Below are 115,343 nucleotides of genomic sequence, written 5' to 3'. Positions count from 1 at the left end.
GATTGTTGCCCCCATACATCCACTGCCCCAAAAAGGCGTGTCAGATTTGGGTTTTTCTTTACTTTCTCAGAGAAAGGGACAATCAAGCCGCGCTTTTGCGCATAAGTTCGATAGTATTTAGCCAACGCTACATAACCGCCATCAGAAACAAAATGACAGAGAAGACGGCGTGCATATCCAAAACGCTTTTTGCTGGATATCCAACCCGCTTTGGGCAGAACAATCTCACGCTTTCCAACCTTTACGGGAATCATGTCAAAGAATGCATCATCCGATGTATCCAATATAATCTCATATCCATGTCCTTCTTTTGCATCACATACACCTATCCAAGGCATGTCCAATAAAGCGGTAGTATAACGCTTATACGGAAACGGGTGAAGATCGGCTGGATAAAGATGCCCGTTACAGAAATCAGCTACAGCTATGGAGCAATGTTCCGAGTCCAACAAAAACGGATCAAAAAAAGGAATATCCTCTATCGGAGTATCACGATTTTCCATATCAGCTTCTATCTCCAAGTCCGCAGAGGCTTTTGGAAGACTCAGTTTTATTAAGAACGGATAATTATTAACTTCCGTTTCGAATGCTATCGCCCATTTATCAGCAGTACTTACTTCACTAACATTCTCTATTTTTTTTTCTTTTGAAGCTACTTGTTGCCACTCTCGATTTCCTTTTTTATCATACACGTTCAATACCCCGGTAGGTTGAATGGTTACTTTCAAATGACTATTTTCAATAAACCAAACATCTCCTTCCTGTGAAACTCCATCGCTTGAACTACAAGCACACAATCCCAACAAGACAAAAATTGTCAGGAAAACACTTATTCGTTTAAAAATTATCATAATAGTTTGTTTTTTACTTCCAAAATTATGTTGTTAGAATATTCAAATAATTATTGAAAGTTCTGATTAAAATAGAAGTCCCTGTATTTAGGGAAATACCACGAAATATAGGGACTACCTGATTAATATATAATACTAATACCCTTCGTTTTGCTTAATTTTACCTTTTGACTCATCTATTACCTCTTGCGGAATAGGAAAAAGTACCATATGCTTATAATCAGCCTCTCTTCCTTCTGGAATATATCCTTGGTCTACTGCTGATTGTATCCATTTTCCATGTCTAATTAAGTCACGTCGACGATGTCCTTCACAATATAATTCACGGCCGCGTTCATCCAATATAAAGTCACGGAAATTCTCTTTACTAGCTGTAGCTGTAGTTGGAATAGTATTGGGTATACCAGCACGGGCACGAATCTGCTCTACCAATCCAATAGCTTCCTGTGTAGGACCCTTCTGTTCGTTTATAGCTTCGGCTAACTCCAACAAGACATCAGCGTAACGATATACCACTACATCATTACCTGCTTTTTCTGAAATCTGTGTCGGGTCTTCAGGATACTTGACAGGCAAAGCTCCCTTTACTAAATTGGGATAACCATTGTTACGGCTTGCTAATTTCGTTTCACCATTGCTTATATATTCAAATTCTGTAATAAGTGAAGGTGCCATTGCACGTTCATCTCCTGGTTGTTGAAAATGGTGATCGTAATATTTCCATGGCATATTATATACATTCCATCTTTGCACTTTGCTATTCGTCCAGAAAGAAGGAAGTTCAGGAGGAAGCACATGAGTAGTCCAGGTATTCCCATTACCATTTGTCTCAGATTGACAAGGTAATGCCCAGATAATTTCATTATTGCGTTCATTCTCTATGCTAAATACAGATGAATAAGTAGGCTGTAACTTGTATCCTAACCCTTGAATTTTTCGGCAATAGGTTTCAGCATCTGCCCAACGCTTTTCCTGCATATAAAGTTTTTCCAAAATGGTATAGGCAGCGCCTTTAGTGAGCCGTCCGTATTCAGAATCATCATAAGATACCGGCAAAATCTCTGCAGCAGCTTTCAAATCAGTTTCAATCAATTTAATAAACTCATCTTTCGGTAAGCGCTCCAAAATTATCTCATTTTCTGGATGGCGCAGAATTTCAACATCAGTAGTCACATTAGCAGTTCCGTAAAAATCATATAAGAAGAAGAGATATTGACCACGAATACACTGCAGTTCTGCTATATATTGTTTCTTAACATCATCATCTATAGGAGATTTTTGCAAATCGTCTATGACCAAAGTGGCCCGATTAGCCTCTTTTACAAACATATTATAGAATTTATACGCTGCATATGTTGTAGAATTCCATTGAAACTTCTCCATAAATTCATAATCATCACGTTGTGTACCCGTGTCATCTGCACACAAGTTATTTATCATCCAAAATGTTTCCGTCCAACCACCATAAATATCACCAGGTGAGCCTAATGGACTATAAATTCCTGTTACTGCTGCTTTGGCATCAGACTCTGTTTTGTAAAAATTTTCAGGAATAATCTTATCATATATTACAGGATCTAAATCTAAACAAGATTCCATGCCTATTCCTAACAAGGCTACCAATGTAATCTGTTTTATATTATTCAAAAGTCTCATATTAAAATCTAATTAAAAAGTTATATCTACCCCAAAAGACATTGTTGTTTGAGTCGGATATGCTGCAAGACCGTTCATCTCCGGATCGATGCCGCTATACTTAGTGATAACAAACGGATTTTGAACATCAGCATATAAACGCAAATTTTTCACTAACTTACTGAAGTTACCTAACTTAGGAAGAGTATATCCTAGTGTTATGTTCTTACAACGCAAGAAGTTTGCGTTCTCCAGCCAAAAGTCCGTGCTGAAGTTATCATATGGGCTGTTCAGACATGTAGGAAATTTCCCGTTAGGATTGTCATGCGCCCAACGATTTGTTACTTCCGCTAACATGTTAGAACCATTTAAAATAGCATTCGACCCCTTCAAATAGGAAAGATATGCTGGATTTTCTAACTTTCTACCTAAGTAGCCATAAAAGAAAATATTTAAATCAAAACCTTTATAAGTAAAAGTATTACCAAATCCTACATAAAATTTGGAAGTAGCTGTGCCCATATATACAATATCAGCCTCGTCCAACTTACCATCCGGACCATCAGTCAGGTTACCGTTTTCATCACGTCCATGCAAATCTTTATACTTAATCATACCAGGCTTTGCATTTGGCATATGAGGTATTTTACAAGTTCCGTCAGGATTCATATCCTCAGGTTGTACAAGTCCGTCAGAGAGCATTAGGTAACGTGCATTCAGCATATCATGTTCATTCTCATAAATAGCCTTCTTCCATTGTGGACTTCTTTCTACCCAACGATCACGATAGAAGGAGAAAACATAGTCTGTAGTCCACTGAAACTCTCCAATCAGATTACGGGTAGTCAAACCCAATTCGAAACCTTTACTTCCTTTCACACCAATATTAGCAACAATGGTATTGATCGGGTTATAAGACATTAGCTTCTTGGTATCCAATAAATCAGACACCCTACGGGTAAAATATTCCATGGAGCCCACAATGCGATTATTGAAGAAACCAAAATCAACACCAAAGTTAAATTCGGTGGTAGTTTCCCACTTCAAGTTAGGATTAGCCAATTGAGTCTGTGTTACACCAGTAGCAACCTGATCTCCAAACGTATAGTTACGCCCTGTATCATATAAAGCCAAGGCATTACTACCAATATTCGCATTACCTGTCTGACCGAAGCTGACACGCAGTTTAAGATCAGATACTATATTTTGGCCTTGCATAAAAGCTTCGTTGTTGACACGCCATGCTAAAGCTACTGATGGAAAAAATCCCCATTTATTGTTTTCTGCAAATTTGGAAGAAGCATCACCACGAAATGTAGCTGCAATCAGATAGCGATTATCATAGTTGTAGTTCAAACGTGCAAACACAGAACCCAGAACCTCCTCATTGCCATAAGATCCGACTGTAGGTTTGGCTGATTCGCCAGCCCCCAGATTATACCACTTGAAGATATCAGTCAAGAATTTACTATTAGAAGCATCTAGTCCATCTGTGAAAAACTTTTGATAAGAATAACCTCCCATCACTCTAAATGAATGTTTCTCCGCAAATGTTTTGTCATAAGTCGCAGTAATATCGAATACATTGTTGTTTCGGTTGATAAAGGAACGAGTAGCTCTACCATCTTCCTTAAAACCATAAAGTGTAGTTTTAGGCATATAGGTATTACGCTCTCCTTTATCTTTTTGAAAACCAGCATTCATACGGATATTCAGCCCCTCTATCGGAGTAACCTGCAGGTAAAAATTACCAAGCAACTCTAAATTATGACTTTCATCATCCACTTCCAGTAAAGATACTGGATTAGGCAGAAATGGTTGCTGAGGGTCTATCATATAATCACCGTTTTCATCATAAATTGGTAAAGTAGGATTTGCAGTCATTGCCGCACGAATAATACCAGCATTTTCATTTTGACTTGTTGTTAATGGGGCATTATCATTAGTAGTTTGACTAATACTGAAATTAACTCCAGCCTTAATATATTTATTAAATGTTTGATCGAAATTGAAACGTCCAGAATAACGCTCTATACCCGTACTTTTGATAACCCCTTCCTGATTTAAATAACTACCTGATACATAGTAAGATGTCTTATTGGTACCACCTGTTAATGAAATGTTATGTTGAGTCATAATGGCATCTCTCTCTACGGCTCCAAGCCAGTCTGTAGTCTGTGCATTAGCTATATCATCACTAGAATATTTATTCTCATAAGGAGCTACACTATTGGGGTCTGTAGAACCATATGGGTAAATTTTATTATCAGCTAACCAGTTTTCATAGCCAATTCGATTGTGTTCCGTCATAAAACCAGCTGCATCCAGCATTTTTTCATGCTTGGCTCTTTTGGATAAAGAAACAGAACCTGAGTATTTCACCATAGGCGCAGCACCTTCTTTTCCTCGTTTAGTAGTAATCAAGACGACACCGTTAGCAGCACGTGCACCATAAATAGAAGTAGCTGCAGCATCTTTTAACACCTCAATTGACTCAATATCGGCAGGGTTTAAATTATTCAATGGAGATTTACTACCGCCATCGTACTTACCGCCTCCTGGTTCCATATTATCCACATTCATCGGATAGCCATCGATAACATACAAAGGTCCAGGATTTCCTGCACCTCCAGCTGCATTACCACGGATTTGTACAGTAACAGCTCCACCCGGCTGGGCATTATTAAGTGTAATTTGCATACCAGGAGCCTTACCTGAAAGCATTTGTCCCAAAGAAACATTACCAGTCAAGGGTAAATCATCCGCTTTCACCTGAGTAATAGCACCTGTAATATCACTTTTCTTCTGTGTACCGTAACCGATTACGACTACCTCATCCAAACTTTTAGAGTCTTCACGTAATACAACTTGTAGGTTGGAAATTTTATCAACCTTTACCTCATATGGTATATAACCGATATAAGTAATAGTAAGCACAGATTTTTCAGGGACATCAAGTTGAAAATTACCATTCATATCCGTAATTGTTCCAATACCCCCATTACCTTTTACTACTACATTAGCTCCAATGATTGCCTCTCCTTTACGATCTACTACGGTACCGCTTATCTTTTTATTACCGGTAGAGTTCGTTTGTTTATTCTGAATCAGGATAATATTTACTCCTTCTATACGATATGATAAACCTAATTCCTCCAAAGCATCATTCAGTATCTCCTTCACGGATCCTTTACCATTTTGCAAACTTACAGTCATATTCAAATCAATAGATTTATTTGATACAAACAAATAATCTGTTTGATTCTCTACTGTTTTGATCAACTGAGATAATTTTAAATTTTTCTTATTAATTTCAATTTTGAGATCTTGTAAATTCTCTGCATACACCATGGATGAAGGTAATAATAAACACATGGCGATTGATAAAGAATGTCTAAATTTATTAAAAATACATTCTTTATTCCAAAAGTATTCACTTAAATGCATGTTTTTCATATATTTGCTATTATTATTAATTTTAATGCTAGGACTAGCATTATCTAATGTTTTTTTGAGTCGGTAAATGTTGCAGCATCTACCGACTTTTTCTTTCATTTAAATTCTCTTTTTATTATTTCATAGGCAATTATATTATGGGTTTAACAATCATAAGAAAAGATATCATTTCTTGGTTTCAATATAAATCACATTATCATCTATATTTCTTCGGTAAACAAATGGATAATCATTTTGCAACACCTTCAAAGCATGTTCTACTCCATCTAATATACGGAATTTACCATTATATCTTAGTTTACTAAGTGATGAATCGTTCATTACAATCTGTATATCAAAAGTCCGTTCGAATATCTTAATTATTTCAGAGAATTGCTTATCTGTTACACATATCAATCCATCTGTCCAACGATATTCATCCGAATCTGTCATATTAGTAACATGCAATGAACCATCTTGGGAATATGCAGTCTCACCAGGAGACAAATATACTGATGCCATATTATTATCAAAAACTTTAATTCGTCCCTCGTAGAGACTTGTTTGAAAAACTGAATCTGCAGCATAAGCTGTAACACTAAACGTAGTTCCTAATACCTGAACATTATATTTATTGGTCTTGACAATAAAAGGCTCCTTACTTTTTGCAACTTTTAAATAGGCTTCTCCATCCAGCATTATTTCTCTCTTGCCATTTGCAAAAAGCAAAGGATACTGAAGGCGAGTATTAGAATTCAACCATATAATAGTTCCATCTGGCAACAACAATTTGCTTCGATTGCCAGCCGGTACATAAACCATTTGTGTTTTTTTATATTGTTTATCCTGTTGATACAGTTCAAAGAAATGCAAACAGCCAATTAAAACAAGTACAGAAGCAGCTATCTTAATTGTATTAATCATCCATCGAGAGAGGTGAATACGCTTCGATGAAATCGCTATGGCTTTCTCATCCATTAGCAACGTGGCATCAAAACGAATTCGCTCTCGTATAAATAGCTTTCGGTTATCTGAGCTTTCCTCAATCCACTGATGAATGAAATTCTTTTCCTCTTCAGTGGCTATCCCTTCAAAATAGCGGTATAATATTTTTTTTTCCATCGTCATCTTTTTTGTGGTCTTCATAATTAGAGCAACTCAACTTTGCAAAATCCCAAACAGGTGCCCTATTTTTTTATTTTTTGTTTGTTTTTTATTTGCAAAAGGTATTATAAGGGGAAGTTTCACCATCGACTGATAGCTTTTGTAAGGGAAAGAGAATAGGATATATATAGTGTTGTAACTCATTCATCAACAATCATATAGTAAGAATATCATCAATGGTAAATAATCTTTCAATTCATAAGATAGTAAATTGATAGCTTTATTGATATGATAGTCAACTTTTTGTAGAGATACGCCTAAAATGCTTGCAATTTCTTTTCGTGACTTATTCTTCAAACGGTTTAGCACGAAGATTTCCCGAGTTTTATCCGGCAACTTGACCAATGCTTGCTTCAAAATCTTCTGAACATCTTCCAAAAAGATAGCATCATAGCTATCGTCTTCTAACGTCTGAATACGCGTAGCAATTTCCCAGTCCTGCAAGTTAGTGCAGAGCTTACTATATTCTTGCTCGATCGACAAATGTTTTAAGTAGTTTAAACACTTATTTTTAACAGTTAATAAGATATAACCTATTACATCCGTTTCTTTGGGTATATTGTGTTTGTTTTCCCAAAAGTAGAGCAAAGCGTCGTGAACAATATCTTCAGATGTAAAAGAATCATTCACATAATAATAGGCATAACGTATAAAACGCGCATAATAAGTTGCATAGAAAGTTCCAAAATTCATTTCTGAACAAACATCAGATAGCGTTATCTTATTCATTCTCTCTATACTATAGAATTAAAGTTAGACAAATCAAGTAAAAAACAATCTACAACACCAATATACATTTTGCTCAACAAAATCTTTGTGCTATATTATAAACTTTAAATTGCAAAAGCATATATATAACCCGTTGGCGGAATTAATTTGGTTTGAGAATTATGTTTAAAAAGTTGCGCATATCGCTGATTTTTATTAACTTAGTGTTGTCCAAATCATTAAGTTTATATCATCGTATGCACAACTTATATACAAAAGTTGTCAAAATACTTGAGATATGCAAGCAATTTTCCCATAATCTTGTTAATGAGCATGGGAATATTGTCCGCCGTGGTCCTGTTCCTAAATTCTCAGACTTAGAGGTCGTGGCTTTGTCGTTGGCTGCCGAATCGGAAAGCATCGACAGTGAGAAGTGGCTTTTTGATTACAAGCTGCAAGAGTACAAGGAGAAAATCCCCAATCTTATATCGCGCAGACAATTCAATGACCGCAGAAAGAAAACCACAGGCCTATGTGAAGCCATCCGCAAGCGGATTGCCTTGAAAATAGATGGTGATGAGGATTTCTTCCTTGTGGACTCCAAACCGATAGAAGTCTGTCGTCCCGCAAGGGGAAAACGCTGCAAGATGGGACAGTCGGGAGATTTCTCCAAAGCACCCGACTTTGGCTATTGCGCTTCGCAAAACACATACTACTTTGGTTATAAGCTTCATGCCATCTGTGGGTTAAGTGGAGTAGTGCATTCCTATGACTTGTCAAAGGCGAGCGTGCATGATCTCAATTACATGAAGGATGTGAAGCTGGAATATCACGATTGCAGCATCTATGGGGACAAGGGATATATCGGGGCTGATGTACAACTCGACCTCTTTGAGACTGCGCATATCAGGCTTGAATGTCCCTACCGGCTGAATCAAAAGGATTGGAAACCGACTTTCACCCCTTTTGCAAAAGCCCGCAAGAGGATTGAAACAATATTTTCTCAATTGTCAGGCCAATTCCTCCTCATTAGAAATTATGCAAAGATAACAAACGGTTTGTTTGCCAGAATCATAGGCAAGATTAGTGCGCTGACCGTATCGCAATATGTCAACTATATCAATAACAAGCCCATTGGTAGAATTAAGTACGCACTAAATTAATTCCGCCAACGGGTCTGCAAATCTTTCTGCACAAGGACGAGGGACATTGGTTAAGCGGACTGCCCGAAGTGGATGACAAGGAGAGTTTCCAAGTAGGCGAAAGATGGTTCAAGCCCAATTACCATGCCCACATCGTATTCGATTGGATGAATCACGATACAGGCAAGAGCCGCAAGCTCAATGACGAGGATATGACCGAAATGCAGAGCCTGGCATCCGACATCCTTCTGATGGAGCGTGGTAAGTCAAAAGCCGTAACAGGCAAAGAACATCTGGAACGGAACGATTTCATCATTGAGAAGCAGAAAGCCGAACTGCAACGCATAGAAGCCGTAAAGCGGCATAAGGAACAGCAGGTAAACCTTGCCGAGCGGGAACTCCGTCAGGTGAAATCGGAGATACGCACGGACAAGCTCAAAGGCGCAGCCACCGATGCCGCTACGGTCATAGCAAGCGGAGTGGGTTCTCTCTTCGGCAGCGGGAAAATGAAGAAACTGGAGCAGTCCAATGAAGTATTGCGTCAGGAAATTGCCAAACGGGACAAGGGAATTGATGACTTGAAAGCCCAAATGCAGCGTATGCAGGAACAGCACGGCAAGCAGATACGCAACCTACAAGGAATACACAATCAGGAACTTGAAGCCAAAGACAAGGAAATATCACGGTTGAATGCTATTATTGAAAAAGCGTTCAAATGGTTCCCGATGCTCAAAGAGATGCTGAGAATGGAAAAGCTGTGCGCTGCCATCGGCTTCACCAAAGAAATGATAGAGAGCCTCCTGACCAAGAAAGAGGCTATTAGGTGCAATGGCAGGATTTATTCAGAAGAACACAGGCGGAAGTTTGACATCAGGAATGATGTTTTCAAGGTAGAAAGGAATCCGACCGATGACGGCAAACTGGTTCTGACCATAAACAAACAGCCGATTGGTGAATGGTTCAAAGAACAGTTTGGCAAGTTAGGGCATAGCTTCCGGAAAGCACCTAATGAACCGAGAAAAGGAGGTGGATTTAGATTATAAACATTAATTCACTCGTATCGAACAGAAGGAGTAATCAAAAAATGTTGGTTGCTCCTTTTTTATTTCTATTTTTGTGCCGCCTAAGTAAATAAAGAATCACAGACAGGCATTTCCCAAATGAATAAAATCTACGATTTGTATGTCAAAAGAAGAAAAACTGAATATTAAAGAACAAAATGACACAGCGATGGGCATTAAAAAAGTAAAAGTAAGAATCATGTGCAATGATTTCTTACGGACAATTATTAAGTATGAATGTCGAGGCTTTGCAATTTTACTCTTATTACTATTTGTGAGTCTTAACGTTTCGGGGCAAGCTGTCTTGCTTGACAAAACGACCGGTCAACGTATATCATACGCACAGATTCTAAATAGCAAAGGGGCAGTCATAGGTACGACGGATATAGATGGTACATTACCTCAAGACTTGAACGATGAAGTTGTTACTATTCAGCATATTGCCTATAAGCCTAAAAGTGTTAAATCATCTCTATTTAAGGAGGATATCCCTATTTATCTAAACCCCATTGAGTATCAGTTGAACGCAGTAACAGTTACGGCGAAGAATAGAGAATATATTCATCTCAAGACTTACTTCAGAAGTTATCAATTGAATGATTCCTGTATGAAATATTTCAGGGATGGATATTTGGATTTCTTTATTGACACAAAACATAAAGATGCGGAAAGATTTGCAATCAAGATTCGTAACTTCCAAAACGATTCATTGATAGATATGGACAAGGAAAGAGCAAATACTCTTGTAGATAAATACATTTACACACCCAGTTTGGATGGTCTCACTCTAATGGAAAGGTTGAAAAAAGAAGGTTGGAAATTTACTACTGATAGCATAGATAGCCGACTTCGATTAAATGAAGTGGTTGGAGGCGCAATAAGGATAGATACAATACAAAGAGTTTTACGAGTGGAATACGATGTACTTGCAACTAAAAAAAAGACTCCCAAAACACTTTTCGGTTACACTACTCGTCTCGAAAACTATTACCAGACAGAGAATTATATCTATAACCCGGAATATCAGTCTTATATGGATTTGATAAACAGAAAGAACTATAGAAAGTTGTTCTTTAGTCACAAAAAAGACATTAAAGAACAGATGATTGAAATCATTGATGAACTGTATGTTTTGGAACATGAGTATATTACAAAAGACGAAATGAAACTGTACAAAAAAACTTTGAAGTCAAAATTAGCCTCCCAAGTTAAGTGGAATATAGATAGCACAATAGTAACCCCATTAGCACCACAATTAGAGCAAGTATTAATAAATGACCTGTCGCAAGTTGAATAAAGATAGGGTTAGACAAATCATCAATACCGAGCGGAACTGTTAATGCCAAAATCAAGATAAGGGGCAAACTCAAGTAAGTTAAGCCCCTTTCTTTTTGCTTCTTAATGAAAAACACCCGACTTTACATTCTTGGGTGTAAAACCGAGTGTTTATTTTGTAAAACATTGATATCCAATGTTTATTGCGGTGCGTACGGGACTCGAACCCGTGACCCCATGCGTGACAGGCATGTATTCTAACCAACTGAACTAACGCACCATTTTGTTTTTCTTTCGTTGCTATCTCTCTCGATTGCGGTTGCAAAGGTACAACTATTTTTTAAACCTGCAATACATTTCCCTGTTTTTTTTCATTTTTTCTTCATTTTAGGGGGAAAAGGGGAGAATTTCAGCTGAAATCTCCCCTTTATAACAAGCTTCAAGTGATCTTTTTCATTTAATACGCTTATATCCGTATATTGCCAAGTCGCCCAATTCTTCTTCGATACGGAGCAACTGGTTGTATTTCGCCATACGGTCCGAACGGCTCAGCGAACCGGTCTTGATTTGTCCGCTATTCGTTGCTACAGCTATATCGGCTATGGTGGCATCTTCGGTTTCACCCGAACGATGGGATGTAACCGTAGTATAACCATGGCGGTGTGCCATCTCGATAGCATCCAGCGTTTCGCTAAGTGAGCCTATCTGGTTTACCTTTATCAATATGGAATTAGCACATCCCATGGCAATTCCTTTCGAAAGGAATTCTACATTGGTTACGAACAGGTCATCGCCTACCAGCTGGCAACGTCCGCCGATACGTGCCGTCAGTTTCTGCCAGCCTTCCCAGTCGTTTTCACTCATACCGTCTTCGATAGAATCAATCGGATACTTGTCAATCAGTTCTTCCAGATAAGCGATTTGTTCATCCGATGTACGTTTCTTTCCTTTTTCCCCTTCGAAAATGGTGTAATCGTATACTCCATCCTTATAAAACTCAGATGACGCACAGTCCATACCGATTTTCACGTCCTTGCCTGGTTCGTAGCCTGCTGCCCGGATAGCGGCAAGGATGGAGTCAAGTGCGTCTTCCGTGCCATTCAATGTCGGAGCAAAACCTCCTTCATCACCTACCGCCGTACTCAGTCCACGGTCGTGCAAAACCTTCTTTAAGGCGTGGAATACTTCTGCACCCATACGCAAGCCTTCACGGAACGAAGAAGCACCTACCGGACGAATCATAAACTCTTGGAATGCAATCGGGGCATCGCTATGCGAACCGCCATTGATGATGTTCATCATCGGAACCGGCATTACATACGTATTTACCCCTCCGATATAGCGATAGAGAGGAATGTGCAGGTAATTTGCAGCAGCTTTTGCCACGGCAAGCGAAACGCCCAAAATGGCATTGGCACCCAAATTCGATTTTGTCTTGGTGCCGTCCAATTCCAACATTTTCCGGTCGATGGCACGCTGTTCCAGTACAGACCAGCCCGTCAAAGCCGGAGCTATGACCGTATTGATATTCTCTACAGCCTTCAATACACCCTTACCGCCATAGCGTTTCGGATCTTTATCGCGAAGTTCCAACGCTTCGTGCTCGCCTGTAGAAGCCCCAGACGGAACCGAAGCACGTCCCATTATACCAGATTCCAGCATTACATCCACTTCTACGGTAGGATTGCCACGCGAGTCGAGCACTTCACGACCTATGATTGATTTGATTTTCATACATTTATTGATTTTAAAAGTTATTTTCTATGTCCGCAAAATTGCAAACTTTCATCTGTTTTGTCAATACCTGAAAGTAGGTATTTTAAACCGCAAGGGACACAGAAATACCCCTGTATCCCTGTGTCCCCTGTGATAAATTACCGAACTGTCAAGCAAGGCTTAATAGTTCGTTTTCTGCACTTCAAAGTAAGCTTGTGGATGCAAGCAAGCCGGACAAGTTTCGGGAGCTTCCGTACCTACATACAGGTATCCGCAATTACGGCATTGCCATACCACTTCGGTATCTTTCTTGAACACCTTACCTTCTTCTACATTCTTTGCCAGTGCAAGATATCTTTCTTCGTGCCCCTTTTCGGCAACAGCTATTTCACGGTACATCTTGGCGATAGCAGGAAATCCTTCTTCATCGGCAATATCAGCAAACTTCGGATAGTCCAGCGACCATTCCTCGTTCTCGCCTGCTGCAGCAGCCTTCAGGTTTTCCAGCGTAGTTCCGATGACACCCGAAGGATAGCTGGCTGTGATTTCCACCATTCCGCCTTCCAGCCATTTAAACATCCGCTTGGCATGTTCTTTCTCCTGGTCTGCAGTTTCGGTAAAGATAGCGGCAATTTGTTCATATCCTTCTTTCTTTGCCGCACTTGCAAAATAAGTGTAACGCATTCTTGCCTGTGATTCGCCAGCAAATGAAATACCCAGATTCTTCTCTGTTCTTGTTCCTTTAATACTTTTTCCCATAATCGTTAGTTATTTAGTGGTTAGACATTGTTTTCTTTTCAACATTACAAAGATAGCATTATTATTCAAATTTGTAATCGTTACAATTCATCTTTTATGTTCTATTAAGACTTTCTTGCCTTTTCTTGAAAGATTAACGGGAATGTAGTCGTTTATGTTCGGATAAATATATACTTTTGCACTTCTTTTTTATTATTTTAATTATTTCAATAGGTATATGAAGACATTTCAGTTTAAGCCGAAGCTGGTAGATACGCTTCGGAACTACACCCGGTCGGACTTCTCTACCGACCTGATGGCAGGCATCATCGTAGGCATCGTAGCCCTTCCGCTTGCCATTGCTTTTGGCATCGCTTCGGGAGTAAGTCCCGAAAAAGGCATCATCACCGCTATCGTAGCGGGATTCATCATCTCGCTTTTGGGCGGGAGCAAAGTACAGATAGGCGGACCTACGGGAGCCTTTATCGTTATCATCTACGGCATTATCCAGCAATACGGACTGGAAGGCCTGATGATAGCGACCTTAATGGCGGGCATACTCCTTATTATATTAGGAGTGTTCCGGCTTGGCACCATCATCAAGTTCATTCCCTACCCCATCATCATCGGTTTCACAAGCGGTATCGCCCTGACCATCTTCACCACACAGATAGCTGATGTATTCGGCCTGCAATTCGGAGGTGAGAAGGTGCCGGGCGACTTTATCGGCAAATGGATACTCTATGCACGCCATTTCGATACCGTCAACTGGTGGAACGTAGCGGTCAGCATAGCCAGCATCCTGATTATCGCGCTCACGCCCAAGTTCTCGAAAAAGATTCCCGGCTCGCTGGTAGCGATTATCCTTGTGACCGTAGCGGTATACCTGATGAAGATGTACGGAGGTGTAACCAGCATCGACACCATCGGCGACCGCTTCAGCATCCAGTCACAATTACCCGAAGCTACCGTACCTTCGCTCGACTGGGAAGCGGTGAAGAACCTTTTCCCCGTAGCGATAACCATCGCCGTGCTGGGGGCAATAGAGTCTTTACTCTCCGCCACCGTAGCCGACGGAGTCATCGGAGACCATCATGACTCAAACACCGAACTGGTGGCACAGGGCATTGCCAACATTATCTCACCCATCTTCGGCGGCATTCCTGCCACGGGAGCCATTGCCCGCACCATGACCAATATCAACAACGGAGGCCGCTCGCCGATAGCCGGTATCGTTCATGCCATCGTGCTTCTGCTCATCCTGATATTCCTGATGCCGCTCGCCAAGTTCATCCCGATGGCTTGCCTTGCCGGCGTATTGGTAGTAGTATCCTATAACATGAGTGGCTGGAGAGTATTCAAAGGGCTGTTGAAAAACCCGAAATCCGATGTAACGGTACTGCTCATCACTTTCTTCCTTACCGTGATATTCGACCTGACCGTTGCCATCGAAGTGGGGCTGGTCATCGCCTGTGTATCGTTTATGAAACGAGTGATGGAGACCACGCAGATATCGGTCATCACCGATGAAATCGACCCCAACAAGGAATCGGACGTGGAAACGCACGAAGAACACTTGGTTATCCCCAAAGGCGTGGAAGTGTACGAAATAAACGGACCTTACTTCTTCGGCATCGCCACCAAATTTGAAGAAATCATGGCACGGCTGGGCGACCGCCCGCAGATACGCATCATCCGCATGCGCAAAGTGCCTTTCATCGACTCTACGGGCATACACAACCTGACTACCCTGTGCGAGATGTCACAAAAGGAAAACATCCACATCATCCTTTCGGGTGTCAATCCGCAGGTGCACGCCGTATTGGAACGGTCGGGCTTCTATACTTTACTGGGCAAGGAAAACATCTGCAGCAACATCAACGAAGCACTCGATGTGGCACGGAAAGAGCTTGGCGTAAGCTGATGCCTTAATCTGTTAAAGACTTTTGAATAAGAAGGTACGTTTCTTAAAGCATGTTATAAAACACGTTTTTATAACCCTAATGCTTGCATATTTCCCAGAAGTCCGTACATTTGCAATGTGTTTTTCATAGTATTAGATTTAAGGTTAACAAAGGTTGGAGTACAGCGGTACTCCTTTTTTTATGCCCGTACATTTCGCGTGCCCCGATTCTCCAGACTATAAAATAAACTTCGTCGACCTTCGGTTCCTCATACTCAATACTTGCGAATTGCACGAGTTGTTGAGCGAAGCGAAAAAATCCGCAAAAACAGATATGGGATGATTCATCAAAGTGTTGCCTTGATGTTCTTTCAAGAACTTGTCACGAATCAGCAAACTGATTATGTGGAGGTAAATCTGTACTGACTTCCCGTGCTGATAAGCAAAATCTTTTATCCGGATGATACTATCCGCATCGAAAAACTTTTCGGGTTCTACAGATGCTGTCATAAACAATATTCTTGTACATCGTATGCCGTATTTACCCCCGGCAGCTCGATATTCTTCCGAATCTTTTCCCAGTTTTTGCTAATAATGCCATCTGCATCTATCTGCGTGGCAATTTCTTTACCCTCATTTGTCAACGATATGGGGCTGTGGCTTTGTATCAGGTTTGCGCCACCGTTGCACAGGAAATCTATGTTCTCTTTGATATATGACATATCTCTTCTTATCTCATCGATTTTGTTTTCTACGCTCTCAAACCGTCTTCGCGTATTATCCTCATTACGGTCAAGCGTGTTCAAGACGCGTTGTTCCATTTCCTGTTCGTCTTTCTCCAGCTCGGCATGTCTGGCATGTATCATCGTCACTTTCTTTGTAATGAAATACACTAACCAAAATGCGAGCATGATAACGGCAAAGGTGATTGCTGCCGATATTCCGAATGTGGCTGAAATGAATTTAAAAACCTCTTCTTGCATACTACAGACTATTTGATTAATGGTATTGCAAATATAGATATAATCTGCGAGATTCTACACCGACAGAATAAAGAAAACGTTTTTCTTTAGAGGAAAGATATAAAATTTCTGCCGGAAAGAAAAACGATGGTGTTGTTTTATTTGTTATAGTAGAACCAAATCGGTTTGTGGGAAATGGAACGCAGAGACACAGAGGTGCAAAGTTCTTTTCAATTGACAATTGATAATTGACAATTGCGATGTCGCACGGTTCATTGTCCATTGTCAATTGTTCATTGTCCATTGTCTTTGTGTTCAAAACCTAAATGCGTTATTCTGTAGTTGTTGGAGTGACTGCATAACAATAAACCATATTAGCCGAGGCATCTCCTCCGCCAGTGTTTCCCCGCATTCCCAGTTTTAAATAATATTGTTCCACTTCGCGGGCTACGCCCGAAGAGCCAGCAACACGATAAATCCACCAGAAATTTTCTTTCACATGATGTTCCTTAAACAATCTGTTCCGGGCATCGCTTGATATGCCGATATAGAAATCGGAATAATAACTTCGTCCGCTTTTCTGCAGATGCTCATTTATGTCTTTGATGATTTGTTCGTAACTATTTGCCACATCCTCAATGCTTTTATAACTTTGTCATTACTATTAAAAATCATGCTTTTGCAAACTTACGAATAAAACAAGAAAATATCAATAAATCAATAGCCGATTTTGTAATGGTCAAGCCAATACCAAAGCAATACAAGTACTCGACAAAATCCCACCACATAAACCTTGGTATTGTTTAATGTAGAGGGATATTCGTTTACTCAGTAACATCACGGACACAGCGGACAAAACCATCATTGTGGTTAGCAGATGTTCCTGTATCATTTTGACGTCTATCTGTTTCCAGATACAACAACCCTGACCATACGGAATACATAAAGCCAGGCCGATGGCCTCCATATTGACTGTCATATTCAAAACTAGTACTACAAACATAGTGCCGGTTTGTAAAATCTACAAAATTATTATCCATTTCATATTGATTATTATCCTTATATTGAGAGTTTGGATCGAACCAAATCATGCCAGTTTGCTGATCGTTTGGTATATTAATATACATTAGCATTAACTCTCGTTGATTTGGCATACGATACCCTTCAGGACAAACATTTTCGTTTTCATAATCAGCCCAAGAACCTAGTTCCCAACTATTACTATTTTCTTTCCAATTTAGCCAAAAATCTCGATTCTTAATCACTGCAAACTTCCGATAAGGACGATTGGTATAGTCACGTTCTGTATGACTGGGCAATTCTGCATCTTGCACAATAGCAGTGCGAATGGAATTGCTTTCCATTCCTTCCATACTAAGGATAATTTCTTGATAGGTTTCTCCATTATCGTTTGTATATGAATGGTTATCCGTAGATACGCTTACATAAGGATCAACTTCCGGAGATTTTTCCTCCAGACTGATACCTAAATTGCGAACACAACGATAGTGGTATCTACTGCTATTTCCAAACTTGTCTGCATCTACAATAGTTGTGTTATTCGTCCCTTCGCCATTATATCCAGTACTGCCAGACAATGCACCACGTGAAGCTCCCTCTTCAGCCCATATCACAAATGGGTCGTTAGGCGATCCGGTTTCTGTATTTCCACCAACATAATAAGTGCTGCTGGCCACATGTGACCGCACATTGCCTGTCCCATGATAGAGCCATGCCGATTCATTCAATGACCATTGACCTATCCAAATGTCTGTCAACTGGTCTATGGAAGCCAAATACCAACGTATTTCATCTTCGTCGACAATATTATTGCCATTTAAATCACGGTTACGGGCAATGCAAGCATACCAAATATTATTACGGTTTCCTTTCAGTTGCAATGTTCCATCATTATTAGGTTCACGACTATTGTCTAAATACATCAAATCGTCCCAATTCAAATTACGAGCTCCATTACTGCTATTATACAACACATTACGCGTATTAGGCAATCCATTGGCATTTTCATTTATATAAAGATTACCGTAAGATTCACCGGCAGGTGGATATGGACTTATAGGCCCGGTTTCGTTAATAGATTCAGTCCCCCAAGCTTCGGTAATTGCATCATCGTTCTCATTAAAGAATGTATAAATAGGTTTTTGCGTAATGGTAAATACGTTATCAGAAACAGATGTTTCGCCGTCTGGACTATAAATAGCTCCCGTAGTGCATAAATAGAGCATACGATTATCACGGTTTACTACATCTTTCCATAATTGTAAATTTACATCTTTATCATCTGTTTTGACTGTGAGAGGAGAACGATAATATACTTCGCGTGGATCATATACATAAACATATTCGTCTACAAAAGCTGTAATGATTACATCACCATTCCTATCAAAAATGGATGAAGCAGGATTTGTTCTTTTAGCTTCGGCATATAGATGGTTGACCAATTGATTGGCATCATACATAACCACTTTACCATTTGCAGGATATCCATCCCATTCAGGACGTGCTCCTTCTCCGCCAAACGGTGGTGCTGGTTGATAAGGGTCATTGGGATCACTTCCTGTGTAAGATTGATAACCTGGATATTTGGCAAAATCATCATTTTCTATATAACCAGCTTCTCGGTTAATCACAAATTGCACCCATTTGTAATCGTTAAGATTCAAGTCTGTTTGGAGGGATTCCCATTGTTCAAGTGTATAGTTATTTCTGTCAGTACTGATATTATTATTATTCTCTACAAATTGTTTTGTGTTAAAAGCCTTCATGCCACTTTGTAATGGAGTGCGTACAGCCCACGACAATCCCCTTAATATATCTTGTTTATTCAATACAAAGCGTGTGCGCCCATAGTGCGCATCCATTTCTGCCACTGCTTCACCTGAGAAAATCACATCACCTTCTACACCAGGACGTTGTTCTTCTCTATCGTCTTGCACTTCCACTCGCATTTTCTCCACACCGGCAATTTCTACTGTATAAGTATAATGAGTGTTTCGTTCCGTACGATAATTGTTTACATATTCAGGGTCATTCCAATTTGAACTTCCTCCCGTGCTGCCTAAATGAACTGTATATTCAGCATCAGCATACACATACCTTTGCTTTTCATTATCAAAATAAGATAATGTTCCATGAAATACTACGTAAGTAGAATTGGTGTTTGCGTATTCAAATTCTCCATTTTCCTCTTCTTTCCCTGGTTTATTGGGGTCGATAATGCCTGTTTCTTTTTCTCTTTTTTCACGCAACGCATATAAGTTCTCTACTTCTTTATTTGCATCTGTGTCCGTTATATTTTTCTTGGGACTTAGCCTATTTTCAGCCAAATAGAACTCAAATATATAATTGCCGCTTTCGTCCTGTCCTTCTACATTACGCTGAACATCATATTCCTCATCAGACATGGAAACATAGTTCAATCCGTTTTCTTCTGTATAATCTTCATCATGAGGAAATACGTATGTATGCTGAGGTATATTTTCAACCCAATAGCGATCTGGTATAAAATTAAGTCCTTCCGCGCCTTTTATCTTAAATGTAATTCGCGCATCCACTCTTTCCAATTCTATTACCGGCTGATTATGTATACAGGTTTCAGCTCCTCGTATATTGCCGCGTTCATCTACATCTATTTGTGTACTTCCAGAAGACAATCCCATCTTTCCAGACATCAGAAAATAGGAACGCTCGATATTGGTAGGAATCAATAAACTTGAAGTTTGTTCCAATAATTCATCTTCACTTTCTATCCTTGCAAGCTCGTTTGCTCCCAATGTACCTGAACCACTGGTAGGATTGGCAATAGCATAAAAACGCTTGTCGTAACCGGAATGCATCGAAAAACTTGTGACAGAGGTTATACAACTTTCTGTAGATGAATTTATCGTAAACAATTGCTTGTTGTCCAGCGAACCGTCAGAGTTAAATACAAAAAGATATACACGGTTCACCGTACGTTCCGTTGTTTCGCTTTCGGCTGCACGACTTGCTATCTTCGAAGCAGAAACCCCAAAATCCAACGAAACTGTTACAGGCACTCCCTCACGAATAAAATTATTTTTCTGCAAATCCCATTCATCTGTACAAGCAACAATCATTGCCATTGTAACCAAACTGATAATGTATATCTTGAATAACTTCATATTCATTCCCCCATATTAATCAAAAACAGGAACTTCTATATCCTTTATGTTCCAAGGTTTAACTTGAAAATGCACCTCAGTATTTATTTCTTCCACATTGCTATCCGGTTCGGGTGTACCTAACTGACTGATACTATTTACATACAACTGATATATATTGTTACGCACAATCGCATATTCCATTGGACTAATGACATTGGTATTTTCACCATCTGCATGACGTATCCAATAAACATAATAACAACACCCGTTAAGAAAAACATCACAACCGTCAATATCGCCCCATGCACTTTGGTTTTCTTCTGTAAAGGTTTCGGGGAAAGCATCCATTAAAGCATCCGCCGTATAAAGGGTCGAACCGTTTCCATTGCGAGAGGTATAACGATAGAATGTCTCTCCTTCAGAAAATCCGGCAGGCGTATATTGTGCCTTAAACATAATGCCCGTAGCATATCGTTGGATTCCATCTGTTTCTGACAATTGCGCTGTTGTATTTATGTTTTCACGGGCATAGCTGAGGCGATAATAGGTTCTCCCTCCCTGCTCGGAAGTAACATTGTTCCCTATAGGATTGGCAAAATCATTCTCTATATCCCAATTCACATACTCCATATAATAATAGGTATAATGCGAATTATGTTTCCCTGGAACTGTCAGTGGGTCTAATACATAATTACTGGCATCTGCTGCCTCATCGCCCAAATAGGTCACATCACTTAATGTAATAACATTGTTCGTTACCCGTTTAAAAGCATACGTATCGCCTGCATAACGGTTTACCAAAGCAGCACCAAGTATCTTTACTTTATCTTTCTCATTTTGACTGGGATTTCCTCCTTCGCTCGGCATATTGTTTCCACTTATTTCATATTCATTTCCCCACGCACAATCCACCCGTGCCGTCATCCGTTCTACATCAACCGATACCCATGTCTGATTGTATTCGGAATTGTTGGCACGTATTTCTATTTCTCCGCTGTCTTTTTCCGAAGCCATCAGAAACCATTGTTCCGTATCGTGTGTAACGATGACTTCATTAAAAGTCTTATTTTTTAATCCTTCTATATCAGTAATCTCATTTGTTAAGTCTCCAGCATTCGCTATCACCAGCACGTGATACGTATTGCCTACATACAGTCCTTCGATTTCCTTTTGCACGGTGTAACGCGTGATGTTTCCCGATGCTTCCGGAGTAATCTCTTTTTCACTGAAATAGGCAGAAGCATTGATTGTTGTCGCATTGTTCAAGTCATCATCCAAAAAGAATACCGTCAAGTCATGCACCATGTTCTCATCGCCTGTTCCCGATTGTTTAGACAAATCATCGTCTTCTCCCGGTGTAGGCACTCTTGAAGCATTGCTGCCGCCCGTATTCACTACCACACTTACATACACGCCGCTGCCTGCTTCCTCTTCTTCTGCGGGAGAAGCGGGAAGCGTGTCGTCCTTGCAGGCAGTGACGAGCAGTGCCAGCAGGAAGGGGAGGAGGAGGTATGTCAGAGCGTTTCGTTTCATGGTTTTGCTTAGTCTAATGATACATTCTGGATGCGCTTGCTCCAGCCGAGGATGCCGATGGATACTTCGGCGTATTGCCACTCGCCACCTTGCAGGAAGAAGGTGAGGCGGAAGTCGTAGCCGCGGTCGAGGAACTCTTGGAGGGAATAACGCTGCGTTTCATCGTAGTTGCGAAGCTGACCCAAGAGGTTGCACAGGTCGGCTTCTATCACTGTATGGTCTGTGTCGCGGTGGCGGATGACGAGGCGTGCACGGTCTTCTTCGGCGCCATCGGCATAGAGACGTGAGGTCATGAAGTCGGCATGTGCCGTGCGTCCGGCGTCCGACCTTGCTGCCGAAGCATCGGTGTCCGAGGTGTTCCAAGTGGCGTAGGGCGTATAGATAGCCGTGCGTGCTTGGGCAGATGCTTCCAGGTCGTGCGTTGCCGGGCTGTATGCCATGGTCAGGTCGCGGTGGTAAATGAAGAAATCATAGTCGGCAACGTCCATGGTTTCGGGACGGTCTATCTCACGCAAGGATACGGATATCGACTTGGTGTCGCGCACCAGCGAAAGTGTATCGTAAGCATAGCCTTCGGCAGAGACGTAAAGAGGCGTTGCGCTGACGGCGTGCCAAAGCGTGTCCAGCGGCAAGTTGCCATGGGGCACCGTGGCGAAGCCGTTGCCCAAGTCTTGATGTGCCAGCGATACACTGAAGTCGTCTATCCCGTCTCCGGCATCGGGTGCCGACCAGGTGAAGTTTGCTCCGGGTCCGGCTTGCAGCTCGTCGAAAGAACGCTGCTGGGCTACGGCTAGGAACTGATAGTTTCCTTGGGGCAAATCGAGGTACAGGCAGGGCTGCGTGCGGCGGAGATTTGGCTCGATATAGGAAGTGACAAAGCGTCCTTCTTCATCGTAAACAAATACGCCTACGCTACCCACGTGGCCGATCATGTCGGCACGCTGCAGGTTATAGTCGTACTTGAAGCTAAGGCATACGCCGTGTTCGCATCCGCTGCGGTCGTCGTACATCCAGTCGGTGCAGGCGGAAAGGGTGATTCCAGCCCACAGGATAGCCAGCATTCGTAGGGTATATATCGCTTTCATTTAATAATTAACAATTAATAATTAATAGTTAATAATGAACACTATGGCACAGAGGGTAATTAATAATTAATAATGAACACTATGGCACAGAGGTTTTCTTTTCTAATTTAATGAAAATCAATTGTCACGCTGAACGCAGTGAAGCATCTCGGATGCGCCCACGTGGATGTTCACGAGATCCTTCGCTCCGCTCAGGATGACATTGCTTATATTTTCTTTTATAAAATTAGAGTTCTACGTTTTGAGAACGTTTTGCCCACGAGAGGACGTTGATTTCGGCACGGATGTAACCTTCTTCACCATCATTAGGATTGTTTACATCTGGCTTGTCAATGCCGGGTTCACCTGGACCGCTGATTCTCGTGATATTGATTTCATACCAGTTATTGCGAACCACTCCATAGCGTCCCAAATGTTGTATACCTTTTGTTTCTCCGGCTACCCATGGTGTTTCCGTATCGCTGAAGTGACGGATATAAAGGTCATCATAGTAATAAGCAACTCCACCTTTATAGAACTTGATTGGACCAACAGCATTCCAAATGGCTTGCTTTTGGACTTCTTTATTTGTATTATCTGTAAAATTAAATAAACTTTCAAGATCTATCAGGTTGTTATCGTCTTCATGCAAACCATACGTTCCACCGTTTACTGATTTGAGATCTCGTAAACTAATATCAGAATCGTCTATTTTGGCAGCATTTTCTTCCCCTAATAAGTCATTAGCTGCATCTTTAACATAGTCAAGTATGCTTTCTACTGTTGTGCCTGTTTCACCATTTACTGTTCCTATATTTTCATCAGCAGGATATTTGGTTTCATTAGTTCCGCAGATAAAAAAGTGTTGTGCAGAAGGGTTTGCTTGATTCCCAAATTTTGTCAGATACTGTGTTTTCAGCACTACCGTTGTGCTATAACCATTGTTTTGAATATCATAATTCATGGTATTTTCTAAACAGTATAATGCATGGTCATCCGTTTCAGTAGCATCATTGTATGTGTTTGGTTCCCATTCTATAGACTCTGTAATGTTTGTACCATCCCCGTCTACAATATTACCTTCTGAATTGGTATAAAATATATTAAAATCACCAGCTGTATTATCACCAGAAGCATAGTTTCCATCTTTAGCCCAATATATACGAAATTTGTTGTTTTGGGATGTATAATCCATTGGAATTACTTCTGTTCCTACGAAACGGGTAATATTATTTGTAATACTACCAGTAGGAATCTCCATCCAATTACCTGAAGCCGTTCCGAATCCCTCTACATTACGTACAAGTGAGGTTAATTTATTCGTTACATTTAGTGCCCAACCTTCAAGTACTACTATATCGCCACTATAAACACTACCTTCTTGGGCTGTTACGTTAATTCTTTTGCCTACTGGGTCATTTTCTTGCCCTCCGTTAGTATCTAATATGCTAGAGGCTATGTTTAATGTTACTTTGGCCGCTACACGTTCTACATAAATGCGATTAGGAGTTGCTGCACTAGCAACACTTTCTAACGGATAAACATTAACTTCTACTAATGTTGAGGCTGCTAAAGCAGGGGCGTTAGAAGTATTATCAGTAAGGGTGTTATCGTCTGTACCGGCTCTATTAGATAACGGTGAGTTCGTCATCGTAAATTTGTTATAGTTATTGCCTGTATAAGTTTCTAAGAGCTGATCCTCCAAGGCTTTTGTAAAGTCTGCCAATGTGCTTGAAGTACTAATTTGTGGAGCTAACTTTTGAATTGTTAAGTTATGATTTGCATCAACAGTAACATTTGATGGTTTGTTGAGAATGACCAATGCATATAGTTTTTCACCATCATCTGTATTTACCATCGGTGCTTCTGTTACAATTGTATAATGTTCTGTAACTTGTGGTCTTTCACCGTCTTGAGGTGTGAGAGCACCTAAATTGTAAGCACCTGCAAAAGTAGCCTCTGTATCTGGATTTGTTTTATCTTTTGCTAATTTAAAGAAAACAATAATACCATCTTCTACAGCATATTCATCAGCCACTCCATCGTCAAGAATTACATCGTTGTCGTCTGTGTTCGTTCCATCATCGTTAGCTCTTGATATTCCACCGCTCGTAGTAGGCATATTAACCGCCACTTTCACATAGCCTTCTCCTGTAGCAGGAGTAGTCCCACCCGCATTTCCTGCGCCTGTGTCTTCCAAATTGTCGCTACATGCGGCGAACATGCCAGCCGCGAGCAACATTGCTAAATACTTCACTTTTTTCATAATCGTAGTATAATTAAATTAGTAATCTCTTTTTTAGTTGGCTAAGTTTTTAATACACTTGTTACCTTTTGCCTTCGAACTCATGGGAAATACGGGAAAAAGGGAACTGGTCTTATGAAAAAAGACTATGATATATGACTTTGGCAAGAAAGCAGCTTTCGCAGTACCGGGAGGTTCAGTCCTCGCAAAATCCTAAGGGCTCAGGACTGCAGTCCTTATAGTACTAGGACTGGAGTACCGGTGCAATGAAACAGCAGTCCTACTGCATTGGGACTGGCGGATTGATTGTATTATTCGAAAAAGTCAGTAGTATGACTAGGAAACTGTTTTGAAATTCTACAAAAAATCTAATGGATTCCGCAATTAGCCAACGTAGGGGCGCATTGGGCAAAATGCGAATATTCATTTAAACTTATCACTGCAAAGTTAATTGTTTTTCCCGTATTTCCCAATAAGTCAAAGAACGAAAGTTATCTCTATCAAAACCACTCTCTTTTCTTTCACCACCGATTACACAGATTTTTTATTGGCAATGAAAAATTAATTATTCAATCTGTGTAATCTGTGGTGAGCCTTCAAATGCCCGACAGGTTGGCTTGGGCTTCCTCCAGTCCGGCTTCGGAAGCTTGGTGGAGCCAGCGGACGGCTTCATCGTACCGTTCCAGCATACGTAAGGCTACGCCCCGTGCATTGGCTGCCTGCGGACTGTCGCCCGCTTTCATCAGGTAAGGCATGGCCTGCTGCGCTAGTCCTTGTTCGAGCAAGGCATTTGCCGCATTGAGGTTTGCCACCGGGTCGGTAGGGTAGTATTGCACGGCTATCTGGAACACCTCGATAAACTCCGGACTTCCGGGACGGTAGGTCTGCGCCACGGCAAACATTTCCTGTAGCGAAAGGTTCTGCGGGCGGGTGCGGATGACCTGCTTCGCCTCATCGGCATTGAATCCGCGTATCACATAATCGATGCGGTAATCGGAACGGCGCAGTCCGGGATAGCAGTCGGCAAGCAGGGTGCGGTATGCCTGCGGATAAGCCGAACGCAAACGCCGCTCTTTGGCATCAGGCTCATCTTTACTATCGATTATCTCCAGGATGCCTTCCTTATCGGCAAGGCTGCTTCCGGCTACGTAGGCACGCAGCCCTTCCCAGTTCTCGGGCTCGCTGTCTACGGCAAACAAGCTGTCGGCCAGCCCGTAACGGTTCATGATATATCCTTTTAATGCCTCGGTACGGCCTTCTGCCAGACGTGCATTCGAACGGTAAGTGCCTTCGGGCGAAGCATATCCCTTGACGTATATCTGCACGATATTCACGTCTTTATCGGCACGCACACTGTCTATCGTGGCACGTATCTTTGCCAGTTCTGCCGGATTACGCCGGTAATCAGGGTAAATTTCGGTCTTGTTGACAGGAAAATCGAGGTAAGCACGGCCGCTGAGCTGACGGCTCTTTACAGTCTCGACCTGCGGAGCAATGTATGCCAATGCCGGATGCCACGCAATATCTGCTACGGCAAGGGGCTGCTGCATGGTGTTTATTACTTGTCCGCACCCGCATTCGTCCTTACCCAGATAGAGCGACGCACCTTCCATCCACGGCTGGTAGGGCAGGACTGCCTGATAGGGAAGCCGGGACGGCATCCCTTTACCGGCTTTCACCACGCGGCAAGGCGTTCCGGCATAAACAAGCGAATCATTACGCAGGTAATACAGGTAACGCTTGCGACCCATCAGTTCGACGGAGGGCAACCATTGCCCGCCGCTTTCTCCCTTGAAAAACGGCTGAAGCACCAGCGAACGGTTGGAACGTATCTGAAGGCTATCGAGACGGAACAGCAATGTGATGCGTACACTGTCGCGCACACGGCTGATCTGTACGTCATCGACACCGACAGCATTGCCCGCCGATGGTACCTGTGCAAAAGACATGAGTGGCAACAAAGCCAACCCGCTCCCGAACAAATAAGATAATATGTTACGTGTCATTCTTTTCATATCCACCGCCTCCCTTCCGTTAGAATACATAAATGAGATTGACCGCTGCTTTGGTAGGTCCCACATAATGGTGTGGCTTGTTGTTTTCCAGCTGCTCTCCGCAGCGCGGACACTCGTACTTATCTGCCTGAGTATAGACATATCCGATGCCTATCTCAGCCTCTACACTCCAATGCCTGCCCAGCATCCAGTGGTATCCGTAGGCTATGCCTGCCCCTACCAGCCAGCCTTCGTAGCGGTGTTCTTTCAGCTGTCCGAAATCGGTACCCAGGAAAGTAAAGTCTGTATTCCAGTTTCCCATATTATAGATGCCGCCTACAAGATGCGCACCGACAAAATGTCCGTTAAAACGTTCGCACAGCCAATAGCGTGCTTCGGGCTGCAGCACCCAGTGTTTCCATTTCTTATTATCGCTGAAAGTCCATGCATTGAGATTCCCCGATATGTCTACAGTCCATTTCGGAGCCACTTTAAATTCTATACCAAGATTTGCTGTTGCGGTTATGTCGTATAATAAATTAGTCTTTACCACCACATTCTGTGCAGATGCGGTAAGACTTGCCACGACCAGACAAATACTTACAATTAGTAATCTCATACTGAACTTTTTTAATCTCTATCGAACCTCTATCAAAACGGGGTAAATGTAGTAATTAATTACCAAATACAAATATATTTAAGATACAAGTGTTTAATTTTTAAAACATATTAACGAATAGAGAGGGATAAATTAACAAGTTGTAAAATAACGGATAATTTCAGAAGCTATTTTGAATTTATCGTGCGATGATTTGGGATGAGTTTTTGAGGCATTTTCGCTTCTGTGATGAGGAAGATAGCGGGCTATCTGACGAAGAACAGGAGCGAAAAGGACCAAAAAATCGCCCAAAGCACACACGAAAACAGATACATCAAGCCAAGAAAAACTTTTTGGAGAAATTCAAAACAGCTTCTCAAGATAAGGAGTTATTCCAAGGAGTTAAAGGGAGTGAGAAGCCAATACTTTTACTAATGAAAATCCTAACAGAACCATTGTCCTTTAACTCCTGTGAGCGAAGCGAACATAACTTCTTCTAACTCCTTTTCATACCATTGGCATTTTGCAGATATTCAGAAACTGTTCCCAAGAACAAAAAAAATGGGAGAACGCTTTCTCCCAACCTTGTTAACCTTAAATCTAATACTATGAAAAAAATCACTTTGCAAATATAGTCATTCAGCTTGATTCTTCCAACATTATACAAGGATATTACAAATAGTTTAAAATTCTTTTGCATAGCTCCCGGACATTCATAAAAAACGAGTTGACAAGAAGACTTGGATTTAAATCCTTATCAACTTGTCAACCCGCCAAATATTCAGTGCCTGGTACCTAGTATCTAGTACCTAGTCACCTAGTACCTAGTCAACTAGTCACCTAGCCTCTGGCACCTAAAAATCATCAGTCTTTCAGTTTTGCCTTGATGAAGTCGCGGTTCAAACGAGCGATGTTGCTGATTGAAACGTTCTTCGGACATTCAGCTTCACAAGCACGGGTATTGGTACAGTTGCCGAAGCCCAGTTCGTCCATCTTGGCAATCATGGCTTTCGCACGGCGCAAAGCTTCCGGTTTACCTTGCGGCAACAGATTCAGCTGGCTAACCTTTGCTGATACGAACAGCATTGCCGAACCGTTCTTACAAGCAGCTACACATGCGCCACAACCGATACAAGAAGCAGCATCCATCGCTTCGTCAGCCACTTGTTTCGGAATCAGGATAGCATTGGCATCCTGAGGAGCGCCTGTACGTACACTGATGAAACCACCAGCCTGCATAATCTTGTCGTAAGCCGTACGGTCTACCATCAAGTCTTTGATAACCGGGAAACCAGCCGAACGCCACGGTTCAACGGTAATGACATCGCCATCGTGGAAACGGCGCATATAGAGCTGGCAGGTAGTAGCACCTGTTGCAGGTCCGTGCGGATGTCCGTTGATATACAGAGAACACATACCGCAGATACCTTCACGGCAATCGTGATCGAATACTACCGGTTCTTTACCAGACTCAACCAACTGCTCGTTCAAGATATCCAACATTTCCAGGAACGAAGTATCGCCCGGGATATCTTTCATCTGGAATGTATCGAAATGACCTTTTTCCTTCGGTCCGTTCTGACGCCAAATTTTCAGCGTAAATGATATATTTTTGTCCATTGTTTTTATTTTTAAGGTTACTAGGTACCAGGTACCAGGTAACTAGGTTTAAAATACAAATGACTTACGTTTGTTTATCAAAGCCGTCAACATTTTTATTATTTCACTGTTCATGCTGTCCAGCTCTTGATATTGTGCATCCGAAATATATGCAATATCCTTACAAATAAGAAGCTGCGTTTCCAATTCTTATGCAGATCCTAAAGCCATATATAGGAAATGAATCAACTCTTTATCATACCCTCTGCCGAATCCTTCTGCAATATTTGACGGAATCGATACGGCAGCACGGCGCATTTGGGAAGTGATTCCATATATTTCTTCTTTAGGGAAAGCCTGAGTTACCAAGTAAAGACACTTGACCATTTCCATACTTTTCTGCCAAACGACCAATTCTTTATGGGTCCTCATAAGCTTATACTATTTAAAACCTAGTCAACTAGTCAACTTGTACCTTGTCAACTGAAATTAATTAACTCTTATAATTTCTTGTCTGAACTTTAATAGCTTCGTAAACCAGCGGTTCCTTGTAGAGAACCGGAGCTTTATCATCCGAGCCTTGGTATTCCCAGCAAGATACATAGAAATAGTTGGCATCATCACGTTTAGCTTCGCCTTCTTCAGTTTGATATTCTTCACGGAAGTGACCGCCGCACGATTCGTTACGGTTCAATGCATCGTATGCAATCAGTTCACCCATGGTGATGAAGTCGTTCAAGCGGATTGCCTTATCCAATTCTACGTTCAGACCTTCTTTCTTGCCCGGAATGAACAAGTTGGTTTCGAATTCCTTGCGGATATCTTTCAGCTTCGCAAGAGCAGTCTTCAGTCCGGCTTCGGTACGTCCCATACCTACGTATTCCCACATGATGTGGCCCAGTTCCTTGTGGATAGAATCTACCGAGCGTTTGCCCTGGATTCCCATCAGGTGGTCAATCTTAGCCTGGACAGCCTTTTCTGCTTCCTCAAATTCCGGCAAGTCGGTAGAGAAGCGGGGAACAGTGATTTGGTCTGCCAGATAGTTCTGGATGGTGTAAGGCAATACAAAGTAACCATCGGCAAGTCCTTGCATCAAGGCAGAAGCACCCAGACGGTTTGCGCCGTGGTCGGAGAAGTTACATTCGCCGATAGCAAACAGACCCTTAATGGTAGTCTGCAATTCGTAGTCTACCCAGATACCACCCATGGTGTAGTGGATAGCCGGATAAATCATCATCGGGTTGTAATATTTTACGCCGTTGATTTCGTTTGCCAATTTGCCCGGGTTCACATCGGTGATTTCTTCGTACATATCGAAGAGGTTTCCGTAACGCTGGCGCACTACATCCAATCCCAGACGTTCGATACTTTCAGAGAAGTCGAGGAATACAGCCAAGCCGGTATTGTTGACACCGAAACCGTGGTCGCAACGTTCCTTAGCCGCACGGCTGGCAACGTCACGCGGAACCAAGTTACCGAATGCCGGATAACGGCGTTCCAAGTAATAGTCACGGTCTTCTTCCGGAATGTCACTGCCTTTCTTGGTACCAGCCTGCAAAGCCTTGGCATCTTCCAGCTTCTTCGGAACCCAGATACGTCCGTCGTTACGCAACGATTCAGACATCAAAGTCAACTTAGACTGCTTGTCGCCGTGTACCGGAATACAAGTCGGGTGAATCTGCACGTATGCCGGATTAGCGAAGAACGCACCTTTACGGTAGCAAGCCATTGCAGCCGAGCAGTTACATGCCATCGCATTGGTAGACAAGAAGTAAGTATTACCGTAACCACCGGTAGCGATAACTACAGCATGTGCAGCAAAACGTTCCAGTTTACCGGTTACCAGATTCTTGGCAATGATACCGCGGGCACGGCCGTCGATGATTACCACATCTTCCATTTCATAGCGAGTATACAGCTTGACTGTGCCTGCACCTACCTGACGGCTCAATGCCGAGTAAGCACCCAACAGCAACTGCTGTCCGGTCTGTCCTTTGGCATAGAATGTACGTGACACCTGTGCTCCACCGAACGAACGGTTTGCCAGCAGACCTCCATATTCGCGTGCGAAAGGTACACCCTGAGCCACGCATTGGTCGATGATGTTGTTCGAAACTTCAGCCAAACGATAAACGTTTGCCTCACGTGCACGATAGTCACCACCTTTTACAGTATCATAAAACAGACGATATACAGAGTCGCCATCGTTCTGATAATTCTTTGCAGCATTGATACCACCTTGAGCAGCGATAGAGTGAGCGCGGCGCGGAGAATCCTGAATACAGAAGTTAAACACACGGAAGCCCATTTCGCCCAAAGAAGCGGCTGCAGAAGCACCTGCAAGACCTGTTCCTACCACGATGATATCCAAACGACGTTTGTTGGCGGGGTTCACCAGTTTCTGGTGAGCTTTATAGTTGGTCCATTTTTCAGCTATCGGACCTTCAGGAATTTTAGAGTCGAGTATATTAGCCATAATTGTTTTCTTTTTTAGTTGACTAGGAACTAGTTGACTAGTTGACTAGGTTTTTTCATCCTTAATATAAAGTATCTGTAACCTAGTACCTAGTACCTGTAACCTAGTGCCTACATTATAAATTCTTCACAAAAAATACTACCGCAACCAGCATGAAGCCCAGCACGATAATCGTAGAATAAATGTTAGAGATGCACTTCCAACGGTTGATCCAGATGGTGTTGTTCCAGCCTAATGTCTGCATAGAGCTCCAGAAACCATGAGTCAAGTGGAACCACAAAGCGCACAACCAAACGATGTACAGAACGAAGAATACCGGATTAGAGAAAGTCTGTACAATGTAACCGTAACCGTCGGTTGCTTCCAGACCGCCCATCATCGGATTGCCTATCAATTCGGCAAACATCATGTTGTACCAGAAGTTGAACAAGTGCAACAGCAAGCCCAGGATGACAATCACACCCAAAGCCAACATGTTCTGAGAAGCCCATTCCACAGTTTTAGGCTTTGCACTCACCGCATAACGTTCGTTACCACGTGCGGCACGGTTCAACATCGTCAGCCAGAAAGCGTAAACGATGTGAATTACAAACAAGGCAGCTAACGCCAAGGTACCTATCAAAGCGTACCAGTTAGTACCCAAGAATTCACATACTGTGTTATAACCTTCCGCCGAAAACAGTGCAACAAGGTTCATCAACATGTGAAATGTAAGAAACAGGACAAGGGCGATACCTGTTACACTCATCACCACTTTCCTTCCAATAGATGAATTACTTAACCACATAAATGATTGAATTTAAATTATTTAATTGTTTGAACTAAAATATCCTCCAGTACGGTCTGTTACACGATGCAAAATTAGAAGATTTATTGAGATAACACAAGCGATTACGGAAATAATTCTTTAAATTCAATCAGATAATGTGTATTCTTTCCATAAAATAATCAGTTCATTGAACATTTCGCACTGTTTCTGTAGAGACGATGTGCACATCGTCTCTACTACATGGCATATACAAAATGCACAATTTCATACAGCGCATGGTTAAGAAGGAACCTTCTTCGGAACATTCAAAAAGGATAAGTTAAACTTTATTAATGTCCATTTTTCGTGACAAAATATAGTCCCAAACATTTCCATTAAGGCTGTTTATACATCTTTTTATGCCCGTTTTAGCGCAATTTCCTGACTACAAAACCGGCACATATCCGGCACATTTAGTTAACAAATCCTAATGCAATTCGAATACATTCCTATAAATCAACCGTTTACAAACAATCCGTCAGTAGCCGGCGCGGTTACAAGCCTGAGTTGAAACAGGCAGATACAAAAGGTAAAGCAGGACTTGCAAAGACCTGAGTTAGAACGATTTGAGTTTTTTAATTTATAAATTAAATTTGTTTTATTATGAGAAAAAAGTATTTAAGTGCACTGCTGTTCGGAGCGTTATTGTTCGCTTCGGCAAGTACTTTTACCTCTTGTAAAGACTATGATGATGACATCCAGAATTTAACTGAACGTGTAGATGCGGTAGAAACACTCGTCGACAATCTTCAGTCTCAAATTCAAAGCGGTGCAGTCATTACAGATGTTGCAAGTACAGGCAATGGAGTTGTTGTTACGTTAAGCAATGGCAACTCTTTTACACTTACCAACGGAACCAATGGAACTAATGGATCTGTTGTCGAAATTGGCGAAAACGGCAATTGGTTTATTGATGGTGAAGATACAGGCAGGCCATCACAAGGCGCTGCAGGAACAGGTTCTGATGCACCTACCATTTATTATGAGCCTGGAACTGAAGGCACAGAAGAAGGTTATTGGGTAAAAGTAACAGAAGAAAATGGTCAAACCACACGTGAAACAACTACAATAGCTTGGTTACCGGAAGGTGCAGTTACTGCCGTATGGAACACCAACACCCAAGAATTGATTATGAGCAACGTATTGGATGCAAATGGCGAATTGACTACAGTAATTATCCCACTGGCATCTGAACTGAAATCGCTTGTATTTGATGTAGACCATGAAAATGCGATCTATATGGATGGCGTTGAGTCTATGGAATACAGATGGATTCCTTATCGTGCCATCACTATTAACAATACTGCAACTACCGGAACTATCAATAATAATAGTTATACCGTCTTGGAGGACAATAATAACTATCAGAATCTGGCAACAAATGCAACTTTCATTGAACCGTGGCTGACATATGCTTATCACATGAATCCGACTTCTGCTATCATTAATGATGATGTAACTGTAAGTTTAATCAGTGAAGATAAAGACTTTGTCACTACAAGAGCATCTGAAGCCACTCCTGAAGTGAAATTCAGCACAACAAAAGTTGCTGATGGTATCATGTATGTAGATATTCGTATGGCTGGCTGTGATGTGATGAATCAGGCATGGAATTCAGAACAAAGCAATTCAATAGACGATACAGCAGAGGGCTATTTTGAAGTGACAAACAATAACGATAAAATTACTTCTTTAGCACTGCAGGCAAACTTGAACAAAGATGGTAGCGCAGATACTATTGTCACTTCTGACTATGCAGGAGTTTACTCTTCGCAAATCAAAATAAAGGCCTTGGCTTATCAAGAAAACAATAGCGACTTGAATTATACGATGGATGCCACACAACACAGTGTCCCCAATGTATCCAATGGTTCTCACTTGTATTATCAAGTAAAAGATGCTGTAGAAAATGCCCCAACAGTAAAAGTTGCTTACAATAACATACAAGGTGTCAACTTGAACAATTTGGTTGCTACACACTGGAGCAGCAATTCGGGTTCTTCTTTCGGCAAAAAAGGTGAAGAACAAATTTGGAATACCAGCGAAGAATTGAGCCAATACAATTTAGCATACAATTTTGAGCTTGTTACATTGACAATTGGAAGCAATGAGACTTCTGAAAGCAACAACTGCCAGCTAAGGACTGAAGGAGGAGCAACTTATTTACGTCCATGTGGTGTTAATGCGGACAGCGGTGAGCCGAGTGGCGTGCAAGGCATTGAAACAGTAGGACGTACTCCGTTGGTTCGTGCAGAATTGATAAACACCGAAAACAACGAAATCGTTGCCATCGGTTATATTAAGTTCTTGATTGTTGAAGATATTATGCCGAAATGGACTAGCGATTTCGATATTCAAGACTTGTACTATAGTTGTGCCGAACAAGACGATCAGCTGACATGGGCTGAAACTCAAACCGAATTACTGGGTCTCACAGCACAAACATCAAAAGAAACCTTTGACGCATTGTATCAGCTTGACGTTGATGCTTCGGGCAATGCTAAGCAGTTCGTAAGAAGCGGCGCAGCCGGTGCTTACACATTCGAAGAAGCTACATCATCAGAAATCTTAGGCACCATTGAAGAAATTGTAGATCCGGAACATCCGACAACGACTTGTCTGCAATGGACAGTTGACCAAGCTGATTTCATCCAGTTCAGACCTGCAAACGCATACGAAACTACCGTTGTAAGATGCGTAAGATATGTCGGTAAAATAGGCGGCAACACGAGTGATACAAGACAACCTATCTATGTGCCCATTTCTGTCACATTGCATTATCCGCAAGGAATCTTGAATAATAAGATTAATGAATACTGGTATGCTGAGAACTCACTCAACAACGGCACTCACGAAATCCATTTGAACGTTGAAGTCCCTGGAACTGAAAGCAATCCGGGTACGACTGCAAATGCTGATTGTGAATTCGTCAATGATTTCGACTATGTATTCCAAGTGAACGAGACACTGGGTCATGGCAATTGGAGTACTACTCCGTGGTCGGCTGGTTCAATAGTATACAATGAAAATGCTCCTACTTTCGGTGTCGCTTCAAACTTTGCTGACTTCCAAGATGACAAACTGGCATATATCTATTACTTCTCAGCTGAGAACAATGGCAAGCAAGTTACAGGCAACAGCGGTACAGAATATACTTTGGTAGTAGCCAACACAACACCTGCTGATTACGACCAAGTATACCAAGCAACCGGAGTAGAATATAATAATACCGCATTATATGCAAATACAATTGCTACCAACAACTTGATTGCTGTAATAGACCAAGAAACAGGCAAGGTTACTTATCAAGATACATATGTGGCAAAAGACATTTTGAACTACGTGAGCCATGCTGACTTGGAGAACACCTTCACTGCCAACATTGGTGTCGCAGCATTCAATGAATGTTCTAATCTGCTACCATTGGCTAATGACAAGTTCGACGCTCTCTTCTTGCGTCCGGTTGATGTAGAAGGCGGCGAACGTGACTACTTCGTTGATGGCGTAGATGCCGATGAACCTGAAGCATGGGCATACGTATTAGACTTGGTAAGACTGGAAGATTGGAGAGACCGTGCTTTTGTAAGCGATCACTTGGATTATTTCCACTATTATGAAGTAGAAAATATCAGTATCGATACAGACCAAATCAGGACAAACTTGAATAATCCGAATTTGACTGATGAAAGCCAGGCAGCAACATGGCCATTGCTGAACAGCATTTCTACAGCCGTCGGCTTTACTTATAACGGGCAAACGAGCACTCCTTCAGTTCCTGCAGCAAACGCATCATTGAGTGACTTAAGAACTCACTATGGCACTTTGCATTATTGGAATAATACAGCCAATGTTCAAGAATTCAAGGTTTATATTCCTGTAAAAGTAAGCTATAAGTGGGGTGACATTGACACTTATGTGATTTGCACAGTACAGCGCACAACTCAAAATTAAAAATTGAATTGTAACCATATCTAAAAAAACGGCTGTCTCAAAATAAGGTTTGAGACAGCTGCTTTTTTACATCCGTATCTAAAAGTAATTACACAAATAATCTTTTTCAATTCAAACCGACAAACGGAATATATCACCAAACGCTTACAACAAATGCAACTCTCTCGCCACATCCAGTGCACGGATGGAATTGCCGACATGCAACTTTTCTAAAATATTCTGCCGGTGACGGCTCACTGTATGGATGCTGATAGACAATCTGTCGGCTATCTCTTTGCTCATCTTTCCCTGAGCTATCAACAACAAAACCTCTCTCTCACGTTTCGACAACAAGTTCCCGCAAGACTGACAATCGATGCCGGTACGGCTACCGGTAAGCGAATCAACCAACACGTCAGGCAACAAAGCAGCACACAAAGTATACAGGCACAAGGCAAAAACCACATTACCCGTCTGTGGACTGATGACGTAATACATCCGGTGACAAACCGGCACATAACCTCGGACAGCCGTATGCATCCGCACATACATCTCCAGATAATACCGCCCATTCCTAGAGGCTGCTTTTTCACAAAATGAAAAAAACGGAGTTCCTGGGCATGCTTTCTCACCAGATCATCGGGCTGTATACGGTCGAATATTTCCTTTTCCCATATCGAATCGGTCTCATGACTGGTACCCGACGGTGACACACCCAGCACATCACCCACCCCACCATAATAGATATAGCTACGGTTTGCCTGCAAGTCGCTGAGCACGGCTATCGCAATCTCTATCTGGGCATACATCCGAGCAGCCTGTATGTATGCCGCCAGACTGTCGGACAGCAGTGTGTCGCGTCCGAAATCTTGCCTTTGCAGCGTGCGGTCGAGTTCTTGTTGCGCATCCATTGCAAGAAAAAAATAGTTATTAATAAGCATTGCGTCTCCCAGCCGGAAGCCTTACCTTTGCAAAGGTAAACATTATATTCATTCAAAAACCGATATGAGAACAATCTTCTGCACACTTTTCGTGCTGGCTGCATTGACCTGCCAGGCACAGACACTGGAGAAAATGCAATGGTTCAACGAACCGGAGCAATGGAAAATTGAAAACAAAGCATTGACAATGTCGGTCACTCCGCACACCGACTACTGGCGCATCTCGCACTACGGATTCACCGTCGATGATGCACCGTTTTATTATGCCACCTACGGAGGCGAGTTTGAAGTGAAAGTCAAGATTACAGGAGACTACAAGGTGCGCTTCGACCAGGCAGGGCTGATGCTCCGCATCGACAAGGAAAACTACATCAAGGCAGGAATCGAGTTCGTGGACGGGAAATTCAACCTGAGTACCGTGGTCACACACCACACGAGCGACTGGAGCGTCATCTCGCTCGACAAGCCTGTACCCTACGTATGGATTAAAGCAATACGCCGCAAAGATGCCGTCGAAGTGTTCTACTCGTTCGACGACCAGACCTACACCATGATGCGCAATGCCTGGATGGCAGACAACACCCCGATGATGGTAGGCGTAATGGGTGCCTGCCCCGATGGCGAAGGCTTCAACGTGACATTCGAGCACTTCCAGGTAAAACACCTGCCCGACATGCGGCGTATGGAGTGGCTGAAACAGAACGCCGAGTGATTCTCCGTATCATAGCCGAACGCAGAGGCACTCCTGCACCTCTGCGTTCCGTTTATCGGAGTGCATTTATCCAGTCCGCAATGTCTTTCAGCACTTCCGGAGCGCAAGTCTCTTCTATGCGGTAATAATCCAATGACGTAGCAAGCTGGCAATGCTGGAACAGATGGTTCAGTCCGGGATATTCCTTGATGAGGTTCTGCCGGTTGCCGTCCGCCAAGTATTTCCTGATTGCCCCCAAATTGCTTTCCGCCAGCACCTGCATGTCGTAGGTGCCGTTGATAGCCATTACAGGCACAGTGGTATTCATAATGTCGGATGCCGGGTCGTAATCAGCGAAATAGTCCAGCCAGGCATTCTTGGGCTGCAGCTTCATTTCTTCACGCACCTGCTTTACGGTCCGGTTTGCCGGCTTGCCGTAAAGCCGCAACTGGGCATTCTGCTGCTCTGCCAACAGGCTGTCGCCTTTGATTCCCGGTCCTGCCATGCTGACGATAAAGTCGGCAACGCTATCGGCACCCAGCATGAAAGCAATCATTCCGCCTTCGCTATGCCCCAGCACACCGACCTTGCCGAATCGGCGGCTGTCCTTCAGCCAGGCAATGCCGGCTGCCGCATCATCCGCAAAATCTCTTGAAGTGGCTCCTTTGACGTTTCCTGTAGAACGCCCTACGCCCCGGTCGTCATACCGCAGGGAAGCGATGCCGTTCTTTGCCAGATAATCGGCTATGACCAGAAAGGGCTTGTGCCCGAACACTTCTTCATCCCGGTTTTGCGCACCGCTTCCGGTCACCATCAATACCACCGGCACTTTCTTGCCTTCGGAATAACCTGCCGGACAGGTCAATGTGCCTGAAAGCGTGGCACCGGCTGCATCGTTGGAGAAGCTCACTTCTTCGGTCTTATATTCCAGACTTCCCTTAGGCTCCTGCGGACGAGCAGGAGCATCCTGTTCTCCTGTTGTCAGATTCAAAGGAAAGGACATCCCGTGCTGGACAAAAGTGCCTTCCACCGTTCCCTCCTTCCACTTTCCGGTATAAACCACATTGATTACCGGCACCTGCAGGCTTACGGAATCATCGGCAAGCCAGTCCACTTTTACAGGAATATCCTTGGCACCTTGTGCCGGTACGTCCATCTTCACCACATCTTTTCCAGCCGGGTCTTTTTCGAAATGGAAAACGATGCCGAGTTTCTGAGAACCTGCGTTCAAATCGCCATGCCACGAGCCGGTGATATGCTGGGCACGAACCATACACGTTCCTATCAGGAACATCACAATCAAAGAAATTCTTTTCATAAGATATTTAGTTTAAATTGAATATCCGTAAACATCCCATGTAGGGGCGTATTGCATACGCCCGAATGCGTCCACTTATCCACGCGGATGTCTTCAAGGCGTATGCGATACGCCCCTACAGCCAATTGGACAAATACAGAATTTAGTTTAAAACGTCATCAGTCCACCAGCTGCAGCCCCACCCCCTTCACCGTCTTCAGCTGCACGCTCTCGTCGGCAGCGAGCAGCTTGCGCAGGCGCGACACGAAGACATCGAGGCTGCGCGAGGCGAAATAGTCGTCTTCGGTATTCCACAGGCGCGAGAGGATGACTTCGCGGCGCACCACCCTACCCTTGTTCTCGCACAGCAGGCGGAGCAGGTCCGCCTCGCGCACAGTGAGGGTTTCCGCTTCCCCGTCCGCCTTTAATAAGGTAGAGCGGTCGGCGTTGAACGTGTAGAGCCTGCCTATCGGGAAGAGCGTCTCGTGGGCTTCCGCCTGCCTGCCCTGCGTCAGCCTGAGCAGGGCGGTGACGTGGGCATGCAGCTCTTCGGGCAGGAAAGGCTTCTTGATGTAGTTGTTCACGCCCAGTTCATATCCTTTCACCACGTCTTTGGGCGACACCCTGCCCGAAGTGAAGAGGATAGGCGTGCGCTCGTCCGTCTCGCGGATGCGGCGCACCATTTCGTAGCCGTCCATTACGGGCATCTCGATGTCGGACACGATGACATCGGGCTTCCACGTTTTCCATATCCGCAAGCCCTCCTCGCCGTCTGCGGCGGTCTGTATCTCGTAGCCGCCTATCATGTCTTCCAGCCCGCCGCGGATGATGTAGCACAGGTTGGCATCGTCTTCTACCAATAATAGTCTTGTCATTTGTTTAATTTTAGGAGTTAAGAAGTTAAGGAGTTAAGTAGTTAAGAAGTTAAGCCAATAGTCAATATCGGCAAGTAAATTGCAGAAGTATTGACTTAACTTCTTAACTACTTAACTCCTTAACTACTGTATTAGGAAACACCAGCGTGAACTCGCTGTACTCGCCTTCGATACTCTCCAGCTTCACCGTGCCGCCATGCGCCTCCACGATGCGGAGCACGTAGTTCAGCCCCAGCCCGAAGCCCGGTGCACCTCCGCCCCGGCTCCGGCTTGCCGCCGAGGCACGCTCGTATTTCTCGAATATCTTCGCCTGGTCCTTCAACGGAATGCCAAAGCCGTTGTCGCGCACCGAGACCGCGATGCTTCCGTCGGCACGTTTCGCCGAAGCGAAGGTTATCTCCACCTCACTGCCCGAATATTTCACGGCATTGTCTATCAGGTTGCTCAGTGCCTCGCGCAGAAACTCCTCGTCGGCATACACCGCCGGAGCGTCCAGCTTCCATACATAGCGTATCGGCTTCTCCGCCTTCGCCTGATACTTTGCGGCAAGGTCCTCCAGCATCGGGCGCAGCAGGCATTCCGTCTTGTCGAGCCTCAGCTGGCGGTGCTCCAGTTTGGCGAGCGTCAGCACCTTGTTGGTCAGGCTGATGAGGTGCTCGCCCTCCTCGCGCAGGATGCGGAAATACTGCGCCCGCTTCTCCGGCTGGCTGTCGAGCCGTCCGGTCTCGAGGATGCGCGTGCCCATCACGATGGAGCTGAGCGGCGTCTTCATGTCGTGTATCATCGCGTACGAGAAGTCCTCGCGCAGCTTCGCCACCTTGTCCTGCCGCAGGATGATGCGCACCTGCCACACCACGCACACCACCGCCACGGCGATAATCAGCACCGTGGCTATCAGCACCAGCGTCATGCGCCGCGCGATGACCCAGTAGGGGTTGGTGATGATGCCCTGCACGAAGCGTGCCTCATTGAAGTCGAGCATCAGCGAGTCGGTCTTCAGGATGCCCTCCCGATGCAGCTCTTTCCCCACGGAAGAACGGAGCACCCGCCCCGTGGAGTCGGTGATGCACGAAGCCACCTCGGCACGGATACCGGCGGAGTCGAGCATGTGGGCGTAAATCGAATCGAGCACGGGGAGCGACACGTCCTGGTGTATTTCCGTATAAATATAATCCTGCAGGCCGGTATGGATGCTCGACATCAGCCACCGGTTCGGCATGTTCCGGAAGACGGAAGTGGCGGTGTCCACCTCGAATTTCATCGACAGCGTGGTGTCTTTGCCGAATTTCCGCTCCTTGTATACCGACATCCGGTGGAACGCCTCTTCCAGCGAAGCATCGCGGAACACCTCGTCCGCCTTCATCCGCAGGCTTTCCCTCGCCAGCCGGTAGCTGTTCGCCAGCCACACGTATTGCAGCTCCGCTATCGCCAGCAGGGCGATGAGGGCTATCCAGCGTAAGTGTCTTATCTCTTTCATCGGCGTTTATGGCGGTTACCGGAATCTAAATATAATCGTTGCAATATCGGGCAGCATCCATAACCGGAATATCCGACAGCTTGAAGTGTTTGGAATTACGGGTGATGATAACATCCGCTCCTACCGCTACAGCTGCAAAATACTGAATGGCATCTTCGAAGTCCGGATTTTCGGAACGGAAAGCCTGTTCCACTTCATGCTGGGTGGCAGGAGCCACACGGACGATTTCGTTCAACTGCCTGAGGTAACGGGTAGCGTCTTCCGTCCCAAGGCTTTTCCGCAATACATAAAGAGCATTGGCAAACGTCAATGCGGTGGCATACAGTTCGGCATTACCGCTATAGGCCAAATCTAAAATATTTGCAGCCGGTACGCAAAAAGGCTGGCGGTCGCCAATGATGTCTATCACGATATTGGTATCTAAAAAAATTCTTGTTTTCATTCTCTCTCCAGATGTTCCGTTCTGCTGATTTCACCGTCCAGTCCCACTTCTTTCTCGTCCAGGCGGACAACGCCGACCAGACGCTGCACCCTCGGGTCCAATTCCGAAACGGGACGGATTTTCTCTTTCTGCTTGCTTCCCGTCACCTGCTTCAACAGATTTTCTACCAATTCCGACAAATCGGTCCCTTTCGAACGTGCATAGTCGGATGCCTGTTGCAGTACGTTGCTATTGATGCTCAATGTCACATTCTGGTTCATAGTGTTTCTCCTTTCGTTTCTTCTTTCAATGTTCAAATCGTAAATAAAAACAATCTGTGTTGATGTAGAGACGATGTGCACATCGTCTCTACTGCTGTCGCCGGAAATAACGTAAATAATCCGTGTAATCTGTGGTGCAAATCACTCTTCGGGTTCCAGCGCAGGCGTGTCGCCGCCCGATGCGGAGCCGCCTTTCGATGCGCTGCCCGCAATCGACGAATACGTGCCCACCAGCCCGTTCACGCTCGCGATGAACGTGTTTATCTCGTCCGAAGGCTGCACAATGGCGTAGGCGTTCACCGTCTGCACGATATCCTGGTAGAGAGCGTTCGCCTCGTTGACGGCATCTTCCGACTTCACGTCGCTCTTCGTCATGCGGCTGCTCATCTCTTCGGTCTTCTTCAAAAATTCAGTGTCGAAAGCGGCGTTTGCCTCACGCACCGCCTCCACTTCCTCCGTCAGCCCCAATGCGGCGACCGCCTCAGCCTCGGCATCGAGCATCGCCAGCATCCCGCGTGTCTCGGCGGTCTGCTTGGTGTACTCGTGCTTGCGGATGCCGCGGTAGGGCGACATCTTGGCGTCGAGCAACGTAGCCGCCGCCTTTTTCTCGGCGACAGGCGAGGTGAGGTAAGCGTTTACCACCTGCCCGATGACCCCCGAAGCACGGTCGCGCACGTCGTCCGCCTCGGCAAGCGTAGCGGTGGCAACGAAAGCCCGTTCGCGGTTGACTATGGATGCCAGAAGCTCGCTGGCGGCACTGTATGCCGTGGCTTTTTCAGTGATGTGCAGTGCCGCCGGAGTGGTGGCGGTGATGCAGTCGTTTACTTTCGTGTGGAAATCGCTGCACGAGCCGATAGTCATCCGGCTCATGCCGAAAGTTTTGATTTGATTTGCCATGATGTAGATACTTTAAAAGTTAAAGATACGTTTCTTCGCGGTGCCGTACCCCTCGGAAATGCCGCCGAAGCGGTTCCGCAAGTCTCCGCAGGGTTACGAAGTGCCGCCGAAGCGTTTCCGCAAGCCTCCGCAGGGCTACGAAGTGCCGCCGAAACGTTTCCGCAAGCTTCCGCAGGGCTACGAAGTGCCGCCGAAACGCATCCGCACGCAAAGTTAGCATAATCGGCGGATTGGGCAACAGTTTGGCGGGGAAAATCCGCTCTGGACTACGTTTTTTCACCGTTTCGGGACGAATGGGCGGTTCTTGCGGATTGCACGATTTGTTGGGCGAAGCGAAAAAATCCGGCGTGACGGCAGCCAAACGCAGAGACACAAAGACGCAGAGGAAAAAAATCCTGCAAAAGTTGCATTATATTGCAACTTGCGTTATCTTTGCGCTATGAGACGAAAGATAATCGCATTCGGGAAATACTATAAGGACTTCCTTTCTGCATTGGGCGAGAAGGAAGTGTTGAAAGTGAAATACGTCTTGTCGCTATTGGAAACAGAAGACAGGATGCCTGTGAAATTCATAAAAGCCATACGCGACGGCTTGTATGAGTTGCGCATATCGTATAATGGAAATATTTACCGCATCTTTTTTATCTTTGATGAAGGGCAAATCGTAGTGCTTTTCAACGGATTCCAAAAGAAGACGCAGAAGACGCCGCCCTCGGAAATAGCAAAGGCATTACAAATAAAGGAGGAATATTATGAATACAAACGAAGAAATGCTGACCGACATCAGCGCTGAACTGGATAAGGAGTTCGGTGCGCCCGGCACGCCCGAACGTGCGAAGTTCGACGAAGAAGCGTATGCGTTCTACACAAGCCAGATTCTGCTTGACGCAAGAAAGGAGGCGGGAATGACCCAGTCCGAGCTTGCCGACCGCCTCAGCGTGACAAAATCGTACATCTCACGGATTGAGAAAGGAGTGATAACCCCCAGTGTCGCCACTTTCTACCGGATAATGCACGCCCTGGGGATGAGGGTTGAGGTGGTCAAGCCGATTGTGTGACAAATTGTAGGGGCGGGGTCTGCCCGCCCGAATGCATCTACAGCGGATGTCTTCGGGCGAGCGGACCTCGCCCCTACCGTGATTTATGATTGTCAGATTGGGCGCAATTCTACCGTCATTCCCATTGCGGCAGCTATCTTGTAAAGTGTGGCAACGGTAGGAACGGTCAGTCCCCGTTCTATCCTTGAAATGTAGCTTTTGTCCGCACCGATGCGCCGTGCCAGTTCCGCCTGCGTAAGGCTGCGTAAGGTGGGCATTCTTTCGGGCGTCCATCAGAATCTGTGCGTTGTATTCCTCCCATGCTTTTTCACGGTTTCTCTCCCGTTCGGGCGTTCCCTCTTTTCCCAATTCTTCATCAAGCAATGCGCTGATGTCATAGATTTCGTTGCTTGTCTCCTTTTGTTTCATGCTGTAAAAGTAGTAAAAGTTATACGTTGATACAACTTTTATAAGGATTTTCCATTCCCCACTCTTATGCGGTATTTTTTCACCACAGATTACACGGATTAGAAAAATTAATTATCTTAATCTGTGTAATCTGTGGTGAAAAAGGTGCCCGTTAACGTTACGTTAACCTTGCGTTAACCACCGATGCGGAGGCGGCTCGTTACCTTTGCGGCATCAATCAAAAACGACAGAACGACATGAAAACATTCTTTTTATTACTGACGTGCGGGATTTGTACGGCTACACTCTCCGCCCAAAGCCTGACGGGGACGGTGACCGATGCCGACCGGCAGCCCGTGGAAGCCGCTACGGTGGTGCTGCAAACCGCCGACTCTACCTATATCGATGCGACCTTGACCGACAGCTTGGGGGCGTTCCGCTTCGGGCAGCGTCCCGAGAGGTACCGCCTCATCGTGGAACACCTTATTTATAATACCTGCATCCGCGAAGGGAGCGGGACAGACGCGGATACCCTCGTGCTGACGCCGCGCGACTATGCGCTGGACGAGGTGACGGTGCGCGGCGAGCGTCCGCTGGTGAAGGTGGAGGGCAGCCGCCTGACTTACGACGTGGCGCAAATCGCCGCCAGCCGCCTCGTGACCAATGCCTACGAAGCCTTGCTGCAGCTGCCGGGCGTGGTGGAGAAAGACGGCGTGCCTGCCCTTGCCGGAAGCGGAAGCCTGGGCATCGTGCTCAACGGCAAGCCTTCGTCGATGACCGCCGAGCAGCTCATCGCCCTGCTGAAGGCAACGCCAGCCTCGCGCGTGGAACGGGCGGAGGTGATGTATAGCGCGCCGCCCCAATACCATGTGCGCGGCGCGGCGGTCAACCTCGTGCTGAAAGGTTACAAGGCTGGCGAAGGCGGCCTGCAGGGCGAGGTGAACGGCAACTACGTGCAGAAGGACGAAGCCGGAGGCAACGGGGGCGTGACGCTGGCGTGGCTCTCGCCGCGGTGGGACGTGGACGCGATGTACCACCTGAGCGACTATTATTACCGGCAGGGAATGGACTTCCGCGCCCTGCACACCGCAGACGGAGAGACGCACGACATCCGCCTGTCTGAAGATGACAGCGGACGGAGCCTGACCCATACCTTCCGCACCGCCGCCACCTACAAGCCCACGGAGGACGACCGCCTCAGCCTCAGCTATACCGGAAGCCTCAAGCCCGACGGGAAATCGACGGCAGACGCATGGGGCAACGTGACGGACTCGCACAACGGCAAGCGGAGCGATACGCAGCTGCATAACGCCGCGCTGAACTATACCTCCGGCTTCGGGCTGAGCGCAGGCGCCGACTACACCTATTACAAAGACGAGAGCACGCAAGACTTCACCGACACCGAAGCCGAGCCGTCCGCCTTCCGAAGCGACTCGCACCAGCGCATCGACCGCTGGAAAGTATATGCCGACCAAAGCCATTCGCTCGCAAAGGGCTGGACGCTGAACTACGGCACGGCGTTCACCTACGTGAACAACCGCAACTCGCAACGCTACGACCTGCCCGAGATGAGCGGCATGAACAGCGAAAGCCGCATCGATGAATATACCTACAACGTCTATGCCGGATTCGACAAGGCGTTCAGTCCGCAATGGAACCTCAGCGCGTCGGCAGCAGTGGAATACTATAAGATGACGGACTACCGGAAGTGGGCGGTCTACCCCACCCTTTCGCTGAACTACATGCCTTCGGCGGCACACATCTTCCAGCTTTCGTTCAGCTCGGACAAGACCTATCCCGACTACTGGACGCTGAGCGGCAGCACCAGCTACCTGAACGGCTATCAGGTGATAGAAGGCAACGCCAGCCTGCACCCCTACACCGACTATACCGCCACGCTGACCTACATCTGGAAGAGCAAGTACATCGTGCAGGCGGAATACAGCTACGTGCCCGACTACTTTATGCAGATGGCATATCTGGACTCGAACGAGCTGCGTGCCATTTATAATTACCAGAACTGGGACTATCTGCAGCTGCTCACGTTCACCGCCGTCGTCCCCTTCCGCGTAGGCACGTGGTGGGACAGCCAGCTGACGCTGAACGCCCAGCTGAAGCACGACAAGGCGAGCCGCTACTACGACGCTCCCTTCGACAACAAGCGGTGGGCAGGCATCGGGCAGTGGACCAACACCTTCACCCTGAGCAGCCGCCCCAATATCCGTCTGGAAATCTCCGCCTTCGGGCAGACAGGAGCCATACAGGGCAGTTACCGCCTCGGTGCCGTGGGCTATGTGGATGCCGCCCTGCGCTACACCTTCGCCGGCGACAAAGCGATGCTCCAACTGAAAGGCACCGACCTCTTCAACGGGATGAACCACCTCGACATCGAGTCGCGCAACGGCACCCAGCACTTCGACATGCACGTGAAGAACTACGCCCGCAGCCTTACCGTCTCGTTCAGCTACCGCTTCGGCGGGTATAAGAAGAAGGAGGCGAAAGAGGTGGATACGTCGCGGTTCGGGATGTGAGGTTTCAAACAGATAAACAAAAGAGGCTGTCTCTAAATGAAAAACAACTTTCATTTAAAGACAGCCTCTTCCCGAATGATAAAAGAAAGACACGTCACAAACGGACGATATCCATTATTTTGTCCAGCGCACCGGCGTTGTCTTTTACATAATCGCCTGCCGCCTTACCCGAAGCAGAAAGAAAGGCTTCATCGGACAGGAAGCGATCCATCAGGGTTTCGAAACCGGTAGCATCGGTTATCTCAAAACCGCCACGGCAGGCTTTCAATCCCTGAGCTTCAAGGAATTTCTGATTGTTAGGTCCGAAAACAACAGGGATGCCATAAACAGCCGCTTCGAGCGTATTGTGTATGCTCACGCCGAAACCACCGCCAATGTATGCCACCTCGCCATACCGATAGATAGACGAAAGCAGTCCGAAACAGTCTATGATAAGACAGTCTGCACGGCACACGTTCTCTGGCGTCGCCTGCGTGTAACGCACCGCAGTGCGGTGCAGCTTGCTTTCGATTTCGGACAGATGGTTTTCATCAATGACGTGGGGAGCAATGATAAGCTTCATCTCCGGATGGGCATTGAAATAGGGAATGAAAATATCCTCATCGGGTGCCCACGAACTGCCAGCCACCAGCGTATAGCGATTGCTGCCCTTGAATGCTTCTACCAACGGAAGTTCTTTCGCCTGACGGCAGATGTCCAGCACGCGGTCGAATCGTGTATCACCCACAATGGTGGTAGCGGTGACACCTATCCCTGCAAGCAGGCGCACAGACTCTTCATTCTGCACAAAGAGATGGGTAAAACATTTCAGCACGTCCCGATATGCTACACCGTACCACCGAAAGAACACTTGCTGCGGACGGAAGATGGAACTGACGCTGTAGACCGGCACCCCACGGCGATGAAGCGCACCAAGATAGTTTTTCCAAAACTCATACTTGATGAAAAATGCGGCGCAAGGATGTGCTGCATCGAGAAAACGGCGCACATTGCGCGGTGTATCAAGCGGTAAGTAGCACACCACATCGGCACCCCGGTAATCCTTGCGCACCTCGTAGCCCGAAGGCGAGAAAAACGTCTGCAAGATTTTGTATTGAGGATAATTCCGGCGGATAAGCTCTATCAACGGGCGTCCTTGCTCGAATTCACCCAATGAGGCGGCATGAAACCAGATGTACTTCGCCTGCGGATCAATTTTCCGTGCCAGCACATCGAAAGCTTCACGCTCACCCTTTACCATCCGCGCCACTTTCTTATTGAACAGCGCAATCAGACGGACTGCCCCTACGAACAGGCAGATTGCAAAATTGTATATCATCACACCGGTTATTTAAGCACCTCCACCGCACGGCGCATACGCCTGATAGTCTCTTCCTTGCCCAGCAGTTCGGTAATGTCGAACATATGCGGTCCCTTGCATTCGCCTACCACGGCAAGACGGAAAGCATTCATCACATTGCCCAAGTGATATCCCTTCTCTGTAATCCAGGCTATCACAATGTCTTCCGACGGTTTCGAAGTGAAATCACCGATACCTTCCAGCACACCGGCCAGCTCGTCCATAATACGGGGCGTATCGGCATTCCAGCGTTTCTTCACATCTTTCTCGGCATAGGTTTCAGGAGCCACGAAGAAAAAGCGTGCCTGCTCCCAAAGTTCTTTCACAAAATTGACACGGCCTTTCACCAGTGAAACGACCTTTGTCAGATAACTATCGGTATAATCGTGCACTGCCACTCCATGCGCTTCCAGCACAGGTTTGAACAGGGCAGCAATCTCCTCGTCACTCTTGCGCAGAATATATTCATGATTGAACCAGATGCCTTTCTTGTAATCGAATTTAGCCCCCGCCTTGCTACAGTGATTCAAGTCGAAAAGATTCACCAGTTCGTCCATCGACATCAATTCCTGGTCATTACCCGGATTCCAACCCAACAAGGCAAGGAAGTTAATGACCGCTTCGGGCAGATATCCCGATTCACGGTATCCCGATGACACTTCACCAGTCTTGGGGTCATGCCATTCCAGTGGGAATACAGGAAAACCAAGACGGTCGCCGTCACGCTTACTCAATTTTCCATTGCCTTCGGGTTTCAGCAACAAGGGCAGATGTGCAAAACGGGGCATCGTATCTTCCCAGCCAAAAGCACGGTAAAGCAAGACGTGCAAGGGAGCGGAAGGCAGCCATTCCTCACCACGGATAACATGGGAAATTTCCATCAAATGGTCATCGACAATATTTGCCAGGTGATACGTAGGCAGTTCGTCTGCCGATTTATACAGAACCTTGTCATCCAGAATAGAAGAGTTGATTTTCACATCGCCGCGGATGAGATCGTCCACGTGCACATCTTCATCGGGTTCAATTTTGAAACGAACCACATACTGTTTTCCTTCGGCAACAAGACGGTCTACTTCCTCTTGCGGCATCGTCAGCGAATTACGCATCGACATACGTGTAGAGGCATCATACTGGAAGTTAGGTATTTCCTTTCGTTTGGCATCCAGTTCTTCGGGCGTGTCAAAAGCAATGTAGGCTTTTCCACTGTCGAGCAACACTTTCACATATTTCTTATAGATGTCGCGACGCTCCGACTGACGGTAAGGTCCATAATTTCCTCCGAAACTGACCCCTTCGTCAAACTGGATACCCAGCCATTTGAACGATTCGAGTATGTATTCTTCCGCTCCCGGAACGAAGCGGTTCGAGTCGGTATCCTCGATTCGGAAAACCAAGTCCCCCCCGTGCTGACGGGCGAACAGATAGTTGTATAAGGCAGTGCGCACACCACCGATGTGTAACGCTCCCGTAGGGCTGGGAGCGAAACGAACTCTAACTTTTCTTTCTGCCATAGTGATTTTATCTAAAAAATACAGCGCAAAATTAAGGTATTTTTCCCGTTTTTTTCTTATTTTGCAGGCAAAATATCCGAATCTTATGAAAAGTTTCCAAACCGAAAGACAGTTCTCATATAAGAAGTTCTTCTATAAATGCGGCATCTTCCTTGCTGCAGTGGCCATTATCGTATACTTCCTGCCGCGGGAAGGACAATTCAACTATCAGTTTGACATCAATAAACCGTGGAAATACGGCCTGCTCCAAGCCTCGTTCGACTTTCCCATCTACAAGGGAGAAGACGAAGTGCAACGCGAACAGGACAGCATTATGAGAAGCTACCACCCCTACTTCCAGTTATCGGAAACCATGGGTGAACGGATTATCAGCCAGTTCAAGGAAGACTACAACAGAAAACTCCGGCAAATCATCCCCGACCCCACGTATCCACATTACATCGAACAAAAACTGAAGGAAATCTATCGGAAAGGAATTATGCCTGTCGAACAACTGGCGCGTCTGCACAAAGACAGTATCCTGAGCATACAGATTGTCTACCAGAACACTTCCATCCTGCAAAGCATCAGCGAAATCTACAGTACGAAACGGGCTTATGAAGCATTGGTCAATTCGGACACCGTACACTTCAGCAAGACCCTGCTGCAACGATGCAACCTGAACAATTACCTGACCGTAAACCTTATTTACGATGCCAACAAATCGGAAACGGCAAAAAAAGACTTGCTCTCAGGAGTATCATTCGCCAAAGGCTTCGTAATGAACGGACAGAAAATCATCGACCGGGGTGAAATCATCAACCAGCAGACCTATAACATCTTGAAATCCCTGCAACGGGAATGGGACAAACGGAACGAAACCACTACCGAAAAACGCCTGACCCTATTCGGGCAAATCCTGTTTGTATCCATTCTCATCGGATGCTTTATGATATACCTCGCCCTGTTCCGCCGCGATTATTACGACAAGAAAGGAAGCCTTAGCATCCTGTTCTTCCTGATTATCTTCTTCCCTGTCATCTCATCACTGATGGTATCACATCCGTTTATGAGCGTGTACATCGTACCATTCACAATGCTGCCGATGATTGTACGCATCTTTCTCGACTCGCGCACAGCATTCATGGCACACATCCTGTCTATATTGCTTTGCTCCATCTGCCTGCGTACGCCGCATGAATTCATCTTGCTGCAGACCATCGCAGGCATGGCAAGTATTTATAGCCTGCGCGAACTGTCGCAACGCTCACAGTTATTACGCAGTGCCCTGATTGTTGTCGTTGCCTATTCAGTATTATATTTCGCGCTCGACCTGATCCATGTCAACGACGTTTCGCAACTGAACACGAATATCTACATCAATTTCATCATCAACGGCATATTGCTGCTGTTTACCTATCCGTTGCTGTTCATCCTCGAAAAGACTTTCGGGTTTACATCCAACGTCACACTAGTGGAACTCTCGAACATCAACAACAAACTGATGCGTGAAATGTCGGAAGTAGCTCCCGGTACATTCAACCACTCCTTGCAGGTGGCCAACCTCTGCGCCGCAGCTGCCAACCGTATCGAAGCCAACAGCCAACTGGTGCGTACCGGAGCAATGTACCACGATATCGGCAAAATGCTGAATCCTGCCTTCTTCACCGAGAACCAGTCGGGCGTGAATCCACACGACCAGCTAAGTTACAAACAAAGTGCCCAAATTGTAATCAGCCATGTAACCGACGGCGTGAAACTTGCAGAAAAGAACAACCTGCCCGAGGTCATCAAAGACTTCATCCGCACCCATCATGGAAAAGGATTAACCAAATATTTTTACATCTCGTACCAGAACGAACATCCCGATGAAGAAGTAGATAAGGAAGCATTCCGCTATCCGGGTCCGAACCCTTTCACCAAGGAACAGGCGATTATGATGATGGCAGACTCGGTAGAAGCTGCCTCGCGCAGCCTGCCTGAATACACCGAGGAAAGCATCTCGAACCTGGTAGACAAAATCATTGACAGCCAGGTACAGGACGGCAACTTCAAAGAATGCCCCATCACCTTCAAAGACATTGCCACGGTGAAAAGCGTATTCAAAGAAAAACTGAAAACGATGTACCACACCCGTATCAGTTACCCGGAACTGAAGAAATAAGCAAACAAATGCCAATCCATGGTGAGCATGATGTAAGACAACCCCGTTGTCACATCATGCCACCATCAATAGCTGCCTGAAGAAGTTCCACGCTTCAAGAACTCTTCTTCAGGTCTTTCCAGCAATTCGATAGCCTTATTCATACTGTCACTCAAACGATTGATAACCTGGAAATATTCATTCATATCCCAAAGGTCGCGGGCGATAAGGGCTTTCAGCTGGGCTTTGATAAGAGGCATCGCCAACTGATATTCTTTCTCCTTATAAACAACTCCCAATGTCTCTCCCAAAGCTTTCAACTCGTCCAGCATTTCGGGAGTAACTTCAAACTCACGGTCAAAATGACGGAAGTCTTTATACTTCTTCAACCATTCTGTCCGACGAGCATCCACCCATTTCAAATTTTGCTGCACAATGGCTCCTTTATCGCGCAAAGCCAGGTAATAATCAGTATACATCGTGGTATCCACCGGCACAAAATAATCGGGCATAATACCTCCGCCACCATAAACCGTACGCTTCAGGCGCAAAGTCTTATATTTCAACGAATCGGGAAAATGAATACTGTCAGCACTCAGCATTTCACCACGGTTGTAACGGTCTATCAAGTCACGGTTATACTGTTCGATACTTTCATAAGGTTTCTGGATACAACGTCCCGAAGGTGTATAATAACGAGCCACAGTAAGACGAATCATCGAACCATCGGGCAAGTCAATGGGACGCTGCACCAATCCTTTGCCAAATGTACGGCGACCAACCACGACTCCTCTGTCCCAATCCTGTATGGCGCCGGTAACAATCTCGCTTGCTGAAGCCGAAAATTCATCCACCAATACCGCCAGCCGTCCGTCGAGGAAATCTCCGTTTCCTTCAGCATCAAACTCGGCACGCGGATTACGGCGCCCTTCGGTATATACAATCAGTTGTTTCTTGCCCAAAAATTGATTTACGACCTCTATGGCAGCATTCAAGTATCCTCCACCATTGCCCTGCAAGTCGAGAATCAAGTCTTTCATACCCATTTTCTGCAGGCGATGCAAAGCATCTACAAACTCTTTGCCCGTAGTAGCTCCGAAGCGGTTGATACGGATATAGCCGATACGGTCGTTCACCATATACGAAGCATCCAGACTATAGACAGGAATCTTGTCGCGCGTAATGGTAAACGGAAGCAACTCTTTCACTCCACGGCGCATCACCTTCACATTCACCTTTGTTCCACGTTTGCCGCGTAAACGGCGCATCACATCATCTGTACTCATCTTTACACCGGCTATCACTGTATCATTGACTTCGATGATGCGGTCGCCCGCCAAAATACCGACCTTTTCAGAAGGACCTCCCGACACTGGCTGAATAACAAATAAAGTATCGGTAGCCATATTGAACTGAATGCCGATACCATCGAAATTACCCTGTAAGGGTTCATTCAATTCTCGCACCTCTTCGGGATTGGAATATGTAGAATGAGGGTCAAGTTCTTTCAGCATGCTGACAATTGCATCTTCTACCAGTTTTCCTTCATTCACTTCGTCTACATACAGATTGGCTATGGCAAACTCTGCCAACTGTAATTTACGGGAAGGAGAATTTAAAAGTTTGTTGCTCTGTGCACCTGCTGAAAGTGCAAACAGCACACAAAGCCATGTTATCAAGCAACGGTATTTCATCATAATCTTCATTCTTCATTAATATCAAGTTCTGCCGGCAAGAACGGTGTGACATCCTTGCCATAATGCAACAGTTCGCGCACGATGGTGGAACTGATTGCGGTCAGTTCGGGCTCGGTAAAGAGCAAGATGGTTTCCACTCCCGACAATTTGCGGTTGATGTCGGCTATGGTTTCTTCGTACTCGAAATCGTGTACCGTACGGATGCCACGGATAATGAACTTAGCATCGCGCATACGGGCAAAGTCTACCGTCAATCCATCGTATGCCTCTACACTCACACGTGGGTTACCGGCATACAGCTTCTCAATCATCCGCACACGCTTATCGGTAGGGAAATACGTCCGCTTCTTCTCGTTCACGCCGATACCGATGATGATTTCGTCCATAAAGGTCAAGGCACGTTTCACTACCGAATAATGCCCGATGGTAAAGGGATCGAATGTCCCTGGAAATATTGCACGCTTCTTCATTATCAACCATTCATTATTACTGAATCAAATCTTCCTCCACCACCAGGTTGTTGATGATGAAGTTCTGACGTTCCATCGTATTCTTTCCCATATAAAATTCCAGCAATTCACCTACGGCATCGGTCTTACGAAGAGAAACCTGTTCCAGACGCATATCCTTGCCGATAAAATTCCGGAACTCATCGGGCGAGATTTCTCCCAAACCTTTGAACCGGGTGATTTCCGGATTCGGACCAAGTTTCTCGATCGCAGCCAGTCTTTCTTCTTCCGAATAGCAATAAATCGTTTCGTATACACCTTTCTTCCGGTTCCGTACGCGGAACAAGGGAGTCTGGAGAATATATACATGTCCTTTCTTAATCAGATCGGGGAAAAACTGGAGGAAGAACGTAATCATCAGCAGACGGATGTGCATGCCATCTACATCGGCATCGGTAGCTACAATTACCTTATTATACCGGAGACCGTCCAGCCCGTCTTCGATGTTCAAAGCCGCCTGAAGCAAATTGAACTCCTCGTTTTCGTAGACCACTTTCTTAGTCAGCCCGAATGAATTAAGCGGCTTTCCACGCAAGCTGAAGACAGCCTGTGTATTGACATCACGGCTCTTCGTAATAGAACCGCTTGCCGAATCTCCCTCGGTAATGAAAATAGAACTTTCCAGACGTGGGTCATTTTCTTCATCTTTCGGTGCTTTCTGGTCGTTCAGATGCACCCGGCAATCGCGCAACTTGCGGTTATGCAGGTTGGCTTTCTTTGCCCGTTCGCGGGCTATCTTGGTCACGCCGGCTATTGCCTTCCGCTCTTTTTCCGACTCTTGAATCTTCTGCAGCATCACATCCGCCACATCAGCATGCTTATGCAAGTAATTGTCTACATTCTCCTTGATAAAGTCGCCCACGAACTTATTGACACTAATGCCTGAAAGGGGATATGGATTCCCGTCCGAATCTTTTTCGGGAGCCATCACCAACGAACCTAACTTGATTTTGGTTTGACTTTCGAACGTCGGTTCAATCACATTGATGGCAATTGCCGCCACCAATCCATTACGGATATCCTGGTATTCCAGATTCTTGCCGTAAAATTCCTTGATGGTACGGGCAAGGTGTTCCTTGAACGCGCTCTGATGAGTACCTCCTTGCGTGGTATGCTGGCCGTTGACAAACGAATAATATTCCTCACCGTATTGAGCGGTATGCGTAAAGGCAATCTCTATGTCCTCTCCTTTCAGGTGCACAATCGGATACAACCCCGAAGTGGTCATATTATCGTTCAGCAAATCCTCCAATCCATTCCGGCTCACGATACGCCTTCCGTTATAATAAATGGAAAGCCCTGTATTAAGATAGGTGTAATTGCGGAGCATCGTCTCGATAAACTCAGGACGGAAATGATAATTCAGAAACAACGTATGGTCGGGTTCGAAGAAAATGAATGTTCCGTTCTCCTCATCTGTATCTCCAGTCCTGTCACTTTTCAGTTCTCCCCGTTCGAATACGGCCTCACGCATCTGTCCGTCGCGCACGCTTCGTGCAACAAAGCGGGAACTTAACGCATTGACCGCCTTGGCACCGACTCCGTTCAGTCCGACACTCTTCTTGAATGCCTTCGTATCGTATTTACCTCCGGTATTCAACATCGACACGGCATCGACCAGACTACCCAACGGAATGCCTCGTCCATAATCGCGGACAGATACACGCAGGTTGTCTTCCAGTTGGATGTCGATGCGCTTTCCGGCTCCCATCTTGAACTCGTCAATGCTATTGTCTATCACTTCTTTCAGCAAGACATAGATACCGTCCTCGGCCTGCGAACCATCGCCCAAACGTCCGATATACATACCGGGACGAGTGCGCACGTGCTCCATATCGCTCAGGTGACGGATATTCTCCTCCGTATAAGAAACGGTCGGTTGTATCGATTCGTTCTCTTCTGCCATGGTTTAAAGTTTTTAGTCAGTTGACAAGGTAACAAGTTGACAAGGTTTTAAAATCTTATGCGATACTATTTAGAACCTTGTCGCCTTGTCCACTCGTCACCTTGTCAACTTAAATGAATTATAACATCTTCCTGTAAGCCCTGCGGCGCTTATGTTGTTCGGGATTGAATACACTCCATTGCGACTGGACTTTCTTGTTGTCTTCCAGTTCGGGATTGCTTTCACCGTATTCAAACCCTAACTGCTGGTACACCGGTATCAAGTCATAAAACAACAAAGCATTCACACCTTTGCTTTGATACTCCGGCTTCACTCCCACCAGCAAGAGGTCCAGTATCTTCGGTTTCTTGATGAACAATGCCTTGAGCAGGTGATACCATCCGAAAGGCAGCATCTTCCCTTTCGCTTTCTGCAAAGCTTCAGACAGCGAAGGCATCGAAATACCTGCGGCTATCAGATTTCCTTCCTCGTCTTCGATAATCGACACCATACGCAGGTCTATCAGCGGCAAATACATCTTAATATATTGGTCGATCTGACCTTGCGTCATCTTCGAATAGCCATACAGTGGAGCGTATGCCTCATTTATCAGGTCAAAAATGCGTTGCCCGTAATTCTTTTCCTTTATTTCCTTCCGTTTCAACTTCTTTATCTTCAGCTTATACTTCTGAAGTATGATTTCTGAAATACGCACAAACTTTTCAGGAATGGCTTCGGGCACTTTCATCTTAAATTCCACCCAGTCAGCATCCTTCTCGAAACCCAACTTTTCCATGTGTTTCTGATAATAGGGATAATTATAGATGGTAGACATTGTCCCCAGCTGGTCGAACCCATCAATCAGCATTCCTTCTGCATCCATATCAGTAAAGCCCAGCGGACCTACGATGGATTTCATTCCTCGTTCTTTCCCCCATTGTGCCACAGTATCAAGCAATGCTTCTGATACTTCTTCATCATCGATGAAGTCTATCCATCCGAAGCGCACTTCTTTCTTCTGCCACGTATCGTTAGCACGATGGTTGATTATCGCCGCCACTCGCCCTACGACCCTATCATTCTTATAGGCAAGGAAGTAATCGGCTTCGCAAAACTCGAACGCCGCATTCTTCTTCGGGTTAAAGGTATTCAACATATCATCGTACAAATCGGGAACGGAATAAGGGTTTCCCTTGTATAATTCGTAATTGAAGCGAATAAAGGTCTTCAGCTCTTTTTTCGAGCTTACTTTCTTAATGATAATGGCCATCTGTTCGTTAAAGTATGTATTTCAGGGCGTAAAGATACAAATTTTTATCCGAAAGCATAAGGAAAGAAGAATACTTTTTCCAGAACGAAGAACGGGACGCCACAAAACAAAATACCAAACAGACAGGAATAATCTTATTTTACAGACAAAAAGAAAGCAAAACAAACAATCCGTACACTTCATTTATACATAATGAAAGCAGACAAGCGTCATTTCCGTTTTTCCAAATACATCCAGAATCGAAAAAACGCGCAACGCACTGACTCCCCCCCGTAAATTCCAGATTCTCGCAGCCTCATTGCCACCAGTTTTCGGGCAAGGAAAGAATCATACCTGTCACCTCACCATAATTCTTCGTCCCCGACGGGATACGGTTTCCTTTCAGGTACCAGTTATAGACAGCATCCTGTACCGCACCTATCCACGGGCTATACCGTTCTCCCCAATAAATTTCTTTCGCGCGGAGTTCCCGCATAATGTCGGGACGGATATGGTTTGCCCATTCTTTACAGCCGGCTTCGCCCAATATCCGATAAGCGTCCCTATATATATAAGGTAGCAAACCGAAGTATCCGCAATAGCGCACGTACCTATTTGCGGAGCGGACGCAAACCTGATACGCCCAGAAATTGGCTTCGGCTTCCTGGCTCACGCCCAGCAGGTGGGAAAGCTCGTGGGCGTATGTAAACGGGTATTGTGCCGGAAGCAATTCGTGATTGACGTGCGACTCATCAAAGAAAGGTCCCATATAGCCCAGCACACCGACTTTCGAATACAATCCGTTTACCAAAGAGCGTTTCGGATGCTGAAAGTCTTTCGGAACGGTCAGCCCGAACCGCTCCGGCACATGCCGGTATATCCGTTTCACTTCGTTTTGCATTCCGGTTTCAGACAAGGACATCTGCACACCATACGTGGCATTCAAGCTATCGGTATAGGCTTCGAGAAAACGATGAAACCGTGCCTCTTCATACGAAACACGCGCTACGCCCGAACGGGAAAAGAAATCATTCCGGAAGTAATTCATCCCCCAGCCCCAATAGAACCAGACGTAAACCCACACCAACACTTCCACTTCACGCCCTAAGATGTGCCATCCGCTCCGTTTCTTCCGCCGTGCCACAAAAGGATAAGCCAGCAGGAAGCCTCCAATCCCGATAACCGTCACTTCGCAAAGCAAGAACGGAACTACCGAAGCCATACCCGAAAGGCAAACGGAAAGCCCAGGATATACCTCCCGTGCGTACCATTCTCCGGCACCGGGTATCCAGCGGAACATCCACACACCTATCAGAAGCAGAGCCAGTACCGCCCAACGAATATATCGGAATCGAATGTATTTCATGAATGCAAAGTTATCATTTTCGGAATTAATTCTTTACTTTTGCGGAGAATTTTAATAACAGAAAATGAGGCACAAATCTTTATGTTTCCAACTTTAAAACGCAGATTAACGCAGATTCTCACAGATAGGGGAAATAATAATCTGCGAAAATTTGCGCTAATCTGCGTTTCATAAAGACATCTGCTTACTTGACAAAACAATAAGACTATGGTTCTGAACTACATCTGGATTGCTTTCTTCGTGCTGGCTTTTATTGTTGCCACAATACGGCTGGTATTCTTTGGTGACGCGGAGGTATTCCCCGACATCATCAACTCCACCTTTGCCTCTTCCAAGTCGGCATTCGAGATTTCCCTCGGGCTGACCGGTGTACTGGCACTTTGGATGGGCATCATGCGCATTGGCGAGCAAGGCGGAGTCATCGCCCTTTTCTCGCGCGTACTTAGCCCTTTGTTTTCCAAACTCTTTCCCGATATTCCCAAAGGGCATCCCGTAACGGGAAGCATCTTTATGAACATGGCGGCCAATATGTTGGGATTGGACAATGCCGCCACGCCCCTCGGACTCAAGGCAATGGAAGGCTTACAAGAACTGAATCCGAAGAAAGACACTGCTACCAACCCGATGATTATGTTCCTGGTGATAAACACTTCGGGACTGACCCTGATACCTATCAGCATCATGGTCTATCGCGCCCAGCTGGGGGCGGCACAACCCACCGATGTATTCGTGCCGATACTCATCGCCACCTTTATTTCCACCCTTGCCGGTATCATTGCCGTGGCTCTTTACCAGCGCATCAACCTTTTGAACCGCACGATTCTGCTCTTTTTAGGAGGAGCAATCGCATTCATAACAGGCATCATCTGGTTCTTCAGCACCTTGTCGCAAGACCAAATCGACCTCTACTCTACCACCTTTGCCAATGTTTTCCTATTTGTGATTATCATCGGTTTCATCTTGGCGGGCATCCGCAAGAAAGTGAATGTGTACGATGCATTCATCGAAGGAGCGAAAGAGGGATTCACCACCGCCGTGCGCATCATTCCGTATCTGGTGGCGATACTGGTGGCTATCGGCGTGTTCCGTGCTTCGGGGTGTATGGATTACTTGACTCAAGGCATCGCCTCACTGGTAGAGATGTGCGGGCTGGATAGCGATTTCGTAGGCGCGCTTCCTACGGCTCTGATGAAACCGTTAAGCGGAAGCGGTGCACGCGGATTGATGGTGGATGCCATGAATACCTACGGAGCCGATTCGTTCGTAGGACGGTTGGCATGTATCTTCCAAGGCTCTACCGACACCACGTTTTATATCCTTGCGGTGTACTTCGGAAGCGTAGGCGTAGCAAAGACCCGCCATGCCGTACCTTGCGGCTTGCTTGCAGACTTTGCGGGCATCCTTGCCGCGATATTCGTTTGCTATTTATTCTTCTGATTTAATAAAACGCAGATTTTCGCAAATTCTCACAGATGACTATCTGTTTATTTCATATAAGAAATCCGCGTTAATCGGCGAAAATCTGAGTTTCAATACGATAACTTAAACAAGCCAACTATGATTACGTATCAGACCGAGGGGGTGGAAATGCCCCACATCAAGAAAAGAGAGACTACAGAATGGGTGAAAGCCGTCGCCCAAACGTATGGGAAGAAGGTGGGAGAAATAGCCTACATCTTCTGCTCCGATGAGAAGATATTGGAGGTGAACCGCCAATACCTGCAACACGATTATTACACCGACATCATCACCTTCGACTATTCCGAAGGAAACCGCATCGCGGGCGACCTCTTCATCAGCCTCGACACGGTGCGCACCAATGCCGAACAATTCAATGCCCCGTATGACACCGAGCTGCACCGGGTCATCATCCACGGCATCCTGCACCTGTGCGGCATCAACGACAAGGGTCCGGGCGAGCGCGAAATCATGGAGCAAGCCGAGAACAAGGCACTCGCCCTGCTGGCGGAGATGGAAAGATGAAACTCACCACAATATAGTAGAACAAAATTGGTTTGCGAAAAATAGAATGGAACACAGAGACACAAAGGCACAGAGTTCTATTTTTTGAGAGAACAAAGCTCACGTAGAAAAGATTTGGTTCGGCGTTCTTTGTCCTTTCTCTATTTATTTCTCCGTGGCTCTGTGCCTCTGTGTTCATCTTTTAATCACACACCACTCTTAATGGAACGCAGAGATGCAAAAGCGCAGAGAGTGGTGTTTATACAAACGCATAGAGCCATGTCCACCTATGCAATTAATCAACTCTCCAGTCCTATGCAGTCAGGACCGCAATCCTAACACATCAGGACTCCAGTCCTTGCATATATAGGACTGCAGTCCTTGCCTATTAGGATTTAGGGAGGACTGGCATCCGAAGGACCGAGCAACTATATGCATCGGGCGACGCAAGTAAATCTCTTTCTCTTTTTCCCTTATTCCATAGCTTAACCCGCCTTTTTTTCGTATTTTTGTGCCGTATATTAAAACGAAAAGACGAATGGATTTTAACTACGACGTGATTGTAATCGGGGCGGGACATGCCGGATGCGAAGCTGCGGCGGCATCAGCCAACCTTGGCTCGAAGACCTGCCTCATTACGATGGATATGAACAAGATTGCACAGATGAGTTGCAACCCTGCCGTGGGCGGGATTGCCAAAGGGCAAATCGTGCGCGAGATTGACGCGCTGGGTGGCTATATGGGCATCGTGACCGACCGCACCGCTATCCAGTTCCGGATGCTTAACCGCTCGAAGGGACCGGCCATGTGGAGCCCCCGCGCCCAGTGCGACCGGGCGAAGTTCATCTGGACCTGGCGCGAGATACTGGAAAACATCCCCAACCTGCATATCTGGCAAGACACAGTAGAAGAACTGCTCGTGGAAGACGGAGAAGTGAAAGGTGTGGTCACCTGCTGGGGTGTCACCTTCCACGCACGGTGTGTCATCCTCACCGCAGGCACGTTCCTGAACGGGCTGATGCACATCGGACGCAAGATGCTCGCCGGAGGACGGTGCGCCGAACCGGCTTCGTATCACCTGACCGAATCCATCACCCGGCACGGCATTACCGCCGGACGGATGAAGACAGGTACCCCCGTACGCATCGACGCACGGAGTGTAGACTTCTCGCTCATGGAGACACAAGACGGGGAAAACGATTTCCATAGCTTCTCTTTCATGAGCGAACCGCGCCACCTGAAGCAATTGCAATGCTGGACATGTTATACGAACGAGGAAGTACACGCCATATTGCGGAGCGGGCTTGCCGACTCTCCTCTCTACAACGGGCAAATCCAAAGCATCGGTCCGCGCTATTGCCCCAGCATCGAGACCAAAATCGTGACTTTCCCCGACAAGCCGCAACACCAGTTGTTCTTGGAACCCGAAGGCGAAACGACCCGCGAGCTTTACCTGAACGGCTTCTCGTCTTCGCTCCCGATGGACATCCAGTTTGCCGCCCTGCGTAAGATACCATGCTTCCGCAACGTAGTGGCTTACCGTCCGGGCTATGCCATCGAATACGATTATTTCGACCCCACCCAGCTCACGCATACGCTGGAATCGAAGGTCATCAAGAACCTGTTCTTCGCCGGACAAGTGAACGGCACTACCGGATACGAAGAGGCAGGCGGGCAAGGCATCATTGCCGGCATCAATGCACACCAGAACTGCACCGGAGGAGAGCCGTTCGTATTGGGAAGGGACGAGGCTTACATCGGCGTGCTGATAGACGACCTTGTGACAAAAGGCGTGGACGAGCCGTACCGCATGTTTACTTCACGCGCCGAATACCGCATCTTGCTCCGTCAGGACGATGCCGACATGCGCCTTACCGAACGGGCTTACCGCCTCGGTCTTGCCAAGCGCGACCGCTACGACATGCTTTGCCGCAAGCGGGAAATGATACAGCATCTGGTAGAGTTTGCCAAGACCTACTCCATCAAAGCCGATAAAATCAACGACACGCTGGAGAGTCTGGGCACGGCAAGGCTTGCCCACGGATGCAAGTTAATCGACCTGCTGAGCCGTCCGCAAATCACCATCGAAAACATCGCGCCGCACATCCCCGCCTTCCAAGCCGAACTGGATAAAGTGACCGACCGGAAAGAAGAAACCCTCGAAGCCGCGGAGGTGCTGATAAAATACCAAGGCTACATCGATCGCGAACGGATGATAGCCGACAAGATACACCGGCTGGAAAGCATCAAGATAAAGGGACGGTTCGACTATGCCAACCTGAACTCGCTCTCCACCGAAGCACGTCAGAAGCTTATCAAGATAGATCCCGAGACGCTGGCACAGGCAAGCCGCATACCGGGCATCTCGCCCAGCGACATCAACGTGCTCCTTGTCCTGCTGGGCAGGTAAAGCACAATGTTTCACGTGAAACAACAAGTTTAAGAAACAATCATAAAACACTGGCTATGAACAAAGAAACATTAAGAAAAAATCTAAGAGAAATCCCAGACTTCCCCAAGCCGGGAATCTTGTTCTACGACGTAACCACGCTCTTTAAAAATGCGGAGTGCCTGCAAGGACTCATCGACGAATTGTACGAGATGTACAAGGACAAAGACATCACCAAAGTAGTAGGCATCGAGTCGAGAGGCTTTATTCTGGGCGGAGCCTTGGCAGCACGGTTGGGTGCCGGCTTCATCATGGCACGCAAGCCGGGCAAGCTTCCCGCCGAAGTCATCGAAGAGACCTACGCCAAAGAATACGGAACCGATACCATCCAAATCCATCGCGATGCCATCGATGAAAACGATGTAGTGCTTCTTCACGATGACCTACTCGCCACGGGAGGCACCATGGCGGCTACTCATCGGCTGGTTAAGAAATGCGGAGCTAAGCAAGCCTACATCAACTTCGTCATTGAGCTGAAAGGGCTGAACGGGCGTAAGGCATTCCCCGAAGACGTGGAAGTGACTACCCTCTTGCAATTATAAGATTCCTTTTTCACCACAGAGGACACAGAGGCACACAGAGTCTTTACTTTTTTATTCTTAATTTTTCATTTTCCTGTGTGCCTCTGTGTCCTCTGTGGTGAAACAAATCATCAACAACAAACAACTTAGTGTATGGAAGAACTGAAGACCAACGAATACTTGCGGGGAATCGTAATGAACCTGCCAACCAGCCCGGGCATCTACCAATACCTGAATGCAGAGGGAACCATCATCTATGTGGGGAAGGCAAAGAACCTGAAGCGCCGTGTCTACTCGTATTTTTCGAAAGACCACCACTCGGCAAAAACCCGTATTCTGGTGAGCAGGATAGCCGACATACGCTACATCGTGGTAAACACGGAAGAAGATGCGCTCCTGCTCGAAAACAACCTTATCAAGAAATACAAGCCCCGCTACAACGTCTTGCTGAAAGATGACAAAAGCTATCCTTCCATTTGCGTAAGCAACGAATACTTTCCGCGTGTGTTCAAGACACGGAAGATTGTGCGCGACGGTTCCACCTACTTCGGACCTTATACCCATTTCCCTTCCATGCAAGCCATGCTCGACCTTATCAAGAAACTGTACCCTCTCCGTACTTGCCACCTGGCTCTCACACCCGAAAACATTCAGGCGGGCAAATTCAGGGTCTGCCTGGAATATCACATCAAGAATTGCAAAGGTCCCTGCATAGGAGCGCAATCGCACGAAGAATATATGGCAAACATTGCATCCATTAAAGAACTGCTAAAGGGAAACACGCAAAAAGTGAGCCAAGGGATGATGCAGGAAATGATGCGGCTTGCCGACGAAATGCGGTTTGAAGAAGCACAGCTCATCAAAGAGAAATACGAGCTGATTGAGAATTACCGGTCGAAAAGCGAAGTGGTAAGTTCGGTGCTGCACAACATCGATGTCTTTTCCATCGAAGACGACGAGCAATCCGCCTACATCAACTATCTGCACATCGCCAACGGGTGTATCAACCAAGCCTTCACGTTCGAATACAAAAAGCGACTGGAGGAAACAAAAGAAGAACTGCTGGAGATGGGCATCGTAGAAATGCGCGAACGCTACAAAAGCCAGTCGAAAGAAATCATCGTGCCGTTCGAGTTAGATTTGGAAATGGAAGACGTAACTTTCACCATTCCCCAGCGGGGCGACAAGAAGCATCTGCTGGAGTTGTCCATCCTCAACGTAAAGCAATACAAAGTAGACCGACTGAAGCAAGCCGAAAAATTGAATCCCGAACAACGCAGTGTCCGTCTGCTAAAGGAAATCCAGGAACAACTGCACATGGACAAGATGCCCCTGCACATCGAATGCTTCGACAATTCCAACATCCAGGGAGCGGATGCCGTAGCGGCTTGCGTGGTATTCAAGAAAGGACACCCCAGCAAACAGGACTACCGCAAATACATCATCAAGACAGTAGTAGGTCCCGATGATTATGCTTCGATGCAAGAAGTGGTACGCCGCCGCTACACACGCATTCTGGAAGAGCAAGGAGAATTGCCCGACCTGATTCTAACCGATGGCGGCAAAGGACAGATGGAAGTGGTGCGACAAGTCATCGAAGACGAACTCAGTCTGCATATCCCGATAGCCGGACTTGCCAAAGACAACAAGCACCGCACTTCGGAAATTCTCTTCGGCTTTCCACCCAGAAACATCGGGCTCAAGCAAGGGACTCCCCTCTTCCACTTATTGGAAAACATACAGAATGAAGTCCACCGCTTTGCCATCACTTTCCACCGCGACAAGCGGAGCAAAAGCCAGATTGCCTCGGCACTGGACGGCATCAAGGGCGTAGGCAAAATGCGTAAGGAAGCGCTGCTGAAACATTTCAAGAGCGTGGCACGCATCAAGAAAGCCTCGCTGGAAGAACTCGCCGAAGTGGTAGGGATGAGCGTGGCGCAAACCATCAAAGAGACTTTGTGAAACGAGTCTAACAATACACAGAGCTTTTCGGAAATATTTTCCAAAAGCTCTGTGCCTGTATACTTTCTACCGTATCTGAAAAATCCGATTGGGCTTCATTATTCCACATTCAACACAACTCGACGGTATGCCGTCAATGCTGGCATACCATTATCTGTAACTTCCAGAATCAAATGAATACTTTTACCCGAAGCATCTGTCGGAATTTGTAAGGTACATTGAGCAGAAGAATCTCCATCAAGTAGCATACTCCCTTTATAAGTGCTGGGGGCTTCATAAATTGTCCACTTGTAATGCAATTCATTCCCATCTACATCTTTCGATGCAGAAGCATCAAAGCACAAAACATCTCCTGCTTTTACCCTACGGAATACACAATGTAAAGATGCATCCCCATCCAATACCGCCAACGGATGATGATTGGCATCCTCAAACTTATCTGTAGAAGTCCACAGCATACGTGCCGCAAAATCATTCCATATCTGCTTCTGCCACTTATTTATACTTCCAACACCTTCGGATGTACTTGCATACACACCATAAGGGTCGTACTGCGTTTCGTCTTTTCCGCTCTTTTCTATAAAATCCATACCCCGTACACCCATTGTTTTTTTCTTAGAAAACCGGCCTCCCCAGCCTCCATACTCCAAACTATCCGGAACGTTCAGTCCATTGGCATACACATATAGAAAAGAAGGGCTATCACCTTCCGTTGCCCACATCCGGTCGGGATAATATACACCCAAAGGCATACAGCATTGAATATGCTCGTCTGTCCACTCATCAGATGGTGCCCATCCATACACTTCCTTATTCCGGATATATACAATCTCTGGAAAATTATGAGCAATCCACGCGCCGGCATCATCTTGCCCTAAGACATCATAAATACGTAGCTTGTTTATGAAACGTTCAAGTTCTTTTTCGGTCCGGGTATGTTTTACCTTCCATATAGCTTGTGCTACTGTATTCATTCCACCCCATGCTGCAACCCAAACCGGACGTTTGTCTCCAGCCTTATCTACAGCTGAAATTATCAGTTCAGAGCCAGGAGAATCTTTGCCTTCTCCTACTCCATCCATATTCGATTTTGCTTGTCCCCGTTTAACCAATGACAACAGATAATCTAAATCCGGATATCCTGCTGCATGCTTTTTCAAGCGTGGCAAGACTTCTCCAAACTTCCGAACGACATCTTCCAGTTTCTCTGTCTTATCCGGATCGTCCATCCATACCTGTGAACTGATCAACCCTTCAATATCGATTACATTCGAGCATACCAACAAATGAATCATCGATTGGATGTCATCAGGGTCAGTGCCCCCTAAATCTGTCGTTACAATCAACCGGCACTTTTCTTCTGGTGACAATGTCTGTGCTGCGCTACACAATACAGACAATAGCATACAAACCCCAACAAATAAAAACTTCATGTTCATAACAAAATCAATTTTCTGTAAACTAAAAAAACAATTACCCCTTCCGCAAATATAGAAGTTCTTCATGTTTCATACAAGTTTCATACCAGAGAATTGAATAAGAATCATTATCTTTGCGAAAAACCTAAAAACCGATATGAGAGTAGTAATCCAACGTGTAAGCCATGCATCAGTCACCATCAACGGGACGTGCAGATCGGCTATTAAGGAAGGCTTCCTCGTCCTGCTTGGCATCGAGGAAGCCGACGGACAAGAAGATGCAGACTGGCTATGCAAGAAAATCGTCAACCTGCGTGTATTTGATGACGAGAACGGAGTGATGAACAAATCCATTCTGGAAGCAGGAGGCGATATCATCGTCGTCAGCCAGTTTACCCTGATAGCTTCTACCAAGAAGGGGAACCGTCCTTCGTACATCCGCGCCGCCAAGCACGAAACCGCCATTCCTCTCTACGAATACTTCTGCAACGAACTGAGCATCGCCTTAGGCAAGCAGGTAGGTACCGGAGAATTCGGAGCCGACATGAAAGTAGAATTGCTGAACAACGGTCCCGTCACGATATGTATGGATACGAAGAATAAGGAATAAAAAAACAATCCAGTTGACAAGGTAACAAGTTGACGAGTTAACAAGGCTCTAAATACCTTGCATAACAATTCAAGACCTTGTTCCCTTGTCAACTCGTTAACTTGTCAACTAAATAATTATGACAATCGAAGAAGCACAGAAAACAGTCGATAACTGGATAAAGACCTACGGCGTACGCTACTTCAGCGAACTGACCAATATGGCGGTACTGACCGAGGAAGTTGGCGAACTGGCACGCATCATGGCACGCACCTATGGCGACCAGTCGTTCAAGGAAGGCGAGAAACACGACCTGGGCGACGAGATGGCAGACGTACTTTGGGTGCTGCTCTGCCTTGCCAACCAAACGGGCGTGAACCTGACCGAAGCTTTCCGGAAGAACCTGGAAAAGAAAACAGCACGCGATAAAGAAAGACATCAAAACAACCCAAAATTGAAAACGACATGAGCAAGAACGAAGAATTTGAAAGCGAACTCTTCCAGAACTTGGATATGGAAGACAAAGAGCACCTGAACCAACCCAGCAAGTATGACATGGCATTGGGAAAATACAACACGGCATTAAAAGACGAGGACATCGCGGCAAAGACCGCCCACATTATCGAGAAATACGCGGCGGAAAACGACACGCCCGAAGTAAAGAAGTTCCTCTTCCATTGCATCGACCTCACCACGCTGAAATGTACGGACAGCGAAACCAGCGTCATGAAATTCACCGAACGGGTCAATGCCTTCGATGACGAACACCCCGACCTGAAAAACGTAGCAGCTATCTGCGTCTACCCCAACATGGCGGAAATCGTGCACGACACGCTGGAAGCCGACAACGTGAAGATAGCCTGCGTATCGGGAGGCTTTCCTTCCTCGCAGACATTCACCGAAGTGAAAATAGCAGAGACCGCCATGGCGCTCCACGCCGGAGCCGACGAGATAGACATCGTGATTCCGGTAGGCAAGTTCCTCAGCGGCGACTATGAAGGCATGTGCGACGAGATACAGGAACTGAAAGACGTGTGTGGTGAAAAGCACCTGAAAGTAATCCTCGAAACGGGCGCATTAGGCTCTGCCGAAAACATCAAGAAAGCCTCTATCCTCGCCATGTATTCAGGAGCCGATTTCATCAAGACTTCTACCGGAAAAGAAAAGCCCGCCGCCACTCCCGAAGCAGCTTTCGTGATGTGCCAGGCAATCAAGGAATACTTCCTGGAGACCGGACGCAAAGTAGGATTCAAACCTGCCGGAGGCATCAACACGGTACATGATGCAGTGGTATATTATACTATCGTAAAAGAACTGTTGGGCAAGGAATGGCTTACCAATGAACTGTTCCGCCTCGGGACCAGCCGTCTTGCCAACCTGCTTCTTTCCGACATCCTGGGAGAAGACACAAAGTTCTTCTAAGCGGTTATCAGTCTCCCCTCTTCCTTTTCCATATCATGATGTGTTTATTGGAATGTTTGTTTAAGCTACACGTTAATATGTTAATATGATGAAGAAATGAAAACCGATAAGAAAGACAAAGAACTTGACATAGCCTATTTCTTGTCGTTCTGCATTGAACAGTACAAGAACAAGCATCAAATGAGTGGTGAAGAAGTCGCTACCTTGTTTGAACGATATGGCGTATTGCCTTATTTGGAAGACAATTTTGAGGTGCTTCACACGCAAAGTCATCAATGGCTAATGGATGAGATAGAAGAACTGATAGACAGACGAAAAAGCGAAGCGAAGAAATGATACTTTATCACGGCAGTATAGAACAGGTGAAGAAGCCTGAAATAAGAAGAACCAACAGGGCGTTAGACTACGGAAGCGGTTTCTATACGACAACTTCAGAAAGGCAGGCTACGCTTTGGGTAAAACGCAAATTGGGACAAAAAAGCGGCACAGGTTACGTCAATGTCTATGAACTGGACGAAACATATCGCACACAGTTAGACGTTCTCCATTTTACGTCACCTACAGAGCAGTGGTTAGATTTCGTAATGGCTAACCGCATGGACAAGGACTTTGAACATCATCATGACATCGTGATAGGTCCTGTGGCCAACGACCGTGTGTATGCCGCTTTTGCCTTATATGAAGGTGGATTGTTGAACAAAACGGAGCTAATCAATGAGTTGAAGACATACGTGCTTGTTGACCAATGGCTGTTCCATACGGAATGTTCCCTGCATTATCTCATATTTAAAGAAGCAAAGGAGGTGAAAGGATGAACTTAGAAATTACCAACCAAAATCTGTATTTACTGTTGCCGGGAAAAGTAAGCCGGGTAGCACAGATATACGCCAATGACCAAAAGATACCACTTCGAACAGCTCTTTACCGGTTTTATAGTTCGGATACTTACAAAAGACTGGCAGAGGAAACTACGAAGCTTTGGCACTTGGGCCCCGTAGCTCTCTATGCGGAATTCTCAGATGAATTGAAAAGAAAACATGAAATACGAATGATTCCAAAGTAAACAGTAGCTGCATAGGCAAAGACAACGGCTGTCCTGCCAGTCCCGATGAACCAGTATTGCTGTTTTAACGTGCCAGGACTGCAGTCCTTATATACTAGGACTACAGTCCTACCTATCAGGACTGATGGAAGGACTGATATGCATCCGGCAACGCAGCTGCCTGTATGCACGAAGCCATGCACCTGATGCAGGGGAATAAGCCTGGTTCTTCCCTTTTGCATCATCGTATACAATCCAAAAATGAATGGCGGAATATAAATTCCGCAAACATCCCATGTAGGGGCGTATCGCATACGCCCGAATGCGTCAACTAATCCACGTGGATGTTTTCGGGCGTATGCGATACGCCCCTACAGTTTATTGGGAAAATACGGTATCCATATTGCGAAAAGCCCCATGCGGCTTCTTTGTTCATTCGTTCATTTTTATTACATTTGCAAAAACCTATAAACAATGTAATAATATGAAGCTCAGAAACCTCTTGCTGGCAGGCTTGTTGTGCCTGCTTCCCTTCTCTCTTTTTGCAAACCCTATCAAAGGACTATTGGAACGAATCGAACCGGGAGCATCTAAAAAATTCATCATTCAGCTCCAGAAGAACGCAGATACCGACTTCTTCGAATTGGACCAAAAAGGAAACAAAATTGTGGTACGCGGAAACACCTACGTAAACATTGCTTCCGGTCTGAACTGGTACTTGAAATACTATGCCGGCATCCACCTTTCGTGGAACAACATGACGGCAGAACTGCCCGCTTCTCTCCCACCCGTCACCAAGCCCGAACGACATGAAACCAACCTGAGCCTGCGCTACGACTTCAACTATTGCACCTACTCGTATACCATGGCTTTCTGGGACTGGGCACGCTGGGAAAAGGAAATCGACTGGATGGCACTGCACGGCATCAACCTTCCGCTTGCCGCCGTGGGACAGGAATGTGTATGGCGCAACATGCTTGCCAAACTGGGCTACACAAAAGAAGAAACCAACCGCTTCATTGCCGGTCCGGCGTTCCTTGCCTGGTGGGCGATGAATAACCTCGAAGGATGGGGCGGGCCGAATCCCGACAGTTGGTACACGCAGCAGGAAGCCTTGCAAAAGAAAATCCTGAAACGGATGCGCGAATACGGTATCGAGCCGGTACTGCCGGGATACTCGGGCATGGTTCCTCATGACGCTCACCAGAAACTGGGACTGAACGTGACCGAACCGGAATTGTGGAACGGTTTTACCCGTCCGGCATTCTTAATGCCTACCGACAAGCGGTTTGCCGAAATCGCCGCCCTCTATTACGAGGAACAAGAGAAACTCTTCGGCAAAGCCAACTACTATTCAATGGACCCTTTCCACGAATTAGAGAATGCCGGAGAAGTTGATTTCGATGCAGCCGGCAAGGCGGTAATGGATGCGATGAAGCAGGTCAACCCGAAAGCCGTCTGGGTGGTGCAAGGCTGGACCGAGAACCCGCGTCCGGAAATGATGAAAAACCTGAAGAACGGCGACCTGCTTATCCTTGACCTCTTCAGCGAATGCCGTCCCATGTGGGGCATCCCTTCTATTTGGAAGCGCGAGAAAGGATACGAGCAACACGACTGGCTGTTCTGTATGCTGGAGAACTTCGGAGCCAATGTTGGGCTGCACGGGCGCATGGACCAACTGCTGAATAACTTCTACCTTACCAAGAACAACCCGCTTGCCGCCCACCTGAAAGGCATCGGCCTGACCATGGAAGGCAGCGAAAACAATCCGGTGATGTTCGAATTGATGTGCGAATTGCCGTGGCGTCCCGAGAAAATCACTAAGGAAAGCTGGCTGAAAGAGTATCTGGCTGCCCGCTATGGAGCAAAAGACGAAAAGATAGAACAGGCATGGATGATTCTTGCCGACGGCATCTACAACTGTCCCTTCGGAAACAACCAGCAAGGACCTCACGAATCCATCTTCTGCGGACGTCCCAGCATGAACAACTTCCAAGTATCGAGCTGGTCGAAGATGGAAAACTATTACGACCCTACCTCTACCGAGGCCGCCGCACGCCTGATGCTGGAAGCAGCCGACAAGTTCCGGGGTAACAACAATTTCGAATACGACCTGGTGGACATCGTGCGCCAGGCACTTGCCGACCGCGGACGAATCGTCTACAATCGGGCGATAGCCGACTTCAAGAGCTTTGACAAGCGCAGCTATGCACGCCATTCGAAAGAATTCCTCAACCTTTTGTTGGCACAAGACCGCCTGCTTGCTACCCGTAGCGAATTCCGCGTAGGACGCTGGATAAACCAGGCACGCAGCTTGGGCAACACACCCGAAGAAAAAGACCTGTACGAATGGAACGCCCGTGTGCAAATCACAACGTGGGGCAACCGGGAATGTGCCGATAAAGGCGGCTTACGCGACTATGCCCACAAAGAATGGAACGGCATCCTAAAAGACTTCTATTACAAGCGCTGGGCTGCATGGTGGGAAATGCTGCAAGGCGTACTGGACGGTGGAGAAATGAAAGACATCGACTGGTATGCCATGGAAGAGCCTTGGACCTTGCAACATAATCCGTACAAAACTGAAGCAGAAGGCGACTGCATCGATACCGCCCGCAAAGCAATGTCGCTTCTCACCACAGATTACACAGATTAATATTAGCTTATATGATAAAATTCACCACAGAGGACACAGAGTACACAGAGGAAATATTTTAAGCCTCTGTGTACTCTGTGGTGAAATGTCACATATACTCACAACCATTCAATATGAAACAACGGCTTCTCTCTCTCGATGTCCTGCGCGGCATCACCGTCTTCGGCATGATTGTGGTCAACAATGCCGGAGGGGAATATTCGTATGATTCCTTGCGGCATTCCGTATGGAACGGACTGACACCGTGCGACCTCGTATTCCCTTTCTTTCTTTTTATCATGGGAATTTCTACATACATCGCACTACGCAAATTCCAGTTCCAACCCTCTCCTGCCGTTATCCGGAAAATTATACGACGTACCTTCCTTATCTTTCTTATCGGCTGGGGCATCTATTGGTTTGAGTTTGCTTGCGAAGGTGACTTTTTCCCTTTCTCCCACATCCGCATCTTAGGCGTTCTTCCGCGTATAGCCTTATGCTACGGCATTGTGTCGCTACTCGCGCTCTATATCCGTCCGAAAGGACTGGCGTGGATAGCAGGTATCCTATTGTTGGGCTATGCCCTCCTGCTCCATTGGGGTAACGGTTACGCAATGGATTCTACCAATATCCTTGCCATTTGGGATACAAATATTTTAGGCTACAAACATTTATACCATAAAAGTCCGGTCGACCCCGAAGGACTGACCAGCACACTCTCTGCCATTGCTCATACAATTATCGGTTTTTTGTGCGGCAGACTGATTATGGAAACACAAGACTTGGGACAGAAGATAATCAAGCTCTTTGTTACCGGCTTCCTGCTGGCAGCCATCGGCTTCCTACTGGTGGAATGGCTCCCGCTGAACAAGCGTATATGGTCACCCAGCTACGCCCTTGCCACTTGCGGAATGGCAGCAATGCTTCAAGCTACCTTACTCTATTTCATCGACGCACAAGGGAAAAAACAATGGTGCCGTATATTCGAAGCATTCGGGGTAAACCCACTCTTCCTCTATGTATTGAGCGAACTTACCGCTGTCGTATTAAATGTATCCGAATGCAAACCTGTGATTTACAACATCATACACAATCTAATAAGCAATCCTTACGTTGCCTCTGCCGTCTATTCCCTACTCTTTGTAAGCGTAATGGGAGCTATCGGCTATCCGCTTTACAAGAAAAAGATATATATTAAAATTTAAAACAACAGCCCCCTCCCAACCTCCTCCCCCCCGAAGGGGAGGCTTAAAATCCACAGACTATTCTCAAGTCCCCTCCTTAGGAGGGGATTTAGGGGAGGCTTGAGGAGGTTTGGTGGGAGCTTTTTTTCAAAGCCTATGAAACGATTCAATCCCAAAAGCCTTTGGACATTGCTGCTGTTCACCGCCTTTCTGCCTTCCTGCCAAACGGAGAAAGACAAGCAGGAAACGTTGCAGCAATGTATTGACACCCGCACGGGAACAGCTGCCAGCATCACACAAACTGCCGGCATGTTCGGAAAGCATACCGAAGAATACGGACAGACATTGCCTGCCGTGCTCGAACCGAACGGCATGAATTTCTGGACACCGCAGACGCAAGACACCGAACAGAAGTGCATCGCTCCTTATTATTACCGCGACTCCCTGTTTCAAGGCTTCCGCAACTCGCACTGGATTGTAGGAGGCTGTACGCAGGATTATGGTTCGATGACCCTTGCGGCACTGAGCGGCACGCTGCGCTGCACTTCCGAAAAGAGAGGTACACGCTTCTCGCACCACGACGAGCAGGCAACCCCTTCCTACTATGCCGTCACTCTGCCCGATGAACAACTGAAGGCAGAAATGACCGGACGCTCACGTGCCGCCATTTTCCGTTTCACCTACCAGAAAGAGGGTAACGCCTACTTAGTGGTTAACCCCAATAGCGATGAGGGCGAAGGCTACATCGAAATTGATACACTGAACAAGCGTATCTATGGCTACAATCCTGTACACCGCATCTATCAAGGTTGGGGCGAACCGGCAGGGTATAGTGGGCATTTCGTTGTAGAATACCAAAAGGAACTTACCGGTTTCGGCACCTTCCGGAAAGATAGCATTTTCCCCAGCCAAACAAGTATCTGTTCGGGGCAAGGCATCGGACTGTATATCCGGTTCCGGGTAAACTCCGATGAAAAAGTATTGGTGAAAGCCGCCTCATCGTTTACTGATAAGGACGGGGCACTGAAAAACCTGGCCGCTGAAATCCCGCACTGGGATTTCGACCAAACCCATAAAGAACTGACCAACATTTGGGAACAGCACTTGGCAAGCGTCAAGATAAAAACGAACGATGAACTTGCCCGGCGGAAATTCTATACAGCACTCTACCACACCTCTTTCCTGCCCCGCACGTTTAATGACATAGACGGACGCTATCCTTCCTTTTCCACGGGCGAACCTATTCGTCAGTTGGCAAAAGACGAAACCTATTACGAAGATTTCAGTATGTGGGATACCTACCGCGCCTTGCATCCGCTCATTAACCTCCTCCACCCCACCCGTGGCGGACAGATGATGCAGTCGTTGGTACATAAATATGAAGAGGGGGGCTGGCTTCCTATCTTCCCCTGCTGGAACAGCTATACGGCAGCGATGATAGGTGACCACTGCATTGCAGCCCTTGGAGACGCCTGCGTGAAAGGCATCCGTAATTTCGATGTGCAGAAAGCCTACGAAGGGATGCGCCGCAATGCTTTTGAAAGCCCTGCCACGCACGAAGAATACGTCAACGGAATGGGCCGCCGCGCTCTGCAGTCGTACCTCCAGTATGGCTACATCCCATTGGAAGACAGTGTGCCCGATGCTTTCCACGTCCGCGAACAAGTATCGCGTACGTTGGAATACGCTTACGATGATTTTGTCCTTGCCCAAGTGGCGAAACACTTAGGCAAGACAGAGGATTATGAGACTCTGATGCGCCGTGCGCAAAACTACCGCAACGTCATCGACCCCCGTACCGGATATGCGCAAGGACGGCATGCCGACGGCACTTTCCTGAATGAAAACAACGCTTTCGGATTCGCCAAGTTCATCACCGAAGGTGCCCCTTGCCATTATACATGGTACGTTCCTCACGATCCTTATGGGCTAATGGAATGCATGGGCGGGCAAGAACAGTACATTGCCAAGCTTGACTCGATGTTCAGCCAAGGGCATTACTGGCACGGCAACGAGCCTTGCCACCAAGTGGCGTTCATGTTCAACTACGCCCGCCAGCCGTGGAAGACGCAACGCGCCGTGCGCCACATCCTACAGACCGAATACCTCGACGCGCCCGGCGGCCTTTCGGGCAACGACGATGCCGGGCAGATGTCGGCATGGTACGTCTTCGCCGCCCTCGGCTTCTATCCCGTCTGCCCCGGTACGCCCTACTATGCTCTGGCAAGTCCTTCATTCCAGGAAGCCGTGCTGACGTTGGAAAACGGAAACACATTCCGCCTCCTGGCACCCGAAGCCTCTGCTGAGAACATCTACATCCAACGCGTCACCCTCGACGGCAAGCCTTATACCAAGAACTACATCACCCACGAAGACATCCTTCGGGGCGGCACCATGGAGTTCGAAATGGGTCCGGAGCCTGTTCCCGGCTGGGGAAACAAGCCGGAAGACTGTCCGCCAAGAGCCTTCTGAGAGGTAGAAAATGCGAGGCGAGGGGTCGCCGCGCATTTTCCGACACCCCGAAGGTCTCCGGCGAGGGTCCGGCGCGCATTTCTATAGTGATTTAAGTAAGTATGCAAAATAAAAAATAAAATGATATTATCAGAAACACAGATTTTCGCAGATTAGCGCAGATTACTTTAATTTACGATTTGACAATTTACTATTCGAGCATTAAATCGTACTTCATAAATCGAAAAATAGTAAATCAAAAGAATCCGCGCTAATCTGCGTTAATCTGCGTTTCTGAGCTGACACATTATATAAACTAATTCTCAACATCTACTTATAACCGAATTATTCACCTAAAAACCAATTTTGATATGACTGGAATCTTTAAGACAAACCGACTGCTGCTTTTCGTGCTGGGCATCTGCCTCCTCGGTTCGTGCCAGACGAAGCAAACCAATGTGTACAATATCCTGGACTACGGAGCCACGGGCGATGGCACCACCGACGATGCCCCAGCCCTGCAACGCGCCATTGACGCCTGCTCGAAGGCAGGAGGCGGCACGGTGCTCGTCCCTGCCGGACATACCTTCTTGTGCAGCCCCTTCCGGCTCGCCTCGTATGTCGACCTGCATCTTGAACCCAATTCGTGCCTGCTGGCGAACCCCAACGAGAGCGTCTACACCGAAAGCGCATTCGGCGAAAACCGGGGCGAAGGGATGATGTGGATTAGCGGCAAAGGACTGAAAAACGTGTCCATCACCGGAACGGGAACCATCGACGGCAACGGCGTGGCATTCATGGGCAAGGAACTGGAAGACTCGTACGAACTGAAGCCCGTGACCGACTTCGACCCGCGCCCGCACGTGCTGACACTGACGGATGTCGAGAAGCTGGCCATCCGTGACGTGACCATCCGCAACAGCGCCTACTGGACCGTACATCTCATCGGCTGCCGTGACGCTTCGATAGACGGCATCAGCATCCTGAACAACCTGAAAATCCGCAACGGCGACGGCATCGACGTGGACCATTCGAAAGACGTGCGCATCGCGAACTGTTTCATCGAGTCGGGCGACGACTGCATCTGCCTGAAGAACCGCCGCGAGTTCGAGCAATACGGCCCCTGCGAGGATGTAGTGGTGAGCAACTGCACAATGACCTCGCGCTCGTGCGCCATCAAGATAGGGTCGGAAAACATGGACAGCATCCGCCGCGTGCTCTTCACCAACTGCATCATCAAGGACAGCAACCGGGGCATCGGCATCCAGAACCGCGACGAGGGTACGGTGACCGACGTGACGTTCTCGAACATGATAGTAGATTGCCGCTTCTTCTCCGACGTGTGGTGGGGAAAGGCTGAAGCCATTTACGTCACCTCCTACCCCCGCGCCGTAGGCAACCACAAGGATGCCGGCTGGCGTTTCCCGAAAGGAGCGACAAAAGGCGCATGCGGCGAGGTGAGCCACATCTACTTCCATAATATCCGCTGTACGAGCGAAAACGGGGCATTTATAGGCGGCGACACACCCGAAAAGGTAAACCACATCTACTTCGACCAAGTGTCGCTCTCGCTGCAAAAAAAGACCGCCTACGAGGGTGGTATCTACGACAAGCGTCCGTGCGACGGCGAGGGCTTCGTGCGTGGCAACACGTACGGCTTCTACATCGACACGGCTTCGGACATCCGGCTGCAGTCGTGCAACGTAGCATGGGGTACTCCCCGCCCTGACCATGCGGCAGACAATGTGAAAACGGTCAATGCCACGGGAGTGAAGGTGATGCCGTAAGCACCGTCAAGTTATACCTAAAGTTTCCGAAAACACGAATGCCCGTATTGGCAATCACAAACGCTTACATCAGCAAATGTAAACGCTTGTATCAGCCAATACGGGCGTCTGCATAAAGAAGCAATAAAAGAGGCGGTGCATGATGTACCTCCTCTTTTTATTGAAAAAACATATCAAAATTCAGCCTACGGCTGTTTGTCCTTTTTACTCGGTAAACCAACGCGGGTCGCCGATGCCGTTCAAATCATCCAGCAAGAGCGTGAAGTCGCCGTTTTCCGGATCGGTAAACACTTCTGCAGAAGTCGCTTCAGGCGAAGTCACATCTACATCGAAGTCATTGCTGCTGAACACGCCATCGGTAGTCTTGAAAGAGTTGACAACCGTAACCGTGCCATCGGTACGGATGCCTCGTCCCGGAGTCAGACCGAAGAGAGTATTTTCTACGTTGACATTCGTGCTGTTTCCATTCGCATCTACCAGGTAACGGCTGGCGTTGTTCGGTGCATTATAGAAGGTCACTCCGTTGAAATTCACTTCTGACAAGGCACATTTGCCTGCCTGGATAAAGTTATGCCCTACATTACTGAACGTAGAATTTGTTACGTTGATAGCACCAATAGTATACGCTGCATTGTCCACACGGAATACGGCATAGCCACCTGAACCGATGTTGGTAACCACACAATTGTCAATCGTGATAGCGTTGAAAGTCACAGCATCCGAAGCCTGCAGACGTACGATGCTTCTGTTCATGTTATCTATCATACAGTTAGTCAGCGTAAAGTCGCCGATAGCGGCACCGTTGCTTTCGTTTACCAGATACTGGCAGCCGTCGTCTACAATCGTCACTCCTTCGAAACGGATATATCCATGCGTGCCTCCGATTTCAAGCGACTTCTGGAAACTCAGCACAGGACGTTCGCCCGGTAATGCAAAGAACGTAACAGACATGCCTTCAGGTATTGCCAGCCCAGTCGCTTCGCCTGTCTCCTCATCTACTCCATGTACCTCCATCGCAGCACCGCCCGGAATACCCAGCGTCAGGCTGTAGCTTGATGCGCCTCCGGCAGCGGCTTGCGCCTGTGCAGCGAGGTCGTCAATCAGCACTTGGTCAATCAGCGTAACGCCTTCTTCCAGCGAAATCTTCAAGTCAGCATCAGGCATCGGCGGTGTAGTAGTGGCACCGATTTCGCCACGCTTCGTCGTTCCATTATAGATAACAAACCAATATTCGGTCTGCGATTCCAGCCCACTGATGGTGCATGCACTTGCCGCGCGGTCGTCTGCTGTTATCTGATAGGTTTGAAGAGCCGGTTCACCGGCATCGAAATCCTCCTCAGAAGCGTACACGTCAATATGTGTAACCTCGGCATCAGCCAGCCAAGTCAGGCGCACCGTGCTTTCAGTCAAGTCTGCCGATGCCACAGAATTAAAAATCTGTTCACCATCGGTTTCAAACGAACGGCGGTCTCCATCTTCGAAATAACTCCACAATGAAGGAGGCGTACCATTATTCGAGAAAGCTTTCATACGGAGAAAGTAAGTAGTTTCACCGGTCAGCCCTTCCAGGATGTAAGGCGATTCGCGTACCGTATCAATCCGGGAACCTTGATGATAGTCTTCTTGATAAAGACTGTCTGTACTCAGTTCTAGGATGTAATAATCCACGCTTGAAAGACGGTCGAAAGTTACTTCAGCTGTAGTTGCCATAGCCGAAACCTGTATGTCCTGTGCCCCGAACAGACGGTTATAGCTGCTGTCGGTTCCCCAGTCATTGTCATCCACGCAGGCAGTCATCCCTGCAGTAAGGACACCTGCCATGAATAGATATTTATAGTTGATTTTCATATTCATATCATTTTAAAATTGGAGATTAATTAAATCCGTAAGAGTTCTTCAAGTGCCCGTTAGAATCGTTGATAGTCGTGGTATGAATAGGCCACACGTGACGGTTAATCACCGGTCCGGCAGCACCTTGGAAACCAGCATATTTATCGTAGCTGATAAGGCCGCTGCTGATGTAGTTGAGCGCATCGTACGTGCTGTTGTCATCAGGAATCACCCCGTCTTTCTTCACATTGCCCCAGAAGCTGACGCTCTTATAATCGTTGGTACTCTCCGGTTCTTCGTACCAGCATACACTGGAATAGTCTACCAGATACCAAGGGTCGGCACCTGCACTTTCCTTATAATACAGGTCTGCCACATACTCATCATTTTCAATGGCGTGTTTGTAAGAATCAAGCATTTCCACGGTCTTATCTATCAGCAATCCCCAGCGGATAAGGTCGTACTTACGTACAGCTTCACCTGCCAACTCCCAAGCACGTTCATCCACGATAGCGTCGAAGAACGACTCCTTACTTCCGGCTGCCTGGGCTACGTATTGTGAAACCTTTTCGGCATTCCCGTTAAAGGCACGGCTGCGCACTTCCGCCAGAGCTTCCATAGCCGACTTACCACATGTCCCGCTACCGTTAGGCCCGTAAAGTTCGTTTACCACTTCGGCATACATCAGCAATACGTCAGAATAACGCATCACTACCCAGTTGATGCCATAACCGGTCTTTGTACTTACAGCAGCATTTTGGGCACGCCACTCTTCCGTCATCTTACGTACATCCCATTTTGCCACATAAATGCCGAAAGGAGCATTCGTAAAGGTCTGCGTAGCAGTCACATCACGCAATTCGTACGGTGCACAAGTTATGTCACGGCGCACATCTTCCGGATCGAACGACATAAAGAAAGGAGCAGTCAGCTTCACTTTTCCTGATGAATTGCTGAAGCCAAACGGGCTACCCGCCGTATTGATACGTACACCTGCCGTATACCCCATCTCACCTGAATAATTCAGTCCGTGTGCCACTTCGAAGATGTTCTCGTAATACGTCTGGTCCAGTGTCAACTGGTTGATACGATACCATTCATCTTCATAACTGGGATTCAACTGGTGTCTGCCACTGGTGATAATGGCATCCAAGCAGTTCAAGGCAAGTTCATACAGTTCGCGGCGTTTCTCATCACCCGGGCGCATCGTCGGATAAGTAGGGTCACTGTATCCCAACTGGCCTTCACGCTTCTCACTCAGGTTTACATAACCTTCTTTGGGTGTCTCACGGATGGCATAACCGGCTTCAGCCAATGCAATGCGGGCAGCCAGTCCGTATGCGAAACCTTTGGTACAATGCTCAGAAGTATAACCTGCCTCTCCTACCCACGGCAACAATTCGGCAGCTTCCTGCAAATCCACCAGCAAAGAGTCCATGATGACATCACGGTCTGTCTTTTCCAAATAAAGGTTGGAACCGTCACTTTTGGTGGATTCCATCTTCATGGGCACATCACCGTAATGCTTGATTAAGTCGAAATACACCATGGCACGCAAGGTAAGCGCTTCACCCAAATAGTAACGCATGTTTTCATTTTCACGGATTTCGGAACCGCGTATGCCCTCGATAACCCAATTGGCATTCTCGATAATCTCGAACATTTCGCTCCAGTTATTTGCCAAACGGTTCCAATTGGGAGCATTGTAGCTGCAAAGACCGCGTTCGGAATCTGCCGTAGTAGTTTCTTGCGTCAAGGCATCTACCAGTTCAATGTCGCTGTTGGTAGAAAAGTTCAACGGAATACGGCATCCGTAAGTGTGGTCTAACACAAGTCCGGCATATACTTTGTTCAAAGCTTGTTGGGTATATCCTTCCGTATTGTATACCGTTTCGGGAAACATTTCAGAAGGAGACGTCTGGTCCAAGAAGTCGGAACAAGATGTCAATGTTGTGGCAAAGGCCAAGCCTGCCAGTGCCCATGTCTTATATATATTTTTCATATTTCAATCCTTTTTTCAGGTTTTTAGAATGTAACGTTGATACCTCCAACAATAGAGAAGCTCTTGGGATAAGCCGCATAATCCACACCCGGAGTCATCGGAGTGCTGGTACAGCAATCCACTTCAGGGTCTACTCCCGAATAACCTGTAAAGCAGAACAAGTTATATCCTGTAGCATAGATGCGTACATTTTGCATCAGCATCTTCTGACTCCATGCTTTCGGCAAGGTATAACCGATAGAAACGGTCTGCAAGCGCAAGAAAGACGCATCTTCCACATCCCAGCTGGTAAGGGGACGTCCGGTTACGGTAGCCGGGTTATAAATAGACTTTCCGCTGTTCACGCCATTGATATAGTCATAATAAGCCTGTTCGCCATGAGCGGCAATGTAGTCATTGGCAAAATTACGGTTCATCATATTTTCGCCTGTAACGGGGTCTACGCGCGACCAACGGTTGGCCATTGTAAAGTTATTGTTCACATTATAGTGTTGGCGTGAGCCTTCATAATAACTTGAAGCGGCTTTTGTTCCGTTGATGATTTGACCTCCCAATTGATAATTAAAGAATACCGTAAAGTCAAAGTTTTTCAGGAAACGGCCGTTCAGTCCAAAACCACCAATCACGGGCTGAATGGTATTGCCCAAACGGACTTTATCATTGGCATCGATAACACCGTCGTTATTCACGTCTTTCAGCTTCATCGAACCCGGTTCCAATGAACCTGTTACAGTACCTAATCCATGAGTCACTGGTTTTCCTTCCGCGTCTGTACGGATTGCCCATCCCGTACCGTTCCATTGCAAATCATCGGTCGTATACACGCCATCGTAGATATAGCCGTATACTTCACCCAGCCGTCCGCCTTCTTCCAGATAGAATTCTTCCTGACTGATAACACCCGAACCAGACCAACGGCTGCTTTCCCAAGTAGCTCCGCCAGGATACTTGTCAATCTTGCCCCGGTTGTATGCAATGTTGAAGCTGAAGTTCAACCCCCAGTCGTTTTTATCGGCAATCACAATGTCCGTCATAAACTCGATACCCCTGTTAGAAGTCTGCCCTACATTCTGATACTGATAACTGTATCCGGAAGCACCTGGAAGCGTCTGGCGCATCAGCAAGTCTTTTGTCGTATTCCAATAAGTATCGATGCTACCGGTTATGCGGCTATTGAAGAAACCAAAGTCAATACCGATGTTGCGGGTTATGGTAGTTTCCCATTTCAAGTCAGGATTAGAAAGCATGTCACCGCGTTGCAACATCGAAGCTGCCGATTCACCGAAATAAATGGTACGGTCGCTCGTGCTACCCAGCGAATAAGTCGTATACATGTATTTGGCATCAATGCGGTTGTTACCTGCTGTACCGAACGAAAAACGGAGTTTCAGGTTGGAAAGCCAGTCGCTCGCTTTTTTCATGAATGATTCTTCGCTGATACGCCATGCCAAAGCCACAGAGGGGAATACACCCCAACGGTTGCCGTCGGTGAATTTGCTGGAACCGTCGGCACGGACCGTAGCGGTCAGCAAATAACGGTCAAGCAATGAATAGTTGATACGTCCGAAGAAAGAAGAAGTATTATCTTTGATACCAATATAAGTTTCAGTGGGCAATGCCGTTCCGTTACCCATAGAGGCAAGCACCTGGTCTACCGTATTGTCGGTCGGGAAGCCTACCGAAGTCATATTGGTATCATCATACCATGAACTGGTCATTTCCTGACCAATCATTACGTTAAACTTATCTTGTTTTGCCAACAGGTTCTTATGGTCGTATGTCACCGTATTCGCCAAACGCCATTCCTTTTGGACACGCTTGGTCAGATATGCCTGAGGCTGACCGGAATAACCGAACTTCGAATTGGCGGTAGCTTTGGCTTCCCACACCTGGTCTGTGTTATTATAACGCCATCCGTATCCGTATTCCGAACGGAATTTCAAGCCTTCTATCGGCTCCCATGTCAGGCTGGCATTGGCATTGTTCTGCAGACGGGTCTGCTTCTTATAAGTCGCGTTAATACGTTCCAACGGAGTAAAATCCGTATTACCGGTATCCTCGTCCACAAAATCTTCCGAAAGACGGGTTATCGGACGATAAATGGTACTGCGCGCCACGATTGAATATGCCTTACTGCTCTCCTGTGTATCAGCACCACCACTCAAACCGTCAATTTCCGTATACGAGAAACGGTCGTTCAAGTCAAGCGTCAACCACTTGTTCAACTTGGTCTGCAACTTTACGGTAATATTGTTACGTGCATAGCCCGACCCGATCATGACGCTCTTTTCGTCATTGCGTGAATAGCTGACCGCATATTTGGTTTCTTTCGTACCACCGTTTACACTCACGTTGTATTGTTGCTGGTTACCCGTACGTCCGAAAAGCTCTTCCTGATAGTTAGTCCCTTCTACCGATTTCCAGATGTCCAAATCCTGATACAAACCGTAATTCGTTCCGTCCTGGTTCAGTTCCTGCTGGTACATCACATACTCATACGGGCTTAACACACCTACTTCGCCTACCCGCTTGCGTATACCGAAAGATGCACCGAAATTGACTTGCGGCTTCCCTTCGTGTCCGGACTTCGTAGTAATGATAATAACACCATTGGCTCCTTTAGCACCGTAAATAGCGGTAGAAGAAGCGTCCTTTAACACATCGATGCTTTCGATATCTGCCGAAGCGATATCACTGATACTGCTTACCGGAAATCCGTCCACAATATATAAAGGAGAGTTATCCTGCGACAAAGAACCACCTCCACGCACACGGATTTTCACTTCAGCATCGGGAGATCCTTCCGTGGTTGTGATAGATACACCCGGCATCTTACCAGTCAATGCTTCCGACACATTGTTTACAGGTACGGCTGCCAATTGTTCCGCGTCAACCGAAGCGATTGAACCGGTCAAGTCCCTCTTTGACATTGTTCCGTATCCGATTACCACCACTTCGTCCAGCAGCTGGGCATCGTCTGCCAATGTAATGTTAAATGTAGTTTGGTCATCCACCTTGATTTCCTGAGTAGCATACCCGATATACGACACCACCAGCGTACTTCCTGCTTTCACGTTCGGAATAGAAAACTTACCGTCGAAATCGGTAATCGCTCCCGCAGTAGTACCTTTCACTAATACGCTTACTCCAATCAGCGGCTCACCCGTGCCGTCTACAACCGTACCGGTCACCGTCTTTCCCTGAGCAAACATAACGAGACACAGCATAGCCAGCAATAGCGTAGCTCCTGCCCTACGAACTAAATTTGCTAAATCCATAAACTAAATATTAAGTTGAGTATTAAAAATAAATCCAGTCCTTGCGTCTACTCTGAAAGGACACGAAGAGAAAATATCTTGGAAGAAAGTGCATTCTCCCCCTTTTATCTGTCCGCATGTGCCTTTCATAATAGTAGGCTTAACTTCGTTCCACATTTGGGTAACAAAATTATAGCAAATATTATGAAAGAAGGTGAAATAGTTGGTTATTTGTGTGGAAAAATTAATTTAAAAAGAGCAGAATCAGATAGATATTCCACACACTTGTACTCCTAGATACGATTGTGCCCTGCCAAGAATACATTTTTATTACCGCACGGTTCCCTCCGCACGAGAGGCCGTCCGAAACGCAACTAGTTTCATAAGCCTATGAAGCTAGTTGCAATGCCCAATGCAGCCATATCCATCAGCCACCGGATAAGCTTCATTTCGACTGGCATTTTGAGGACATTCATTCAGAAACTGTTTTGAATTTATCGCCCAAAGCACACACGAAAATGAGAAGCTGTTTTGAATTTATCGCCCAAAGCACACACGAAAATGAGAAGCTGTTTTGAATTTATCGTGCGATGATTTGGGATGAGTTTTTGAGGCATTTTCGCTTCTGTGATGAGGAAGATAGCGGGCTATCTGACGAAGAACAGGAGCGAAAAGGACCAAAAAATCGCCCAAAGCACACACGGAAACGGATACATCAAGTCAAGAAAAACTTTTTGGAGAAGTTCAAAACAGCTTCTGAATACATCAAGACGAAAAAAACTTTTGGTAGAAATTCAAAACAGTTTCTCAGTTTTTTATTTCGTCCGGTCCACCACATAATCTACATAAGCGGTGAGTGCCGCACGGAGCGACTCGTCCGTCTGGGCAGGAAGCAAGCCAAGTGCCTTGTCACGGTAATCGTGCATCACCTTGTCGGCATACTCGATGCCTCCCTCACGCTTCACGTAAGACACGAAAGAAGCAATTTCCTCCTGTGAGGCTTTCAGCGAACGGATGCGCAGGGCCAGTTCTCGCGTCGCTTCATCCGCCTGATGATTGAGTACATACAGGGCAGGCAGGGTGAGTTTGCCTTCCAGCATATCGTTCCCCGTAGGCTTGCCCAACGCTTCGTTCTCAAAATAATCGAAAATATCATCTTTAATCTGGAAAGCGATACCTATCATTTCACCGAACAATGCGGCCTTGTCCACATCATCCGCCGAAGCCTTGACAGAAAGCGCACCACTCTCAGCACTTGCCGTAAAAAGGGCTGCCGTCTTCTTACGGATGACATCGAAATAAATCTCTTCGGAAAAATAAGTATTGCTGGTATTTGCCAATTGCACAATTTCACCTTCAGATAAGTTCTGTCCCAAGCGGGCCACCAGGTCCACCAATTCGATTTCTTTTGTATAAGCGGCATGACGGAGGCTCGTAGCAAGCATATAATCGCCCACCAATACCGAGACACGGTTATCATACAGCGCATTGACCGACGCTTGTCCGCGCCGCTTGTCGCTCTTGTCAACCACATCGTCGTGAACCAGACTTGCCGTATGAAGCAATTCCAACGACAAAGCCGAATGCAACGTGGCGGAATTGATTTCGCCATAAAGTTTCGCCATCAACAATACCAGCATGGGGCGCATCATCTTCCCGTTACGCTTCCGGATATAGCCCAGCACATCACCCAGTATCGGAGCGGTACTGGTCAAAGCGGTATCGAAAAGCATCTTAAATTCGCTCAGTTCCCTTTCTATCGGTTTCCTGATTAGTCCTATCTTGTCCATTAGAGATTTATTTGGGCACAAAAATAATAATAAAACATCGAAATACGGTGTTTTTTTGTACTTTTACGTTCAAAACATTAAATATTTTACACGAATGGAGAAACTTTTTCTACTGGACGCATACGCTTTGATTTACCGGGCATACTATGCTTTCATCAAAAATCCCCGTATCAACTCGAAGGGATTCAATACTTCCGCCATCATGGGCTTCGTCAATACACTGGAAGATGTGTTGAAGAAAGAGCAGCCCACACACATTGGAATCGCCTTCGACCCTGCAGGTCCCACGTTCCGCCACGAGGCTTACGAGCAATACAAAGCCCAGCGTGAAGAGACGCCCGAAGTCATCCGTCTCTCGGTGCCTATTATAAAAGACATCATCCGTGCCTACCGCATCCCCATTCTTGAGGTAAGCGGATACGAAGCCGATGACGTCATCGGAACCCTTGCCACCGAAGCCGGACGGCAAGGCATCACCACTTACATGATGACGCCCGATAAAGACTACGGGCAGTTGGTATCGGACAACGTCTTCATGTACCGTCCCAAATACGGCGACAAGGAATTCGAAGTGATGGGCGTAGCGGAAGTGAAAGCCAAGTTCGACATCCAGTCTCCGGCTCAGGTCATTGATATGCTGGGGTTGATGGGCGACACCGCCGACAACATCCCCGGATGCCCGGGCGTGGGCGAAAAGACTGCCCAGAAACTGATAGCCCAATTCGGAAGCATCGAAAACCTGCTCGAACATACCAGTGAGCTGAAAGGTGCCATCAAGACCAAGGTAGAAACCAACCGCGAACAAATCCTGTTCTCCAAATTCCTTGCCACCATCAAGACCGATGTACCCATCCGCCTCGATATGGACGGGCTGAAACGGGAGGAGCCGGACAAGGAAACGCTCAAGCGGATATTCGAAGACCTGGAGTTCCGGAGCTTGCTCGACCGCGTGGTGGGAACCGATAAGAAAACCGCCGCTCCCCCACCCTCCGCGCAAGGCGATCTCTTTGGCTTTTTTACGCCCGAGAGTACGGAAGCTCCTGAAAATTCAAATCTCACAAGGCTTGACGACCTTGCTTCCGACTATCAACTCATTGATACAGAAGAGAAAATCGACCAATTATTACAAAATATCCTGACACAGAAGATTTTCAGTCTGGATACGGAGACCACCGGAACCGACCCGATACGTGCCGAACTGGTGGGAATGAGCTTCTCGTATACCGAAAACCAGGCATTTTATGTTCCCGTCCCTGCCGACCGCACCGAAGCACAACGCATCGTGGATAAATTCAAGCCCGTCTTCGAAAACCCGCAAACATTAAAAGTGGGACAGAACATCAAATACGATATGCTGGTCTTGGCGAACTACGGTGTGGAGATACAAGGACCCATGTTCGACACGATGATAGCCCACTATGTGCTCCAACCCGAACTGCATCACGGAATGGACTACCTTGCCGAAATCTACCTGCACTACGAAACCATCAAAATAGAAGAACTCATCGGCCCGAAAGGAAAGAACCAGAAGAATATGCGCGACCTTGACCCTATCAATATATATAGGTACGCGTGCGAAGACGCCGATGTCACACTGAAACTAAAAAACGTGCTGGAAAAGGAATTGAAGCAAAACGATGCCGAAGCCCTCTTCCGCGACATCGAAATGCCGCTCGTGCCCGTACTTGCCTATATGGAACGCAACGGTGTGCGCATCGATACCGAAGCTCTGAAGGAAACCTCGCGCCACTTTACCGCCCGCATGAACCAGATAGAAGAAGAAGTGCACCGCCTGGCTGGGGTAGAATTCAACATTGCCTCTCCCAAGCAAGTAGGCGAAGTGTTATTTGACCGCCTGAAAATCGTAGACAAGCCCAAGAAGACCAAAACAGGGCAATATGTCACCTCCGAAGAAGTGTTGGAGAGCCTGAAAGGAAAGCACGAAATCGTAGCAAAGATTCTGGAACACCGCGGATTGAAGAAGCTTCTCGGCACCTACATCGATGCCCTGCCCCAGCTTATCAACCCGCAGACAGGCCATATCCATACCTCGTTCAACCAGACCGTGACCGCCACGGGACGGCTTAGTTCGAGCAACCCGAACCTGCAAAACATCCCCATACGCAACGAGGACGGGAAAGAAATCCGTAAGGCATTCATCCCCGACGAGGGTTGCGAGTTCTTCTCGGCCGACTATTCGCAAATCGAACTCCGCATCATGGCGCACCTCAGCGAAGACCCGCACATGATAGAAGCCTTCCGCGAGAATCAGGACATCCATGCCGCCACCGCCGCCAAGATATATAAGGAAAAGCTGGAAGACGTGACCCGCGAGCAACGGAGCAAGGCGAAAACCGCCAATTTCGGCATCATTTACGGCATCTCGGTATTCGGACTTGCCGAACGCCTCAACATCGACCGCAAGGAAGCCAAGGAGCTGATAGACGGCTATTTCGAAAACTATCCGCACGTAAAGGAATACATGGACAAAAGCATCCAGTCGGCACGCGAAAAAGGCTATATCGAGACCATCTTCCGCCGCCGCAGGTATTTGCCCGACATCAATTCACGCAACGCCGTAGTGCGGGGATATGCCGAGCGCAATGCCATCAACGCCCCTATCCAAGGAAGTGCCGCCGACATCATCAAGGTAGCAATGGCGCGCATCTACCGCCGCTTCCGCGAAGAGGGAATCCGTTCGAAGATGATTCTCCAAGTACACGATGAACTTAACTTCAGCGTCCTGCCCGAAGAAAAGGAAAAAGTGCAACAGATTGTGATAACTGAAATGGAGAGTGCTTACAAAATGAAAGTTCCTTTGCAAGCCGACTGCGGTTGGGGTCAAAATTGGCTGGAAGCGCACTAAGGATTCGCAATAGTTAACATATCTTTATTTGCTAACATTTTGCTAAAATCGAATAAATTTTTAGCCGAAATGTTAGCTCATATCAAAAGTTTCACTACCTTTGCAGCGTAATCAAAAACAAAAAGATAGCAAACCCTTAAAAATATAAAGATATGAAAGCCTTGAATTTTATTAGAAGTTTAATTGTTGTAGCATGTGTATTTGTAGCCAACCTTACAGTTTCAGCCAACAATCCGGAAGCAGGTTTAATCTACAATACGGAAGAAGTAAACGGTGTCAAAGTTTCCGAAACTGTTTACAAGATGAACGAAGGTATCCTGACCAATTACGAAAAGTACAGTTATAAGTATAATGACAACAAACAGGTAGTAGAAAACACCCTGCAAAAGTGGGATGCATTCGATAACCAATGGCATAACCACATGCGTATCAAGTACTCATACGCTGGCGACAATGTCACTATCGAATACTACAAATGGAACAAAAGCAAGAAAGATTACATCCTTGTTCCAGACATGACTGTCACGGTACAACAATAAGCAGCACATAAAACAAAACATATTTTCATAAACTCTCTACACACGGAAGAGACGCCTCGCGAGAAGCGTCTCTTTTTTGTTTTAGTACTCTTCAAGTACAGATTCATACCAAGAACCGGCTTATTAAGTTACGATTTGTAAGCAATCGGCAAATCCTTTACCGTTTCACCCATATATTTTCCTTATCACGACAAACTATATTCCCCAAGCCAGCCCACATACTTTTATGTTCTCCATATCGAGAACACAAAAAGATATAGACTGCAACAGATTATTCATTAACCAACTCTCCAAAATAACTTTGCCGGAATGCATTTAAACCGACTCTGACGGTTATCGTTGAGATGATGCAAGTAAATTTTGCATAACAAATATCAGAGGTGTGCCGATATGCCAAAAGAAATAACTATATTTGCACCCTAACGTAATACCTCAATCATGTCAGAGAAAGAATTAAACGCATACCGCTTCAGTCCGGAGCAGGAGCCTACGGACGAAATGCTGGAACAAATCATGAGGGAAGTTGCCGAGGAAGCGAGAACGAGCAACCAAAAGGCAACGGAGGAGCATTTCATGCAAATGTGGCAAAACGTTTTGACAAAACAAGCAAAATGGGCGAAAGACATAGAAAACATACGGAATGGACACAAATAAACGCTTACCGGAAATGATTGTAATAGCCGGACCTAATGGCTCAGGCAAGACATCCGTCACTCAAAAGTTCCTGCATCACGAATGGGCGGAAGGCACGCTATACATCAATCCGGACGAAGTGGCTAAAGATAAATATGGCGACTGGAACTCACCGGAAGCTGTACTAAAAGCAGCTAATTATTGCGCCGAGCTACGAGAAACATGTTTATCGGAAAGAAAAAGCTTTGTGTTTGAAACCGTAATGTCCGCCGAAGATAAAGTCGCATTCATCATTAAAGCCAAACGGCAAGGCTTCTTTATCCGTTTATTCTTTATCTCGACTTCACACCCCTCTATCAATGCGGCAAGAATTGCCAACAGGGTGATGAAAGGGGGACATGACGTGCCCATCACTAAAATCATTTCGCGCTATTTCAAGTCCATAGAAAATTGCAAGACCGTAGCACCGATTGTGGACCGCCTCTATGTGTACGACAATTCCATAGACGGCGAAGATGCCAAACTTCAATTCCGCTTGGTCAATGGCGAATTAAAGAAAATGTATGTAACCGAAGTGTCTGAATGGGCGAAAATCCTATTACCAGATGCCCGATAATAAGAGGCTTCTATGTAAATAATCGGAATGCCCTGCCCGATATGCCAAAAGAAATGACTACCTTTGCCCGTTGAAACAAGCAAGAAATCAAAACAATAAAAACAATATATCATTATGGCTTTACAATGTGGCATCGTCGGTTTGCCGAACGTGGGCAAATCTACGCTTTTCAATTGCTTATCAAACGCAAAGGCTCAAGCAGCCAATTTCCCTTTCTGTACCATCGAACCGAATGTGGGCGTAATTACCGTTCCCGATGAACGCCTCAACAAATTAGCGGAATTAGTCCATCCGGGACGCATCGTGCCTACTACCGTAGAAATCGTAGACATCGCCGGACTGGTGAAGGGTGCCAGCAAAGGCGAAGGACTGGGCAACAAGTTCTTGGCGAACATCCGCGAAACAGATGCCATCATCCACGTGCTGCGTTGCTTCGATGATGAAAACGTGACCCACGTAGACGGTACGGTAAATCCGGTACGCGACAAGGAAATCATTGATACCGAACTCCAGCTGAAAGACCTGGAAACCATCGAAAGCCGTATCCAACGCGTACAGAAGCAGGCACAAACCGGAGGTGACAAAGCAGCTAAACAAACCTATGATGTACTGGTGCGCTACAAAGAGGCACTGGAACAAGGCAAATCGGCACGCACGGTGCAGTTCGAATCGAAAGACGAACAGAAAATAGCGCACGACCTGTTCCTGCTCACGGCGAAACCGGTGATGTACGTATGCAACGTAGACGAAGCAAGTGCTGCCACAGGCAACAAGTACGTAGAGCAGGTGCGTGAGGCGGTAAAGGACGAGAACGCCGAAATCTTGGTAGTAGCCGCCAAGACCGAAGCCGACATCGCCGAACTGGAAACCTACGAAGACCGCCAGATGTTCCTGCAGGAAGTGGGACTGGAAGAGTCGGGTGTGAACCGCCTCATCAAGTCGGCATACAAGCTTCTGAATCTGGAAACCTTTATCACCGCCGGTGAAATGGAAGTAAAAGCATGGACGTACCACAAGGGCTGGAAAGCCCCGCAATGTGCCGGCGTCATTCACACCGACTTCGAAAAGGGCTTCATCCGTGCCGAAGTCATCAAATACGAAGACTATATCCAATACGGAAGTGAAGCCGCCGTACGCGAGGCTGGCAAGCTGAACGTAGAGGGCAAAGACTACGTGGTGCAGGACGGCGACATCATGCACTTCCGCTTTAATGTGTAATCCGTTTTTTCACCACAGATTACACAGATTTTTCTATTTATTATAATAATGGCAAGCGAGAATAGTGTTATTATTGTCTCTCTTTGATTTTTAATAGAATAAAATCTGTGTAATCTGTGGTGAAAACCTCAAGAACTTAAGAACTCACCATGAAATACTTAGTAGTAGGAACAGGGGGCGTGGGAGGCTCTATCGCCGGATTCCTCGCTCTGGCAGGCAAAGACGTGACCTGCATCGCACGCGGCAAACACCTGGATGCCATCCGGCAAAAAGGGCTTCACCTGAAATCAGACTTGAAAGGCGAACATTTTCTTCCCGTGAAGGCTTATACCGCCGAAGAATTCGAAGGAAAAGCCGACGTGATTTTCGTATGCGTGAAAGGATATTCCATCGACTCTATCAAGGAAGTATTAGAACGTGCTTCCACCCCCGAAACGCTAGTCATCCCTATTCTGAATGTGTATGGCACCGGACCGCGCATCGGAAGGCTTGTGCCTTCGGTACACGTGCTCGACGGATGCATCTACATCGTAGGATTTGTTTCGGGAGAAGGCGAGATTACCCAAATGGGAAGCATCTTCCGCCTGGTATTCGGCGCACGCCCTGAACAAGGCATTTCCTGCGGACAATTGAATCAAATAGCCGAAGAACTGCGTGCGTGCGGCATCAAAGTAGACGTATCGGACGACATCAACCGCGACACTTTCATCAAGTGGGCATTCATCTCCGCCATGGCATGTACCGGAGCCTACCACAATGTGCCCATGGGCGAAGTGCAGCACGAAGGCGAGGTGCGCGATACTTTTATCGGATTATCGCAGGAAAGTGCCGAAATCGGGCGCAAACTGGGTGTAATCTTCCCCGAAGACCCCGTAACGTATAACCTGAAAGTCATTGACAAGCTCGACCCGCACAGCACCGCCTCCATGCAGAAAGACATTGCCCGCGGACACGAATCGGAAATACAAGGCTTGCTGTTCGATATGATTGACTTGGGCGAACGGCTGGGCATCGATTTGCCGACGTATCACAAAGTGGCATTAAAATTCAAGAAAGCATAAGAAAGCATGAAACACATCATCAACATTGATACATGGGAACGGAAAGACAATTATAACTTCTTCCGAGGCTTTGCCAACTCGTGGATTGCCATAACGAGCGAAGCCGATTGCACCGAGGCATACGCACGGGCAAAGGCACAAGGGCATTCGTTTTTCCTCTATTATCTTTATGCCATCACGAAGGCGGTAAACGAAATCAAGGAATTGCGCTATCGCTGGGATAAGAACGGGCAAGTGGTCTACCACGATACGGTGGATGTGATTACACCTATCGCCGTACCGGGACGTACATTCTACACCGTGCGTATTCCCTATCATCCCGACTTCGATACATTCTACCGTGAAGCGCGGCGTATCATCACCTCCATTCCCGAAGACGGAGACCCGTATGGCACAGATAAGCAGATAGCGGAACAAGGAGATTTCGACGTGTTCCTGCTCAGCGCCACGCCGAAACTGTATTTCACCTCCATCACCTATACCCAACAATCGGTAGGGCATCCGTTGGATTATCCGTTGATGAATGCAGGCAAGGCAATCACCCGTGCAGGACGGCTCTACATGCCGATAGCACTTACCGTAAGCCATGCCTTTGCAGACGGAGCGCACATCTCGCTCTTCTTCGAGAAGGTGGAGCAGACGCTGAAGGAACTATAAACATTTACGATTAGACAATTTACTATTTACGATGGAGAAAGTCATAAATCGTAAATAGTAAATTGTCTAATCGTAAATGGGCTTATTTCAAAAGTTCTTCAATCGCATCTATAATCTTCTTTTCGGTCGTACCTTTGGCATATCCTTTTATTACTTTCCGAATCACAAGATTCTCATCCAACAAGAAAAAGAAAGGCACAAAGCCTCCTGTCTTGTAATCAATGACTACTTGTTCGTTTCCGGACAAAAAAGTATAACCAATCTGATGGCGGCTTATATAATTCCGCACATTCGCTAACGGCTTGCCCCAAGAATCTATCGCAACCAACTGGAATTTATCTTTATCAAAACGCTTGTCCAATTCATTCAGAAACGGAATGGCAAGTTGGCATACCCCACATCCTATTCCCGTAAGATTGAGCAACATCACCTTTCCTTTCAAAGAAGAAAGCGAAACCGAATCACCCTGCATATTCACCGCCGTCCAATCGGGTGCCGGTTTATCCGCTAATTTAAAAGGTTCTTCATCATATTTGTTCTTTTCGCCCATCCGTACCAACTCATACCCTTCAGGCACAAGCGCATATAAATCGAAATTCTTATCGGGCAAAGTATTCAATTTCACATTCGAACATTCATCTATACCGGAATTACTTCCACAAAGTTCTCTTTTGTATTTATAAGGAAGGCCTGTCTCTTTATCTATCCAGATTTCAAAAACCATTATCGGGTCAGCCATAAAAGACATTTCCGGAAAATGGAAAGGCTTCCCGAAGAATTCCACTTCCACTCCTTCGTCGATAGTCAATTTCAAATAATACTCCTTCTCTGTCTCCTTCACTTCCCGAATAACGTTATCTTTCGTTTCCAACGTATAACGGATGATACTCGTCACATAATTGAAAAAAGGAGGTTGGATAAGCCTTACCGGAAGAAACTGATTGGAAAAATCATTTACCTCTGCTACTTTTTGATAACGGTTCATATATACTGAAACTGTTCCGTCATATCCCAATTCAAAGCGCGTTTGGTCTTCAGAATCCCATTCTAAAAAACTCGACCCGATGGTGGTATCTTGCGGATTGCGGTATTCTTCCACAAACACCTTGCTGACACTACTTGGCAAAGTATCTCCCGCCATCCAACCTTCACTATACAAGTCATACGTCGCCGACTTGACGCTTTCTAACTTACTCAATACTTCTCTCAGATACTCTTGTGCCTGAAGGGAACTGCCAGCCAGCAGGCACATTGCTAAAATAATCAGTGTTTTCATGTGTTGATGTTTTTAATGTTTTCTGCCGGCAAAAGAATAAGAATCCCGGTAATCGGACAAAAAAATTAGCTGAACTTTTTCTGAAATCTAAGTTTTTCGCTTATTTTGCTATCGGTTAGCATCGCATCTATGAAGACAAAAGAACTATACATCCTCGGCATCCTGAGTGCCATTATCGTTACGGCATTGTGTCTGTCTTTACAAGCAGGCGAAGAACGTATCCGGCAAGAAACGAACCATGCGTTCTGCGAAGCCACCGCCTGGCACTATACCGAACGGGTAGAACTGTTCCAGCATTTCACCCATCCCGACTTGAATCCCTATTCCGAATATTACATCACGGCTCCCGTCTACGACCGGAAGATAAAAAAATACACCCTGCGTACGTGGAAAGACCGAACGGTGTTTGTCTTCAAAGACAGTGTAGACGAAGCGAAGGCACGCCGCCTGCTTAACGAGCACATCCTTACTAATGTCCACCCGATAGATGCCGACAAACTGAACATCTTGTTCCGGGCACGGCTCGCAGCGCGAAACATCTGCGGACAGACTGGAACCATCTATTACAACGGACAAGAAAGACACTGCAGTTCCGACACGCTCAGTGCTTCTTCTGCCTATTCCACACCCGTTTACCGCCAGGATATCACGGGCGACATCCAGGCACAAGGATGGGTGGCATACGATACGGTCACACTGCTCCGCTACATCGACCGGCGGTTCTTCCTGCTCATAGCACTGATAGCTCTTGGCACCGCCATCTGTTATTACCTGCGGAAAAGAAGCAATGCCTCCCACATTTATCCAGACATTTCTGTCAATATGGAAAAGCAAGAATTAATCATTGATGGCATCCTCTGTCCGTTACCCAAGCTAGACCTCGCCTTGTTTTGCCTCCTGCTCCGAAAGAAAGGCAGGTGCGTGAGTCGCGGAGAAATCAAACAACGCTTCTGGAAAACCGACACCAATGCCGATGAAAAGATAGACACACATATCAAAATACTCCGGAAACACCTGAAAGGCTTTCCGGAGTATCAGATAGTGACCGTACGCGGGCAAGGCTATTACCTGTCGGTCAAGAAAGGATCCTGACATTAATCATCGGGCAATTGATGTGAGACATATACCAGCGCATCGCACAAGGCAGGACGCCAATAACTCCAATCGTGTCCCCCACCCTTCACACGAAACTCGTAAGAAATACCACGCTTGCGAAAGGCTGAGACTAAATCGATATTAGCATCATATGTAAAATCCTTGTCACCACAATCAATGAACCAACGGACGGCTTTCCATGCCGACACATTCTTTTCACTTCCTTCCGTTATCGTGCGGATAGGGTTGTAATCATCTACCAGCTTCTGACGCCAAGGGGCAGAAGGGTCATCCTTCAAAAACTCCAACGGCTGGCTACGCAAATAACTGCTCATCCCATAAACCACGTTGAACAAGTCGGGATGAAGCACACCATATACGACCGATGCACCTCCACCCATTGAATAACCTGCCACCGAACGGTATGCCTTTTCCGCCTTTACCCGGTAAGTCTGCTCGATATAAGGCATAAACTCCTGAAAGAAAAAGTCTTCATACCGCCAATGTGCAGCATTGAACCATATCATATTATCCTTGTTGGCCTCAGGACAAACCACAATCATTTCCTGCATCTGCCCACAAGCTATCAAGCTATCTGCCAAATGTGAAAGCCCACCATAACGTTCCCAATCGGTATTCGAGCAATTTCCTCCGTGCAAAAGGTACAACACCGGATACGTACGAAGTGTATCCATATCATAACCCGGTGGTAAATAAACCGTATATTCACGTTCGGTAATACCTTGCAAAAGTGTACAAGGAACTGTCCGATAAAGCACTTTTCCACCTGCAAACAGTTTCAAGCAGCAAAGGCAAAACAAAAGATAAAAAAGAATGTATTTACGCATATTCCCTATTCATTTTCGTCATAGCCCAGAATCGAATCTCCACCAGTCCAAGTTAAACAAGGCATGGGGTTGTTTGCCTTTGAACACGAGGTACAAATCGTGGACACCTGTCACACTCTTCACCTGTGTTTTGAACTCCTGCCAGTTTTCCCATTCACCGGTGTAAGGAATATCAAGCGTACCCAATACTTCTCCTTCCAAGCCATCGATACGGAGTTCAATCTGTCCGCCAAAATAACGGCTAGAGGCACATGCCGTAAAAAGCGAAGCACCTTTGGCACCAAAATCTACTTCCCTTACCTTGATATAATCTCCGTGATGGACATCCGTGACATACACGCCACGCGCAGCATCCGTCCGGGTAGTCACGCCCTCGGACCAAGCTATGGTTTCAGCCTCTGTACGTATATAAGGATTAAGTCGGCCTACCGCTTCCGTTATGCCGGCATCGGTCATATGCATTTCTGGTATTTCTCCATTCGGAGTATAACGGAACTCTTCTACGCACACCGAACGGCAATAACTATGCCCGCCAGGCAAGGCATCGTTGTGATAGAAGAAATACGAATGTCCTTTATAGTCCACGATACCCGGATGATTGGTATTGCTTCCACGCTCCAACGGCATAACCACGCCCTTAGCTTGCCACTTGCCGCCAGCCGAAGAGCTCATAGAATAGTGAATGGATTCGGGGAAACCCGCAGCATAAATCAGATAATACCAGTCTCCACGCTTGTAAAGCCAAGGTGCTTCGGTAAATCCTCCCGAAAAGGCAATGCTATCCAAGCGGTCGATTGCCTCGATTTCTCCATCCAGACTTACCATATCTTCTTTCAGTTTGGCACGATAGCATACACCGTTTCCCCAATACAACCATGCCTGCCCATCGTCTGCAATATATACAGTGGGGTCTAAATCGTCCCAAGAATGTCCGGCATATGTTGTCATATCGTTCGTCACCAATCCGTGCCCCAAGGCATCCTTGAAAGGTCCGTAAGGTGTATCTCCTACAGCCACTCCGATAGAAGAACCGGGATTCTGCCGGTTTTGGGAAGAAATATACCAATAGAATTTCCCGTTTCTCGGTATGCATTGTGCCGCACTGGCATCACCTGCAGACCATGCAAAAGTACTGGTCTTGAGTGGTGCACCGTGATCTGTCCAATTTACCATATCGGTGGTGGTATAAAGCCGGTATTCACGCATCAGATACGAATTTTCAGGCGCATCCTTCTCGTCACAACCTACATAGAGATATAAAGTATCATTATACACCATAGGTGCCGGGTCGGCCGTATAATGAGTCTGTATAATCGGGTTTTGTGCTTGGACAGACATTACGCACATTCCTATTGACAACCCTAACAAAAATTTCGTTTTCATAGTTCTTTTCACACAATTATAAGTAATACTAATCAGGGGTTAAAAGGGAGTCAGAAACCAATACTTTTTATATCGGTTTCAGAAGCAGGACTATCGGCCTTTAACTCCTGAACAAAATGATAACTCCTGTAAAACACAACTGCTTTTATACCATGCACGGCATAGGTTTATGCATTTTCCCCGGAACAATTGTTTCCACATTTGGATTACATTATCGTTTCAGGCGGCTTCCTTTTATGGTTTTCATATGAAAACCGTATGGTTTCCATATCAAGAACGTACGGTTTCCATATCGAGAACGTACGGTTTCCATATCGAGAACGTACGGTTTCCATATCGAGAACGTACGGTTTCCATATCGAGAACGTACGGTTTCCATATGAAAACCATAAAAGTATGCCGCCTGAAACAAAGATATGGGCTACATGCAAAGCCAAATGTTCCTTACCGATATGCCATCAAATGCAAGGATGATGTGCGCACCGTCTCTACGGAAATGGCGTGGCACATGCAGGAAATGCACAAATCCATACCGCGCAAGGCATAACTTTCGATTTATGTAAGAAGCTGTTTTGAATTTCTCCAAAAAGTTTTTCTTGGCTTGATGTATCTGTTTTCGTGTGTGCTTTGGGCGATTTTTTGGTCCTTTCCGCTCCTGTTCTTCGTCAGATAGCCCGCTATCTTCCTCATCACAGAAGCGGAAATGCCTCAAAAACTCATCCCAAATCATCGCACGATAAATTCAAAACAGCTTCTAAGAAACCAAGCATAATCTGTTGATTCAATCGGCAACATCTGCCACCACCTGCCAGGCAAAGACCGTTCCGTCTTTCCGGTCGGGGCGTGTACCGGGCCAGTCGGCTGCATAAGGTTCGCCCGTCACCGGATTTAACCCGACAAAACGATTGGTATGAAGAGAAAGCAACATACAATGCCCCCACAACATATCTTGCCACAAGAAAAGACTTGCTTCTGTTTCTTCTTTCGTGATGCGCACATCGCCCGAAAGCCCCAACCCCGTTACGGTCAGAAATCCAGAACCATCCATTGCTTCAAGTGCCACACGTCCCTTACCACGGTCGTGTACCCTGAAATGGCATCCTAACCCTTCGAATTCTGCACTTCCCGGAGCTACATGATGTAACATCCCATGCGGATTGGCCCAAGCCCGTTCACCATTGGCAAGATTGGTCAGTGTAATGATTTTGCCTACAGGCAGATTCTTCGAACGATCGGCAAAAGGTTCGTACACTTCGAAATTGTCGAAATCGGCACGCCCGCCTTTCTTCCCCTCTGTATTGTAAGCAAACAAAGCATAACGCACTCCCTGGAACGTATGCATCTGATACCCCAAACGCAGCTGGTTGCCTATGGTCTCGAACGTATCTCCATCGGTACTATAACTTAATGAGGCCAAGTCATTATGATAATCGCCGTGAGCCCGCAACCATACTTTGGCAGATTCCAGCGGCTTGTCGGTATGTACATTCTTCACCATATCATAAAAACGAAGCATCAGTCCCTCGTCGGTGCGTGTCACGCCCACCCAATAATAGGGTGTATTCAGCAGAGCAAGACCAGCTACGTCACCTTTCTTCAGTCCACGTGCATCCAGTTCTACCGTAGCCATCGATTCGGGACCAACCACACGCTGGGTCAGTGTATTCCGAGCAAACATCAGACTCTTGGCAGGAAGTGTATGCAGACGCAGCACACCTTTTGCCAGTTCCCATCTGTTATCAACCGGGATATGATTCCATTGCCAGACTGGCTTCAGACTATTATCCGAAAAGTCATCGCTCCGTTCATAAGGAGCATGAGGACTCTCCTCCACACCCGTATCGGGCTTGAACCAGGTACGTGGCGAACGTCCCAGATTACCTTCTACCCCGAAATAAGGCCAACCGTCTTTCCATGTTACTGGAGACAAGTAAGTAAGACGTCCCACCGATTTCATATCCATCATCGAGAAGCCCCACCATTCACCATTAGGCAAATCTACAATGCCTCCCTGATGTAAAGGCACGGCACTGAAATAATTATCAGAAGGAGGCTGGAAACTGAATTTGCTCCCTTCGTCAGGTATATCGGACCAGAAACCATAGCCTTGTGTCCACCAACCCTGTTGTATCCCCATTGTTTCCCGATGGCTGATAACCGTTGTCTCATACGGACCTTCAGGACGGTCGGCACGGGCACACTGCATACGTCCTACCGGAGCATAGTCAGCACTGATGATGTAGTATTTCCCGTTAATTTTATAGAAATGATGTCCTTCCCCCATTGCATTTCCTTTCGGGATGATAATCCGGTCACTTCCTTCAACATATCCGCTGAAGTCTGGTTTGATTTCGATAAGGTGCACTTCATCATACCCGTGAACAGCATAAATCTTATCGTCATCATCAAATAAAACGCCCAAATCATAAATGCGTCCACCCATGTTCTTATGTATCCAGGGACCTTCAGGACGGTCTGCCGAAAATACCTGCAATCCATAGTTGTTCACATTAACAAAAATATAAAACTTCCCTTTGTGATAACGGATGGCAGGTGCCCAGATACCATTCCCATACACACCTTTCTTTCCTTCCAAATGGAATTCAGGTCCCAAGTCCAACTTGTCGAAAACATAAGTAACAAATTCCCAATTCACCAAATCTTTAGAGCGAAGCAAAGGCAATCCGGGCATAGTATGCATCGAACTGGCAACCATATAAAAATCTGTTCCCACCCGAATCAAGTCAGGATCGGTAAACTCATCATAGAACAAGGGATTGGTAAACGTACCGTTCCCGTTATCAGCGGTCCACGTCTGAGCCTGCAGGTTATACCACCCACAAATTCCCAGCACAAAAAGCCATAGATACTTCATTGTTTGCCCTCCTTACTGCTTCGGATGAAACATCCAGTAATCGAAATACATCACCCTGCCAGGCTTATCACCTTTGCATATAAAATACAGGTCATGCACGCCACTTATAGCTTCCACTTTGGAAGTAACCAGCGCCCAACGGTCATCCCAACCAGTCATAGGTACCTGCAACGTAGCCAGCAGCTTTCCTTGCAGACCATCGGCACGCACCTCCAGGGTTACCCCTCCGTTGTGTGTAGTTCCTACACGAGCAATGATGTCAGATGCCCCTTGGCTACGGAAGTCTACGCCCTTCACCTTGATGTATGCCCCATCACGCATAGCATTGACAAATACACCCACTTCTCCGTTTTGTGCCGACTTCATCCCTTCGGAGAAAGCCATCGTTTCAGCTTCATTCTTCCGGTACGGATTAAGTGCCGTCAACCCTTCACGGATACCTTCGGTCATCTTCATCGGCTGGATAGAACCATCGGCATTAAACACAACTTTCTCCACGCATACCGAACGGGTAAAGCCCGAACCTCCAGGCAGGGCACCATTGTGGTAGAAAAGGTAAGTTCCGCCTTTATAGTCCACAATACCCGGATGATTGGTAAAACTCCTTCCTTCGGTAGGCATCAGCGTACCTCCGTATTTCCAAGGTCCCAACGGACTCTTGCTCATCGAATAGCCCAAATGTTCGGATATCGGTCCACCAGCCCACAACAGGTAATACCAATCCTTGTGCTTGTAAAGCCATGGGCCTTCTTCGTAAAGTGTGGGACGTTCAGGCACATTCCCTTCCCGCTTACCAAAAGCCTCTTCGGTCATATCCACCTTCACAACATCTCCCGAATATGATATCATATCTTCGTTCAACTTCACATAATAACAAAAAGGATTGCCCCAATACAGATAAGCCTGCCCGTCATCGTCTATCATTACGGTAGGATCTATGTCCCCTTTTCCACTACTCACCAATGGCTTGCCAAGTGGGTCGTAGAAAGGACCATAAGGACTGTCTGCTACAGCTACGCCAATAGCTCCCCCTCCTTTTTTCATCGTCACCGGGACATACGCATAAAATTTACCTCCACGTTCGACACACTGCATAGCCCAAGCATCTCCCCGCGCCCACTCGAATGTCTTGTACGACAAGGGAGTCGGATGTTCAGTCCAGTTTACCATATCTTCGGTAGAGTACAATTTCCAGTCGTTCATTGTAAACCACGTAGATGCGTCTTCATCATGGCTTGTATATAAATACAAGCGGTCACCATATACCATCGGTGCCGGGTCGGCGGTATAAGCAGTCTGGACAATCGGGTTTTGTGCCATAACCAGTATAGGGGTTACAAGCATCGAAAGACTAATAAATATGTTTTTCATAAACTATGTCATTCTATTATTCTACAAATTTCCAATAATCCCAATTCATCAGGTCTTTTCCGGCATCACCTTTGAAACGGAACACCAGGTCGTGAACACCCTTCGCCCCCTTCACCGGACAGGCAAACTCCTTGTATATGTCCATTCCTCCGGTAGCCTCAACTTGAACTGTTCCTACCAACGGACCATCGGCTTGGTCTAAATGAATCTCAATTGCGCAATGCCCTGCATCAGAAGCGACAGAAGCCACAAAACGAGATGCGCCTTCTTTTCCGAAATCAACACCTTTTACCACCAAAGTATCAGAGTCATTGATTTTCGTGACATAAATGCCACCATCGGTACGGCGCTCGGTTTTCAGCCCATATCCCCAAGCCATAGTCTCGGCTTCTACCCTGCGGTAAGGATTAAAGTTTTCAATCTGCACCAGCTTCGTATCTTTAAAATAAGGCACCTCCTGTATCGTACCGTCTACATTATAATGCATTTCGGCGGCCGATATCGAACGGCGTTCATGATGCTCCTCCATTTCGAGACGCAACAGATCGTAATTCTGTCCGAAAACGTAACTCTTGCCTTTATAGTCAATGATTCCCGGATGATTTCCGCGCGTACGGTCGGTAGGAGCCATGATGTAGCCCTTCACCTCCCATGGTCCCGTAGGACTGTTACTCATGGCATATCCGATTCCTTCTGGGCAACAAGTAGAAGCGTATGCCAGATAATATTTCCCGTTACGTTTGTAAAACCACGGTCCTTCCTGATAATGTTCCAACTTGCCTATCTTCACAATATCGCCCGAATACGACACCATGTCTTTGTTCAGTTTCACATAATACAAGTTCGGGTTACCCCAATACATATAGGCTTGTCCGTCATCGTCAATCCAAACAGTAGGATCGATATCTTCCCAATGCTCTTGTTGCCACACGATAGGCTTGCCTATGGGATCCTTAAAAGGTCCGTAAGGCGAATCGGAAACCAATACGCCAATGCCGTTCCCATGAAGGGGGCAATACATATAAAACTTACCGTCACGCTCCACCACTTGTTGTGCCCATGCACCGTTATCGCGCTTACGCCATACAAAGTCTTTCAAGGAAGCCACGGGTCCGTGGTCGGTCCAGTTCACCATATCAGTAGAGGTATATAGCTGCCAGTCGAGCATCTTGAAGTCATAACCTTGCGCATCGTCCTCATCGTGACTGGTATACAGAAAAATCGTGTCATTGTACACCATCGGTGCAGGATCGGCGGTGTATTTGGTCTGAATAATCGGGTCTTGGGCATTTGCACCAACAGCATACAAGCCCATCATCATAAATGCTAATTTTTTCGATTTGTTTTTCATCTTTTATTCTTGATTTAATGAGAAGCTGTTTTGAATTTCTCCAAAAAGTTTTTCTTGGCTTGATGTATCCGTTTTCGTGTGTGCTTTGGGCGATTTTTTGGTCCTTTTCGCTCCTGTTCTTCGTCAGATAGCCCGCTATCTTCCTCATCACAGAAGCGGAAATGCCTCAAAAACTCATCCCAAATCATCGCACGATAAATTCAAAACAGCTTCTGAGTTATTTTACAATCAAAGCTCCTCCATTACATGGAATCATCAGTTCGATTTCGCCTTTTTTGTCCAGCTTCTGGGTTTTCACGCTTCCTTGCAGCTGGGCATCATCAGCATAAAGCGTCACTTCTTCTTTCGGGGAAAACATCGGCAAAGCTACTTTCACTTTCAACGGTTCTTTGCTGGCATTGATTCCAGCCACGTACCACGTTTCTCCGTGCCGACGTGCCAATATTACATACTTGCCGGGATAACCATCGATAAAACGCACTTCATCCCACAGCGTAGGTACTTTCTTCATAAAATCCACAGCCCATACAGGAGCATCGGTCAGATTATTAGGAGCCAAAGCAAAGTGCTGGACCGGACTTTGAAAAAGCACCGCTGTAGCAAGCGCAAACACATCCGATGTAACACGGCGGCTACCTCCCGGCTGATTCTTCGCATTGTAATACCGGTTCAATGTACTGCCTCCGAAATCCATACTACCTACGGTATTGCGGATAAACGGATGCAAGCAGGCATTAAAGGCTTCGGCATCACAACTTCCTTGCGAGAAGTTCATGTTCTCGCTTGCCAGCACAGCTTCACTTGCCGCATAATTAGGATACATCCGCTCCCATCCGCGAGGCAAGGTACATCCGTGAAAAATAACCAGCAGACCATAATCGTTGGCATCTGCCAGAATATCTTCATACAATTGCATAGTCACTTGTTTGTCGCTTCCTATAAAGTCCACTTTAATACCCCGGATACCGATGCTTTGCATCCATTTCATTTCCTTCCGACGGGAAATAATGTTGCTCATCTTGCCACGCGGACCTTGCGGAGCATCGTTCCAATAACCATTGGAATTATACCACAGATACAATGCCACATTCTTAGACTTGGCATAACGTGCCAGCTCTTCTATTTTTTCATATCCTACCCGCGAATCCCACAATGCATCAACCAGCACCGACTGGTATCCCATCGCTGCGGCAAAATCAATGTAACGCTTCTGCTCATCGTATGTCATGCTGGCATCACCTCCGATAATCCAGCTCCATGTGCCGCATCCGTACTGGTACTTCTGAGATGCTTCGTACAAGGGAGATACAAGGTCGAAAGCCACGGTAGTTTCAACTATAGGAGCCAGTGTTTTTCCCAAAGTGATGGTGCGCCAAGGTGTTTCGCCTGGAAGCGCAATTCCCGGAGCCGTTGTTCCATTGCCATTGTATTCGCCTTCTTGCGGATAACCTATCGTATACATGCCACCCTCGTGCCCCATCAGCCTGCTGGCACAATAGCGACTATCTACTCCCGTTTCTGAAAGTAAGAGCCATCCCTTATCCATATATTTGAACAGGCACGGGAATGTATATCCCTCGCCCCAGCCATTCTTGCCCATCGTATCATCCACGGTATAAGAGGTCTCATAACTGGGCGAAGTACGTGCAAAGCCTCCCATCGGCTTGCTTTGCGGACAAAGGAAAGTAGTGCTTCCCTCAGGCAAGACGAAACCCGTAGCTTCCGAGCGCACCACACAACATAAGGTATTTTCCTTGGGATAGACGCGGTACTTGAAAGCCACGTCACGGTTGCTCACACGGAACACCACATCGCACACCTTCTTGCCCTGTTGCATGAACGGGCACACCACTTCAACCGCCTTATAGTCTACCCGGCTCTGCTTGATGGTGGGCAACGTATAGGTATCGCATACCGTATCCGCCTTGCACGTTCCCCCCAACGACATATCTTGAGTAAAATCGCCTATATTGGTCTCCAGACCCAAGGGAGAAGGTTCGAGAAACACGGTTCCGTCATACAACACTTGGTAAGAAGGCTTTCCGCCTTCATCGGATACCACCACTTGAATGTGTCCATCGGGACTGGCAAATTTCCAATCAGTAGCATAAACGGACAGGCAAGCCCCTAAGGCTGCAGTCAATAGCCATTGTCTTGTCATCATATAATTTCATTTAAAGTCATTCACCTTGTTCGTTAGTCACCAAACGGATAAAGAATACCCCTCCGGCTATTTTTCCGGGCTTGCTTTGGAACGTGAGAGTGATTTCTTTCTTACCCTGCAACGCATCGTCAGGAAGAGCATATTCAACATCCACGAACTCCTGCTTGTTCCATTTCCCTACCAGATTTTCAGAAGCAATCACCTTTCCATCTACCAAGATATCAAATTCCCGGTCGGCGGTTTCATTACCCCAATAAGTTATCAGCAAAGACATGTCAGACTTGCCCTCAGTAGAAAGTACATAACTGAAATAGCCTCCGTCTTTCGCATCACGCCACGCCTTGCCATTGAAATTTCCCTTTGTCGAGTTCTCGTTCTTCATTAAGTGGTCCGCTTCGGGCTGTTGTTCTCCCGTTGCTATGGCATCTACCGTCCGGCGGTCTAATGCAATACGCGCTTCTTCTTCGGCTTTCTGTTCGCTTTGATAATGTGCGTATTCAGTTTCGTCCATCGAAAGCCAATAAATCATATAACGGCTATCGTGAATGCCATAAAAGGGTTCGAGCACCAAATCCTTGTATTTGCCGGAACGGAACAGACCGGGAACCGTATAATGGAACGGCTTGCCTGCTACCGGACGCAAATGGTTTAACTTCTCTTCGATGTCTGCCCGCTCTCCTATAAGAAAAGGAGTTTCGTAAACCGGAACCAAAGGTCCTGAAGCAATATGTCCCCATCGGCTATCGTCTGCCACCAGCCCGTCCAGATGGTCTGTACCTACCCGTGCACCCAATACAATCGGTCCGCGCAAGATGGCAACATATTCGGGCATATTCGGGAACTCTTCCAACTTAACATGCATCGGCGTACGGATTTCGACAACATCCCCGTCTTTCCATTCGCGGTCAATGCATACATACGAAGATGGTTCCGAACCGGCTGCATACTCTTTTCCGTTACACAACACCTGCATTTCCGAAGCCTTAACCCACCACGGATGGCGTACCAACATCTTGAAATGCCTGGGCTTGTCCACCGAAACCGTAAGCTTGCTTCCCTCTTCTGCCGGGAAACCTGTTTCCTGACGCAAGCGGATGCCTTCTTCTTTCCAGTTCAGTTCAGAAGCTATAAACAAATTGACAAACAATGAATCGTGTGTATGCGTATAGATGAATTCTCCATATTTGGCATGATTCTCCATACCGGTTCCTACACAGCACCACATCGCCTGATTAGGAGCCGAATAAACCCGGTAATGTGCCGGACGGGCAGATGTGAAATACACATATCCGCCGTGTTCGGGATGCTGGGTAGAAAGAATATGATTGTACAAAGCACGTTCGTAGAAGTCCACATAGCTAGCCTCGGGATGCATCCGGAACAAGCCCTCGGTCAGTTTCAGCATATTATTGGTATTGCATGATTCCGGACCTTCACGGTCTTCTATATAGCTCTTGCTATCGGTTTTCGCCACAAAATGCTCGCGCCGGCTATTGCCTCCGAATGCCAGCGAACGGTTTTCTACCACCGTATGCCAGAAGAACGATGCCGCATCCTCATACGTACGGTTATGGTCTAACTCGGCTATGCGTTGATATCCCACCGCTTTAGGCACTTGTGTATTGGCATGTTTGTTATCCAGATTGTCCACTCCCTTTGCCATGCTGTCCAGCAACCAATGATGAGAAAAACGTTTGGCCGTGTCCAGGTATTTTTTGTCTCCAGTCATCTGATAGGCATCGGCATATACTTCATCCATTCCGCCGAATTCCATATCCAGCATCTGCTCCATTTGCGCATCAGTAAGGGGAGAAACGACTCCAATACCCCAATCGCACAAATCCAGAAACATCTGTCTTGCCTCTTCATTGCCGGCATACATCCAGGCATCCCGAAGTCCGGCATAAAGCTTATGAAGGTTGTACCAAGGTACCCAGTATTTCCAAATCAAGGCCACGTTTCCTTTCCGTATCTCACTCCACAAAGCCTTTCCATTAGGAACACCGCCGATATAACCATCACCGTTCTTCTCCTGGCAACGTTTCAATTCGGCTATCATATACTCCATACGCTGGCGGAATGCCTCATCACCTGTAGCAGCATAATGCATTGCCAGTGCCGAAAGATAATGTCCGCCTACGTGTCCGTCCAGTCCCGCCCAATTGGGGAACAATTCTCCTTTGGGAGGTAATCCTGCCTCTTTCAGAAAAGGAGCCAGCAAGCGGTCTACATCATATTCCAACAATACTTTACCATTTAAGTCCTGTGCATGCTTGAAAGGACCATCCAAGAGAGTCACCTCATTCAAGGCAAAAGTGTTCGGATACAACTTGTCTTGTGCCTGTAATCCCGAAAAACCTATCAAGCAGGCCATCAATGCCCATGCTTTCTTTTTCATAACCATTCTTTATCTTATTCGTTTATAATCGAAGAAATCCACATCTACATAGCCACCTGTCTGCTTTGTAGCATAATTGAATATCGCATATTTTGTCCCCATAAAGAAGCGGCGGTAATCGAATATCATCTTAAAATCGGAACCAATTTTCGTCCAGTCTTTCCCGTTCAGGCTATAATAGAAAGCAGCAATGTCTTTGCCTACCCGGAAATCTCCATCAATACGCAGGTAAACTACATCCTGTGTCAATTCCACACGCGCCTTTTCATCAGTCTCCACATGTGTCACCGCCTTGTCCGAATCGCGTAAAGCTACCACCTGTGACGACATCGTAAGGTATTTCTTTCCGCCTTCCATCACTACCGAAAGTACACCGGCATCGCCATTGAAAGCACTGAAACCTGCTACATCCCCTTCTTTCATATGAGACACATCGATAGACACACTTCCCGTACATTTCGGTCCTTCCATACGTTGGGTCAACGTATTCGGTGCCCAAAACAGGTTTTCTACCACCCGATGCGTCTTCAATCGTAAATAACCCGGACGTTCCGAAAGCGACCATGCTTCGTTTATCGGGTTATGGTTCCATTGCCAGTTGATTTTCATTTCCTGTTTTCCAAAATCGTCACTCACCACCAAGGGCAAGGCAGGACATCCTTGCACGGGTTTTTCCATGATTTCGGGTACACGGCCTTCCTCATTGCCCAGCATCGGCCATCCGTCTACCCAGCGGCAAGGCATCAGTGTAAGGACACGTCCCACACCTCCACGATCTTGGAAGATGACACCATACCAATTGCCCTTCTCATCATCCACAATGCATCCTTGTCCTACATACGGGAAACCGGCAAAGTCCGATTCCAGTATTACTTTCTTTTCATAAGGACCGGTTATCTTATCGGCACGATAGCACACCTGACGACGCTTGCCTCCATTAGGCCACGAAATCATCAACAGATAATACTTTCCGTTGTATTTAATGGCACGGCTTCCTTCCAGCAATCCGGTTTCGGTACTATCGCGCTCGAAGATTTTCATATCCACTCCTCCAGGCTGCACCCCTGTAAGGTCTGGCTTCAATTCGCGTAATTGCCCTGTTCCATAATAGATATATACACGTCCGTCATCGTCGAACAACAAAGACGCATCGTGGAAATGAGGCAAGCGGGAAACAAGTTCCCATTTCCCTTTCGGATCTGTAGTGGCATACACATATCCTTTATAGGGCTTGTCATTGGGCGAAAAATAAGCATAATATTTCCCATTGTGGTAACGGATTGAGGTGGCCCACTGCCCTCTTCCGTATGCAGTACATCCGTTCAGGTCATAATTCGGTGTATCGGTCAAACGGTCGAACAAATAACTGGCCGTCTCCCAATTCACCAAATCTTTAGAATGCATAATAGGTGCGCCCGGCATCAGATGCATCGTAGTGCTTACCAGATAAAAGTCGCTACCAACACGGATAACATCAGGGTCGGGCACATCACTCCACAACATCGGGTTAGTAAAAGTACCGTCACCATTATCGCTCGATTGAGCCCGGACTAAGCCGCAAAAAGGAATGCACATCATCAGTGCTACGAAAAACCTGCGTATTTTCATATCGTTATTAGTTATAAGTTTGCCTACAAATTTAAAAGAAAAAACAAACATCTCATACCCCAAAACTAAAGATATTCTGTAAGATGGTACATCTGAGCATGAAAATAATACAAGATGTAACATAGAGAATAAAATATGTAACATACGCAACAATCTTTTTCATCCCGACCTATTAACTTTGTAAACGACTATTCGACACTACTCATTATTATAATATAAACACCATGAAAAAAACATTAAGCTTATTGACGTGGGGCACGCTGAGCCTACTTGCATGCTCATGTGCCAGCAATCAAATGGAGGTTACTCCTGGTACTCCTGTATTCAGTAATTTCACCTATACAGGACAAGATGCCGTGTACGAACAGAATCCGCTCGCTTCCGACGAATTCTACACCCCCATCCTACAAGGATGTTACCCCGACCCCAGTATCTGCAAGAAAGGAAACGATTATTACCTGGTATGTTCTTCGTTTGCCATCAATCCGGGCGTACCTATTTTCCATTCGACCGACCTGGTCAACTGGAAACAAATCGGCCATGTGCTCGACCGCCCCTCGCAACTGAAGGTGGAAGACACAGGAATCAGTGCCGGCGTATATGCACCTACCATCCGCTATAATCCGAACAACGACACATTCTATATGATTACCACCCAGTTTGCCGGAGGGTTCGGAAACATCATCGTCAAGACCAAAGATCCGATGCAAGGCTGGAGCGACCCTATCAAGCTGAACTTTGAAGGCATCGACCCGTCTATCTTCTTCGATGATAACGGAAAAGCTTACGTAGTACACAATGATGCACCAGAGAAGGCACTGTATGAAGGACACCGCGTTATCAAGGTATGGGAATATGATGTAGAAAAAGACCAAATCGTTCCCGGAACAGATAAAGTGATAGTAAACGGAGGAGTAGACCTCTCGAAGAAACCTATCTGGATTGAAGCTCCACACCTGTACAAGAAAGATGGAAAATATTACCTGATGTGTGCCGAAGGAGGAACAGGAGGCATGCATAGTGAAGTAATATTTATCGGAAACAGCCCCAAAGGCCCGTTTACACCGGCTCCGGAGAACCCCATCCTGTCACAACGCCACCTGAATGCCGACCGTCCTGACAAAGTGGACTGGGCAGGACATGCCGACCTGGTGGAAGGACCTGACGGAAAATATTACGGAGTATTCCTTGCCATCCGTCCCAACAATGCCAATCAAGTAAACACAGGACGTGAAACCTTTATTCTTCCTGTCGACTGGAGCAGCACTTTCCCCGTATTCGAAGGAGGAATGGAACCTCTAAAGGCCAAGCTGAAAATGCCAGCAGGTGTCACCAACCAGACCGGACAAAACGGTTTCTTCCCGAACGGAAACTTCACCTATACTGAGGATTTCACTTCGGACACACTGGATTACCGCTGGGTAGGCATAAGAGGAGCACGCGAAAAATTCATCTCCACTTCGCCCAATGGACTGACCATCAACCCATACGATGTAAACATCAAGGTAGTACAACCTACGTCTACCTTGTTCTATCGCCAGCAACACCTCAACTTTACGGCCACTACCACCCTGAACTACATTCCACGTTCGGAGACCGACCTGGCAGGTATTACATGTTACCAAAGCGAAGCCTTCAACTACGTGTTCGGCGTGACCAAGAAAGGAGAAGAAGACGTACTGGTATTGCAACGCACCGAAAAAGGAAACTCTACCGTGCTGGCAAGTACTCCGGTTAAGGAAACACGCCCCATCCTATTGCAGGTGAAAGCCACGGGCGACCAGTATACTTTCAGTTATTCTACAGACGGAAAGACCTTCCAGCCTGTAGGTGGAACCGTTTCTGGAGATATTCTTTCGACCAATGTGGCAGGTGGATTCACCGGTGCTATGATAGGACTTTACGCCACAACAGGCAATGATGCCACGGCACAATAAATAAGCATGGTGCGACACATATAGTTGCATCATGCCACGCACATAGCTTCATCGGGTTGCGCATATACTTCCGTTGCCCGATGAAGCTATGTGCATTATCCGAAGCATACGCCCATGCGTTTGCCCTGAATTATCAAATCGTTATCGGCAGTAACTAATTTCAACTTGCCCGCTACCTCCGACAAGGGAACAGACACTATCTCCGAACCCCGGAGCGCCACCATCCGCCCGAATTGCTTTTGAGCTATCAGTTCCGTAGCGTGCCCTCCCATACGGGTGGCAAGGGTACGGTCGAACGCCGTAGGACTTCCTCCGCGCTGGATATATCCCAACACCGTTTCACGCGTCTCAAAACCGGTCTCATACTCGATTTCCTCGGCTATGTATTGAGCAGCCTTTTTCCCGTTAAAGGTGGGAATACCTTCCGCCACCACCACAATCGAATAGGGTTTCCCTTTCTTCAACCGGTTGATGATGACATCACCTATATTATGTATATTGAACGGAAGTTCGGGAATCAGGATGATGTCACCCCCTCCTGCCATACCCGAGTGAAGGGCTATCCATCCTGCCTTATGCCCCATCACCTCGATTACCATCACACGCTGGTGCGAACTGGCGGTAGAGTGCAGACGGTCAATGGCTTCGGTGGCAATACTCACCGCCGAATCGAACCCGAACGAAATATCCGTACCGAACACATCATTATCAATAGTCTTGGGTATCATCACCACATTCACTCCGGCTTTGGCAAGCATGGCCGCCGTATTCTGCGTGCCGTTTCCTCCGATACAGACCAGGCACTCAAGCCCGTGGTCATGAATCGTCTTCAGCAATGCCGCAGGCCTGCTATCGGAAAGCGAAAACCCACGGTCTTTCCGGAAAGGCTTCACACGTGAAGTACCCAGCACCGTGCCCCCCATCGTAAGCAATCCGCCCAACGAATTCTCAGTAAGCTGGATTACATCATCGTCCAGCAATCCCCGAAAACCATTGTGGATACCATATACTTCCATTCCATAATAACTGATAGCCGTCTTGCAAACGCCTCTGATGGTAGCGTTTATGCCCGGACAATCACCTCCTGCCGTTAAAATTCCGATTCTCATAACCTTCAAAATTTGTCTTCGTGTGGTAAAGTTATAAGAAAAAAGTGTAGATTTGTCTTTTCTAACACAAAAATACACCACAAATACAAGAAATAGGCTAACTTTGCAGCGTTTCAATAGCACAAGAAAGACGCTTCGGACACACTAGTCCTGTATGCGTGTGCCATAAAAAAGGAATACCAATGGTTTCAACAAAGTTAATCGAAAAGTTGTTTGTTTCCCGCCAAAAGGAAATAGATTGCTATAACACACAAGCCGAAGCCATTCAAGACAGAGTTTTCCACAAGCTGGTCGAGAATGCTTCTGATACGGAATGGGGGAAAAAATACGATTATGCCCATATCCGGACATACGCTGATTTCCAGCGGGTACCGGTCCAGACCTACGAAGACGTGAAAGGCTATGTAGACCGTATGCGCCATGGCGAAAAAAACGTGCTGTGGCCCGGACGTGTCATCTGGTATGCCAAGTCATCGGGCACAACCAACGATAAGAGCAAGTTCATCCCCGTAAGCAAA

At 46.5% G+C, this 115,343-nt stretch carries 85 protein-coding genes, 1 tRNA gene and 3 pseudogenes (2 of these 89 cut by a window edge); 35 read left to right on the top strand and 54 right to left on the bottom strand.

Annotated elements, in window-relative coordinates:
* The 5 genes from B5G04_RS04330 to B5G04_RS04310 form a co-directional block, all read right to left on the bottom strand.
* Nucleotides 1-851, bottom strand: partial view of a glycoside hydrolase gene (locus B5G04_RS04330; protein ID WP_087395963.1) — the 5' portion only. It extends 1,177 nt beyond the left edge of the window; the window shows 851 of its 2,028 coding nt (coding positions 1-851); it begins with the start codon at nt 849-851; its stop codon lies off the left edge, out of view.
* Nucleotides 852-986: 135 nt separating this feature from the next.
* Nucleotides 987-2,507 (bottom strand): RagB/SusD family nutrient uptake outer membrane protein, encoded by a 1,521-nt coding sequence (locus B5G04_RS04325; protein ID WP_087395961.1) that lies wholly within the window; start codon nt 2,505-2,507, stop codon nt 987-989.
* Nucleotides 2,508-2,519: 12 nt separating this feature from the next.
* Nucleotides 2,520-6,041 (bottom strand): TonB-dependent receptor, encoded by a 3,522-nt coding sequence (locus B5G04_RS04320; protein ID WP_087395959.1) that lies wholly within the window; start codon nt 6,039-6,041, stop codon nt 2,520-2,522.
* Nucleotides 6,042-6,107: 66 nt separating this feature from the next.
* Entirely contained in the window at nt 6,108-7,043 is a 936-nt protein-coding gene (locus tag B5G04_RS04315; RefSeq protein WP_158100040.1) for a FecR family protein, read from the bottom strand.
* 189 nt (nt 7,044-7,232) lie between these two features.
* Complete coding sequence (locus tag B5G04_RS04310) at nt 7,233-7,814, bottom strand: RNA polymerase sigma-70 factor (RefSeq protein ID WP_087395956.1); 582 nt, start codon at nt 7,812-7,814, stop codon at nt 7,233-7,235.
* Between the two features lie 161 nt (nt 7,815-7,975).
* Between B5G04_RS04310 and B5G04_RS04305 the strand changes: the two genes are divergently transcribed.
* From B5G04_RS04305 to B5G04_RS04295, 3 genes and pseudogenes are all read left to right on the top strand, one after another.
* On the top strand, nt 7,976-8,956 hold the full coding sequence (locus B5G04_RS04305; RefSeq protein ID WP_087395954.1) for an IS982 family transposase: 981 nt from the start codon (nt 7,976-7,978) through the stop codon (nt 8,954-8,956).
* Nucleotides 8,957-8,970: 14 nt separating this feature from the next.
* A pseudogene (locus tag B5G04_RS04300) lies at nt 8,971-9,978 on the top strand (mobilization protein); the annotation flags it as partial.
* 139 nt (nt 9,979-10,117) lie between these two features.
* Nucleotides 10,118-11,293 (top strand): hypothetical protein, encoded by a 1,176-nt coding sequence (locus B5G04_RS04295; protein WP_087212835.1) that lies wholly within the window; start codon nt 10,118-10,120, stop codon nt 11,291-11,293.
* Between the two features lie 184 nt (nt 11,294-11,477).
* Here B5G04_RS04295 and B5G04_RS04290 read toward each other — a convergent pair.
* The 3 genes from B5G04_RS04290 to rbr all read right to left on the bottom strand — a co-directional run bounded on the left by B5G04_RS04290 (nt 11,478) and on the right by rbr (nt 13,746).
* A tRNA-Asp gene (locus B5G04_RS04290) sits at nt 11,478-11,551 on the bottom strand.
* A gap of 173 nt (nt 11,552-11,724) precedes the next feature.
* Nucleotides 11,725-13,005: a phosphopyruvate hydratase gene (gene eno / locus B5G04_RS04285; protein ID WP_087395952.1), complete on the bottom strand. Its 1,281-nt coding sequence runs from the start codon at nt 13,003-13,005 to the stop codon at nt 11,725-11,727.
* Between the two features lie 162 nt (nt 13,006-13,167).
* On the bottom strand, nt 13,168-13,746 hold the full coding sequence (gene rbr, locus B5G04_RS04280; RefSeq protein ID WP_013618245.1) for a rubrerythrin: 579 nt from the start codon (nt 13,744-13,746) through the stop codon (nt 13,168-13,170).
* A 217-nt stretch (nt 13,747-13,963) separates the two neighbouring features.
* Here rbr and sulP point away from each other — a divergent pair, with 217 nt between their 5' ends.
* Nucleotides 13,964-15,649, top strand: coding sequence for a sulfate permease (gene sulP / locus B5G04_RS04275; protein WP_087395950.1), 1,686 nt, complete (start codon nt 13,964-13,966; stop codon nt 15,647-15,649).
* Nucleotides 15,650-15,865: 216 nt separating this feature from the next.
* Here sulP and B5G04_RS04270 read toward each other — a convergent pair whose 3' ends face one another.
* The 9 genes from B5G04_RS04270 to B5G04_RS04230 all read right to left on the bottom strand — a co-directional run bounded on the left by B5G04_RS04270 (nt 15,866) and on the right by B5G04_RS04230 (nt 28,190).
* Nucleotides 15,866-16,138: a hypothetical protein gene (locus B5G04_RS04270; RefSeq protein ID WP_087395947.1), complete on the bottom strand. Its 273-nt coding sequence runs from the start codon at nt 16,136-16,138 to the stop codon at nt 15,866-15,868.
* Complete coding sequence (locus tag B5G04_RS04265) at nt 16,135-16,611, bottom strand: hypothetical protein (protein ID WP_087395945.1); 477 nt, start codon at nt 16,609-16,611, stop codon at nt 16,135-16,137. Before B5G04_RS04265 ends, B5G04_RS04270 begins: the two co-directional genes overlap by 4 nt.
* 310 nt (nt 16,612-16,921) lie before the next feature.
* Nucleotides 16,922-17,221, bottom strand: coding sequence for a hypothetical protein (locus B5G04_RS04260; RefSeq protein WP_087395943.1), 300 nt, complete (start codon nt 17,219-17,221; stop codon nt 16,922-16,924).
* A 193-nt stretch (nt 17,222-17,414) separates the two neighbouring features.
* A complete protein-coding gene (locus B5G04_RS04255; RefSeq protein WP_087395941.1) occupies nt 17,415-20,759 on the bottom strand; it encodes a fimbrial protein in 3,345 nt (1,114 codons plus the stop codon).
* 9 nt (nt 20,760-20,768) lie between these two features.
* On the bottom strand, nt 20,769-22,268 hold the full coding sequence (locus B5G04_RS04250; protein WP_087395939.1) for an Mfa1 family fimbria major subunit: 1,500 nt from the start codon (nt 22,266-22,268) through the stop codon (nt 20,769-20,771).
* Between the two features lie 8 nt (nt 22,269-22,276).
* On the bottom strand, nt 22,277-23,353 hold the full coding sequence (locus B5G04_RS04245) for a FimB/Mfa2 family fimbrial subunit (protein WP_087395937.1): 1,077 nt from the start codon (nt 23,351-23,353) through the stop codon (nt 22,277-22,279).
* Nucleotides 23,354-23,579: 226 nt separating this feature from the next.
* Entirely contained in the window at nt 23,580-25,598 is a 2,019-nt protein-coding gene (locus B5G04_RS04240; RefSeq protein WP_087395935.1) for an Mfa1 family fimbria major subunit, read from the bottom strand.
* Nucleotides 25,599-26,173: 575 nt separating this feature from the next.
* Nucleotides 26,174-27,592 (bottom strand): DUF3868 domain-containing protein, encoded by a 1,419-nt coding sequence (locus B5G04_RS04235; RefSeq protein ID WP_162614438.1) that lies wholly within the window; start codon nt 27,590-27,592, stop codon nt 26,174-26,176.
* A 19-nt stretch (nt 27,593-27,611) separates the two neighbouring features.
* Nucleotides 27,612-28,190 (bottom strand): DUF3575 domain-containing protein, encoded by a 579-nt coding sequence (locus B5G04_RS04230; protein ID WP_087250754.1) that lies wholly within the window; start codon nt 28,188-28,190, stop codon nt 27,612-27,614.
* 188 nt (nt 28,191-28,378) lie between these two features.
* On the opposite strand from B5G04_RS04230, the gene B5G04_RS19650 reads away from it, so the two are divergent.
* Entirely contained in the window at nt 28,379-28,669 is a 291-nt protein-coding gene (locus B5G04_RS19650) for a hypothetical protein (protein WP_158100038.1), read from the top strand.
* A gap of 364 nt (nt 28,670-29,033) precedes the next feature.
* On the opposite strand, the gene B5G04_RS04220 is transcribed toward B5G04_RS19650, so the two are convergent.
* The 4 genes and pseudogenes from B5G04_RS04220 to B5G04_RS04205 form a co-directional block, all read right to left on the bottom strand.
* Nucleotides 29,034-29,789 (bottom strand): succinate dehydrogenase/fumarate reductase iron-sulfur subunit, encoded by a 756-nt coding sequence (locus tag B5G04_RS04220; protein WP_087249503.1) that lies wholly within the window; start codon nt 29,787-29,789, stop codon nt 29,034-29,036.
* Nucleotides 29,790-29,837: 48 nt separating this feature from the next.
* Nucleotides 29,838-30,200: pseudogene (locus B5G04_RS04215) on the bottom strand (four helix bundle protein).
* A gap of 61 nt (nt 30,201-30,261) precedes the next feature.
* Complete coding sequence (locus B5G04_RS04210) at nt 30,262-32,244, bottom strand: fumarate reductase/succinate dehydrogenase flavoprotein subunit (protein ID WP_013618091.1); 1,983 nt, start codon at nt 32,242-32,244, stop codon at nt 30,262-30,264.
* Nucleotides 32,245-32,359: 115 nt separating this feature from the next.
* Nucleotides 32,360-33,031, bottom strand: coding sequence for a succinate dehydrogenase/fumarate reductase cytochrome b subunit (locus tag B5G04_RS04205; RefSeq protein WP_087213311.1), 672 nt, complete (start codon nt 33,029-33,031; stop codon nt 32,360-32,362).
* Between the two features lie 624 nt (nt 33,032-33,655).
* Here B5G04_RS04205 and B5G04_RS04200 point away from each other — a divergent pair.
* Nucleotides 33,656-37,003 carry a PL29 family lyase N-terminal domain-containing protein gene (locus tag B5G04_RS04200; protein ID WP_087395933.1) on the top strand — a complete coding sequence of 1,116 codons (3,348 nt, stop codon included), beginning with the start codon at nt 33,656-33,658 and terminating at the stop codon, nt 37,001-37,003.
* A 144-nt stretch (nt 37,004-37,147) separates the two neighbouring features.
* Here the strand turns inward: B5G04_RS04200 and B5G04_RS19645 are convergent, their stop codons facing one another.
* Together B5G04_RS19645 and B5G04_RS19640 are read right to left on the bottom strand one after the other, a co-directional pair.
* On the bottom strand, nt 37,148-37,285 hold the full coding sequence (locus tag B5G04_RS19645; protein ID WP_239414031.1) for a LuxR C-terminal-related transcriptional regulator: 138 nt from the start codon (nt 37,283-37,285) through the stop codon (nt 37,148-37,150).
* Nucleotides 37,286-37,299: 14 nt separating this feature from the next.
* Entirely contained in the window at nt 37,300-37,893 is a 594-nt protein-coding gene (locus tag B5G04_RS19640) for a hypothetical protein (protein WP_158100036.1), read from the bottom strand.
* A 94-nt stretch (nt 37,894-37,987) separates the two neighbouring features.
* On the opposite strand from B5G04_RS19640, the gene B5G04_RS04190 reads away from it, so the two are divergent.
* Nucleotides 37,988-38,635: a DUF1349 domain-containing protein gene (locus B5G04_RS04190; protein WP_022040565.1), complete on the top strand. Its 648-nt coding sequence runs from the start codon at nt 37,988-37,990 to the stop codon at nt 38,633-38,635.
* A gap of 52 nt (nt 38,636-38,687) precedes the next feature.
* Here the strand turns inward: B5G04_RS04190 and B5G04_RS04185 are convergent, their stop codons facing one another.
* The 6 genes from B5G04_RS04185 to B5G04_RS04160 form a co-directional block, all read right to left on the bottom strand.
* Nucleotides 38,688-39,932 carry an alpha/beta hydrolase gene (locus tag B5G04_RS04185; RefSeq protein ID WP_087249497.1) on the bottom strand — a complete coding sequence of 415 codons (1,245 nt, stop codon included), beginning with the start codon at nt 39,930-39,932 and terminating at the stop codon, nt 38,688-38,690.
* 158 nt (nt 39,933-40,090) lie between these two features.
* Nucleotides 40,091-40,786, bottom strand: a complete 696-nt coding sequence (locus B5G04_RS04180; protein WP_087209103.1) for a response regulator transcription factor — start codon at nt 40,784-40,786, stop codon at nt 40,091-40,093.
* A 103-nt stretch (nt 40,787-40,889) separates the two neighbouring features.
* Nucleotides 40,890-42,263, bottom strand: coding sequence for a HAMP domain-containing sensor histidine kinase (locus B5G04_RS04175; RefSeq protein WP_087249495.1), 1,374 nt, complete (start codon nt 42,261-42,263; stop codon nt 40,890-40,892).
* A 25-nt stretch (nt 42,264-42,288) separates the two neighbouring features.
* The gene (locus B5G04_RS04170; protein WP_087395931.1) at nt 42,289-42,705 is read right to left on the bottom strand and encodes a PIN domain-containing protein; all 417 of its coding nucleotides are present in this window, start codon (nt 42,703-42,705) and stop codon (nt 42,289-42,291) included.
* Nucleotides 42,702-42,965, bottom strand: a complete 264-nt coding sequence (locus tag B5G04_RS04165; protein ID WP_087395929.1) for a DUF6364 family protein — start codon at nt 42,963-42,965, stop codon at nt 42,702-42,704. The genes B5G04_RS04170 and B5G04_RS04165 overlap by 4 nt, the downstream gene beginning before the upstream one ends.
* A 141-nt stretch (nt 42,966-43,106) precedes the next feature.
* On the bottom strand, nt 43,107-43,862 hold the full coding sequence (locus B5G04_RS04160) for a DUF6261 family protein (RefSeq protein ID WP_087395927.1): 756 nt from the start codon (nt 43,860-43,862) through the stop codon (nt 43,107-43,109).
* Nucleotides 43,863-44,301: 439 nt separating this feature from the next.
* On the opposite strand from B5G04_RS04160, the gene B5G04_RS04150 reads away from it, so the two are divergent.
* Both B5G04_RS04150 and B5G04_RS04145 read left to right on the top strand, forming a co-directional pair.
* Entirely contained in the window at nt 44,302-44,655 is a 354-nt protein-coding gene (locus B5G04_RS04150; protein ID WP_022040559.1) for a type II toxin-antitoxin system RelE/ParE family toxin, read from the top strand.
* Nucleotides 44,615-44,920, top strand: coding sequence for a helix-turn-helix transcriptional regulator (locus B5G04_RS04145; RefSeq protein WP_022040558.1), 306 nt, complete (start codon nt 44,615-44,617; stop codon nt 44,918-44,920). Before B5G04_RS04150 ends, B5G04_RS04145 begins: the two co-directional genes overlap by 41 nt.
* 92 nt (nt 44,921-45,012) lie before the next feature.
* Here the strand turns inward: B5G04_RS04145 and B5G04_RS20190 are convergent.
* A pseudogene (locus tag B5G04_RS20190) lies at nt 45,013-45,328 on the bottom strand (helix-turn-helix transcriptional regulator).
* Between the two features lie 236 nt (nt 45,329-45,564).
* On the opposite strand from B5G04_RS20190, the gene B5G04_RS04135 reads away from it, so the two are divergent.
* A complete protein-coding gene (locus B5G04_RS04135) occupies nt 45,565-47,838 on the top strand; it encodes an outer membrane beta-barrel family protein (RefSeq protein ID WP_087395923.1) in 2,274 nt (757 codons plus the stop codon).
* 94 nt (nt 47,839-47,932) lie between these two features.
* On the opposite strand, the gene B5G04_RS04130 is transcribed toward B5G04_RS04135, so the two are convergent.
* Entirely contained in the window at nt 47,933-49,156 is a 1,224-nt protein-coding gene (locus B5G04_RS04130; protein WP_087249487.1) for a glycosyltransferase N-terminal domain-containing protein, read from the bottom strand.
* A gap of 8 nt (nt 49,157-49,164) precedes the next feature.
* A complete protein-coding gene (gltX, locus tag B5G04_RS04125; protein ID WP_087209130.1) occupies nt 49,165-50,691 on the bottom strand; it encodes a glutamate--tRNA ligase in 1,527 nt (508 codons plus the stop codon).
* 85 nt (nt 50,692-50,776) lie between these two features.
* Between gltX and B5G04_RS04120 the strand changes: the two genes are divergently transcribed.
* Nucleotides 50,777-52,834, top strand: coding sequence for an HDIG domain-containing metalloprotein (locus tag B5G04_RS04120; RefSeq protein ID WP_022040554.1), 2,058 nt, complete (start codon nt 50,777-50,779; stop codon nt 52,832-52,834).
* Nucleotides 52,835-52,899: 65 nt separating this feature from the next.
* On the opposite strand, the gene B5G04_RS04115 is transcribed toward B5G04_RS04120, so the two are convergent.
* From B5G04_RS04115 to B5G04_RS04095, 5 genes are all read right to left on the bottom strand, one after another.
* Nucleotides 52,900-54,510, bottom strand: a complete 1,611-nt coding sequence (locus B5G04_RS04115; RefSeq protein WP_087249511.1) for a S41 family peptidase — start codon at nt 54,508-54,510, stop codon at nt 52,900-52,902.
* A 5-nt stretch (nt 54,511-54,515) separates the two neighbouring features.
* A complete protein-coding gene (gene coaD / locus B5G04_RS04110) occupies nt 54,516-54,980 on the bottom strand; it encodes a pantetheine-phosphate adenylyltransferase (RefSeq protein ID WP_087209133.1) in 465 nt (154 codons plus the stop codon).
* A 16-nt stretch (nt 54,981-54,996) separates the two neighbouring features.
* Nucleotides 54,997-56,925, bottom strand: a complete 1,929-nt coding sequence (locus B5G04_RS04105) for a DNA topoisomerase IV subunit B (protein ID WP_022040551.1) — start codon at nt 56,923-56,925, stop codon at nt 54,997-54,999.
* Nucleotides 56,926-57,043: 118 nt separating this feature from the next.
* Nucleotides 57,044-58,174, bottom strand: a complete 1,131-nt coding sequence (locus tag B5G04_RS04100) for an N-acetyltransferase (RefSeq protein ID WP_087249485.1) — start codon at nt 58,172-58,174, stop codon at nt 57,044-57,046.
* Nucleotides 58,175-58,469: 295 nt separating this feature from the next.
* Nucleotides 58,470-59,519 (bottom strand): DUF3810 domain-containing protein, encoded by a 1,050-nt coding sequence (locus B5G04_RS04095; protein WP_087395921.1) that lies wholly within the window; start codon nt 59,517-59,519, stop codon nt 58,470-58,472.
* Nucleotides 59,520-59,726: 207 nt separating this feature from the next.
* On the opposite strand from B5G04_RS04095, the gene B5G04_RS04090 reads away from it, so the two are divergent.
* The 5 genes from B5G04_RS04090 (at nt 59,727) to uvrC (ending at nt 66,413) form a co-directional block, all read left to right on the top strand.
* A complete protein-coding gene (locus B5G04_RS04090; protein ID WP_087249481.1) occupies nt 59,727-60,956 on the top strand; it encodes a spore maturation protein in 1,230 nt (409 codons plus the stop codon).
* Nucleotides 60,957-61,076: 120 nt separating this feature from the next.
* The gene (gene ybeY, locus B5G04_RS04085) at nt 61,077-61,502 is read left to right on the top strand and encodes an rRNA maturation RNase YbeY (RefSeq protein ID WP_087249479.1); all 426 of its coding nucleotides are present in this window, start codon (nt 61,077-61,079) and stop codon (nt 61,500-61,502) included.
* 517 nt (nt 61,503-62,019) lie between these two features.
* A complete protein-coding gene (mnmG, locus tag B5G04_RS04080; protein WP_087249477.1) occupies nt 62,020-63,891 on the top strand; it encodes a tRNA uridine-5-carboxymethylaminomethyl(34) synthesis enzyme MnmG in 1,872 nt (623 codons plus the stop codon).
* 56 nt (nt 63,892-63,947) lie between these two features.
* Nucleotides 63,948-64,472, top strand: a complete 525-nt coding sequence (locus B5G04_RS04075; RefSeq protein WP_087249475.1) for an adenine phosphoribosyltransferase — start codon at nt 63,948-63,950, stop codon at nt 64,470-64,472.
* A 132-nt stretch (nt 64,473-64,604) separates the two neighbouring features.
* Complete coding sequence (gene uvrC / locus B5G04_RS04070) at nt 64,605-66,413, top strand: excinuclease ABC subunit UvrC (RefSeq protein ID WP_087249473.1); 1,809 nt, start codon at nt 64,605-64,607, stop codon at nt 66,411-66,413.
* A 98-nt stretch (nt 66,414-66,511) separates the two neighbouring features.
* Here uvrC and B5G04_RS04065 read toward each other — a convergent pair whose 3' ends face one another.
* Nucleotides 66,512-67,852, bottom strand: a complete 1,341-nt coding sequence (locus B5G04_RS04065; RefSeq protein WP_239414030.1) for a nucleoside hydrolase-like domain-containing protein — start codon at nt 67,850-67,852, stop codon at nt 66,512-66,514.
* Between the two features lie 136 nt (nt 67,853-67,988).
* Between B5G04_RS04065 and dtd the strand changes: the two genes are divergently transcribed.
* From dtd to B5G04_RS04015, 9 genes are all read left to right on the top strand, one after another.
* Nucleotides 67,989-68,441, top strand: a complete 453-nt coding sequence (gene dtd, locus B5G04_RS04060; RefSeq protein ID WP_087249471.1) for a D-aminoacyl-tRNA deacylase — start codon at nt 67,989-67,991, stop codon at nt 68,439-68,441.
* A gap of 118 nt (nt 68,442-68,559) precedes the next feature.
* A complete protein-coding gene (locus tag B5G04_RS04055) occupies nt 68,560-68,889 on the top strand; it encodes a nucleotide pyrophosphohydrolase (RefSeq protein WP_022040543.1) in 330 nt (109 codons plus the stop codon).
* 44 nt (nt 68,890-68,933) lie between these two features.
* The gene (gene deoC / locus B5G04_RS04050) at nt 68,934-69,842 is read left to right on the top strand and encodes a deoxyribose-phosphate aldolase (protein WP_087249509.1); all 909 of its coding nucleotides are present in this window, start codon (nt 68,934-68,936) and stop codon (nt 69,840-69,842) included.
* A gap of 96 nt (nt 69,843-69,938) precedes the next feature.
* Complete coding sequence (locus B5G04_RS04045; protein WP_013618368.1) at nt 69,939-70,178, top strand: DUF3791 domain-containing protein; 240 nt, start codon at nt 69,939-69,941, stop codon at nt 70,176-70,178.
* Nucleotides 70,175-70,657: a DUF3990 domain-containing protein gene (locus B5G04_RS04040; RefSeq protein WP_087209154.1), complete on the top strand. Its 483-nt coding sequence runs from the start codon at nt 70,175-70,177 to the stop codon at nt 70,655-70,657. The genes B5G04_RS04045 and B5G04_RS04040 overlap by 4 nt, the downstream gene beginning before the upstream one ends.
* Before the next feature lie 711 nt (nt 70,658-71,368).
* A complete protein-coding gene (locus tag B5G04_RS04030) occupies nt 71,369-73,540 on the top strand; it encodes an alpha-N-acetylglucosaminidase (protein ID WP_087395919.1) in 2,172 nt (723 codons plus the stop codon).
* Nucleotides 73,541-73,653: 113 nt separating this feature from the next.
* Nucleotides 73,654-74,724 carry a heparan-alpha-glucosaminide N-acetyltransferase domain-containing protein gene (locus B5G04_RS04025; RefSeq protein ID WP_087395917.1) on the top strand — a complete coding sequence of 357 codons (1,071 nt, stop codon included), beginning with the start codon at nt 73,654-73,656 and terminating at the stop codon, nt 74,722-74,724.
* A gap of 135 nt (nt 74,725-74,859) precedes the next feature.
* A complete protein-coding gene (locus tag B5G04_RS04020) occupies nt 74,860-77,175 on the top strand; it encodes a GH92 family glycosyl hydrolase (RefSeq protein ID WP_087395915.1) in 2,316 nt (771 codons plus the stop codon).
* A gap of 350 nt (nt 77,176-77,525) precedes the next feature.
* Nucleotides 77,526-78,941, top strand: coding sequence for a glycoside hydrolase family 28 protein (locus B5G04_RS04015; protein WP_087395912.1), 1,416 nt, complete (start codon nt 77,526-77,528; stop codon nt 78,939-78,941).
* Between the two features lie 204 nt (nt 78,942-79,145).
* Here B5G04_RS04015 and B5G04_RS04010 read toward each other — a convergent pair whose 3' ends face one another.
* The 4 genes from B5G04_RS04010 to B5G04_RS03990 all read right to left on the bottom strand — a co-directional run bounded on the left by B5G04_RS04010 (nt 79,146) and on the right by B5G04_RS03990 (nt 87,820).
* On the bottom strand, nt 79,146-80,789 hold the full coding sequence (locus B5G04_RS04010) for a DUF5123 domain-containing protein (RefSeq protein WP_158100035.1): 1,644 nt from the start codon (nt 80,787-80,789) through the stop codon (nt 79,146-79,148).
* Nucleotides 80,790-80,814: 25 nt separating this feature from the next.
* Complete coding sequence (locus B5G04_RS04005) at nt 80,815-82,773, bottom strand: RagB/SusD family nutrient uptake outer membrane protein (protein ID WP_087395908.1); 1,959 nt, start codon at nt 82,771-82,773, stop codon at nt 80,815-80,817.
* Between the two features lie 23 nt (nt 82,774-82,796).
* On the bottom strand, nt 82,797-86,051 hold the full coding sequence (locus B5G04_RS04000) for a TonB-dependent receptor (RefSeq protein WP_087395905.1): 3,255 nt from the start codon (nt 86,049-86,051) through the stop codon (nt 82,797-82,799).
* Nucleotides 86,052-86,845: 794 nt separating this feature from the next.
* Nucleotides 86,846-87,820 (bottom strand): polyprenyl synthetase family protein, encoded by a 975-nt coding sequence (locus B5G04_RS03990; RefSeq protein WP_087250284.1) that lies wholly within the window; start codon nt 87,818-87,820, stop codon nt 86,846-86,848.
* Between the two features lie 94 nt (nt 87,821-87,914).
* Between B5G04_RS03990 and polA the strand changes: the two genes are divergently transcribed.
* The 7 genes from polA to B5G04_RS03955 all read left to right on the top strand — a co-directional run bounded on the left by polA (nt 87,915) and on the right by B5G04_RS03955 (nt 95,410).
* Nucleotides 87,915-90,686, top strand: a complete 2,772-nt coding sequence (gene polA / locus B5G04_RS03985; RefSeq protein ID WP_087395901.1) for a DNA polymerase I — start codon at nt 87,915-87,917, stop codon at nt 90,684-90,686.
* Nucleotides 90,687-90,838: 152 nt separating this feature from the next.
* Nucleotides 90,839-91,225, top strand: coding sequence for a DUF3836 domain-containing protein (locus tag B5G04_RS03980; protein WP_087211613.1), 387 nt, complete (start codon nt 90,839-90,841; stop codon nt 91,223-91,225).
* 438 nt (nt 91,226-91,663) lie between these two features.
* Complete coding sequence (locus B5G04_RS03975; RefSeq protein WP_013618355.1) at nt 91,664-91,879, top strand: hypothetical protein; 216 nt, start codon at nt 91,664-91,666, stop codon at nt 91,877-91,879.
* Entirely contained in the window at nt 91,866-92,474 is a 609-nt protein-coding gene (locus B5G04_RS03970) for a zeta toxin family protein (protein ID WP_087211608.1), read from the top strand. The genes B5G04_RS03975 and B5G04_RS03970 overlap by 14 nt, the downstream gene beginning before the upstream one ends.
* A gap of 114 nt (nt 92,475-92,588) precedes the next feature.
* Nucleotides 92,589-93,692 (top strand): redox-regulated ATPase YchF, encoded by a 1,104-nt coding sequence (ychF, locus tag B5G04_RS03965; RefSeq protein WP_013618353.1) that lies wholly within the window; start codon nt 92,589-92,591, stop codon nt 93,690-93,692.
* 149 nt (nt 93,693-93,841) lie between these two features.
* Nucleotides 93,842-94,753, top strand: a complete 912-nt coding sequence (locus tag B5G04_RS03960) for a ketopantoate reductase family protein (protein WP_022041123.1) — start codon at nt 93,842-93,844, stop codon at nt 94,751-94,753.
* Nucleotides 94,754-94,759: 6 nt separating this feature from the next.
* Nucleotides 94,760-95,410, top strand: a complete 651-nt coding sequence (locus tag B5G04_RS03955; RefSeq protein WP_087211603.1) for a chloramphenicol acetyltransferase — start codon at nt 94,760-94,762, stop codon at nt 95,408-95,410.
* 82 nt (nt 95,411-95,492) lie between these two features.
* Here B5G04_RS03955 and B5G04_RS03950 read toward each other — a convergent pair whose 3' ends face one another.
* Complete coding sequence (locus B5G04_RS03950) at nt 95,493-96,686, bottom strand: redoxin family protein (RefSeq protein WP_087395899.1); 1,194 nt, start codon at nt 96,684-96,686, stop codon at nt 95,493-95,495.
* Between the two features lie 129 nt (nt 96,687-96,815).
* Between B5G04_RS03950 and B5G04_RS03945 the strand changes: the two genes are divergently transcribed.
* Entirely contained in the window at nt 96,816-97,778 is a 963-nt protein-coding gene (locus tag B5G04_RS03945; RefSeq protein WP_087250295.1) for a winged helix-turn-helix domain-containing protein, read from the top strand.
* A 2-nt stretch (nt 97,779-97,780) separates the two neighbouring features.
* On the opposite strand, the gene B5G04_RS03940 is transcribed toward B5G04_RS03945, so the two are convergent.
* From B5G04_RS03940 to B5G04_RS03900, 10 genes are all read right to left on the bottom strand, one after another.
* Entirely contained in the window at nt 97,781-98,629 is an 849-nt protein-coding gene (locus tag B5G04_RS03940; RefSeq protein WP_087250297.1) for an alpha/beta hydrolase-fold protein, read from the bottom strand.
* An 18-nt stretch (nt 98,630-98,647) separates the two neighbouring features.
* Nucleotides 98,648-100,012 (bottom strand): glycoside hydrolase family 43 protein, encoded by a 1,365-nt coding sequence (locus tag B5G04_RS03935; RefSeq protein WP_087395897.1) that lies wholly within the window; start codon nt 100,010-100,012, stop codon nt 98,648-98,650.
* Between the two features lie 421 nt (nt 100,013-100,433).
* Entirely contained in the window at nt 100,434-100,742 is a 309-nt protein-coding gene (locus tag B5G04_RS19635) for a hypothetical protein (protein ID WP_158100034.1), read from the bottom strand.
* A 51-nt stretch (nt 100,743-100,793) separates the two neighbouring features.
* Nucleotides 100,794-102,887: a glycoside hydrolase 43 family protein gene (locus tag B5G04_RS03925; RefSeq protein ID WP_087395892.1), complete on the bottom strand. Its 2,094-nt coding sequence runs from the start codon at nt 102,885-102,887 to the stop codon at nt 100,794-100,796.
* A gap of 12 nt (nt 102,888-102,899) precedes the next feature.
* The gene (locus B5G04_RS03920; RefSeq protein ID WP_022040365.1) at nt 102,900-104,258 is read right to left on the bottom strand and encodes a glycoside hydrolase family 43 protein; all 1,359 of its coding nucleotides are present in this window, start codon (nt 104,256-104,258) and stop codon (nt 102,900-102,902) included.
* A gap of 16 nt (nt 104,259-104,274) precedes the next feature.
* Nucleotides 104,275-105,609: a glycoside hydrolase family 43 protein gene (locus B5G04_RS03915; protein WP_087395890.1), complete on the bottom strand. Its 1,335-nt coding sequence runs from the start codon at nt 105,607-105,609 to the stop codon at nt 104,275-104,277.
* A 14-nt stretch (nt 105,610-105,623) separates the two neighbouring features.
* Entirely contained in the window at nt 105,624-105,797 is a 174-nt protein-coding gene (locus tag B5G04_RS19630; protein WP_158100033.1) for a hypothetical protein, read from the bottom strand.
* A gap of 29 nt (nt 105,798-105,826) precedes the next feature.
* Nucleotides 105,827-107,770 (bottom strand): glycoside hydrolase family 97 protein, encoded by a 1,944-nt coding sequence (locus B5G04_RS03910; RefSeq protein ID WP_087396312.1) that lies wholly within the window; start codon nt 107,768-107,770, stop codon nt 105,827-105,829.
* Nucleotides 107,771-107,789: 19 nt separating this feature from the next.
* Nucleotides 107,790-110,171 (bottom strand): glycoside hydrolase family 127 protein, encoded by a 2,382-nt coding sequence (locus tag B5G04_RS03905; RefSeq protein WP_087396309.1) that lies wholly within the window; start codon nt 110,169-110,171, stop codon nt 107,790-107,792.
* A 9-nt stretch (nt 110,172-110,180) separates the two neighbouring features.
* Complete coding sequence (locus B5G04_RS03900; protein ID WP_239414037.1) at nt 110,181-111,746, bottom strand: glycoside hydrolase 43 family protein; 1,566 nt, start codon at nt 111,744-111,746, stop codon at nt 110,181-110,183.
* Between the two features lie 248 nt (nt 111,747-111,994).
* Here B5G04_RS03900 and B5G04_RS03895 point away from each other — a divergent pair, with 248 nt between their 5' ends.
* On the top strand, nt 111,995-113,716 hold the full coding sequence (locus B5G04_RS03895) for a glycoside hydrolase family 43 protein (RefSeq protein ID WP_191763237.1): 1,722 nt from the start codon (nt 111,995-111,997) through the stop codon (nt 113,714-113,716).
* A 95-nt stretch (nt 113,717-113,811) separates the two neighbouring features.
* Here the strand turns inward: B5G04_RS03895 and B5G04_RS03890 are convergent, their stop codons facing one another.
* Nucleotides 113,812-114,825: an ATP-dependent 6-phosphofructokinase gene (locus B5G04_RS03890; protein ID WP_022040359.1), complete on the bottom strand. Its 1,014-nt coding sequence runs from the start codon at nt 114,823-114,825 to the stop codon at nt 113,812-113,814.
* A gap of 182 nt (nt 114,826-115,007) precedes the next feature.
* Here B5G04_RS03890 and B5G04_RS03885 point away from each other — a divergent pair, with 182 nt between their 5' ends.
* Nucleotides 115,008-115,343, top strand: the start of a protein-coding gene (locus tag B5G04_RS03885; RefSeq protein WP_087395888.1) for a GH3 auxin-responsive promoter family protein. Its footprint extends 1,170 nt past the window's final position; only the first 336 of its 1,506 coding nucleotides appear in the window; the start codon lies at nt 115,008-115,010; the stop codon falls past the right edge of the window.

Source organism: Bacteroides sp. An51A (genome assembly GCF_002161565.1).
GTDB lineage: Bacteria > Bacteroidota > Bacteroidia > Bacteroidales > Bacteroidaceae > Phocaeicola > Phocaeicola intestinalis.
This window is presented reverse-complemented; position numbering and strand designations above follow the sequence as displayed.

Coding starts and splice junctions, on each gene's coding strand:
- B5G04_RS04325 (WP_087395961.1), bottom strand. CDS start 2,507: ATGAGACTTTTGAATAATATAAAACAGATTACATTGGTAGCCTTGTTA.
- B5G04_RS04320 (WP_087395959.1), bottom strand. CDS start 6,041: ATGAAAGAAAAAGTCGGTAGATGCTGCAACATTTACCGACTCAAAAAA.
- B5G04_RS04315 (WP_158100040.1), bottom strand. CDS start 7,043: ATGGAAAAAAAAATATTATACCGCTATTTTGAAGGGATAGCCACTGAA.
- B5G04_RS04310 (WP_087395956.1), bottom strand. CDS start 7,814: ATGAATAAGATAACGCTATCTGATGTTTGTTCAGAAATGAATTTTGGA.
- B5G04_RS04305 (WP_087395954.1), top strand. CDS start 7,976: ATGTTTAAAAAGTTGCGCATATCGCTGATTTTTATTAACTTAGTGTTG.
- B5G04_RS04295 (WP_087212835.1), top strand. CDS start 10,118: ATGTCAAAAGAAGAAAAACTGAATATTAAAGAACAAAATGACACAGCG.
- eno (WP_087395952.1), bottom strand. CDS start 13,005: ATGAAAATCAAATCAATCATAGGTCGTGAAGTGCTCGACTCGCGTGGC.
- rbr (WP_013618245.1), bottom strand. CDS start 13,746: ATGGGAAAAAGTATTAAAGGAACAAGAACAGAGAAGAATCTGGGTATT.
- sulP (WP_087395950.1), top strand. CDS start 13,964: ATGAAGACATTTCAGTTTAAGCCGAAGCTGGTAGATACGCTTCGGAAC.
- B5G04_RS04270 (WP_087395947.1), bottom strand. CDS start 16,138: ATGACAGCATCTGTAGAACCCGAAAAGTTTTTCGATGCGGATAGTATC.
- B5G04_RS04265 (WP_087395945.1), bottom strand. CDS start 16,611: ATGCAAGAAGAGGTTTTTAAATTCATTTCAGCCACATTCGGAATATCG.
- B5G04_RS04255 (WP_087395941.1), bottom strand. CDS start 20,759: ATGAATATGAAGTTATTCAAGATATACATTATCAGTTTGGTTACAATG.
- B5G04_RS04250 (WP_087395939.1), bottom strand. CDS start 22,268: ATGAAACGAAACGCTCTGACATACCTCCTCCTCCCCTTCCTGCTGGCA.
- B5G04_RS04245 (WP_087395937.1), bottom strand. CDS start 23,353: ATGAAAGCGATATATACCCTACGAATGCTGGCTATCCTGTGGGCTGGA.
- B5G04_RS04240 (WP_087395935.1), bottom strand. CDS start 25,598: ATGAAAAAAGTGAAGTATTTAGCAATGTTGCTCGCGGCTGGCATGTTC.
- B5G04_RS04235 (WP_162614438.1), bottom strand. CDS start 27,592: ATGAAAAGAATGACACGTAACATATTATCTTATTTGTTCGGGAGCGGG.
- B5G04_RS04230 (WP_087250754.1), bottom strand. CDS start 28,190: ATGAGATTACTAATTGTAAGTATTTGTCTGGTCGTGGCAAGTCTTACC.
- B5G04_RS19650 (WP_158100038.1), top strand. CDS start 28,379: ATGATTTGGGATGAGTTTTTGAGGCATTTTCGCTTCTGTGATGAGGAA.
- B5G04_RS04220 (WP_087249503.1), bottom strand. CDS start 29,789: ATGGACAAAAATATATCATTTACGCTGAAAATTTGGCGTCAGAACGGA.
- B5G04_RS04210 (WP_013618091.1), bottom strand. CDS start 32,244: ATGGCTAATATACTCGACTCTAAAATTCCTGAAGGTCCGATAGCTGAA.
- B5G04_RS04205 (WP_087213311.1), bottom strand. CDS start 33,031: ATGTGGTTAAGTAATTCATCTATTGGAAGGAAAGTGGTGATGAGTGTA.
- B5G04_RS04200 (WP_087395933.1), top strand. CDS start 33,656: ATGAGAAAAAAGTATTTAAGTGCACTGCTGTTCGGAGCGTTATTGTTC.
- B5G04_RS19645 (WP_239414031.1), bottom strand. CDS start 37,285: ATGAGCAAAGAGATAGCCGACAGATTGTCTATCAGCATCCATACAGTG.
- B5G04_RS19640 (WP_158100036.1), bottom strand. CDS start 37,893: ATGGATGCGCAACAAGAACTCGACCGCACGCTGCAAAGGCAAGATTTC.
- B5G04_RS04190 (WP_022040565.1), top strand. CDS start 37,988: ATGAGAACAATCTTCTGCACACTTTTCGTGCTGGCTGCATTGACCTGC.
- B5G04_RS04185 (WP_087249497.1), bottom strand. CDS start 39,932: ATGAAAAGAATTTCTTTGATTGTGATGTTCCTGATAGGAACGTGTATG.
- B5G04_RS04180 (WP_087209103.1), bottom strand. CDS start 40,786: ATGACAAGACTATTATTGGTAGAAGACGATGCCAACCTGTGCTACATC.
- B5G04_RS04175 (WP_087249495.1), bottom strand. CDS start 42,263: ATGAAAGAGATAAGACACTTACGCTGGATAGCCCTCATCGCCCTGCTG.
- B5G04_RS04170 (WP_087395931.1), bottom strand. CDS start 42,705: ATGAAAACAAGAATTTTTTTAGATACCAATATCGTGATAGACATCATT.
- B5G04_RS04165 (WP_087395929.1), bottom strand. CDS start 42,965: ATGAACCAGAATGTGACATTGAGCATCAATAGCAACGTACTGCAACAG.
- B5G04_RS04160 (WP_087395927.1), bottom strand. CDS start 43,862: ATGGCAAATCAAATCAAAACTTTCGGCATGAGCCGGATGACTATCGGC.
- B5G04_RS04150 (WP_022040559.1), top strand. CDS start 44,302: ATGAGACGAAAGATAATCGCATTCGGGAAATACTATAAGGACTTCCTT.
- B5G04_RS04145 (WP_022040558.1), top strand. CDS start 44,615: ATGAATACAAACGAAGAAATGCTGACCGACATCAGCGCTGAACTGGAT.
- B5G04_RS04135 (WP_087395923.1), top strand. CDS start 45,565: ATGAAAACATTCTTTTTATTACTGACGTGCGGGATTTGTACGGCTACA.
- B5G04_RS04130 (WP_087249487.1), bottom strand. CDS start 49,156: ATGATATACAATTTTGCAATCTGCCTGTTCGTAGGGGCAGTCCGTCTG.
- gltX (WP_087209130.1), bottom strand. CDS start 50,691: ATGGCAGAAAGAAAAGTTAGAGTTCGTTTCGCTCCCAGCCCTACGGGA.
- B5G04_RS04120 (WP_022040554.1), top strand. CDS start 50,777: ATGAAAAGTTTCCAAACCGAAAGACAGTTCTCATATAAGAAGTTCTTC.
- B5G04_RS04115 (WP_087249511.1), bottom strand. CDS start 54,510: ATGATGAAATACCGTTGCTTGATAACATGGCTTTGTGTGCTGTTTGCA.
- coaD (WP_087209133.1), bottom strand. CDS start 54,980: ATGAAGAAGCGTGCAATATTTCCAGGGACATTCGATCCCTTTACCATC.
- B5G04_RS04105 (WP_022040551.1), bottom strand. CDS start 56,925: ATGGCAGAAGAGAACGAATCGATACAACCGACCGTTTCTTATACGGAG.
- B5G04_RS04100 (WP_087249485.1), bottom strand. CDS start 58,174: ATGGCCATTATCATTAAGAAAGTAAGCTCGAAAAAAGAGCTGAAGACC.
- B5G04_RS04095 (WP_087395921.1), bottom strand. CDS start 59,519: ATGAAATACATTCGATTCCGATATATTCGTTGGGCGGTACTGGCTCTG.
- B5G04_RS04090 (WP_087249481.1), top strand. CDS start 59,727: ATGGTTCTGAACTACATCTGGATTGCTTTCTTCGTGCTGGCTTTTATT.
- ybeY (WP_087249479.1), top strand. CDS start 61,077: ATGATTACGTATCAGACCGAGGGGGTGGAAATGCCCCACATCAAGAAA.
- mnmG (WP_087249477.1), top strand. CDS start 62,020: ATGGATTTTAACTACGACGTGATTGTAATCGGGGCGGGACATGCCGGA.
- B5G04_RS04075 (WP_087249475.1), top strand. CDS start 63,948: ATGAACAAAGAAACATTAAGAAAAAATCTAAGAGAAATCCCAGACTTC.
- uvrC (WP_087249473.1), top strand. CDS start 64,605: ATGGAAGAACTGAAGACCAACGAATACTTGCGGGGAATCGTAATGAAC.
- B5G04_RS04065 (WP_239414030.1), bottom strand. CDS start 67,852: ATGAACATGAAGTTTTTATTTGTTGGGGTTTGTATGCTATTGTCTGTA.
- dtd (WP_087249471.1), top strand. CDS start 67,989: ATGAGAGTAGTAATCCAACGTGTAAGCCATGCATCAGTCACCATCAAC.
- B5G04_RS04055 (WP_022040543.1), top strand. CDS start 68,560: ATGACAATCGAAGAAGCACAGAAAACAGTCGATAACTGGATAAAGACC.
- deoC (WP_087249509.1), top strand. CDS start 68,934: ATGGAAGACAAAGAGCACCTGAACCAACCCAGCAAGTATGACATGGCA.
- B5G04_RS04045 (WP_013618368.1), top strand. CDS start 69,939: ATGAAAACCGATAAGAAAGACAAAGAACTTGACATAGCCTATTTCTTG.
- B5G04_RS04040 (WP_087209154.1), top strand. CDS start 70,175: ATGATACTTTATCACGGCAGTATAGAACAGGTGAAGAAGCCTGAAATA.
- B5G04_RS04030 (WP_087395919.1), top strand. CDS start 71,369: ATGAAGCTCAGAAACCTCTTGCTGGCAGGCTTGTTGTGCCTGCTTCCC.
- B5G04_RS04025 (WP_087395917.1), top strand. CDS start 73,654: ATGAAACAACGGCTTCTCTCTCTCGATGTCCTGCGCGGCATCACCGTC.
- B5G04_RS04020 (WP_087395915.1), top strand. CDS start 74,860: ATGAAACGATTCAATCCCAAAAGCCTTTGGACATTGCTGCTGTTCACC.
- B5G04_RS04015 (WP_087395912.1), top strand. CDS start 77,526: ATGACTGGAATCTTTAAGACAAACCGACTGCTGCTTTTCGTGCTGGGC.
- B5G04_RS04010 (WP_158100035.1), bottom strand. CDS start 80,789: ATGAAAATCAACTATAAATATCTATTCATGGCAGGTGTCCTTACTGCA.
- B5G04_RS04005 (WP_087395908.1), bottom strand. CDS start 82,773: ATGAAAAATATATATAAGACATGGGCACTGGCAGGCTTGGCCTTTGCC.
- B5G04_RS04000 (WP_087395905.1), bottom strand. CDS start 86,051: ATGGATTTAGCAAATTTAGTTCGTAGGGCAGGAGCTACGCTATTGCTG.
- B5G04_RS03990 (WP_087250284.1), bottom strand. CDS start 87,820: ATGGACAAGATAGGACTAATCAGGAAACCGATAGAAAGGGAACTGAGC.
- polA (WP_087395901.1), top strand. CDS start 87,915: ATGGAGAAACTTTTTCTACTGGACGCATACGCTTTGATTTACCGGGCA.
- B5G04_RS03980 (WP_087211613.1), top strand. CDS start 90,839: ATGAAAGCCTTGAATTTTATTAGAAGTTTAATTGTTGTAGCATGTGTA.
- B5G04_RS03975 (WP_013618355.1), top strand. CDS start 91,664: ATGTCAGAGAAAGAATTAAACGCATACCGCTTCAGTCCGGAGCAGGAG.
- B5G04_RS03970 (WP_087211608.1), top strand. CDS start 91,866: ATGGACACAAATAAACGCTTACCGGAAATGATTGTAATAGCCGGACCT.
- ychF (WP_013618353.1), top strand. CDS start 92,589: ATGGCTTTACAATGTGGCATCGTCGGTTTGCCGAACGTGGGCAAATCT.
- B5G04_RS03960 (WP_022041123.1), top strand. CDS start 93,842: ATGAAATACTTAGTAGTAGGAACAGGGGGCGTGGGAGGCTCTATCGCC.
- B5G04_RS03955 (WP_087211603.1), top strand. CDS start 94,760: ATGAAACACATCATCAACATTGATACATGGGAACGGAAAGACAATTAT.
- B5G04_RS03950 (WP_087395899.1), bottom strand. CDS start 96,686: ATGAAAACACTGATTATTTTAGCAATGTGCCTGCTGGCTGGCAGTTCC.
- B5G04_RS03945 (WP_087250295.1), top strand. CDS start 96,816: ATGAAGACAAAAGAACTATACATCCTCGGCATCCTGAGTGCCATTATC.
- B5G04_RS03940 (WP_087250297.1), bottom strand. CDS start 98,629: ATGCGTAAATACATTCTTTTTTATCTTTTGTTTTGCCTTTGCTGCTTG.
- B5G04_RS03935 (WP_087395897.1), bottom strand. CDS start 100,012: ATGAAAACGAAATTTTTGTTAGGGTTGTCAATAGGAATGTGCGTAATG.
- B5G04_RS19635 (WP_158100034.1), bottom strand. CDS start 100,742: ATGATTTGGGATGAGTTTTTGAGGCATTTCCGCTTCTGTGATGAGGAA.
- B5G04_RS03925 (WP_087395892.1), bottom strand. CDS start 102,887: ATGAAGTATCTATGGCTTTTTGTGCTGGGAATTTGTGGGTGGTATAAC.
- B5G04_RS03920 (WP_022040365.1), bottom strand. CDS start 104,258: ATGAAAAACATATTTATTAGTCTTTCGATGCTTGTAACCCCTATACTG.
- B5G04_RS03915 (WP_087395890.1), bottom strand. CDS start 105,609: ATGAAAAACAAATCGAAAAAATTAGCATTTATGATGATGGGCTTGTAT.
- B5G04_RS19630 (WP_158100033.1), bottom strand. CDS start 105,797: ATGATTTGGGATGAGTTTTTGAGGCATTTCCGCTTCTGTGATGAGGAA.
- B5G04_RS03910 (WP_087396312.1), bottom strand. CDS start 107,770: ATGACAAGACAATGGCTATTGACTGCAGCCTTAGGGGCTTGCCTGTCC.
- B5G04_RS03905 (WP_087396309.1), bottom strand. CDS start 110,171: ATGAAAAAGAAAGCATGGGCATTGATGGCCTGCTTGATAGGTTTTTCG.
- B5G04_RS03900 (WP_239414037.1), bottom strand. CDS start 111,746: ATGTGCATTCCTTTTTGCGGCTTAGTCCGGGCTCAATCGAGCGATAAT.
- B5G04_RS03890 (WP_022040359.1), bottom strand. CDS start 114,825: ATGAGAATCGGAATTTTAACGGCAGGAGGTGATTGTCCGGGCATAAAC.